Consider the following 112,577-nt stretch of genomic DNA (forward strand, 5'->3'; position numbering starts at 1 on the left):
GTGTCCTTCGGCACCAGCGCCCGCTGGATGATCGCGGCCGGGTCGTTGGCGCAGCGTCCGGTCGAGATGCCATGGACGAAGACCTCCGAGATGTGCCCGCGAACGCGGTGCGCCATGTTGAGCTTGCCCTTCGCCTCGATCGCCCGAATCGCCTTCAGCACCATGGGGGCGGTGATCTCGGTGATCGCCGTGCCGCCCAGCTCCCTGAAGGCGTGCGTCTCGAGGCGGCGAAGGATCGCCTTGCCATATTTGGGCGCCAGCGTGCCGGCCTTCAGGCGATGATACTCCCGCGCGATCGCCTCGAAGGTGTTGGCGGATGCGGCCGAGGTGGCGGCCTCCTCCTGCTTCTTGCGAACTCCTGGATCGATCCGCTGCAACAGCAGCTTGCGCGCCGCGTCTCGCGCTGCGCGCGCCTCCTCGAGCGTCATGGCAGGATAGGTGCCGAAGACCAGCTTCCGCTCGACCTTCCCCGCTTTGCCATCCGGCCGATCGCCGAATCGGTACTTGAACCGCCACGACCGAGAGCCCGTGGCGGTGACGTAGAGATAGAGCCCGCCGGAGTCGGAGAGCTTGTAAGGGCGCTCCTTCTTCTTCGCATTGCGACAGTGAAAATCCGTCAGCAAAGCCCGCCCCCAAGAAAGCCCCCAAATTGGGGGCCTTTTCATGATCGCGCGTGATCGCGCATGATCGCGGTGTGTGGCGTGGAAGGGCGGAAATCAAGGCGTTTTGAGCGGCGATGATCGCCCCTGATCGGCCTGCTTGGATGCCCCGTGAGGATTCGAACCTCAATTGACGGAGTCAGAGTCCGTAGTCTTACCTTTAGACGACGGGGCATCGGCCAAGCGCTCAAGGGCGCGGCTGGCAGGCCGCGCGAAATAGGGCGGGGTTCCTGACCTGTCAACGCCGCTTCGGACCCCATCCTTGCCGCAGCGGCGACTCTTCGCTACCCCTGCGGCCAAGCATGGGACGGGCCGTCATGGCCCGCGACCCAAACAGAACATAAGTGAGTGCAGTACGATGGGGGATGGCTCCGCCACTATACCCCGCGGCCCGAGGTCCGATTCGACCGGAACCCATGCGCCGCCACAGGACCGCCAGCCGCGCTCGCGCTGGCCCGAATCGCGCCATTATGCCGCGCTCGATCTCGGCACCAACAATTGCCGGCTGCTGATCGCGCGCCCGCAAGGCGGCGGGTTCGCGGTGGTCGATGCCTTTTCGCGAATCGTCCGGCTGGGCGAGGGCCTCGCCACCACCGGGCGCCTGTCCGACGCGGCGATCGAACGCACCATCGCCGCGCTCAAGGTCTGCGCCGAGAAACTGAAACGCCGCAACGTGACGCTCGCCCGCTCGGTCGCGACCGAGGCCTGCCGTCAAGCGGTGAACGGCGCGGAGTTCATCGAGCGCTGCTACCGCGAGACCGGCATCGCCCTCGACATCATCACCGCCGAGGAGGAAGCACGGCTGGCGGTGCTCGGCTGCCACGCCTTGCTGGAGCCCGGGGACGGCCCGGCGATCGTCTTCGATATTGGCGGCGGCTCGACCGAACTGGTGCTGGTCGATTCGCAAGTGCCGGTGCCCCGCATCCTCGACTGGCACAGCGCGCCATGGGGTGTGGTATCGCTGACCGAGGCCGCCGGGCAGGCCGGATCGGGCGCGCAGGGTCTCGCCGATCTCTACGCCGACATGCGGGCACGGGTGAAAGCGAGCTTCGCGCCATTCGCCGGCCGCTTGCGGCCGCCTGCGGGTACGCCGCGGCTGCTCGGCACCAGCGGCACCGTGACCACGCTCGCCAGTGTCCATCTCGGCCTTGCCGCCTATGACCGCTCGGTGATCGACGGACTGATCGTTCCGACGCAGGCGATGCGTGAGGTCAGCACGCGGCTGGCCGGGATGACGCTGGCCGAGCGCAGTCAGGTGCCGTGCATCGGCTCGGAGCGCGCCGATCTGGTGGTGGCGGGCTGCGCGATCCTCGAAACGATCCTCGATCTGTGGCCCGCCGCGCGGCTGGGCATCGCCGATCGCGGCATCCGCGAGGGCATCCTCCGCCGGCTGATGAATGGGCGGATGCTGTGAGCCGGGGCGGATCGCGCACCCATACAAGGGTCAAGACTTCGCGCGGGCGGACGCCGCAATCGAACCGCTGGCTCGAACGCCAGCTCAACGACCCTTACGTCAAGAAGGCCAAGGCCGAGGGCTATCGCAGCCGCGCCGCCTATAAGCTGATCGAGCTCGACGAGAAATTCGGCTTCCTCAAGGGCTCGAAACGCGTCGTCGATCTGGGTCTGGCGCCGGGCGGCTGGAGCCAGGTGATCCGCCGCAAGATGCCCAAGGCGGCGATCGTCGGCATCGACCTGCTGCCGGTCGATCCGATCGAAGGCGTGACGATCTTCCAGATGGATTTCATGGACGATAAGGCCCCCGACCTGCTGCTCGAGGCGCTGGGCGGCGCCCCCGATCTGGTGATTTCGGACATGGCGGCGAACACCGTCGGCCATCCGCAGACCGATGCGCTGCGAACCATGGGACTGGTCGAGCTCGCGCTCGATTTCGCGGTGCAGAATCTGGAGAAGGGCGGCAGCTTCGTCTCGAAGGTGTTCGCCGGCGGCGCCGATTCGGCGATGGTCGCCGAATTGAAGCGCAACTTCGCGACCGTGAAGCACGCCAAGCCGCCATCGAGCCGCAAAGGTTCGGTGGAATGGTTCGTGGTGGCGCAGGGGTTCAAGGGCCGATCAGCGGAATAGCATAGCTATTCCGTGTCGCGGACCGGCCCCGGCCAGCCTCGCATCGCGACGACCGGCGACGCGGCTTTGCCGCGGCGCAGTCCAAGCCCGAATAGAAAACGCCCCGGAATCGCTTCCGGGGCGTTTTCTGATCCTGCGATTCGCCTGCCTTTAGCCGTCGTAATCGCTGCCCAGATTCTGGTTCCGCGGCGGCGCGGCGGCAGTGAGGCGGAGCGCTTCGGCCGACGCCGAGAGGCTGCCGATCTCGTCCGGAGCTTCCTCGTCGTCGATCTGGACGCGCTGCATGCCCGAAACCACCGCCTCTTCGAGATGGGCGGGATGCACGGTTTCCTCAGCGATTTCGCGCAGCGCCACGACCGGGTTTTTATCGCGGTCGCGATCGATCGTCAGCTCGGCGCCGCCGGAGATCTGACGGGCGCGCTGGGCCGCGAACAGCACCAGATCGAAACGGTTGGAAATCTTGTCGACGCAATCTTCGACAGTGACGCGCGCCATGGAACGCTTCCTTGGAGTTAAGGGTGTCCGGAAAGGCGTGGCACCTAGGCGGCAGGCTCCGAATTGTCAAGGAAATGCGCGCTTCGCGCCCTGCGCGAACGATTCCGCCACACGCGCGTTTGATGACGGACCTGAAACGAAAGGCCGCCGCCAGATCATGCATGCGCTTGCCAACCTTGCCGATGCTCCGCACATGCCGGTGATGCCCGTGCCCGCGACCTTCGATGTAGACGGCAACAGGCTGACGTTGCTGACCGAAGGCCCCGCGCGACTGGCGGCTTTGCTTGATCTGATCAAATCGGCCAAGCGATCGCTGCGCGTGCTCTATTATATCTATGTCGCCGACAAGGCGGGCGAGGCGGTGCGCGACGCGCTGCTGGCGGCCGCGTGGCGCGGGGTCGAGGTTCATCTGATCGTCGATGGCATGGGCAGCGAGCCCGCGCAGGGCAGAGGCTTTTTCGATCCGCTGCGTGCCGCCGGCGTCGATGTCTGCCGCTTCGTGCCGCGCTGGGGGCGGCGCTATCTGCTGCGCAACCACCAGAAGCTGGCGCTCGCCGACGAAGAGCGGGTGATGATCGGCGGCTTCAACATCGAGGACAGCTATTTCGGCACCGCCGCCGACGCCGCGTGGCGCGATCTCGGGCTGATGGTCGAAGGGCCGGCGGTCGCGCGGCTGACCGGCTATTTCGACGCGCTGTCGCGCTGGGCCAAGCGCCCCAGGGCCTCGATGCGCAAGCTCGCCAAAACGCTCAAGGCCTGGAGCGAGCCCGATGGTGCCACGCGCTGGCTGCTCGGCGGGCCGATGCGGCGGCTCTCACCCTGGGCGCGCGTGGTCAAGCGCGACATGGAACAGGCAAGGGCGATCGACCTGATCGCCGCCTATTTCGCGCCGAATCCGGCGATGCTTCGCCGCCTCGACAAGGCCGGCAAGCGAGGAACCGTGCGGCTGGTGCTGCCTTCCAAACTGGATCATGGCGCCGCGATCTGGGCGGCGCGCTTCACCTATGCGGGGTTGCTGCGCAAGCGCGTCCAGATCTACGAATATCAGCCGACCAAGCTGCACACCAAGCTCTTCGTCATCGACGATGTCGTCCATATCGGCTCGGCCAATTTCGACATCCGCTCGATGTTCCTCAATCTGGAGCTGATGTTCCGCATCGAGGATGCGAGCTTCGCCGCGCATGTCCGCGCCTATGTCGATGGCGAGATCGCCAATTCCGAGCGAATCACGGCCGAGCTCTACAAGGCGCGCACCGGGCTATGGACGCGGATCAAACAGGCAGCCGCCTATTTCGTGATGGCGGTGCTCGATTATAACGTCACGCGCCGCCTCAATTTCGCGCCGCGCCGAAAATCCTGATCCAGATCAGGTGCTTGAGCGAACGACTCGCATTTGGCACCGCGCAGGCAAGCACGCGTTTGCACCCTGAGACAGACAGGGAGCATCATCATGGCCGACAAACCCGACGCGATCGCCCTTTTGAAAGCCGACCATCGCAAGGTCGAGGAATTGTTCGAGCAGTTCGAAGCCGCCAGCGGCGCGGGCAGGAAGGAAAAGCTCGCGATGCAGATCTGCATGGAGCTGACCGTCCACACCAAGATCGAGGAGGAGATCTTCTATCCGGCCTGCGAGGGCAAGATCGAGGAAGATCTGCTCAAGGAAGCCTATGTCGAGCATGACGGCGCCAAGGTGTTGATCGCCGAGATCGAAGCGGGCGGCCCGGACGACGAATATTATGATGCCAAGGTCAAGGTCCTCTCCGAACAGATCGAGCACCATGTCGAGGAGGAAGAAAAGCGAATGGAGGGCATGTTCAGCCAGGCGCGCCGGGCCGGGCTCGATATGGACGCGCTGGGCGACCAGATGCGCGCCCGCAAGAAACAGTTGATCGCCACCTACAAGGCGAGCGGCCTGCCCAAGCCCGAGACGACGACGCTGAGCGATGTAGCGGTCTAAGGCCGGGACTCGATTAACAATGTGACTGAGCCAATCCCTCCCTTGATGGGGGAGGGATTGGATGGATGCTCTCCACGCGCCGGTGCTGGAGAGCAATCACCCTCACCCTCCCATCAAGGGAGGGGGGTTGATAGGTTATCGCCAGATCCAAGCGGGCGATTCGTCATGACGCAGGCGAGCCTGGCAACGCGAATGGTCCCAATGGTCGCACTGACCATGGGGCGTTTTCCGGCGAAAGTTCCGGCGAAGTCTAGGCCATGTGCGGATCGGGTGCGTGCGCCGACATGCTGACAAGCGATGACAATGAGAAAGAGCCGCGCGGACTCTTTCATACGGAATCCTACATGAGAAGCTCTGCCTAGGGACAAGCCGGAAGGCTATCCAGCCGATTGCAAATCGCGGACAACGCCATGCTCGCGCGCTTGCCGTTTCCCGCGCCGCGCGGCATGGGAGGCGGCTCGTTCGCAGGAGTAGGCGCGCATGAAGGACAGGCTGGTAACGCTGATCGGTGGAGGCGGATTTCTCGGCCGCTATGTCGCGCAGGACCTGTTCGCCACCGGCGCGCGCGTGCGGGTGGTGCAGCCGCGTCCGCGCGACGCCTGGTTCGTCAAGACGCTCGGCGGGCTCGGCCAGACCCAGTTCGCCGCGGCCGATGTCCGCAAGCCCGAAAGCCTCGCGCGCGCGCTTCGCGGATCGGATGCGGTGGTCAATCTCGCCGGAGTGCTGCGCGGCGATTTCGAGGGCGTGCATGTGGAAGGCGCGCGCAATGTCGCCGAGGCCGCCGCCGCCGCGGGCGTATCGTCGCTGATCCACATATCCGCGCTGGGCGCCGATCCGGACTCGGCCTATGGCCGCAGCAAGGGCGAAGGCGATGCCGCGGTCCGCAAGGCATTCCCCGACGCGACGATCTTCCGCCCGTCGATCCTGTTCGGCCGCGAGGACCGGTTCGTGAATCGCTTCGCCGGCATGATCGCCAACGCGCCGGTGGCAGTGCCGGTGCTACGCGGCGAGGCGAAGTTCCAGCCGGCCTATGTCGCCGATGTCGCGCAGGCGATCGTTCAGGCGCTGGCCGATCCCGCCACGCATGCCGGGCGCACCTACACGCTGGGCGGGCCCGACGTGATTTCAATGGCCGGGCTGTTCAAATGGATCGGCGCCACGATCGGACGCGACGTATCTTTTATCGAATTGCCCGATGCGATCGGCGGCATCGTGCCGTTCCTGCCCTTCGCCCCGATCACCCGCGATCAATGGCGGATGCTGGCCACCGACAATGTCGTCCCGGCGACCGGCGTGGGCTTCGGCGCCTTCGGCATCGTGCCGACACCGCTAGCGACGGTCGCGCCGGCATGGATGGTGCGCTTTCGCAAGGCGGGCCGCTTCGGCAAGGCGCGCGCCGCGGCCTGAACGCGGCGTTTTGGGGTAAAAGGGGGCGTATCACATGAGCGATATCATCGTCGCGATCCTGCTCGGCATCGTCGAGGGCATCACCGAGTTCCTGCCGGTCTCATCGACCGGGCATCTGATCCTCGCCACCGAGCTGATGGGCTATGACGCGGCGAAATGGGCGGTGTTCAACATCGCCATCCAGCCCGGCGCGATCCTCGCCATCGTCGCGCTCTATTGGCGAACCTTCCTCGCGGTGTTCAAGGGCCTGCTCAAATGGGAAGCGAGTTCGGTCGCGTTCGTGCGCAACCTGCTGATCGCCTTCATTCCCGCCGTCGTGCTGGGGCTAGCCTTTGCCGACCAGATCGACGCTCTGCTCGAGAATGCGACGGTGGTCGCCTGGGCGCTGATCGCGGGCGGCGTCGCGATCCTGCTGGTCGAGCGGCTGGCCAAAACCAACAACGTGCTTGGCATATCCGGCGTCTCGCTCGGCCAATCGATCAAGATCGGCCTGGTCCAGTGCCTGGCAATGATCCCGGGCGTCAGCCGTTCGGGCGCGACGATCATGGGGGCGATGGCATTGGGAATCGACCGCCGCACCGCCGCCGATTTCAGCTTCTTCCTGGCGTTGCCGACCCTGACCGGCGCGACCGTGCTCCAGCTCTACAAGCATCGCGACGCGATCACTTCGGACAGTCTCGGGCTGATCGCGGTTGGTTTCGTCGTGTCGTTCGTGGTCGCGCTGGCGGTGGTGAAGGCGTTCCTCGCGGTGGTCACAAAGCACGGTTTCGCGCCATTTGCCTGGTACCGAATCATTGCCGGTGCTGCGACATTGGTGTGGCTTGGACTAAGATAAGGCCGAAACGGCCATAAAATAACCGGGAATTCTTGTAATTATCGTGCGCGTCGTCCGTTATTTCGATAAATAGGTCAGTCCTAATGACTTTAATTCACCGTCGCCCTGTTATAGCGGGGCGATATGGCAGACGAACGCATGCTCAAATTTGTCGGCACGGGCCAACAATACCCGTCAAAGCGCGCGGCGAAGCTACGCGCGGAGGATTTCCGTGAGATCGCGGATCGCTACGCGGTGCCGAACGCGGAGGAGCAGGCTGGGCGCTGCTCGCAATGCGGCGTGCCCTATTGCACGGTGCATTGCCCGCTCCACAATCATATCCCCGACTGGCTGCGGTTGACCGCCGAGGGGCGGCTGCGCGAGGCGTATGCGCTGTCGAACAGCACTTCGACCATGCCCGAAATCTGCGGCCGCATCTGCCCGCAGGACCGGCTGTGCGAAGGCAATTGCGTCATCGAATTCTCGGGTCACGGCGCGGTGACGATCGGTTCGGTCGAGAAGTTCATTACCGACACCGCGTGGGAAGAAGGTTGGGTCGAGCCGGTGCAGGTCGGCCCCGCGCGCGGCCAGTCGGTCGGGGTGATCGGCGCCGGGCCCGCCGGGCTCGCCGCGGCCGAATATATGCGCGGCTATGGCTATGACGTGCATGTCTATGATCGCCATGACCGCGCCGGCGGGTTGCTGACCTATGGCATTCCCGGCTTCAAGCTGGAGAAGCATGTCGTCATGCGCCGCGTCGAGCGGCTCAAGCAAGCCGGCATCGTCTTCCACCAGGGTTTCGAAGTCGGCCGCGACGCCAGCCTCGACGAATTGCGCGCGAAGCACGACAGCATCCTGATCGCCACTGGCGTCTACAAGGCGCGCGGCATCAAGGCGCCGGGTGCAGGCGCGGCGGGCGTGGTCGAAGCGCTCGATTACCTCACCGCCTCCAACCGCAAGGGTTTCGGCGACGCGGTTCCCGAATTCGACGATGGAAGCCTTGATGCCGCCGGCAAGCATGTCGTCGTCATCGGCGGCGGCGACACGGCGATGGACTGCGTGCGCACTGCGGTCCGCCAGGGCGCGACATCGGTGAAATGCCTCTACCGCCGCGACCGCGCCAATATGCCCGGATCGCAGCGCGAGACCGCCAATGCCGAGGAGGAAGGCGTCGAGTTCGTCTGGCTCTCCGCCCCCGAAGCGTTCGACGGCGGCGACAGGGTCACCGGCGTGAAAGCGGCGAAGATGCGCCTTGGCGCGCCCGACGCCAGCGGCCGCCGCTCGCCCGAGCGCGATCCGGGCGCGGAGTTCCAGTTCCCCGCCGATCTCGTGATCAAGGCGCTCGGCTTCGAAGCCGAGGATCTGCCGGCCCTGTTCGGCGCGCCCGAACTCGGCGTTACCCGCTGGGGCACGGTCCGCGCCGATGGCAAGACGATGATGACCAGCCTCGACGGCGTCTTCGCCGCCGGCGACATCGTCCGGGGCGCCAGCCTGGTGGTGTGGGCGATCCGCGACGGCCGGGATGTCTCGGCGCACATGCATGCGTGGATGCGCGCCCGCGCGAAGGCGGAGGCTGCCTGAGATGCGTATCTTGCTCGCCGCTGCTCCGTTCGTGGTCCTGATGCTTTCCGCAGGCCAAGCGCAGATCTCAAAGGATCCCGACGCGCATGAGGCACTTGCCGCCAAGCTCGTCTCGGTCCTGCCGCCTTCGGGTAATGAACAGCCCGGGCCCGATCCGCTGGCTGCCACGCGCGCCGCGGATATAACCAAGGCGCATCCGGCGAAATCGGCAGCGATCGCCGCGGCCTTTGCCGATCGCGTGCGCTGCTCGAGCGCCAGGCGCGACGAGACGGTCAGCCGCCTGCTGCTCGCGGTCACGCGCAAGCTGACCGACGACGAACTGCGCGCGATGATCGCGTTCTACACCGGCCCCGATCTCGCTGCGGCGGAAAAGGCGGAGGACGGCTCGCCCGAGATGGAGGCGCTGATGCGGCGCTACCCGCTCAAGCGCTTCGGCGAGGTGATGCAAACCGAGATGAGTACGAAGATGTTCGATGAGGTGATGGCGGCGGAAGATGCCTGCGAAGCGGGCCTGACGGAAACGCTCGCCAAGCAGGGAATTGAGGAATGAGCCAGGCAGAGCGCGAGCGCCTCGCCCGTGAGGGCATGTACCGCCCCGAATTCGAAGGCGATGCCTGCGGCGTCGGCCTGGTCGCCGCGACCGACGGCCAGCCGTCGCGCCGCGTGGTGCAATCGGCGATCGATGCGCTGAAAGCGGTGTGGCATCGTGGCGCCGTCGATGCCGATGGCAAGACCGGTGACGGCGCCGGCCTGCATGTCGATCTGCCGGCGCGCTTCTTCGACGATGCCATCGCCGCCGGCGGCCATCGCGTGCTGCCCAACCGGCTCGCGGTCGGCATGATCTTCCTGCCGCGTACCGATCTCGGGGCGCAGGAAGCGTGCCGCACCATCGTCGAATCCGAGATCATCGAGGCCGGCTACACCATCTATGGCTGGCGGCAGGTGCCGGTCGATGTCAGCGTCATCGGGATGAAGGCGCAGGCGACGCGTCCCGAGATCGAGCAGATCATGATCGCCGGGCCGCTGCCGGGCGATCAGGACGCCGCCGAATTCGAAAAGAACCTCTATCTGGTCCGCCGCCGGATCGAGAAGCGGATCATCGCCGCGCAGGTGCAGGGTTTCTACATCTGCTCGCTCAGCTGCCGCTCGATCATCTACAAGGGGCTGTTCCTCGCCGAATCCCTCAGCGACTTCTATCCCGACCTCAAGGACGACCGCTTCACCAGCCGGGTCGCGATCTTCCATCAGCGCTATTCGACCAACACCTTCCCGCAATGGTGGCTGGCCCAGCCATTCCGCTGCCTCGCCCACAATGGCGAGATCAACACGATCCGCGGCAACAAGAACTGGATGCTCAGCCACGAGATCAAGATGGCGAGCCTGGCGTTCGGCGAGCAGAGCGAGGATATCAAGCCGGTGATCCCGGCGGGCGCTTCGGACACGGCGGCGTTGGACGCGGTATTCGAGGCGATCTGCCGCTCGGGCCGCGACGCGCCGACCGCCAAGCTGATGCTCGTTCCCGAGGCATGGTCCGACGAGGACACGCCGCCGAACCATCTGGCGATGTATAAGTATCTCGCGAGCGTGATGGAGCCGTGGGACGGCCCCGCCGCGCTGGCGATGACCGATGGCCGCTGGGCGGTCGCGGGTGTCGACCGCAACGCGCTGCGGCCACTGCGCTACACCCAGACCAGTGACGGGCTGCTCATCGTTGGCTCCGAGACCGGCATGGTCCAGATCCCCGAATCCTCGGTGGTCGCCAAGGGCCGGATGGGCCCGGGGCAGATGATCGCGGTCGATCTCGATAGCGGCGTGCTGTTCGAGGACCGTGCGATCAAGGACCGCATCTCGGGCGAGGCCGATTATGCCGGGATGATCGGCGAGTTCATCCGGATCGATGCCCTTGCCGCACCCACGCTCGAACCGCTGCGCTTCGAGCGTGCCGAACTGACCCGTCGCCAGGTCGCCGCAGGCCAGACGCTGGAGGATATGGAGCTGATCCTGTCGCCGATGGTCGAGACCGCCAAGGAAGCGATCGGATCGATGGGCGACGATACGCCCCTGGCGGTGATCAGCGACAAGCCGCGCCTGATCAGCCAGTTCTTCCGCCAGAATTTCTCACAGGTCACCAACCCGCCGATCGACAGCCTTCGCGAGCGCCAGGTGATGACGCTGCGCACGCGCTTCGGAAACCTTGCCAATATCCTCGATACCGAGGGCGGGGGCAGCCGCGTGCTGGTGCTCGAAAGCCCGGTGCTGACCAATAGCGACTGGGACCGGTTGCGCAGCCATTTCGGCAGCCAGGCGGCCGAGATCGACTGTACCTTCGACAAGGGCGGGGACGCCGACACGCTGCGCGCCGCGATCACGCGCATCCGCTACGAGGCCGAGCAGGCGGTCCGCGCCGGTTGCACCGAACTGTTCCTGACCGACGAGCATCAGGGGCCGGACAAGGTCGCGATTGCCGGCGTGCTGGCGGCGGCGGCGGTGCACACGCACCTCGTCCGCCGCGGGCTGCGCAGCTATGCCTCGGTCAATATCCGCACCGCCGAATGCCTCGACACGCACTATTACGCGGTGCTGATCGGCGTCGGCGCGACGACGGTGAACGCCTATCTCGCCGAAGCCGCGATCGTCGACCGTCAGGCGCGGGGCCTGTTCGGCGATCTCAGCATCGAAGATTGCCTGTACCGCCACCGCAAGGCGATCGACGAGGGGCTGCTCAAGATCCTTTCCAAGATGGGGATCGCAGTGATCTCCTCCTATCGCGGCGGCTATAACTTCGAGGCGGTCGGCCTCAGCCGCGCTCTGGTCCACGATCTCTTCCCCGGCATGCCCGCCAAGATTTCGGGCGAAGGCTATGCCTCGCTGCACCTCAATGCCACGATGCGCCACGATGCCGCCTATGACGCCGGCGTCGCGACGCTGCCGATCGGCGGTTTTTACCGCCAGCGCTTCGGCGGCGAGACGCATGCCTATTCGGCGCAGCTGATGCACCTGCTGCAGACCGCGGTCTCGACCGACAGCTATTCGAATTATCTCGCCTTCTCGCGCGGGGTTCGCGATCTGCCGCCGGTCTATCTGCGCGATCTGCTCGAGTTCAATTTCCCCGATTCGGGCATCGCCATCGACCAAGTCGAGGCGATCACCGAGATCCGCAAGCGCTTCGTCACGCCGGGCATGTCGCTAGGCGCGCTCAGCAAGGAAGCGCATGAGACGCTGTCGATCGCGATGAACCGCATCGGCGCCAAGGCCGTCTCGGGTGAGGGCGGCGAGGATAGCGAGCGCTATCGCCCCCGCGAAAATGGCGACAACGCCAATTCGGTCATCAAGCAGATCGCGTCGGGCCGTTTCGGCGTCACCGCCGAATATCTCAACGCGTGCGACGAGATCGAAATCAAGGTGACCCAAGGCGCCAAGCCCGGCGAGGGCGGGCAGCTGCCCGGATTCAAGGTCACCGAGTTCATCGCGAAGTTGCGCCACGCGACTCCTGGGGTGACGCTGATCTCGCCGCCGCCGCACCACGACATCTATTCGATCGAGGATCTGGCCCAGCTCATCTACGATTTGAAGATGATCAACCCGCGCGCCCGAGTGTGCGTCAAGCTGGTCAGCTCGGCGGGCATCGGCACCGTCGCGGCGGGTGTCGCCAAGGCACATGCCGACGTGATCCTGATCGCCGGCCATGTCGGCGGCACCGGCGCCAGCCCCCAGACCAGCGTGAAATATGCCGGCACCCCGTGGGAAATGGGCCTCAGCGAAGTCAACCAGACCCTCACCCTCAACGGCCTGCGCGGCCGGGTGAAGCTGCGCACCGATGGCGGGCTCAAGACCGGGCGCGACATCGTGATCGCCGCGATCCTGGGGGCCGAGGAGTTCGGCATCGGCACATTGAGCCTCGTCGCGATGGGCTGCATCATGGTGCGCCAATGCCATTCGAACACCTGTCCGGTCGGCGTCTGCACCCAGGACGAGAGGCTGCGAGCGAAGTTTACCGGCACGCCGGAGAAGGTCATCAACCTGATGACCTTCATCGCCGAGGAAGTCCGCGAGATCCTCGCCAAGCTCGGCTTCTCCAGTCTCGACGAAGTCATCGGCCGCACCGAATTGCTGCGTCAGGTAAGCCGTGGCGCCGAGCATCTCGACGATCTCGATTTGAACCCGATCCTCGCCAAGGTCGATGCGAGTGACGCCGAGCGGCGCTTCTCGCTCAGCACCTTCCGCAACGAAGTGCCCGACAGCCTCGGCGCGCAGATGATCAGGGACGCCGCCGCCGTCTTCTCGCGCGGCGAGAAGATGCAGCTGACCTATACGGTGCGCAACACCCACCGCGCGGTCGGCACCCGGCTGTCGAGCGAAGTCACCCGCAAGTTCGGCATGTCGACGCTTGCCGACGGGCATATCCATGTCCGCCTGCGCGGTTCGGCGGGGCAATCGCTCGGCGCGTTCCTGTGCAAGGGCGTCACCCTCGAAGTGTTCGGCGATTCGAACGACTATGTCGGCAAGGGATTGTCCGGCGGCACCATCGTCGTGCGGCCGATGGTCAGCTCACCGATGGAATCGTGGAAGAACACGATTCTAGGCAACACGGTGCTTTATGGCGCGACATCGGGACGGCTCTTCGCGGCGGGGCAGGCCGGGGAGCGCTTCGCGGTGCGCAATTCGGGCGCCGAAGTGGTGGTCGAAGGCTGCGGCGCCAATGGCTGCGAATATATGACCAACGGCACCGCCGTGGTGCTGGGCACGGTCGGCTCCAACTTCGGCGCCGGCATGACCGGCGGCATGGCCTTTGTGTACGACGCGGACGGCAGCTTCGAGAGCAGAGCCAATCCCGAGAGCATCGTCTGGCAACGACTCGCCTCGGCGCATTGGGAAGCCAAGCTTCGTGCGCTGGTCGAAGCGCACGCGCACGCGACCGACAGCAAATGGTCGCGGGGCCTGCTCGACGAATGGGACCGCGCGCTGGGCCATTTCTGGCAGGTGGTGCCGAAGGAGATGCTCACCCGCCTCGCCGAACCGCTCGATGATTCCGCGCACGCGGCGGCAGCAGAGTAAGTCTTCACCACTTCCCCGCGGGCGCGGTGCTGGCTAAGGAGCCGGCTCCGACGCACCGCAGGGCAAGGACGCGCGCATGAAACTGATCGCCGGCAATTCGAACCTTCCGCTCGCCACCGCGATCGCCGCCTATCTTGAGATTCCGCTCACCCAGGCCAATGTCCGCCGCTTCGCCGACGAGGAAATCTTCGTCGAGGTGCTCGAGAATGTCCGCGGCGAGGATGTGTTCGTCGTCCAGTCGACCAGCTTCCCGGCCAACGACAACCTCATGGAGCTGCTGATCATGGTGGATGCGCTCAAGCGCGCATCGGCCAAGCGGATCACCGCGGTGCTGCCCTATTTCGGCTATGCCCGCCAGGACCGGAAGCCCGGCCCGCGCACCCCGATCTCGGCCAAGCTCGTCGCCAATCTGGTGACGGTGGCGGGCGCCGACCGCGTGCTTTCGGTCGATCTCCATGCCGGGCAGATCCAGGGTTTCTTCGATATCCCGACCGACAATCTGTGGGGCGCACCGGTGATGTCGGCGGACATCCGCAGCCGCTTTCCCGGCAAGCAGTGGATGGTGGTTTCGCCCGACGTCGGCGGCGTGGTCCGCGCCCGCAGCCTCGCCAAGCGGCTCGACAACGCCCCGCTGGCGATCGTCGACAAGCGCCGCGAGAAGCCGGGCGAATCCGAAGTGATGAACATCATCGGCGAGGTCCAGGGGCGCTTCTGCATCCTGATCGACGACATCGTCGATTCGGCGGGCACGCTGTGCAACGCCGCCGCTGCGCTCAAGGCGAGCGGCGCCGAGGATGTAGTCGCCTATTGCACCCATGGCGTACTGTCGGGCGGGGCGGTGGCGCGGGTCGATGGCTCGGCGCTGGCCGAGCTGGTGATCACCGATTCGATCGGCAACCATGCGATCATCGCCGAGAGCGCCAAGATCCGGCATTTGACCATCGCGCCGCTGCTCGCCGAGGCGATCCGCCGCATCGCCGACGAGACATCGGTATCTTCGCTGTTCGACTAGCTTCCGGCGCGCGGACCGCGAATGTTGAGGAAGTTTAGTGTTTTCGGGGGGGCGCAACATCGCTCCCTGCGAGACGCATGTAAAAGTTGCGGGGAGGCGACGGCGGCGCGACACCGGAGCGACAGCCACGCGACGGGTGCCAATATTCAGGCTTTCAAAGAGCGGCCGAACCTGCCGGCGGCACAGCCAAGCAAGCCAAATCCTACATTGGAAGCCTAGACGACCGCATCCCAGACCAGCTTGATGCCGACCAGGATCATCAGCCAGTAGATCGCCGTGTAGAAGCGCTCGGCCGAAACACGGCGTACCAGCCAAACCCCTGCGATCGTTGACAGAATGGCGACCGGCAGCAGCGCCGCGGCGAGCAGAAGGTTGGCAGGCGTGAACTGGCCGAGGGCCAGATAGGCCGGCACCTTGATCCAGTTGACCGCCGCGAAGAAGATCGCAGTGGTCCCGACCAGCATGTCGCGCGGCAGGCGGCGCGGCAGCACCCAGAGCTGGAAGGGCGGCCCGCCGGCATGGGCGATCTGGCTGGTGAAGCCCGCCGCGACCCCGGCGATGCTGCCGACCCAGCCGGGCGAGTGTTTCGCCTCGGGCAGGCTATGGCGCTCGATCCATAGCCGATAGGCGCCGAACAGGATCGAGATCGCCCCGACCGCCGCCATCACCGCATCGGGCGAGACCGAAGCGGCGAAGACATAGCCGAGGACGATGCCGATCACCGCACCCGGCAGCATCCAGCCCAGCACATACCAGTCGATCGAGCGGCGAAACGCCCAGACCCCGACCACGTCCTGCGCGATCAGCAAGGGCAGCATGATCGCGGCGGCGCGCACCGGATCGGTGACCAGCGCCAGCATCGGCAGCGACAGCGCGCCCATCCCCGCGAATCCGCCCTTGGCGAGCCCGAGCAGGATCACGGCGGGAATGGCGAGCAGCCAGAAATGCCAATCGGCGAGAAGCATGCGGTTGCTCTAGCTGATCCTCCCCGGAACGGGGAGGGGGACCAGCCGCAGGCTGGCGGAGGGGGCGTGCCGCAGGCGAGTCGCCGGTGGGGAACCCCCTCCGTCAGGCTTCGCCTGCCACCTCCCCGTACCGGGGAGGATTGAGTTGCGCGTTCGCCCAAACAGCCTATCGCATCCCGCATGGCCGAAGACCGCACCGGACAGACCGTCGTGATGTTCGTCTCGCAGCGCACCGGCATGGATGCCGAGGGCTATGCCACCGCCGCCGCGGCGATGGACGCGCTTGCCGCCAAGCAGCCGGGCTATCGCGGCGTGGACAGCGTCTCCCGCGATGGCCTCGGCATCACCCTCAGCTACTGGGCCGACGAAGCGAGCGCGGTGGCGTGGCGCAAGCACCCCGAGCATGCCGAGACCCGCGAGGCCGGGCGCGGACGCTGGTATGCCTGGTATATGCTCCATGTCGCCGAGATCGGGCGCAGCTATGGCTGGACGCGGCCGTGAAATTGGGGACCGTGAACGCCCGCGTCGACCGCACCTTCGCGCTGCTCTTCACCGTCATGCTGACCATCGCCGCGGGCAATACCGCGCTGCAATCGGTGCTGCCCGCATTGGGCCGTTCGCTGGGCGTGGCGGACAGCGCGGTGGCGGCGGTATTCTCGGTCTCGGCCCTGCTGTGGGTGATCGCCGCGCCGTTCTGGGCCAATCGCTCGGACCGGCATGGGCGCCGCGCGATGGTGTTGCTCGGGGTCGCGGGGTTCACTTTCTCGCTGCTCGGCTGCGGCGTCTTCCTGGCGCTCGGGATCAACGGCGTGCTGGCGCCACTGGCGACCTTCATCGCCTTCATCTTCGCGCGAATGATCTATGGCGCGCTGGGATCGGCAGCGCCGCCGGCGGTGCAGGCGCTGGTGGCGGGGCGCACCACGCGCGAGGAGCGGACCAAGGCGCTGACGCTGATCGCCTCCGCCTTCGGGCTCGGCACGATCCTCGGCCCGGCGATCGCCCCCTATCTGGTGCTGGGGCGGCTATGGGACGGCGGCCCGCTGATCGGGCTGGCCGGTCCGGCCTTCTTCGCGGCAGGGGTCGGCGCGGTGCTGTGGGTAGCGGTCAGCCATTTGCTTCCCAAGGATGAAGGCATCTCGCATGGCGCCGCGGCGAGCTATCCCTCGATCGGCGGCCAGGCGACCGGTGCCACCGTCACCGCGGCGATGGCGGAGCGCAGCCAGCCCGTCGGCTTTTTCGACCCGCGCATCCGCGCCTGGATCATCGCCGGGCTGGTCATCGGACATGCCCAGGCGATGACCGGGCAGGCGATCGGCTTTCTGGTGATCGACCGGCTTCACGTGACGCCGCTGGAGGCGCTGCAACCGACCGGCCTCGTGCTGATGATGGGGGCGGGATCGGCGCTGCTCGCGCAATGGGGGCTGATCCCGATGCTCGATTTGAAACCGCGCCAGCTGATCCTGGCCGGCGTGTCGCTGGGCGCGGTGGGGTGCGTGGCGGTCGGCACCTCGATGACGCTCTACGGCATCGCGCTCGGCTATGCGCTGACCTCGCTCGGCATGGGGCTGGCGCGGCCGGGCTTCACCGCCGGATCGTCGCTGGCGGTGGGACCGGAGGCGCAGGGATCGGTGGCGGGCAAGGTCACCTCGATCAACGGCGCGGCGTTCGTGCTGGGGCCGTCGATCGGGGTGGGGCTGTACGAATTGTGGCGGCCGCTGCCCTATCTGACGGCGGCGGGGTGGCTGGCGTGTTTGCTGGTATATGCGGCGGTGGCGTTGCGGTCTTCAGCCGTCACCCCGGCCGAAGCCGGGGCCCAGAATCCAACGGATATCGCTGGGTGACCCTGGACCCGGCGTTCGCCGGGATGACGGTGAACCTTCAGTCGTCGGCCTTGAGGCCGTGCCCGCGCAGCATGCCCGGCGCGATGAAGCCGATAGGCTGGATCGCCGAGGCCTGTTGCTTGAGCTTGCCCGACATGGCTTCGTACTCGCTCTCCATCTCGGGAGTGACCGTGGCGCGCGAATCGGCGAGCGCCTCCTCGAAATCTGCCATCGTCACGGTCTTCGCCTTGAGCGATTTGCGCAGGGCGATGAGGCCGGCGCGGCGGACCACGTCCTCGAGATCGGCGCCGGTATAGCGGCTGGTCTGTTCGGCTACGCTCTTGAGATCGACGGTCTTGTCGAGCGGCATCTTCTCGGTCTGGACGCGCAGGATACGTTCGCGGCCGGGCGCATCGGGGACGCCGACATAGATCAGCTCGTCGAAGCGGCCCGGGCGGAGCAGCGCCGGATCGATCAGATTGGGGCGGTTGGTCGCGCCGATCACCACCACCGATTGCAGCTCTTCGAGCCCGTCCATCTCGGCGAGGATGGTGTTGACCACCCGCTCGGTCGCCTGCGGCTCGCCGAGGCCGCCGCCACGTGCCGGGACCAGCGAATCGAGCTCGTCGATGAAGATCACGCACGGCGCGACCTGGCGGGCACGGGCGAACAGCCGGGCGATCTGCTGCTCGGATTCGCCATACCATTTGCTGAGCAGGTCGCTCGACTTGGTGGCGATGAAGTTCGCCTCCGCCTCGCGCGCCACCGCCTTGGCCAGCAAGGTCTTGCCGGTGCCGGGCGGGCCATAGAGCAGGAAGCCCTTGGCCGGGCGGATGCCGAGGCGGCGGAAGGCGTCGGGATCCTTGAGCGGCAGCTCGACGCCTTCCTTGAGGCGCATCTGGGCGTCATCGAGCCCGCCGACATCCTCCCAGCGGACGCGCGGCGCCTCGACCATCACTTCGCGCATTGCGCTGGGCTGGACGCGCTTCAACGCATCGAGGAAATCCTCGCGCGTCACCGATAGCGTATCGAGTACTTCGGGCGGGATCGTGTGATCTTCGAGATTGAGCCGGGGCATAAGCCGCCGCACCGCCTCGATCGCGGCTTCGCGGGTCAGCGCCGCGAGATCGGCGCCGACGAACCCGTAGGTGGTGCGCGCCAGTTCGCCGAGATCGACGCGGTCGCCCAAAGGCATGCCACGGGTATGGATGCCGAGGATCTCGCGGCGGCCGCGCTCGTCGGGCACGCCGATGACGATCTCGCGGTCGAACCGGCCGGGACGCCTGAGCGCCTCGTCGATCGCATCGGGGCGATTGGTCGCGGCGATGACGACGATATTGGCGCGCGCCTCCAGCCCGTCCATCAGCGTCAGCAATTGCGCGACGAGGCGCTTCTCGGCCTCGCCCGACACCTGGCCGCGCTTGGGGGCGATCGAATCGATCTCGTCGATGAAAACGATCGAAGGCGCGGACTTGGCTGCTTCCTCGAACACCGAACGCAGGCGTCCTTCGGATTCGCCATAGGCCGAGCCCATGATCTCGGGCCCGTTGATCAGATGGAAGGTCGCGTCGGATTCATTGGCAACGGCACGGGCGAGGCGGGTCTTGCCGGTGCCGGGCGGGCCATGGAGCAGCACGCCCTTGGGCGGATCTACGCCGAGGCGCTGGAACAGCTCGGGATAGCGCAACGGCAGCTCGACCATCTCGCGGAGCTGGTCGATCGTCGCGGCCATGCCGCCGATATCGTCATAGGTGACGTCGGCGCGGCGGGCGTCGCCGGCTTCCTGATATTCGGGACGCAGCTCGATCTCGGTATTCTCATCGATATGGACGATGCCCTTGGGGCTGGCCTGGATCACCGCGAGGCGGATCTCCTGCAGCGCATAGGCCGGGGCGCGGAGATGCTGGGCGACGTGCGGCGGGACATTGTCCATCCGCTGCTGCCCGGCGGTGGCGACGACATCGCCCTGGCAGAGCGGACGCCCGAAAAAGCTGCGCTTCAATGCCTCGCCCGAACCCTGAAGCCGCAGATTCTGCTGGGCGGGCGCGAAGACCACCCGGGTCGCCGGCTTCGACACCGCCTTGCGCACTTCGACGAAATCGCCCGCGCCGATCCCGGCATTGGCGCGCTGGAGGCCGTCGATACGAAGGATTTCGAGGCCCTCATCCTCGGAATAGGGCAGCACCGCGCGCGCCGGGGTCGAGCGTTTGCCGACGATCTCGATGACATCGCCCTCGGCCAGGCCCAGCGCCGCCATCAGCGTGCGCGGAATATGGGCGAGGCCGCGGCCGCTATCCTCGGGCCGGGCGTTCGCCACCTGCAATTTGCGGACCTGGGCTTCTTCGTCGGCCATTCGGGTGCATCTCCTGTCGCGGGGCTAGCGCGTTAACATAGGGAAGGGTTCCGGAATGACGAGGGGTGGTGAGGGACGCGCTGCGCCGTGGCAAAGCCACGTCGCCGTCAGTCGGCGCTCGTAGCGCCACCGGCCGTGTGCGCCTTGAGGCGCGAAATAGCGCCGCTATTCCGTGGCCCGGCGCGCAAAAAAAGGCCGCCCCGAGGGACGGCCGTTTGAAAGTTTTAGGAGAGGATGCCTGAAAGGCCCGATCTTTCTGCGCCGCGACGCGCTTTGTTGCAAGTGCGAAGAAACACGGTCGCGAATGCAGTGCTTGCAATCGTAACTGACCCGTAAGATAGTCTCGATAGAGAGCGAAACCGCGCAGGGGGAGCGCGGGACCGATCGACCGGCCTATGACGCAACGCACAAGAGAGGCTTGGAATGCGCCGTCTTCCTCCGCTGACCGCCATCGAAGCCTTTGTCCAGGTTGCGCGGCTCGGCTCGATCAAGGCCGCCGCCGAAGAGCTGGCTCTGTCGTCGCCCGCGCTCAGCCGCCGCGTGCAATCGCTTGAACGTTTCATCGGCAAGCCGCTGTTCGAGCGGCGGCATCAGGCGCTGCGGCTCAACGAGGATGGCGAGCGGCTGCTGAGCGGGATCGCCCCCGCGCTCGACGCGATGACCGACGCGGTCGAGGCGATGACCAGCGGCACCGAGCTGCTGCGCCTGCGACTCGGCGTGCTGCCGCTGTTCGCGACGCAGCGGCTGATGCCCAAATTGCCCGATCTCAAGCGCAGGCACCCCGAGCTGCACCTCGATGTCGATACCGGCGGGCATGGCGTGACCCGGCTGGGCGACGGGCTCGACGCGGCGATCGTGCTGGCGCGCGACGTCGATCCCGGGCTCTACGCGCGGCGGCTGGACCGCAATCGGGTGCATGTCATCGGCGCGCGCAGCCTGGTCGAAGGGCCGGACCCGATCACCCGGCCCGAGCAATTGTCCAAGCTCACCGCTTTGGTCCACCGCGACATGGCCGAGACCTTCACCGCGTGGCGCGCGGCGGCGGGCGTGCCTGAGCTCGAACCGCTGGCGATCGACCATTTCGATTCGGGGACGCTGATGCTGGAGGCCGCGGCACAGGGGCTGGGGGTCGCCTTCATGCTCGAATCGCATTTCGAAGCGGCGCAGGATCCGCGCCTCGTCCAGCTCTTCGACCTGACCGTGGAGAGCCAGTACAGCTACTGGTTCTGCTGCCGCCCGCGCGCGCTCACCACCCGCCCGGTGCGCCTCTTCCATGACTGGCTGATCGACGCGGTCGGCACCGAGACCGACTAGGCGAGCGCGGAATCGCTCACATAGGGGTTGGTCCTGCGCTCGTGCGCGAAGTTGCTGAGCGGGCCGTGGCCGGGGACGAACACCGTCTCGCCGCCCAGCGGCCAGAGCTTGGCGACGATCGAGTCGAGCAGGTCCTGATGATTGCCCATCGGGAAATCGGTGCGGCCGATCGAGCCCTGGAACAGCACGTCGCCGACGGTCGCGAACTTCGATTCGGGATGGTGGAAGACGACATGGCCGGGCGTGTGGCCGGGGCAGTGATAGACATCGAGCGTCAGGTTGCCGACGGTGACCTGATCGCCATCGACCAGCCAGCGGTCGGGCTCGAACGGATGCCCCCGCACCCCATATTTCCTGCCGTCATCCTCGAGCCGCGCGATCCAGAAGCGGTCGGCCTCGTGCGGGCCCTCGATCGGCACGCCCAGTTCCCTGGCGAACTCGCCCGCCGAACCGCAATGATCGATATGGCCATGGGTGATCAGGATTTTCTCGATCGTGACGCCATGCTGCTGCGCGGCGGCGCGCAGCTTGGGGAGGTCACCGCCGGGATCGACGAACGCGCCGCGCATCGTCCGGGTGCACCACAGCAGCGTGCAATTCTGCTGGAGCGGCGTGACCGGCACGATGGCCGCGCGCATGGGTGCACTCTGGGGATCGTTCTGCATGGGCGCGAGATAGGCGGTGCGGACCCGGGCGGCAACATGGGCTTGCCCGCGCGACCGCGCGGCTGCATTCCCGGCTGATGGGGCTCACTCCTCCCTTCGTATTGCTCGACGACGCACGCCCCGGTGGCGCGGGCGCGCGGCTGTATCGCGATCCGGTGGGTGTCGTGCGCGCCGAAGGGCCGGGTGACGTCAAGGCCGCGATGGCCGAATTGCGGGCGGCGCGGGCGCGGGGCCTGCATGCCGCCGGCTATCTGACCTATGACGCGGGCAAGAGCTTCGAGCCCCGCGCCGAGGCGATGACGGGCAAGGCGCCTTGCCTTTGGTTCGGACTGTTCGATGGCTACGAAACCGTCACGCCCCCCGATCTGCTTCCCGATCCCGCCGGGGCATGGGCGGGGGCGCCGCGGCCCAACATCCCCCGCGCCCGCTACGAGGCGGCGTTCGCCCGCGTCGCCGAGCTGATCGCGGCGGGGGACATTTATCAGGCCAACCTCACCTTCCGCGCCACCGTGCCCTTTGCCGGCAGTCCGCTGGCGCTGTACGCGCTGCTGAGAGACCGGGCGGCGGCGGGCTATGGCGGGCTGATCGCGACCGGCGAACAATGGCTGCTGTCCTTCTCGCCCGAGCTGTTCTTCTCGCTCGAAAGCGGCAAGCTGACCGCGCGGCCGATGAAGGGAACGGCGGTGCGCGAGGCCGATCCCGAGCGCGACCGCGCCGCCGCCGAGACGCTCGCGTCGGATCCCAAGCAGCGCGCCGAGAATCTGATGATCGTCGATCTGATGCGCAACGATCTCGCCCGGGTGGCGCGGGCCGGCAGCGTCGCGGTGCCGCAACTCTTCCATGTCGAGCGCTATCCGACGGTCCATCAGATGGTCTCGACGGTCACCGCCACGCTGGCCGACGATCTCGACGCGACCGACGCGCTGGCGGCGCTGTTTCCGTGCGGTTCGATCACCGGCGCGCCCAAGCTCCGCGCAATGGAGATCATCGCCGCGGTCGAGGAGGATGCACGCGGGGTCTATACCGGTTCGATCGGGCGGCTCGACGCCAATGGCGACGCGATGTTCAATGTCGCGATCCGGACGCTGACGCTGGATGAAGATTGCGCGACGGTCGGCCTGGGATCGGGCGTGGTCGCCGATTCGAACGCCGCCGAGGAATGGGCCGAATGCCTCGCCAAGGGCGCGTTCGTCAAATCGGGCGAGAAGCCGTTCGACCTGATCGAGACGATGAAGTTCGATCCCGAAGCCGGGATGCCGCTGCTCGAACGCCACCTCGCGCGGATGAAGGCGAGCGCGCTGATCTTCGGCTTCGAATTCGACCGCCACGCCGCACGCAACGAATTGCAGGCCGCGACCTTCCGGTTGCGCACCCCCGCCAAGGTCCGGCTGTTGCTCGCGCCATCGGGCGCGGTGGCGATCGGGATCGCGCCCTTGCCCAAGGCGCCGGAGCGACCGGTCAGGGCCGCGATCATCGCCCGCGAAGTTGCGCCAGACGACTTCCGGCTGTTTCACAAGACCAGCCGGCGGAGCCTGTACCGGCGCGTGCCGGATACCTTCGAGACGCTCTATATCGATGCGGAGGGTCATCTGACCGAAGGCAGCTTCACCTCGCTCTTCGTCGAGCGCGACGGCGTGCTGGTGACGCCACCGCTCCACCGCGGGTTGCTTCCCGGCGTGCTGCGCGCCGAGCTGCTCGAATCGGGCCGGGCAGTCGAGGGCGATCTGACCCCCGCCGATCTCGAAAACGGCTTCTATATCGGCAATGCCGTGCGCGGACTGGTTTCAGCCGTTACAGTTGCGGACCGAGCCCTTGCGGAGTAGTCGCGCGCCCATGCAGACTTCCGCCGCGCTCAACCGAATCCAGCCCTCCGCCACGCTCGCGATGACGAGCCGCGTGTTCGAGCTTAAACGCCAGGGAATCGATGTGATCGGCCTCGGCGCCGGCGAGCCCGATTTCGACACGCCCGATTTCGTCAAGGAAGCCGCAATCGAAGCGATCCGCGCGGGCAAGACCAAATACACCAATGTCGACGGGACGCCCGAGCTCAAGCAGGCGATCCAGGCCAAATATGCTCGCGACAATGGCCTGACCTATGCCGAGAACCAGATCAGCGTGAATTCGGGCGGCAAGCACACGCTGTTCAACGCATTCTGCGCGACGATCGACCCGGGCGACGAAGTGATCGTCCCGGCGCCCTATTGGGTGAGCTACCCGGACGTCGTCGAGTTTGCCGGCGGCAAACCGGTGTTCGTATCGGCCGGCGCCGAGCAGAATTACAAGCTGCGCCCCGAGCAATTGGAAGCCGCGATCACCGCCAGGACCAAATGGGTGGTGCTCAATTCGCCGTCGAACCCGACCGGCGCCGCCTATAGCGAAGCCGAGCTCAAGGCGCTCGGCGAAGTGCTCGAACGGCATCCGCATGTTCTCGTCTACGCCGACGATATGTATGAGCACATCCTCTACGACGGCTTCGAATTCCGCACGATCGCGCAGGTCTGCCCGGCGCTCTACGACCGCACGCTGACCGCCAATGGCGTGTCCAAGGCCTATGCGATGACCGGCTGGCGGATCGGCTATGCCGGCGGCCCGGCCTGGCTGATCAAGGCGATGGGCAAGCTCCAGTCGCAATCGACCTCGAACCCGTGCAGCATTTCGCAGGCGGCTTCGGTGGCGGCGCTCAACGGCGACCAGAGCTTCCTGAAAGAACGCGTCGCCGCCTTCCAGGGCCGCCGCGATCTCGTCGTGTCGATGCTCAACCAGATCAACGGGATGAACTGCCCGCGTCCCGAGGGCGCATTCTACGTCTATCCCGAGTTCAGCGCGCTGATCGGCAAGACCACGCCCAAGGGCATGGTGATCGACACCGACGAGGCGATGATCAACTATCTGCTCGACGATGCGCGGGTCGCGGCGGTGCATGGCGCGGCGTTCGGCTTCTCGCCCGCCTTGCGCATCAGCTACGCCACCTCGGACGAGATTCTGACCGAGGCCTGCGGGCGGATCCAGGAAGCCTGCGCGGCCTTGCGCTAAGCCGCGCTACGCACGACATTCACGTCCATGCTCAAATGGACGCTCCCCGCCGCCGCCCTGACCGGGGCCGCGCTGTTGCTCGCGCAGCCTTCGGCAGGCGCCGAACGCGCGGTTCCGATCCCCGCGCCCGCGCAGGATGTGACCGGGGTGAACGGCCAGCAGGTCGCGATACTGGCGGGCGGCTGCTTCTGGGGCATGGAAGCGGTGTTCCAGTCGGTGAAGGGTGTGACTTCGGTCACCTCTGGCTATGCCGGCGGCACCGCCAGGACCGCAACCTATACGCAGGTATCGACCGAGAAGACCGGCCATGCCGAGGCGATCCGGATCATCTACGATCCGCGCAAGGTCAGCTACGGCACGTTGCTGCGCATCTATTTCTCGGTCGCGCACGATCCGACCCAGCTCAATCGCCAGGGACCGGATACCGGCCCGAGCTATCGTTCGGCGATCTTTCCGCAGAGCGAGGCGCAGCGCCGCGTGGCCGCCGCCTATATCGCCCAGCTTACCAAGGCGAAATCGTTTCCGCGCGCGATCGTCACCAGGCTCGAGACCGGCCAGTTCTTCGCGGCCGAGGCCTATCATCAGGACTTCTTCTGGCGGAATCCCAGCCACCCGTACATCGTGCGCTGGGACAAGCCGAAGGTGGCGGCGTTCCGCAACGCCTATCCACAACTGGTGAACTGAGCGACTAGACCAGACCCATCGCCGCCAGCTCGCCGAGCAGAGCAGGCGGCAGCTCCCCGGCACCGTCACCGCCCTCACCAAGATCGCGTGGCGCGTTCGCATCTTCGAGATAGCGCCAGCCCTGATGGGCACGCTTGGGCAGAGGGTGTGTGAGGATCAGTTTGGGTTCGAGATAAATCGCAACCCGCCCGCCTTCGGCCTCGCCAAAGCCGATAATCGGCGAGCGACCGACCAATTTGTGCTTGATGATCCAGAACAGCGAGCCGCCGACGATCTCTTCGTGGCGCTTGGGCAAATAGCGCGTCGTCAGGAAAGCGGGCTGATGCGCCGCCTTGAGCGCGAGGCGCCCGGCGAGATAATCGACCGAATCGGCGCCATAAGCGACTTTGGTGAGGTGGAGTGGCACGCGGCCTATCTGGGTGCGCGAACGCGCGCGATCAACCGACCAGGCCGCTGATCGTGGCGAGGCCCAGGAAGACAAGGAACCCCATCGAATCGGTGGTCATCGTCACGAACACCGAGGAGGCGACCGCCGGATCGGCATCGAACCGGTCGAGCGTCAGCGGCACGATCACTCCCGCCAGCCCGGCGATGAGGATATTGGCGAGCATCGCCGTCGCGATCACCGCGCCCAATTGCGGGTGACCGTAGAACAAGCCCACCGCGATGCCGATCACCAGCGCGACGCTCATCCCGTTCAGGATCGCGATGGTGATCTCGCGGCGGATCGCGCGCCAGGTGTTCGATTGCGTGAGCTGGTTCATCGCCAGCGCGCGCACCGTCACCGCCATGGTCTGGGTGCCGGCATTGCCGCCGACCCCGGCCACGATCGGCATCAGCGCGGCGAGCGCGACCATCTTGCTGATCGTGCCTTCGAACAATGTGATGATCGTCGCGGCGACCAGCGCCGTACCGAGATTGGCGATCAGCCAGCGCACCCGCGCCTTGTAGCTGTCGAGCACCGGCTCGTTGATGTCGCCCTCGCCCGCGCCCGACAGGCGGAGGATGTCCTCGCCGGCTTCCTCGGAGATGATATGGACGATGTCGTCGACGGTGATGACGCCGACCAGCCGGCCGTTGGGATCGACCACCGCCGCCGAGATCAGCGCGTATTTCTGGAAGCGCAGCGCGACTTCTTCCTGGTCCATGTCGACCGGGATCAGCGTCTGCTCGCGCTTCATGACGTCAGCGATTCGGACCACGCGCGGGGTGCGGAGAATCCACGACAGCGCGCAGGTGCCGAGCGGCTTGTGCGCGGGATCGACGACGAAGATTTCCCAGAAGTCGGTCGGCAGCTCCTCCTCGCCACGCAGGAAATCGAGCACGTCACCGACGGTCCAATGCTCGGGCACCGCGATCAGTTCGCGCTGCATCAGGCGGCCGGCGGTCTCCTCGGGGTAGGAAAGCGCTTCCTCGATCGCGGCGCGGTCATCGGGATCAAGCGCCCGGAGCACCTCGCGCTGATCCTCGGGCTCCATGTCCTCGATGATCGCAACCGCGTCGTCGGTATCGAGTTCGGAAGCGAGATCGGCGACCTGAGTCGCGGTCAGCGCGTCGACCAACACCTCGCGGACATAGTCGTTCATCTCCGCGAGTACGTCGCCGTCGATGAGATCGGCGATGGCGGAAACGAGCGCGGGGCGGTCCTCGGACGGCGCCAGCTCGACAAGATCGGCGATGTCGGCGGGGTGAAGCGGCTCGACCAAGGCGTGCGCCACGGCGAAATCGCCGCCCTCGACCGCTTCGAGCACGGCGCTGACGAAGGCGGGCTTCAGCCGGTCGTCCTCATCGAGTTCGCTTTCGGGTGCCGCGATGGCGTCGTGCAGTTCGGTCTCGCTCATCGTCCGACCTCCCTTGTGCCGCGTCCTGCCCCGCCGCTGCCACCCTAACCCATGATTTGCAAGTCGGGTCCCGCGCGCTTACGTGCGCGCCAACTATTGCAGGAGTATCCCGTGACCGAATTCACCAAGCTCAACCTCACGCTCGACACCGGCGAGGTGACCATCAAGCTGCGTCCCGATCTCGCCCCCGCCCATGTCGAGCGCATCGGCACGCTCGCCAATGAAGGCTTTTACGACGGGGTGACCTTCCACCGCGTGATCGACGGCTTCATGGCGCAGGGCGGCGACCCCACCGGAACCGGCATGTCCGGCTCGGACAAGCCCAACCTCAAGGCCGAGTTCAGCCGCGAGCCGCACAATCGCGGCGTCTGCTCGATGGCGCGGACGATGGATCCGAACACCGCCAACTCGCAGTTCTTCATCTGCCTCGACGACGCGACCTTCCTTGACGGGCAATACACCGTCTGGGGCGAAGTTACCGACGGCATGGACGCGGTCGACGCGCTCCCCAAGGGCGAGCCACCGCGCAACCCCGGCAAGATCGTCAAGGCGACCGCCGAGTAAGGACGCTTACGGCCCCTCCCCAAACAGGAGGGGCCGAACGCCCGGTGTTCAGAGAATGCCATAGGCGATCAAGGCGGCGTAGATGGCGAGGCCGAGGGTGATCAGCATGGTAGTCACCGCGCCGATCATCCGTCCCGCCCGAAAACCGTCCATGCCGAAGCCGTGGAGCACGCGGCCAAAGACATAGACCATCGCCACCAGCCATAAATAGAGGCTGCCGCCGCGCGCCAGTTCGATCAGCCCGAGCAGGATCAGCACCAGCGGAGTATATTCGGCGAAATTCAGTTGCGCGCGCATGCGCGCGATCAGGCGCTGGTTGCCGCCATCCCCCACCCACACTTTTTCCGCTGAGCGGACCTGGCCGATTCGCAGCGCGAGCCAGAAGTTGATGAGCGCGGCGGCCGCGGCGGTGGTCAAGGTAACGGGCAGCAGGATCATGGCGAGGGTCCCCCAAATGGACAACCACCCTACACAGCCTTGCAAGCGCGGCAAGAATCGCTATAGGCGCGGCTCGCTTCGTGACCCGTCCGCCGGTCCGGCGAGCGCGAGGCTTTCCTCTCGCTTGCCCGAATGACCGCGTGAGCGTATCGCGATTTGATTCTGATTTGTTCGTGAAAAGGTGCCGAGATGGCCGTCCCCAAGAGAAAGACCTCGCCGTCGCGGCGTGGCATGCGCCGGGCGCACGATGCGCTCACGGTCGCAGCGTTCCAGGAATGCCCGAATTGCGGCGAACTGAAGCGCCCCCACAACCTCTGCACCGCCTGCGGCCACTATAACGGCCGCGAGATCACGGCCGAGGGCTGAGCTACGCGGGTTGGGGCTGACCAGCATGACTAATCCCTCGCGAATCGCCGTCGATGCGATGGGCGGAGACGAGGGAATCGCCGTCATGCTGGCGGGCGTCGCCCGTGCACGCCGCCGGTTCGAGGGGATGGAATTCATCCTCGTCGGCGATGAAGCGCAGATCCGCGCGGGCCTGAAAACCCATCCGAACCTGACCGCCGCGTCGGAAATCGTCCATGCTCCCGAAGTGGTAAGCGCGGACGAGAAGCCCGGCGCGGCTCTTCGTCGTGCCAAATCGACCTCGATGGGAATCGCCATCGATCTGGTCAAACAGGGCCGCGCCGGCGCCGCCGTCTCCTCGGGCAATACCGGAGCGCTGATGGCGATGGCCAAGCTGTCGCTGCGGACCATGCCGGGGATCGACCGGCCCGCACTCGCCGCCTTGATGCCCAGCCTCGGCGAAAACGACACGGTGATGCTCGACCTCGGCGCAAATACCGAGGTCGATGCCCGCAACCTCGTCCAGTTCGCGGTGATGGGCGCCGCCTATGCGCGCACCGCGCTCGATCTGGCGAATCCCCGGGTCGCCCTGCTCAACATCGGCACCGAGGAGATGAAGGGCAACCAGAACATCCGCGACGCCGCCGCCCAACTGCGCGCCGCCGATCACCTGCGTCTGGATTTCCAGGGCTTTATCGAGGGCAACAAGCTGTCGCGCGGCGATGTCGACGTGATCGTGTGCGACGGTTTCTCGGGCAACATCGCATTGAAGACCGTCGAGGGCACCGCGCGTTTCGTCGCCGATCTGCTCAAACGGGCCTTTTCCAGCTCGACGCGCTCGAAGATCGGCTTCCTGATCTCGCGCCCGGCGACCGAGCTGCTGCGCCACCATCTCGATCCCAACAATCACAACGGCGCGGTGTTTCTCGGGCTCAACGGCATTGTCGTGAAGAGCCATGGCAGCGCCAACGAAATCGGCGTCGACACCGCGATCGGCTTCGCCGCCAAGATGCTGCGCGACGACCTCGGCCGCCGCATCGCCGAGGATCTCGGCAATTTCGAAGCGAAGGCGGCCTAGGACATGACGCTTCGCTCGGTAATCATCGGCACCGGTTCGCAACTGCCGGCACGCCGCGTTTCGAATCAGGAACTGGCCGAGCAGGTCGATACCACCGACGAGTGGATCGTCGAGCGCACCGGCATCCGCTTCCGCCACATCGCCGCGCCAGACGAGACCACCGCGACGCTGGCCACCGGCGCGTGCAAGGCGGCGCTCGCCGCGGCCGGGGTGGATGCGCAAAGCATCGACCTGATCATCCTCGCCACCGCCACGCCCGACCAGACCTTTCCGGCCAGCGCCACCAGGGTGCAGGCGGCGTTGGGTATCGACGATTGCGTCGCGTTCGACGTTGCGGCGGTGTGCTCGGGCTTTCTCTACGCCGTCGAGGTCGCCGACGCGATGATCCGCGCCGGCGCCCATAAGCGCGCGCTGGTGATCGGCGCCGAGACCTTCAGCCGCATCCTCGACTGGGAAGACCGTACCACCTGCGTGCTGTTCGGCGACGGCGCCGGCGCGATCGTGCTCGACGCGCAGGAGAGCGAGGCCGAATCGGGCCGCGGCGTCCTCGCCACGCGGCTGCATGCCGATGGCCGCCACAACGAGCTGCTCTACGTCGATGGCGGTCCGTCGACGACCGGCACCGTCGGCAAGGTGCGGATGAAGGGCCGCGAAGTCTTCCGCCACGCCGTGGTCAATCTCGCCTCGGTCATGGAAGAATCGCTTGCCGCCGCCGGGCTCGATGCGGCGCAGGTCGATTGGGTCGTGCCGCATCAGGCCAATGCCCGCATCCTCGACGCCACCGCCCGCAAGCTCGGGCTCGCGCCTGAGAAGGTGATCGTAACCGTCGATCAGCACGCCAATACCTCGGCGGCATCAGTGCCGCTGGCGCTCGACACCGCGGTGCGCGACGGACGAATCCGGCAGGGCGACCTGATCGTGCTCGAGGCGATGGGCGGCGGGTTTACCTGGGGCGCAGCGGTCGTTCGCTTCTAACCCCCTTCACAAAAGTGCAATTATTGTTTCTGTTCCGTAATGTTCCCGTTTGCCGGGTGTGTAACATCTGCTAGGTAGACACCAATTTAGATCAATTTTTTGGGGGATGCGCCACGATGTCGGCTGCGGGTACGCTGACCAGGGCCGATCTGGCGGAATCGCTGCATCGCGAAGTGGGCCTCTCGCGTGCCGATGCCGCGCGCCTGGTCGAGCAGATTCTCGGCCATATGTGCGAAGGTCTGTCGAAAGGCGAGAACGTCAAGATTTCCGGGTTCGGCAGCTTCATCCTGCGCGACAAGGGCGAACGGGTCGGCCGCAACCCCAAAACCGGCGTCGAGGTGCCGATCGCGCCGCGGCGAGTCCTCACCTTCCGTGCCAGCCAGATGATGCGCGACCGCATCGTCTCGGCCGGCTGAGAAGCGCGATGCCAGCGTCCGAGAAGGCCGCTGGCGCTTTACGCACCATTGGCGAGCTGGCCCAGGAAATCGGGCGGCCACAGCATATCCTGAGATATTGGGAAACGCGCTTCCCGCAGCTGCGCCCGCTGACCCGCGCCGGCAATCGCCGCTATTACCGTCCCGACGATGTGGCGTTGGTCCGCCGCATCCACGATCTGCTCTCGAACCAGGGCTATACGATCCGCGGCGTCCAGAAACTGCTCGCCGAGGAAAAGGGCGGGCGGGCGAACGCCAGATCCGGTGGCGGTGGCAGCGCGGCGGAATTCCGCGCGATCCGCGACGCGCTGGTCGAAGCGCTGGAGGAAGACGCGGGCTAGGCTAGGCTAGGCTAGGTCCGGGCCGAGGCTCGGATCGAGATCGCGCGGACGGACAAAGCGGACGAGTTCCCCCTTGTGCGGCGATACGGCTTCCCAGCTGTTCACGTCGAGGCGCACTTCGGCAAGGCTCGCTGTCGGGAACTTGATCTCCACATCGTCGCGCGCCGGATTGCGGTCGTCGGGGACTAGCAGCAGCACCAGTTCTTCTAGGCCGGGATTGTGGCCGGTAACCAGCACCCGGTCCGCGCCCTCGGGAAACTCGCGCACCAGATCGAGCAGAGTCGCCGCCGAAGCCAGATAAAGGCGCTGATCCCAGGCCGGCGCGAGATCGCTGCCATAGCCGGTGGCGACATGCGCCAATGTTTCCTTGACGCGCACCGCGGGCGAGGCGACTACCAGCTCGAACTCCAGCCCCAGCGAGCGCATGTGGCGCCCCATCATCGCGGCGGCACGCTGACCCTTGGGATTGAGCGGCCGATCGAAATCGCGCGAGACGGGATCGTCCCAACCCGATTTCGCGTGGCGGAGCAATGTAAGCGTCTTCATGCGTCCCCAGGAACAACCGGTGCCGGGGCCTCATGCCGCAAGCGCGCCTCCAAGGAAAGCCGGACGCGGCGAACTGCCTCGTCGAGCGTGACGCGCGCCACCGGCGTGCCGGGCGGAAACGCGTCGAGCAGGCGCGAGGGGCTGGCGGCGGAGAGCAGCACGAAGGTTCCGCGATCGTCCGCCCGGCGAATCAGGCGGCCGAATGCCTGGGCCAGCCGCGCGCGGACGATGCGGTCGTCGAACGCGGTGCCCCCCTGCTCCTTGGCGCCCGCCAGCCGCCGCGCCGAATGGAGCACGGTCGGCTTGGGCCAGGGCACGCCCTCCATCACCACCAGCCGCAGCGAATGGCCGGGCACATCCACGCCATCCCGCAGCGCGTCGGTGCCGATCAGCGAGGTGCGCGGATCGTCGCGGAAGATATCGACAAGCGTACCAGTGTCGATCGGATCGACATGCTGGGCGAGCAACGGCAGCCCCTCGCGGGCCAGGCGATCCGCGATGCGGGCATGGACCGCGCGCAACCGCCGGATCGCGGTGAACAGGCCGAGCGTGCCGCCCTCGGCCGCGACGATCAGGCGCGCATAGGCGTTGGCGAGGGCGGGCAGATCGCCGCGCTTCACATCGGTGACGATCAGCACTTCGGCCTGTCCGGCATAGTCGAAGGGACTTGCCGCCTCGAAACGCTGCGCTGCGCGCTGGAGGTGCGAGGCGCCCGTCCGCGCCTCGGCAACGTCCCAGTCACCGCCCGCCCGCAGCGTCGCCGAAGTCACCAGCGCGCCATGGGCGGATTCGAGCACGGTCTTGGCGAAGGGTTTGCTGGGATCGAGCCAATGCCGGTGCAGGCCGACATCATATTCGCGCCCCTCGACCCGGTCGACCGCGAGCCAGTCGACATATTCGGGATCGGCCGGCCCGCCGATTCGCGCGATCAGCGCCAGCCATGCGCCGACCGTATCGGTGCGCCAGCCGAGCGATGCGATCGCCCCTTCGATCCGCGCGCGCGCCGGGCCGTCCATCCAGTCAGGCGCTTCGGCGAGCACCGCTTCGAGCCGCCGCCCGAGCGTCACCAACGGCCGCATCAGCGCATCGAGCGCCACGGCCGCCGGCCCCGCCGCTTCGACCAGGGCGGGGTCTGGCTCGGCCAGTTCGGTCTCCAGCCCATAGCCGGCATCGCCCGAACCATTGGTGTCGCGGGCATAGACCAGCCCGCGCACAGCCCCCAGCAGCCGCTCGACCGGCCCGAACGGATCGCCTTCGCTCAGCCGCTGGAGCCAGCCGTCGCCGGGCAATTGGTGCGCCGCCTCGACCGCCTCGCCGATCGCGCGGCCGCCCTCCTCGTCATAGCTGGCGAGATCGGCGAGCCGCGCCGCCAGCCCGCGCCGCCTTCCCCGCGCCCCCGATTCGGGACCGGTCACCCATCGCCGGATCTCGATCGCCTCCTGACCGGTCAGGGCCGCCGAGAACATCGCATCGGCGGCATCGAACAGATGATGCCCCTCGTCGAACACGTAGCGCGTCGGGCGGTTCGCGGCCTCGCGGCCGCGCGCGGCATTGACCATCACCAGCGCATGATTGGCGATGACGATATCGGCCTCGGCGCTGGCCCGCGCCGCGCGCTCGATGAAGCATTTCCGGTAATGCGGGCAGCCGGCATAGATGCATTCGCCGCGGCGATCGGTCAGCGCGGTCGAACCGTTGCGGCGAAACAGCGTCGGCAGCCAACCGGGCAGATCGCCGCCGATCATGTCGCCATCCGCAGTATATGCCGCCCAGCGCGCCACCAGTTGCGCGAGGATCGCCGCGCGGCCTGCGAACCCGCCCTGCAGCGCGTCCTCGAGATTGAGCAGGCAGGCGTAATTCTCGCGGCCCTTGCGCGTGACGATGCGCTGCTTGCGAGTCGTTTCGTCGGGGAACAGCCGCACGCTTTCATGCGCAAGCTGGCGCTGGAGCGCCTTGGTGAAGGTCGAGATCCACACCGCGCCTTCGGCCTGACGCGCCCACAGCGAAGCGGGGGCAAGATAGCCGAGCGTCTTGCCGATGCCGGTACCCGCTTCGGCGAGGACGAGATTGGGCGAATCGCGCATGTCGCGGGGTGCAAAGGCGCCCGCCGCCGCCGCCGCATAGTCGCGCTGACCCTGACGGCGCTCGGCGCCCTGGCCAGTCAGTGCCGCGAGCCGCTCGGCGACGTCAGCATCGTTCAGCGTCACCGTGCGCGGCGATGGCCGGGGCGCCCTCTCCTCCCATTCGGGCAATTTCGAGAACAGCCAACGCTCATGCTCGACCGGCTTGGCGACGACCTGGCTGACCACCGGCGCCCAGGGCCAGCGCAGCCGGAACAGCGACTGAACCGAATTCCAGGCCCCCTCGCGCTCAGGCCAGTCGCCCGCCGGAATCGCCAGCAGCGCTTCCGCCGCGCGGCGCAGGAACGCGGCGATCTCGCTGTCCTCGCCGGGCGCCTCCAGCCCGGCCACGCGCGCCAGCCCCTTGGGCGTCGGCACCATGAACCGCGCCGGGCGCAGGAAGGCGAACAGTTCGAGTAGATCGAGGCCGTTCAGCTCGGGATGGCCGAGCCTCTGCCCGATCAGCGGCGCATTGAGCAGGATCACCGGCGTATCGGCGGCGATGCGGATCGCCTCGCCGCGGCTGACCGCACGCGTCTCCTCAGCAGTGGCGATCCAGACGCCGCCATGGCTGGCGTGGAGCGCGGGATGGGGGAGCGTCGGGATCACGGCACCGGAATAGCCGCTGGGGAACGAAAGAGAAACAATTGAAAGGGCCGCGCTCCGAGGGGAACGCGGCCCCTTGGCATCAGCAGCCGCAATCGCTGCACGTGCAGCGCACGCAGCTGCAGCGGTTCGCAGTAAGCGCTATTACGGCTTCGTGATGATCGGTCATGGCAATTCTCCTTTTTCCGGGGTTGGGCAAAAGGGCTTCTAGCTTCCGTACTGCGGTACGGAGTCAAGCACCTTTACCGATCTGGGCAAGGATCGCCATTTTCGCCTCGGCGACCTGCTGGACGCCCATGATCCGCACTTTCGCTTTCCCGCCGGAAGCCTCGGGCAAGCGGACAGGAATGTCGATTACGCCGGAGCCGTCCGAATATTCGGTGACGTCGACGCCGAGGATCGAATCGGCGGCAAACTCCACAACTCGCGGACTCTTGCCGGTTCGTAGCTCAATCAGCCGCTGGTCGGTCAGCGCATAGACGGTGGTCAATGCCGCGCGGCGCATCTGGAACGGCTTGATCGTCAGCATCGCGCCAACGGCGAGAAACGGCAGACCGAACAGTGTCGCCGCGGCGCTCAGCCAGTTGAGCGGCGCCCAGCCGACAAGCACCGGCAGCGCCGTGATCGCCAGCCACAGCAAGGCGAAACCCAGCATCGGCAACCCCACCAGCCACGCCGCGAAGCCCGCAACGCGCATCCCCGGACTCGGCTCTGCCGCCCATGCAAGCACCTCGCCCGGCTTCATTTCGTTGAACAGCGCCATGCGATTGTCTGGCGAAAGCCCCGTGACGATATGCTCGTTCATACCGCCCCCGGTTGCAAAAAGGCCATGCATCGCGCAGTCGCTCTCGCATGGTAGCACAACTCACCGACGACATGCTGCGCGCCGCCGCGCTCGAATCCAAGGCTTGGCCCTACGAAGAAGCGCGCAAGCTGGTGAAACGCTATCCGGACGGCAAGTCCGGCGGTGCGCCGATGCTGTTCGAGACAGGCTATGGCCCCTCGGGCCTGCCGCATATCGGCACCTTCCAGGAAGTGCTGCGCACGACGATGGTGCGCAAGGCCTATGAGGAAATGACCGGTGCACCGACCAAGCTGATCGCGTTCAGCGACGATATGGACGGGCTGCGCAAGGTGCCCGATAATGTCCCGAACAAGCCGTTGCTCGAGGCCAATCTCGGCAAGCCTCTGTCGCGCATCCCCGATCCGTTCGAAAAGTTCGACAGCTTCGCCGCGCACAACAATGCGATGCTCCGCGAATTCCTCGATCGCTTCGGCTTCGAATATGAATTCGCTTCTTCGACCGAATATTATGCCAGCGGCCGCTTCGACGAGAAATTGCGCGAAGTGCTGCGCAATTACGATGCGATCATGGCCGTGATGCTGCCGACGTTGCGCGCCGAGCGCCAGGCGACCTATTCGCCGGTGCTGCCGGTCAGCCCGACCAGCGGCGTGGTGCTTCAGGTGCCGGTCGAGGTCGTCGATGCCGAGGCCGGGATCATCCGCTTCGAGGACGAAGGGCAGACCGTCGAGCAGTCGATCTTCGGCGGGCAGGCCAAGCTGCAATGGAAGCCAGATTGGGGGATGCGCTGGGCCGCGCTCGGCGTCGATTACGAGATGTACGGCAAGGATCTGATCGATTCGGGCGTGCTCGGCGGCAAGATCGCCCAGATCCTTGGCGGGCGGAAGCCGGAAGGGCTGATCTACGAGCTGTTCCTCGACGCCAAGGGCGAGAAGATCTCCAAGTCCAAGGGCAATGGCCTGTCGATCGAGCAATGGCTGACCTATGGGCCCGACGAGAGCCTCGCCTTCTACATCTATCGCGAGCCGAAAAAGGCCAAGGCGCTGCACCTTGGGCTGATCCCGCGCGCGATCGACGATTATTGGCAGTTCCGCGGCAATTATCCGGCGCAGGAAGCGGCGCAGCGGCTCGGCAATCCGGTCCATCACATCCACAACGGCATGCCGCCGGCAGAGACGCTGCCAGTCACGTTCGGGCTGTTGCTCAATCTCGTGGGAGTGATGGGCGAAGCGAGCAAGGAACAGGTCTGGGGCTATCTCGCCAATTATGTGCCCGATGCGACGCCCGAGGCCTATCCGGCGCTCGATTCGCTGATCGACTATGCGCTCGCTTATGTGCGCGACGTCGCCGACAAGCCGGTGCGGCGCGCCCCCACGGGCGTGGAGGTCGATGCGTTGCGCGATCTCGACACGCAGTTGGCGGGGCTGGGCGGCGATGCCACGGCCGAGGATATCCAGAACATCGTCTACGAGATCGGCAAGGCGCGTTTCGGCAAGGAGGCGCTGCGCGACTGGTTCGGAACGCTCTACGAGACGCTGCTCGGCACCAAGCAGGGCCCGCGCATGGGCAGCTTCATCGCGCTGTACGGTGTCGAGAACAGCCGCAGGTTGATTGCCGAGGCGCTGGCCAGGGCATGAGGCGCTTCGCCGACTTCATCGAAAGTGAAGCGGCGGGCGGAATCGTGCTGATGGCGGCATCGGCGCTGGCGCTGATCGTCGCCAATTCGCCGCTGGCCGATGGTTATTTCCATGCGCTCCACGTCCAGGCCGGGCCGCTTTCGGTGCATGGCTGGATCAATGACGCGCTGATGGCGCTGTTCTTCCTGCTCGTCGGGCTCGAGATCAAGGCGGAGTTCGCGGGCGGCCGGCTGGCGAGTTGGGAGCAGCGCCGCCTGCCGATCGTCGCAGCCGCAGCGGGCATGGCGGCGCCGGCACTGATCTATCTCGCAATTGCCGGGGGAGCGCCGGGGCTGGCACGCGGCTGGGCGATTCCGGCCGCGACCGATATCGCCTTCGCGATGGGCGTGCTGGCCTTGCTCGGCCGCCACGCCCCATCGTCGCTCAAGCTGCTGCTGACCACCATCGCCATTGTCGACGATATGGGCGCGGTGGCGATCATCGCCATCGCCTACACCAACAAGCTCAACCTGATGACGCTGGGCGGGGCGGGGATCGTGCTCGCCTGGATGTATGTGCTGGCGCGGGCGCAAGTCGCGCGCCTCTGGCCCTATCTGCTGCTCGCCGCATTGCTGTGGCTGCTGGTGTTCGCCTCGGGTGTGCATGCAACCATCGCCGGTGTCGCCGCCGCGCTGATGATTCCCAAGCAAGCCGCGCACCGGCTCGAGCATGCGCTCAACCCCTGGGTCGCCTTCGCGATCGTGCCGCTGTTCGGTTTCGCCAATGCCGGCGTGTCGTTCGCCGGGCTCTCACCGCAGGTCCTGCTGGCACCCTTGCCGCTGGCAATCCTCGCGGGGCTTTTCCTCGGCAAGCAGATCGGGGTGTTCGGCAGCATCTGGCTCGCCGTCCGCACCCGTCTTGCGCCGCAACCCGCAAACTGGCTGCAGCTTTACGGGATGAGCCTGCTCGCCGGGATCGGCTTCACGATGAGCCTGTTCATCGGCGGACTGGCGTTCGCCGATCCGGCGCTGGCCGATCAGGTCAAGATCGGGGTGCTGGCGGGGTCGCTGCTGTCGGCGCTGGCGGGCTATGCGCTGCTGCGGCTGGCGTCAGATTCCAAGCCACTCCAGCGGCGCGGGTAGGCGATCGGCGGAGAAATCGATCTGTAGCACCCGCCGGCGGCGCGGCATGCCTGCCGCTGCCGAAGCATGCAGGATCGGCATCGCGTAAAGCCAGGCATCGCCGCGTTCGGCAAGGCAGGCATGCGCGCCACATTGCGCGACGACCGAGTCGATCTCGGGCTCGGCGATGCGCCCCAGCCGGTGCGAGCCCGGCGCGATCAACAGCGGCGCATTGTCCGCATCCACGGGATCGAGGTGCACGCGAATCGTCAGCATCCGCTCGATGATCGCGAGGGGCGGCTCGACATGCGGCATCCCGGTCTTCACCGACCACGGCCCGAACCCGGCGACATCGGCGCGCTTGCGCACCGCGATCGTGCGGTCCTGATGCCAGCCCAGCGCCCAATTGGCGGCATCGCTCTTGTCGAACAGGATCGCCCGGACCGGGATGCGGCCTGGCACCAGGCCACCCAGCGCATCGGGCGCGAGGAGCGCGATCAACCCCGCGGCGCCATGCAGGCGAACGCCAGCGCGATCCTGTGGCAGGGCCGCGAGCACATGCTCCAACTGGACAAGAAAAGGGGCGGCTGCACCAGGAAGATGCGCCGCCCCATGTTCCTCGAGATTCAAGCGAACCTCAGAGCTTTTCGGTGAGCTCCGGGACGATTTTGAAGAGGTCGCCGACGAGGCCGATGTCGGCGACCTGGAAGATCGGGGCGTCCTCGTCCTTGTTGATGGCGATGATCGTCTTGCTGTCCTTCATGCCGGCGAGATGCTGGATCGCGCCGGAAATGCCGATCGCGATATAGACTTCGGGAGCGACGATCTTGCCGGTCTGGCCGACCTGATAGTCGTTCGGGACGTAGCCGGCATCGACCGCGGCGCGCGATGCGCCGACCGCGGCGCCGAGCTTGTCGGCGAGCGGCTCGATGATCGAATGGAAGTTCTCCGAGTTCTGGAGCGCGCGGCCGCCCGAGACGATCACCTTGGCGGCGGTCAGTTCCGGACGCGTCGATTCGGCGATCTCCGCCGAGACGAACTTTGAAATGCCGGTGTCGGCCGCACCTGAAACCGCTTCGACCGTGCCGCTGCCGCCGCTGGTGGCGGCCTTGGCAAAGGCGGTGCCGCGCACGGTGATCACCTTCTTCTGGTCGGAGCTCTGGACGGTGGCGATGGCGTTGCCGGCATAGATCGGCCGCGTGAAGGTGTCGGCGCTCTCGACCGAGAGGATGTCCGAGATCTGCATCACGTCGAGCAAGGCGGCGACGCGCGGGGCGATATTCTTGCCGTTGCTGGTCGCGGGGAACAGCACCGCGTCATGATCGGCCATCAGGCTGACGATCAGCGGCGCGGCGTTCTCGGCGAGTGCATGGCCCAGCGAGGTGTCATCGGCGAGATGGACCTTGCCGACGCCGGCGATCTTCGCGGCTTCGTCGGCAACGGCCTTGCAGCCGCTACCCGCGACGATGAGATGGACTTCACCCAGCTGCGAAGCGGCGGTGACGACGGCGAGGGTGGCGTCCTTGACGGAGGCGTTGTCGTGCTCGACCCAGACCAAAGTCTTCATTTCGCGACTCCCCCCCGTACAACTCCCAGAGCCTTGAGTTTCTCGACCAGCTCATCGACCGAGCCGACCTTGATGCCTGCCGAGCGCTTGGCCGGCTCGACGGTCTTGAGCGTCTTGAGACGCGGCGCGACATCGACACCGTAATCGGCGACGGTCTTCTTCGCGACCGGCTTGGACTTGGCTTTCATGATGTTCGGCAGCGTCGCATAGCGCGGCTCGTTGAGGCGGAGATCGGTGGTGACGATCGCCGGTGCCTTGAGATCCACCGTTTCGAGACCGCCATCGACTTCGCGGGTGACGACGACACGGTCGCCGCTCACCTCGACCTTCGAAGCGAAGGTGCCCTGCGGCCAACCGAGCAGCGCCGCAAGCATCTGGCCGGTCTGATTCGAATCGTCGTCGATCGCCTGCTTGCCGAGGATCACCAGGCCCGGCTGCTCCTCGTCGCACACCGCCTTCAAGAGCTTGGCGACGCCCAGCGGCTCGACCTCGTCATCGGTAGCGATCAGGGTCGCGCGGTCGGCGCCCATCGCGCGGGCGGTCAAGAGCACATCGGTCTCGGCCTTGGCCACGCCGATCGTCACGACCACCACTTCGCTGGCCGCGCCCTTTTCCTTCAGACGGATCGCCTCTTCCACCGCGATCTCGTCGAACGGGTTCATGCTCATCTTGACGTTCGCCAGATCCACGCCCGTCCCATCCGCCTTCACACGCGGCTTCACATTGTAATCAAGCACCCGCTTGACCGGTACCAAGACCCTCATGCCACTCTCCTATGCTTCGAACCGCTCCTGGGGAGGGAGGTTCGAGGCCGATTCCACGCAATCGCCTTATCAGGCGGCCTGCTTGACCTCGGCCACAATCTTCTTCGCCGCGTCGCCGAGATCGTTTGCCGCCACGATCGGCAGGCCCGAATTGGCGAGAATATCCTTACCCTGCTGGACGTTGGTGCCTTCTAGGCGAACGACCAGCGGTACCGACAGGTTCACTTCCTTCGCCGCGGCGACGATGCCCTCGGCGATGATATCGCAGCGCATGATCCCGCCGAAGATGTTGACGAGGATGCCCTTCACGTTCGGATCCTGGAGGATGATCTTGAACGCCGCAGTCACCTTCTCCTTGTTGGCGCCGCCGCCGACGTCGAGGAAGTTGGCCGGGAACATGCCGTTCAGTTTGATGATATCCATCGTCGCCATCGCCAGGCCGGCGCCATTGACCATGCAGCCGATATCGCCGTCGAGCTTGATGTACGCCAGGTCGTACTTCGAGGCTTCCAGCTCGGCCGGATCCTCCTCGGTCTCGTCGCGCAGCTCCATCAGATCCTTGTGGCGGAACATGGCGTTGCCGTCGAAGCCGACCTTGGCGTCGAGGACGAGCAGGTTGCCCTGCTCGGTCAGCGCCAGCGGGTTGATCTCGATCTGCTCGGCGTCGGTCGCGAGGAACGCGGCGTAGAGCGACGAGGCGACCTTCGACGCCTGCTTGGCGAGATCGCCTTTGAGACCCAGCGCGGCGGCGATCGAGCGGCCGTGATGCGGCATGAAGCCGGTCGCGGGATCGACCGAGAAGCTGTGGATCTTCTCCGGGGTCGAATGCGCGACTTCTTCGATGTCCATGCCGCCTTCGGTCGAGACGACGAAGGCGATCTCGCTGCTGCCGCGATCGACGAGCAAGGCGAGGTAGAATTCCTTGGCGATGTCGGCGCCGTCGGTCACGTAGAGGCGGTTGACCTGCTTGCCGGCTTCGCCGGTCTGGATCGTCACCAGCGTGTTGCCGAGCATGTCGGTCGCGTGTGCGCGGACTTCGTCGAGCGAGAAAGCGAGGCGAACGCCGCCCTTCGCATCGGGACCGAGCTCCTTGAACTTGCCCTTGCCGCGACCACCGGCATGAATTTGCGACTTCACGACATAAAGCGGCCCAGGAAGCTGCTTCGCGGCCTCGACCGCTTCCTCGACTGTGAAGGCGGCATGACCCGCGGCGATCGGCGCGCCGTACTTGGCGAGCAATTCCTTGGCCTGATATTCGTGGATGTTCATGGGGTTTGCGAGTCCTCGCGCTTTCGAAGATCGGGAATGTCGCTCGCCTAAAGCACAGCGAACAGCGCGAATCCACCCCTTGGCTCTCGCAGGTGCAGCAAGCTGCGCTATATAGTGAGCATGAGCGTACTCGCAGGCATCCTGCTCTTTCTGGCGACGATCCTCGCGATGGAGGGATTCGCCTATGTCATGCACCGTTGGGTGATGCACGGGCCAGGCTGGTTCCTCCACGCCAGCCACCACCGGCCGCGAGCGGGAAACTGGGAGCTCAACGATCTCTACGCGGTGATTTTCGCGGTGCCGTCGATCGTCCTGCTCTATGGCGGGGTCCAGCTCGGCTGGTGGCCGGGCCTCATCTGGATCGGCGCTGGAATAGCGGGCTATGGCGCGATCTATTTCGGCTTCCATGACGTCATCGTCCATCAGCGCCTGCCGCACCGCTATGTCGCGCGATCGGCCTATATGAAGCGCATCGTCCAGGCGCACCGGCTGCACCACGCGGTGGAGAGCAAGCACGGCACGGTCAGCTTCGGCTTTCTCTGGGCACCGCCTGCCGAGGTTCTGAAGCAACAACTCAAGGTGCGCGGCGGCTTAACCAGAGTTAGCATCAAGCCGGATTGACGTAGGCTGGGTGCGGGCACACATGCTTGTGCCATGGAGCATCTGAACCTGTCCGAATCCGAGTGGCGCCAGCGGCTCACCCCCGAACAATATCATGTGCTGCGCGAAGCCGGCACCGAGCGCGCCTTTGCCGGGCGCTTCACCGATAACAAGGCGGACGGCGTCTATCTGTGCGCCGGGTGCAAGCTGGAACTGTTCGACAGTGCCGACAAGTTCGATTCGGGATCGGGCTGGCCGAGCTTCACCAACCCGGTCGATCCGGCAAACGTGGTCGAGCATGCCGATACCAGCCACGGGATGCGCCGCGTCGAGGTGCGCTGCGCCAAATGCGACGGGCATCAAGGGCATGTCTTCCCCGATGGCCCGCCGCCGACCGGTCTGCGCTACTGCATCAATTCGGTGAGCATGGATTTCCGTTCACGCGATTGAAACGGGCGGCGGGCTACCTCTGAGCTCTCCGCTCGCGCTTGTGGGCCGTAACATTAGGGCTTAATCCACCCGCCGTGGCCTCGAACCTTCCCGTCATCATCCGTAACACGCCCTGGTGGCGCGACCCCGCCAAATGGAAGCGGATCGGCTTCTGGGGCGCGATCGGCACCGCCGGCTTCGGCCTGCTCGCCTGCATCGCGATGTTGATCGCGGTGTTTTCTACGCGCTCGTCGCTGCCCAGCTTCGACGAGCTCAAATCCTCTCCCAACGGCCAGATGATCCGCGTCCACGCCGCCGACGGCACCGTGCTGGTTTCGATGGGCCCGAGCTATGGCGAATGGATCAGCTACGATCAGATCCCGCAGGTGATGAAGGACGCGATCATCGCGGTCGAGGATCGCCGCTTCGAATCGCATTGGGGCGTCGATCTGTGGGGCCTGATGCGCGCGGTGAGCACCGGCATCGCCAATCGCGGGCAGGGCCGCCGCCTGCAGGGCGCGTCGACGCTGACCCAGCAGGTCGCGCGGACGATCTTCCTGTCGAACAAATATGATCTCGGCCGCAAGATCCGCGAAGGCGTGCTGGCGCTGGCGCTGGAGCGCAAATTCACCAAGAACGAGATCCTCGAACTCTATCTCAACAAGGTCTATTTCGGCGGCGGCGCTTATGGCATCGACGCCGCCAGCCGCAAATTCTTCGGCCATCCGGCCAATCAGCTGACGCTTGCCGAAGCCGCGGTCATCGCGGGGCTCGTCAAGGCGCCCTCGCATTATTCGCCCACCGCCGATGCCGAAGCCGCGGTCGGCCGTGCCAGCGTCGTGCTCGACGTCATGGCCGAGACCGGCAAGATCACCGCAGCGCAGGCCAAGGCAACCGATCCGCGCACCGTCAAGCTCGCACCTGAGCCCAAGCAGAACAGCGTCCGCTATTTCACCGACTGGGCGCTGCCCCAGCTCGAAGTGCTGATCGACGAGACGGACGCGCCATTGGAAGTATGGACGACGCTCGATCTCGGCATGCAACGCGCCGCCGACGACGCGATCCGCGCCAATGCCCCGGGCGGGGCGCAGGGCGCGCTGGTCAGCCTCGACCGCGACGGTGCGGTGCGGGCGATGGTCGGCGGCAAGGATTATGTCGCCTCGATCTACAATCGCGCCACCCAGGCGACGCGCCAGCCGGGATCGGCGTTCAAGCTGTTCGTCTATCTGACCGCGCTCGAAGCCGGACACCGCCCCGACGACATGGTCGTCGACGAGCCGGTGACGATCAATGGCTGGACACCGCGCAACAGCTCGCGGCGCAACTCCGGCGAGATGACGCTGCGCAACGCCTTCGCCTATTCGATCAATACCATCGCCGCCAAGCTCGGCCAGGAATCGGGTTTCGGCGCCGTCGCCAACATGGCCCGGCGGTTCGGCATCACCACGCCGGTCGATACCCATCCGGCGATGGTGCTCGGCACTTCGGACGTCCGCCTGATCGACATGACCCGAGCCTTCGCCTCGGTCGGCAACAAGGGCGTGGCGGTGACGCCCTATGGCATCACGCGCGTCACCGCGAATGGCGCGGTAATCTATCAGCACGAGGTCGACACCAGCAAGGTTCTGGTCGCGCCTTATGTGGCGGCGCAGATGACGGACTTGCTTCAGACCGCGGTCGCCACCGGCACTGCCAAGGCGGCGCAGATCGGCCGGCCAGTCGCTGGCAAGACCGGGACCACCAGCTCGAACAAGGACGGCTGGTTCATCGGCTTCTCCTCAGGGCTGACCACCGGCGTGTGGATGGGCCGCGACGACGCCAAGGTCGTGCCCGGCCTGCAGGGCGGCACCGCGCCGGCGCGCGCATTCTCGTCCTTCATGTCCAAGGCGGTCGCGCGCCGCCCGGTCGAGGGTTTCGAGACCCAGGTGACCCTGCCCGACTGGCAGATCGAGCCCGAGGACAACGCCTATTACGAGGCGCCCGATAACCGCCTGTTCGTCGATGAGGACGGCAATCCGCTCGAACAGCCCCCGGGCGCCGAGGGCGGCGCGCCGGAAGGCGGAAAGCTTGATCAGGACTGGCTCGACCGGATGACGGGCAATGACAAGGCCCCCCCGCCGCCGGCTCAGCCACAGCCCGCCCCAACCCGCGCCCCGCCGCCCCGTCAGCAAATCATTCCCGCCCCGTCAGGGGCACGCGAGGAACCGCCACGCGGTGCTGCGACGGGTGGTGGCGGCGGTCAGGACCGTCCGACCCAGTGAAGCGCCGCGCCGTGACGGCGTAGCCAGGCGCGCTGGGGGGCCGGATCGGTTTCGAACAATTGCTCGACCAGCCGGTGGAAAGCCGGCGAATGGTTCATATGCACGCGGTGCGCGACTTCGTGCGCGACGGTGGCGCGGCGCACCAGGCTCGGCGCGAGGATCAGCCGCCAGCTATAGCGGATCGCCCCCGAAAACGCGCAGCTTCCCCAGCGCCCGCGCGGATCGCCGACCCCGACCTTGGTGACGGTGACGCCGGCGCGATCGGCATATTCGGCGGTTTCCTCGCTCAGGATTCGCAGCGCTTCGGCCCTGAACCACCGCTCGACGCGGCGCTCCAGCCCCTCGCGCGGACCGCCGCACAGCAACCGGTCGCCATCGAGGCGGGGAATGCGCCCGGTCGTGGCCGGCCAGACGATCTCGATCTCGTCATCCTCGAGCGGCACCCGCGCGCCGGGAGCGAACGGCCGCGATTCCGGCAGCTTGGCGCGCTGGCTGGCGATCCACCCCGCCTGTTCCTCGGCCCAGGCCAGCCCTTTTCGCAGCGAAGCGCGCGCCGGCAAGGTGAGGCGCACCGCTCCCGATCGGGGATCGACCGCCAGCCGCATCCGCCGCGAGCGTGCGTTGCGGACGACTTCGACCTCCACGGTCACAATTCGCGATCCACCAGATGATGCTCGAAATCCCCGGCATCGTCCTCGCTGATCGTCCAGCCGCGGGTCGATTCGCCGGCGGCGTGGACCGCCTCGGGATCGCCCGAGACCAGATAGTGCCAGGCAGGGAGTTGCTCGCCATTGGCGCGCAGGCGATAAGCGCAGGTGCTCGGCAGCCACTCGATGCCGTGGACGTTGCTGGCGTTGAGCCGCACGCATTCGGAGACATAGGCATGGCGATGCTTGTAATCGCTGCACCGGCCCATGCGCCGGTCGAGCAGGCGGCAGGCGACGTTGGTCGCGTGCAGCTCGCCGGTCTCCTCATCCTCGAGCTTGTGGACACAGCATTTGCCGCAGCCGTCGCACAAAGCCTCCCATTGCGCGCGGTCGAGCTTCTCCAGCGGCACATCTTCCCAGAAGCGCCCGCCGGTCACCGGACCCAATGCTTCACTTCATCCGCAATCGCGGCGGCATCCTTCTCCAGCGGCAACGACGTGATCGGCTTGCCCTCGCCGTCCATCAGATAGGCGATCTGGGTATGGCCGATCAGATAGCTGTCGCCGGCCGGCTCCTTGCGAAAAGCCACCGCATATTCCCTGGCCACGGCGCTGATCGCATCGAGGCTGCCGGTCAGCCCGGTGAAGCGCGGGTGGAACTGATCGACGAACTGCTTGAGCACCGGCGGCGTATCGCGTTCGGGATCGACCGAGATGAAGATCGGCGCGACCTTGGCCGACAGCGCCGGATCGCTCTTGTCGAGCAGCTTCATCGCCTGGCCGAGCTTGAGCATGTCGGTCGGGCAGATATCGGGACAGAAGGTGTAACCGAAATAGACGATCCGCCATTTGCCGGCGAAGTCCCTGTCGCTGACGGACTTGCCGTTCTGGTCGGTCAGCTGGAACGGCCCGCCGATCCGCGCCCCGGCCAGCGGCGGCTCCTGCGCGGGCATCGCGCCGCACGCGGACAGCGCAAGCAACGCTGCGGCTGCAACAGAGTGAAATATCCTATTCATGGCGCCGCCAGCCATGATCTGGTAGGAGCCGCCTTGCAAGTTTCGATGCCGGTAAAGGGTTGGGCAATTTTATCATGATGGGTCGCGTGTTTGGCGCCGCAATGGCGGCAAGTTTTCTGGTGGTCGCGGTTCCGGCGGCGGCGCAGCAGATGTCGGACAGCTATGATTTCCTCGATGCCGTTCGCAAGAGCGAGGGCGGCAAGGTCGATGGCTTCCTGCGCGACAAGACCAAGCGGCTGGTCAATTCCAAGGACCGCACCACCGGCGAGGGTGCTCTGCATATCGCCGCGGCGCGGAGCGATGCGCTGTATCTGCGCGTGATCCTTCAGGACGACGACGCCAATCCAAACCTGCAGGACAAGCGCGGCAACACCGCATTGATCATCGCCGCGGGCCGCGGCTGGGAGCAGGGCGTCGAGATCCTGATCCGCTACAAGGCCAATGTGAATCTACCCAATCTCAGCGGCGAAACGCCCCTGATCCGCGCCGTGCAGGTGCATAATGTCGAAGTCGCCTCGGCCTTGCTCAAGGCCGGCGCCGATCCCGACCGGACCGACAATATCTCGGGCAAGTCGGCGCGCGATTATGCCCGCGAAGGCACGCGCTGGCCGGCGATGGTCAAGCTGCTGGCCGATGCGCCCAGGGCGAAAAGCGGGGCCGCCGCCGCCGGTCCGCGCCTCTAGAAGAGCTGCTCGGCCTCCGGATCGAGCAAATTGATCACGCGCCGCGCCGCGCGCCGGGCAAAGGCAAGCGTGCATTTCTTGCGCGTGGAGGCGGCGAGCGGCACCGTTGCCGCCTCGCGCACCACTGCGGCGTCATAGCGGTCCGCGACGATGATCCCGGCGCGGGCGGGCAGGAGGCAATCCTGCTCGAACAGGCGCAGATCGAACCCCTCGGGCACCGCCCAGAAGAACCGATCGCAATGCGCGAGATAATCGTTCCACTTGCAGTCGCCGAGCAGATCGGCGCGCGACACCTTGATCTCGACGATGACAATGTTGCCGCGGGCGTCGATCGCCATCAGGTCGGCACGGCGTCCACCATCGAGCGGGACTTCGGCGATCGCCACGCAATCATGGGCGAGCAGCATCCGCGTCACGCCGCGCGCGACATCGCCCGCCACCAAGGGAGCTTCAGACGTCAAAACAGCCGGGGAGGTCATCCCCGGCTGTTAGAACATTCTAGGAACGCAAGCTAGGGCCCGCGCGCGGATTAGCGATAGAAGACGTGGTTGCCGATTGTGCCGACGCGCGCGCGCTTCCAGCCCGGACTCACATAACGCGCGTGGAAATAGAGCGCGTTCGATGCCGGCGAATCCCACAGATCCTTCTGCGCGACCTGTGCCACCGCCACGGCCTTGCGCCACTGGGCGTTGGCCGGCGGAGTCGGCAACTGGCCGCCACGAACGAACGAGAACTGGCCGCGCTGCTTGATCACCGAGCAGACCGAGCGCGGGAAACGGCCCGAAGTGGTGCGATTGAGAATCACTTCGGCGACCGCGAGCTGGCCGGCAAGCGGCTCACCCTTCGACTCATAATAGACGCCAATGGCAAGGCAATTGAGCTCGCTGTCGAATTCAGCGGGCGCGTCCTGCGCTGCCACGGCTGCCGAAAGCGTCGCGAAATCATCATCTTCATCCGCTTCGGGAAGCGGCTGCACGATTTCCGCCGAGTGCGGAATCGCGGCCACCGTCGCCTGCGGCGCGGGAACCGACTGTTGGTCCTGGAGGTTATTTACCTGACCCGGCACATCCTGAAGCAGGATCGGGTCGAGCGTGGCGGCATTTGCAATTGCGCCAGCGCAAAAAGTCACAGCCGCGATAACCGCGGCGCGTGGCAGAAACTTCATTTTAAATCGTTATTATGCGGTTGGTGTGCGGAACGGCCTGTTCAAACTAACGACCGCCGGACTTCCCCCCGACTGCGTAACCGTTCGATCTCTCACCTCGACCGGCACAACGCGCTTCAAGTGCGTGCCCCATCTCTTCGCACCTGCACAATGTCAAGCCAGACCCATCGTTTCAGCGGCGAACCGTTCTGCCGACGGGATATCCAGTTCAATGACCCATAGATCGGAATCGCGCGATCGGCGCCGCTGCCAATAGTCGGTTGCGTCATGATCGTCGGTCAGCTCTGCCGGGCCTGAGGCGATCAGCGCCGGTTCCCCCCCCGCGCCGAGGCCACGTTCGAAGAATCGCGGATTCATGCCGCGCTCAATGGTTAACAGCAGGATCCCGCCGGCAGTGGCGTCGCCTTTGGCCAGCACCATCGCCGATCCGCCCGATTGCTCGGCGGCGCGAATCAACGCGCTCACCATGACGCCGCTGGCAAGCCGCGCCATCAGCCCGGCCGGTAACCGGGAAGGCCGGCCAGCGCGATCCGGCTGCGCATGAACGTGCCCGTTCCGCGCGCCGCTTCCTCGCCCGACGCGTCGATCAGCCTCGCTTCTGCAACAAAAACGCGGCGCTGACCGCTGACCCAGCGACCCTCGGCCACAACCGGCCCCTCAATAAGAGGCTTGGTAAAGAGCAGATTGAACGCGGTGGTCAGCAGGAAGCGGTCGGTGACCAGGCTGTTCGCGGCGTAAAAGGCCGCATCGTCGAGCATCTTGAAATAGGCGGTGCCATGCGCCGCTCCCGCCGCATGGAAATAGCGGCTATCCACCTGGAAGCGGATACGCGCGACGCCACCTTCGGGGATTTCGAGCACCGAATCGAACAGGCGATTGATCGGCGCGGCCGCATAGAGCGATTCGAGCGCGCGAAAATGCGCCTGCGCGCCGGTCGGAGCGGGATCAGGCAGCGTCGCGCGCCTCTACGCCGGTGAGCAGCGCATAGAGCGCGTCGATCGAGCCCGCACCGCGCAGCTTGGCGGCAAAGGCGCGGTCGCGCAGCCGCCGTGATACGCACGCCAACGCCTTCAGATGCTCGGCTCCGGCATCTGTTGGCGAAAGCAGCATGAACACCAGATCCACCGGCATATCGTCGACTGCGGCGAAATCGACCGGTTTGGGCAGCCGCGCGAAAAGCCCACAGACGCGCTTCAGCCCGTCGAGCTTGCCGTGCGGAATGGCGATACCGCCGCCAAACCCGGTCGAGCCCAGCTTCTCGCGCTCGGCCAGCCGTGCGCTGACCTCGGCGGCGTCGAGACCGTGGGCACGCGCCGCTGCCGCGCCCAATTGCTGGAACAGCGCCTTTTTCGTGGCGGCGCCCATGCCGGCGGCCACCGCCTCCGGCACGAGCAGATCGCTAAGTTCAATCATCTAGTGCTCGATACGAATCGTCAGGACGCGCGATTGGGCTCGACCCAGCCGATCGTGCCATCGCCGCGGCGATAAACCATATTGTGCGCGCCGGTTCCGGTGTTCTTGAACAGCAACGCATTGGTGTTGCGCAGATCGAGCATCATCACCGCGTCCGACACCGACGCCTCCGGCACATCGACGCGCGTTTCGGCGATGATCAGCGGCGCTTCCGAAACCTCCTCAGCCTCCGCTTCTTCGCGGAACAGCGTGTAGCCCGCATTGTCATAGGCGCCGGTTTCGGCAAACGCGGCGACCGCGCCGGCCTGGCGATCCTTGAGGCGGCGCGTGTAGCGGCGCAGCTGCTTGTCGATCCGGTCGGCCGCGCCATCGAACGCGCCCTCGGCCTTCTGGCCGGTGTTCGAAGCCTTGAGCACCAGCCCCTGCATCACATGCATCACGATATCGCTGGTGAAGCCGTGATCGTGCGGCCCCTTGCCGAAGGTCGCGTGCGCCGAGATCGCGCGCGAGAAATATTTATCGGCGATAGCCTGCAGCCGATCAGTGACCTGCGTCTGCAATGCGCCGCCCGTTTCGACCTGGTGACCAGAAACCCGGATATCCATTCAGTACCTCCGCCGTTAGCGAGGAGCGCGAGCTAGGGACGCATGCCTTGCCCGTCAACCGGACGCGGCATTGCCCCAGAGCGGCTCCTCCATCCCAGAGAGAAAGGCTGCGTGGCGCGCAAGTTCCGCGTCCGATGCAGCAAAAAGGCGGGCCGGGCGCACATGCACCCGAGTCGATGCTTCGGCAGGCGTCTCGCGCATCACCGGCGCATCGACCGCGAGGCCCAAAGTGATCTGCCGCCCGCCCGTCAGCTCGACATAAACCTGCGCCAGCAACTGCGCATCGAGCAGGGCGCCGTGCAGCGCGCGCTGGCTGAGATCGATCCCATAACGGGAGCAGAGCGCATCGAGCGTGTGCTTGGCCCCCGGATGCTTGACCCGCGCGATGCCGAGCGTATCGACCATCCGCTCGAGCGAGACGTGCGGACGCCCGCATTGGCCGAGCTCACCATTGAGGAAACCAAAGTCGAACCCGGCATTGTGGGCGACCATCGGGCTGTCGCCGATGAACTCGAGCAGTTCCTCGACCACTTCATGGAAGCCCGGTTTGTCGGACAGGAAGCGGTCCGACAGGCCGTGGACGTTGAACGCCTCGATCGGCATCGGCCGGCCGGGATTCACATAAGCGTGGAAAGTTCGCCCGGTCATCACCCGGTTGTGGAGTTCGACACAGCCTATCTCGACCAGCCGGTCGCCCCCCGAGAAGCTGAGCCCGGTGGTTTCAGTGTCGAACACGATTTCACGCATGGATATGCTTATCCTCCTCGCGGCTCCGCGAGGCAAGCGATGACGTGCGCAACCTGCGCGCGCGTCTCGTCCAAAGCGAACCCGGTCTCTATGACGAAATCGGCGCGCACGCGTTTCTCGGCGTCGGGCAATTGCCTTGCGAGAATCGCTTCGAAGCGCGTCGCGGTCATGCCAGGGCGGGAGAGGACACGGGCCCGCTGGATTTCCGCGGGCGCCGAAACCACGGCGATCTTGTCGACCTCTTCCCAGCCACCGGCTTCGAAAAGCAGGGGAATGTCGAGTACCACCAAGGGCGCGCCTTTGTTGGCGGCCAGAAACGCCGCCCGCGACCCGGCGACGGCGGGGTGGACGATCATCTCGAGTCGCCGGAACGCCTCGGGTTTGCCGATCACCCGCTCGCCAAGCGCCACGCGATTGACGCCTTCCGGTCCAGTGGTGCCGGGAAACTCCGCCTCGATGCGCGCGACCAGTGCTTCATCAGGGCCCTGCAACCGGTGCACCTCGGCATCGGCATCGAACACCGGCACGCCGGCCTCAGCGAACATTGTCGCCACCGTCGATTTGCCCATGCCGATCGATCCGGTGAGGCCGAGCACAATCATGCGGTAAGGATCGCCCGCAATTCCTCGTCGCGGTCGCGCGGCGGTTCCGCGCCGAAGAACAATTCGAACGCCAATGCCGCCTGGCCGATCAGCATGTCGAGGCCATCGACGGTATCGAGCTCACGATCGCGCGCCTGGGCGAGCAGGTCGGTCTCGAGCGGGGCGTAGACGATGTCATATACCACCGCTTCCTCGGGCAGCGGCGACAGGTCGATCTCGAGCGGCGGCTGACCGGCCATGCCCAGGGCACTGGCATTGACCACCAGCCCGGCCGCCGGCAGCGGCGAACCGAGCGGCACCGCATCGCCCTTAAGCCCGAAGCTCGACAGCAGCGCCGCCGCCTTGAGGACATTACGGTTCATCACCGTGACCCGCGCCACGCCCAGCTTGGACAAAGCGAACAGGATCGCCCGCGCCGCGCCACCGGCGCCGATCACCACCGCATGCTTGTCCTCGAGCTCAAGCCCGGCGATCGGCGCATAAAAGCCGCCGGCATCGGTGTTGGTTCCGATCAGGGCATCGCCATCGCGCACCACGGTGTTGATGGCGCCGATCGACTCGCGCACCCCGCCGCGATCCTCGACCAGATCGAGCGCCGCCTGCTTGTGCGGGATGGTGATGTTGCACCCCCGCCAGTCCGGATCGGCCCGCCGCGACGCGAAATAGGCGGCGAGCGCATCTGGCGTCACATGCGTGGCGCGGTATTCAGCCTCGATGCCCAACGCTTTCAGCCAGAAGCCGTGGATCGCCGGTGATTTCGAATGGCTGATCGGATCGCCGATCACTTCGGCATAGATCATGACGGCAGAATCCCTCGCGTCCGGCAATAGTCGAGCACCGGCAGCAGCGGCATGCCGAGAATGGTGAAGTGGCTGCCATCGACCTTGCTGAACAGCTGGACACCCGGCCCCTCGATCCGGAAGCAGCCGACGCAACCACTGATCGCCGGCCACTCCCGGTCGAGATAGGAGTGGATGAAATCCTCGCTCAGCGTCCGGACATGCAGCTTGGCGCGATCGACGAAGCGCCACACCGGCTGGCCGCTTTCAGCGATCACCGCGGCGCTGAAGAGCTCATGCGTCGCCCCCGACATACGCCGGAGATGCTCGGCGGCTTGGTTGCGGCTCTCGGGCTTGTCAAGCAGGCTGCCATCGGCGAGCGCGACCAGCGAGTCGCTGCCCAACACCAGCGCACCCGGCGCCATCCGCGAGACCTTCAATGCCTTCAATTCGGCCAGCGCATCGGCAAGGTCGCGTGGGCTGGTACCACCCGCCAGCAGCGACCCCTTCGCCGACGCTTCATCGACCTGCGCCGCCATCGCCTCATAGGGCACACCGGCAGCATCGAGCATCGCCCGCCGCGAAGCGCTTTGCGAGGCGAGGATCAGCTTCATTCGCCGCTCCTGAGCGCGCGCTCGTTGCAGAGCTGGATGATCGCCGCTGCGGTTTCCTCGATCGATCGCCGCGTCACGTCGATCACCGGCCAGCCATTATCGGCGAACATCCGCCGTGCGAAAGCGATTTCGCGCTGCACCGAATCCTGATCTACATAGCTGGTCTCGGTGGTCTGGTTGATCGCCAGCAGACGATTGCGCCGGATCGCGACCAGCCGGTCGGCGCTGGTCGTCAACCCAACTACCAGCGGGTGCTTGAGGTTGTAGAGTTTTTCCGGCGGCGGCGATTCGACGACGATCGGTATATTGGCGGTCTTGAAGCCACGATTGGCGAGATAGATCGAGGTCGGCGTTTTCGACGACCGCGATACGCCCGCCAGCACGACATCGGCTTCTTCCCAATTCTCCCAGCCGATGCCGTCGTCATGGGCGATGGTGAACTGGATCGCATCGACTCGGGCGAAATAGGCCGCGTCGAGCGTGTGCTGCCGCCCCGGCCGCGCCTTGGCTTCCTGTCCGAGCAGGTTCGACAGCGCATGGTTGACCGGATCGAGCGGCGCGATCGCCGGCAGTCCCATCGCCCGGCAGCGGCTCTCCAGCGTTCGTCGCGTCTCGCTATTGACCAGAGTGAAGATCACCAGCCCGGGATTCTGCGCGATCTCGGCGAGGATCCGCTCGAGATGCGCTTCGCTGCGTACCATCGGCCAGAAATGGCGCTGCGGCTCGACATCGTCGAACTGGGCGAGCGCCGCCTTGGCGATATTCTCCAGCGTCTCGCCGGTCGAATCGGAGAGAAGATGGAGGTGCAGCTTCATGCCGCTGTGGACCGATCGGGGGATAAACGCATGGACAGGCGCTAGCGCAACCGGGCGCACGAACCAAGTCAGCGGAGTCGTTCGATTCGCCTCGCGATTCGTCCACAACGGCATCCCCACCCCCGGTTCCGATCCACAGCCTGTGGAAATCGGGGAGTGTTTTCGCGAATCCGGGGGAGTCCGCGAGCCTCTGGGAGTCAAATTGTTGGCAAGTCGCGGACGAGCGCATAAGCCCCGGCTTCCACGCCTCTACATCCTACAACAATCTCTAGATTCTCTTCTTTATAGTAATAGAAAGCGGCCCAATCCGTGTCTGCTCCAGTCTCTTCCCCCAAGCCCTTGCTCGCGACGCTTCAGGGCCTTCGACAGGAGATTCCGCCGGTCTGGCTGATGCGTCAGGCCGGGCGTTATCTGCCCGAATATCGTGCGCTCCGGGCCGAGAAGGGCGGATTCCTCGCTCTGGTCAACGATAGCGAGGCCGCCGCCGAGATCACTCTCCAGCCGATCCGCCGCTTCGGCATGGACGGCGCGATCCTGTTTTCCGATATCCTGATGGTACCCTTGGCGCTGGGGCAGGATCTCTGGTTCGAAACCGGCGAAGGCCCGCGTCTCGCGCCCAAACTGGTCGCGCGCGATGTTCTCGATGGCCTGGCCGCGAACATGGGCGCGCTCGATCCGGTTTACGAAACCGTGCGGCGGGTAAAGGCCGCGCTCGATCCCGCCGTCACCTTTCTGGGCTTTGCCGGGAGCCCATGGACGGTTGCCACCTATATGATCGCGGGGCAGGGTAGCCGCGAGCAGGCCGAAGCGCGGCGGCTGGCCTATAACGACCCCCAACTGATGCAGGCGCTGGTCGATCGGATCACTGATTGCACGATCATCTATCTGCAGAGGCAGATCGATGCCGGGGTCGAGGCGGTCCAGTTGTTCGACAGCTGGGCGGGCAGCCTGAGCCCAACGCAATTCGAGCAATGGGTGATCGCGCCCAACGCGAAGATCGCTGCAGCGTTCAAGGGCAAAGTGCCGGTGATCGGTTTTCCCAAGGGCGCGGGCGGCAAGCTCGCCGCCTATGCCCGCGAAACCGGCGTGGATGCGATCGGGCTGGACGAAACCGTCGATCCCGTCTGGGCCGATGCCGAATTGCCAACGGGCCTGCCGGTGCAGGGCAATCTCGACCCGCTGGCGCTGATCGCCGGCGGCGCGATCCTCGACAAGGCGGTCGACCACATCCGTGGCGCCTTTGCGGAGCGCCCGCACGTCTTCAATCTCGGCCACGGCATCCAGCAGGATACGCCGATCGACCGTGTCGAGCATCTCCTCAAGCGGATTCGCGGGTGATGACGGGCTTCCTCGGCGGCGCCTATCTGTGGGTCAAGGCCGCACATATTATCTTCGTGATCTTCTGGATGGCCGGCCTGTTCCTGTTGCCGCGCTATCTGGTCCATCATCAGGAGGCGCTGGGAAGCCCGCAGGCGGCCGAATGGACGCGTCGTGAGGAATTGCTCCGCCGGATGATCCTCACCCCTTCCATCGTCATCGTATGGCTATTGGGGCTGGCCCTCGCGGCGGACCTTGGCCTGTTCGATGGCGGCGCGGGGCTCGGCTGGCTCCACGCAAAGCTGCTGGTCGTCTGCGCGCTCTCCGGCTATCATGGTTGGGCGGTCGGCTATTCGAAGAAGCTGGCGGTGGGGCAGGGCGGCATTGCGTCGCGCCGCTTGCGGATGCTTGGCGAGGTTCCGGCGCTGGCAGTGATCGCAATCGTGATACTGGCGGTCGTAAAGCCGTTCTGACTTGGTTGACTTGAGCGCGGGGCGCTCCTAATTCGCGGGCGTGTACCGGGTCCCACCGGCGCATTCCTTCCAGCATCGATTTGTCCCGCGCCCGTGCGCCGACCGACGCTCCTTCTCGCAAAACCAAATTCCGGACGCTCTCATGCATCTCAAAGAACTCAAGAAAAAGGCGCCGGCGGAGCTGGTCAACATGGCCGAGGAGCTCGGCGTCGAAAGCGCCTCGACGCTCCGCAAGCAGGATCTGCTGTTCGCGATCCTCAAGATCCAGGCCGATAATGGCGACCAGATCATGGGCGAAGGCACGATCGAAGTGCTGCCCGACGGGTTCGGCTTCCTGCGCAGCCCCCAGGCCAATTATCTCGCCGGCCCCGATGACATCTATGTCTCGCCCAATCAGGTCCGCAAATTCGGCCTACGCACCGGCGACACCGTCGAAGGCGAGATTCGCGGGCCCAAGGACGGCGAGCGCTATTTCGCGCTGACCAAGCTGGTCTCGGTTAATTTCGACGATCCCGACGCGGTCCGCCACCGCGTCAACTTCGACAATCTCACCCCGCTCTACCCAGAGCAGAAGCTGACGCTCGATCCGCAGGATCCGACGATCAAGGACAAGTCTTCGCGCGTCATCGACATCGTCTCGCCGCAGGGTAAGGGCCAGCGCACGCTGATCGTTGCCCCGCCGCGCGTCGGCAAGACGGTGATGCTCCAGAACATCGCCAAGGCGATCACCGACAATCACCCCGAGGTGTTCCTGCTCGTCCTGCTGATCGACGAGCGCCCCGAGGAAGTCACTGACATGCAGCGCTCGGTGAAGGGCGAGGTTGTCTCCTCGACCTTCGACGAACCGGCAACCCGTCACGTGCAAGTCGCCGAGATGGTGATCGAAAAGGCCAAGCGCCTGGTCGAGCACAAGAAGGATGTCGTGATCCTGCTCGATTCGATCACCCGTCTCGGCCGGGCCTACAACACCGTAGTGCCTTCTTCGGGCAAGGTTCTGACCGGCGGCGTCGACGCCAACGCGCTTCAGCGCCCCAAGCGTTTCTTCGGCGCCGCGCGCAACATTGAGGAGGGCGGTTCGCTCTCGATCATCGCGACCGCGCTGATCGATACCGGCAGCCGCATGGACGAAGTCATCTTCGAAGAGTTCAAGGGCACCGGTAACTCCGAAATCGTCCTCGACCGCAAGGTCGCCGACAAGCGCATCTTCCCGGCGCTGGATGTCGGCAAGTCGGGCACCCGCAAGGAAGAGCTGCTGGTCGATAAGACCAAGCTCTCCAAGATGTGGGTACTGCGCCGCATCCTCATGCAGATGGGCACGATCGACGCGATGGAGTTCTTGCTCGACAAGATGAAGGATTCGAAGACCAATGAGGATTTCTTCGACAGCATGAATTCGTAAAGCCTTAGGCCGGCAGGCGGAAAGTCTGAGGGCGCGGGCTTTGCTCGCGCCCGGCTTCACGCTAGGGCGTCGCCATGCACCTGAACTTCGCCGACGTCTTCAAGCCTTCGGGTCTCGCCAGCCTCGGCCAGATCATCCTCGGCGATCTCACCATGGCAGGTGACAACGTGGTGGTCATGGGTTCGGTCGCGGCAGGCCTGCCCGAGAAGGACCGTCGCCGCGTGCTTCTACTCGGCGTCGGCATGGCGCTGGTCTTCCTGATCGGCTTCTCGTTGATCGCGGTACAATTGCTCCACATTACCGGTCTGGTGCTGGCTGGCGGGCTTCTCCTCTTGTGGGTCGCGTTCAACATGTGGCGCGAGATTCGCGAGGCGGCGCATGGCAATGCCGATGCGACGGGCGACGTCGCCGTGGCCAAGATACCCAAGACCTTCCTCGCCGCGGCGATCCAGATCACCATCGCTGATCTTTCGATGAGCATCGACAATGTCCTGCTCGTCGCTTCGATCGCCCGCGATAACCCGGCTTTGCTGTTCATCGGGCTCAGCTTTTCGGTGCTGCTGATGGGTCTTGCCGCCAATTATGTCGCGCAGCTGATCCAGCGTTATCACTGGATCGCCTATATCGGATTGATCGTGATCCTGTGGGTTGCCGGGCGAATGATTTATGAGGGGGTCGTCGACAACAAGATCGGCATCCTCCATTTGTTAGTCTGACCATGCTCGAATCGCTCCTCGCTCCCGACGCACTCTCCGCGCTTGGCGAAGTGATCGTCATCGATCTGGTGCTTGCGGGCGACAATGCCGTGGTGGTGGGGGCGCTTGCGGCGGGGCTGCCAGCCAGGCAGCAGCGCCAGGTCATCCTCGTCGGCATTGCCGCGGCGTTGATCATGCGGATCGGCTTCGCACTGGTCGCCACGCAGCTGCTGCAGGTCATCGGCCTGCTCTTCGCGGGCGGGCTGCTACTGCTATGGGTCGCGTGGCGGATGTGGCGCGAGCTGCGCGAGGGCAACCAGCACGAGGAAATCACCACCCGCCCGCCCAAAAGCTTCCTCGCCGCCGCTTGGTCGGTGGCGCTAGCCGATGTCAGCATGAGCCTCGACAACGTCCTGGGAGTCGCCGGCGCCGCGCGCGAGCATCCCACCATCTTGATCTTCGGCCTGATCTTCTCGGTCGCGGTGATGGGCTTGGCGGCGAACCTGATCGCGCGCGTGATCGACCGCCACCGCTGGATCGGCTTTGTTGGCCTCGCGGTGATCGTCTGGGTGGCGGTACGGATGGTCTATGAGGGTGTGGTCAACCACGAAACCGGGCTCGCGGTTCTCGTCTAGCCGAGAGTCTCCGCGAAGAATTCCGCTGTTCGTTGATCCGCGAGCTGTGCCGCCGCTTCCGAACGCCGTTTGCCGCTCTCGGTCGCGAAACCGTGATCCTCACCCGGATAGTCGAAGATCCGCACCTTCGGGTGATCGTCGAGCCCCTCGTGCATCTTTGCCTGGATATCCGGCGTCACGAAATGATCGGCGCCGGCGATGTGAAGCAGCACCGGGTTGGCAATGGCGTGTTTCTCGCCAAGCAGATTGTCGATGCCCACCCCGTAATAGCCGACGCTCGCATCGGCATCGGTGCGCGCCGCGGTCATGAAGGCAAGCCTCCCGCCCAGGCAATAGCCGACCACGCCAACCTTGCGCGCGCCGCTTTCCGCGCGTGCCGCACGGATCGTCGCCTCGATATCGCGGACCCCGGCATCCTGGTTGAACTTACCCATCAGATCCAGGGCAGTCTGAAACTCCTTTGGCACGTCGGGATCGAGAGAGACGCCCGGTTCCAGCCGCCAGAACAGGTCGGGGGCGATCGCCAGATACCCCGCGGCGGCCCAGTCGTCGCATTTCCGGCGGATACCCGGGTTCACTCCAAAGATTTCCTGGATCACCACGATTGCCGCACGCGGCGCCTCCGCAGGCTCGGCGACATAGGCGTCGAAGCTGCCGCTGCCGTCGATGGTCGCGATCTTCATCATGCTCATGACAGGGTCTTTCCGATGGGCGTTGTCAGGATGCCGCTTTCGCGGGCATAGATCGTGACTCGAACCCTAGCATTCGCGCGGCGACACGCAACGGAGAGCCCGATGAAGATCAATGTCGAAGTCGATTGCACACCGGAAGAGGCGCGGCGTTTCATGGGCCTGCCCGATCTGACGCCGGTGCATGACATCTATCTGAAGAAAATGCTCGAAGCCGTTGAGAATCAGACAAATCCTGAGGCATTCCAATCGCTTATGCAAAGCTGGTCGCCAATGGGCGAGGCTGGCATGAATTTCTGGAAGGGTTTGTTCGAGGCTGGAGCCAAGCCGGGCAAGTGAACGACACGATCTTCGCGGTATCGAGCGGCGCGCCGCCGGCTGCGATTGCTATTTTGCGGATAAGCGGGGCGGGAGCGTTCGACGCGATCCACGCGCTCACGAGCGATGTCCCCAAGCCCCGGACGGCGGCATTACGCGCATTGCGGGACCCGGCGAGCGGCGAGCTGCTTGATCGCGCGCTGGTATTGATCTTCCCGGGCCCAGGCAGCGCGACTGGCGAGGATTTGGCCGAGCTTCATCTCCATGGCGGTCGCGCGGTGGTACGCGCCGTCGAATCTGCGCTTGCCAGCTTGGCCGGTCTTCGCGCCGCCGAGCCCGGCGAATTCACCCGCCGGGCCCTGACCAATGGACGCATCGATCTCAGCGAAGCCGAGGGGCTGGGGGATCTGTTGATGGCCGAAACCGAAGCGCAGCGCCGCGCCGCGATACGCTCGACCGAAGGCGCCGTCCGCCGTGAGGTCGAGGGATGGTCGACACACGCGCTGATGCTGTCGGCACAAGTCGAGGCGTTGCTCGATCATGGCGATGAGGATGATGTCGCGACCGGTGCCGATCCGCTACCCGCGATCCAGGCGTCGGCATCGACGCTTGCCGACACCATCGACGCCGTGGCCGCGCGTCCACCGGTCGAACGTCTGCGTGACGGGCTGCGCGTCGTTCTTGCCGGGCCACCCAATGCCGGCAAATCGACTCTGCTCAACGCGCTCACCGGCCGCGACGCTGCGATTGTCTCGCCAGTCGCGGGGACGACCCGCGACCGTATCGAAGCGCCGGTCGTGCGCGGCGGTGTCGCCTATCTGCTGACCGACACCGCAGGCATTACCGCCAACCCTGGCGACGCGATCGAAGCGATCGGGGTGACTAGAGCGGAGGGTGCGCTTGCCGCAGCCGACATCCTGCTGTGGCTGGGCGACGAAGCGCCACCGGAGCATCCGGTCGCGCTCTGGATTCATGCGCGCGCCGACGAAGACGGAAGGGTATCAAATCCGGGCGCGGACCTCACCCTATCCGCCGCAACGGGAGCGGGAATTGACATGCTGTGGGAGCGTCTCGCCGCATTGTCATCGGCTCTGCTTCCGCCGCCCGATCTCGTGGCACTTAGCGCCCGGCAGCGCGACCTCTGCTTTGCGGCTTCGCGCGCGCTGCGATCAGGGGTGATCGAGACCGACCTGCTTCTTGTCGCCGAACATCTCCGTTCCGCGCTGCGCGCTTTCGATGCGATCAGCGGCAAGGCAGGCGTGGAAGCAATGCTCGATGCGTTGTTCGGGCGCTTTTGCATCGGAAAGTAGCTGTTCCACGTGGAACAGTTTTGACGCACGCGCCGCCAGCCATTAGCGCGAGCACATGCACTTCGATGTTATCGTCATCGGCGGGGGCCATGCCGGCACCGAGGCCGCAGCGGCGGCGGCGCGGCGCGGCGCGCGCACGGCATTGCTCAGCTTCGACCTGTCGAAGGTTGGCGCAATGTCATGCAACCCGGCGATCGGCGGGCTCGGAAAGGGCCATCTCGTCCGCGAAGTTGATGCGTTTGACGGCCTGATCGCCCGCGCGGCGGATGCCGCGGCGATCCATTATCGCATGCTCAACCGTTCCAAAGGCACCGCGGTTCAGGGGCCGCGGGTCCAGGCCGATCGCACGCGCTATGCTTCGGCGATTCAGTCGATGCTCGTGGCGCAGGACCATCTCACGCTGGTGCAAGGCGAGGCGGAATCGCTGATAATTGAGAGCGGGCGCGTCGCCGGTGTGGTTCTTGGCGATGGCACCACCATACACGCCCGCGCCGTGGTCCTGGCCACCGGCACCTTTCTCGGCGGTCGCATCTTCCGAGGCGAGGAGCGCGAGACCGGCGGCCGGGTAGGCGAGGCGGCCGCGACCCGCCTCGCCGAGCAACTCCGCGGGCTCTCCTTGCCGATGGCGCGCCTTAAAACCGGCACGCCGCCCCGGCTAGATGGCCGCACGATCGACTGGGCCGGCATCGAGGAGCAGCCTTCGGATGCCGACCCGTGGACGATGTCGCCGCTGACGGAGCGGCGCCTGCTCCCTCAGCTTCATTGCGGTATCACCCGCACCAATGCCGCGACTCATGACGCGATCCGCGCGGGACTGGATCGCTCGCCGCTGTTCAGCGGCGCCATCGACGCGCAGGGACCGCGCTACTGCCCGTCGATTGAGGACAAGATTCATCGCTTCGGTGATCGAGACGGCCATCAGATTTTCCTCGAGCCCGAGGGCTTGGACATGCATCTGATCTACCCCAACGGCATGTCGACCTCGCTTCCCGTCGATATTCAACAGGCGATGGTCCGCTCGATTGCAGGGCTTGAGCGGGCAGTGATCATCACGCCGGGCTATGCGGTGGAATATGATCATATCGATCCGCGTGCGCTCGACGTCCGCCTCGGCCTCCCGCAAATTCCCGGAATCTATTGCGCAGGGCAGATTAATGGAACCACCGGCTACGAGGAGGCAGCGGGGCAGGGGCTTGTCGCCGGGCTCAACGCCGCGGCATACGCCCGCGACGATGCCCCGCTAATTCTCGATCGCGCTACCTCCTATCTGGCGGTGATGATCGACGATCTTGTGTTGCAGGGCGTTACCGAGCCATACCGCATGCTCACTGCGCGCGCCGAATTCCGGCTCCGCCTCCGCGCCGATAATGCTGGGACGAGACTGGGTCCGACCGCCGCGGCCCTCGGCTGTCTCGGCCCAGAACGGCGCCATCGGTTGGAACAACGGACCGGTGAACGGACCCGTCTCGATAAAGCCTTCGCCACCATGTTGACCGCGAGCCAGCTCGCGGCAAGCGGCGCACCGGTTGGCCAGGACGGCGCGCGCCGTCCCGCTAGCGAGTGGCTCCGCTTCCCCGGGGTCGAGCTGGCGCATGTCGGGGTGGATTGGGACGGCGATATGGGTACACTGGCCGAGTTCGTTGAGGACGCGCGCTACGCGCCCTATCTGGAGCGCCAGGAGGCGGAGGTGGCGGCGCTGCGTGGCAATGACAATGTCCGCCTCAGCCCAGAGCTCGACTTTGCCGCAATCCCCGGCCTGTCCAACGAGATGGTCGAACGACTTTCCGCAGCGCGCCCAGAGACTCTCGGTGCCGCTTCGCGCATTCGCGGAATCACGCCAGCCGCGCTTTCAGCGATCCTGTTGCAGGCCAGAAAGCGCGCCGCATGACCGAGCAAGAGGCTCGCCAGTGGATCGGCGATCGCTTTGGCGTTTCACGTGAAACATCGTTGGAGCAGTTCGCGGCGATCCTGCGCGACGAGGCAACGCACCAGAACCTGATTTCCGCCGCGTCGTTCGATGAGCTATGGAATCGGCATTTCGTCGATTCGGCGCAGTTGATCCCTATGGCCAGCGCCAGCGGCGCAGCGGATGGCGTTTGGCTCGATGTCGGGACCGGCGCCGGCATGCCCGGTCTGGTCGTTGCCCTGCTGATCGATCGGCCTGTGGTACTGGTCGAGCCGCGCGCCAAGCGCGCCGACTTTCTCTATCGCGCCGCGGCGTTGCTTGGAATCGGCCGGCAGGTCACCACCCAGCATTGCTCGATCGAAAAGTACAAGCCAGCCAAACCTGCTGCGATCGTTAGCGCCCGGGCGGTGGCGGAACTGTCGCAACTGATTGCATCCACGCACCATTGCACCGATTCATCCACAATCTGGTTGCTTCCCAAGGGTCGCGCCGCGCAATCGGAGGTGGAAGCCGCCGCTGCGAAATGGCAAGGTTCGTTCCACGTGGAACCAAGCATCACCAGTGCCGATTCCGGCATCGTGATTGCCCAAGGGGTGCGCCCGAGATGATTTGCATCGCAATCGCCAACCAGAAAGGCGGGGTCGGCAAGACCACGACGGCGATCAATGTCGGCACCGCGCTGGCGGCAACGGGCAAGCGCGTATTGCTTCTCGATCTCGATCCGCAAGGCAATGCCTCGACCGGGCTCGGCATTTCTCGCGCCGAGCGCGAGCATTCGACTTACGATCTTCTCGTTACCGATGCCAATCTGGAAGATGTCGCGACGCCGACCAAGGTGCCTGGTCTCGACATCGTCCCCGCGACGCAGGACCTGTCGGGGGCCGAGATCGAGCTGATCGAGTTCGAAGCCCGCACGCACCGGCTTGATGCGGCGATCGGGCGTCACACCGCGCGGCGCTGGGACGTGGTGCTGATCGACTGCCCCCCCTCGCTCGGGCTGCTGACGATCAACGCGATGGTTGCCGCGCATGCCCTGCTCGTGCCGCTCCAGTGCGAGTTCTTCGCGCTGGAAGGCCTCAGCCAGCTGCTCAACACCGTCGAGCGGATCCGCAGCCGCTTTAATCCCGGCCTGTCCATCCTTGGCGTCGCACTGACGATGTACGATCGCCGCAACCGGCTGACCGATCAGGTTTCGGACGATGTCCGCGCCGTGCTCGGCCGCGTCGTCTTTGATACCGTCATCCCGCGCAACGTCCGGCTGTCCGAGGCGCCGAGCCATGGCATGCCGGCGTTGATCTACGACCATCGCTGCGCCGGTTCGGAAGCTTATATCGCGCTCGCCCGCGAGGTGATCGAACGCCTGCCCAAGCTCAAGAAGGCCGCATGACCGAAGCCACTCGCAAACCTCGCCCTGGCCTCGGCCGCGGGCTCTCCTCCCTTCTCGGCGACAATGTGCCCGAAGCGCCGATCACCGGCCCCGCCGAAGGGCCGAGTGCGGGCGGCCTGCGCATGCTGCCGGTCAGCGCGCTGAGCCCGCACCCCGATCAGCCGCGCCGCCATTTTGATGAGACCGCGCTGGAGGATCTGGCACTGTCGATTCAGGCACGCGGGTTGATCCAGCCGATCGTCGTGCGGCCGATGGGGCATAACTATCAGATCGTCGCCGGTGAGCGCCGCTGGCGCGCGGCGCAGCGCGCGCGGCTTCATGAGGTTCCGGTCATCGTCCGCGAACTCGATGACGCCGAGACAATGGAAATCGCACTGGTCGAGAATATCCAGCGCCAGGACCTCAACGCGATCGAAGAGGCCGAAGCGTATCATCGGCTGATCGGCGAGTTCGGGCACACCCAGGAAGCGCTCGGCAAGCTCGTTCACAAATCGCGCAGCCATGTCGCTAACCTTATGAGATTGCTCGATCTTCCGGCAGGTGTCCGCGAAATGGTGGTAAGCGGGGCAATCGAGATGGGACATGCCCGCGCGCTGGTCGGCGCGCCCGATGCCGAGCGCCTTGCACGCCAGGTCGCCGACAAGGGCCTGTCGGTGCGTGAGACCGAAAGGCTCGCCCGCGCCAACAAGCCGTCGAAGCGCAAGGCGGATGCGACGGAACGCGATCCCGATATCGCGGCGCTCGAGCGGCATCTCGGCGACGTCCTCGGCCTTAACGTTCGCATCGCGCACGGGCCGAAAGGTGGTTCGCTGACGCTGGCCTATTCCACGCTCGATCAGCTCGACATGATCTGCCAGCGCCTGACCGGCGAACGTATCTAGCCACGCCCCCGCGCCGCGGCGCGGGCGACCGTCACCACCTCGGCCTCGGCCAATAGCTCGCCGACGCTTGCCGATCGCATGATCGCGCGCTCGGCCTCGCGCGCGCGGTCGATTGCCCGGGCGATCTGGGTGGCGTTCCAGCGGCGAAGGGCGCGGCCGGTCGCCGCCTTCTCGCGGAAAAAGACGCGATGCTTCTCCAGCACCGAATCGACATCGCCGCCCCTGTCCATGTCGATCCGCATCTCGGCCAATGCCTGCAGCCGTCGCACCAGTTGGCGCATCAGCGGCACACCGATGCCGTCGCCCAGTCGCGCCAGTTCGACTCCGATATCGGCGACGCGGCCATCGAGCGCGGCGCTGATCGCGTCGCTCAGATCGGCATCGCCCAGATCTGCGCCGATCGCATCGAGTGCCGCGCTGTCGGCGTCTCGCGGACGGTCGGGCGCCGCATCGAGATACAGCGCCAGCTTCTCGACCTCGCGCGCGAGGATGGCGCGGTCGCCGCCGCATGCCGCCGCGAGCCGCTGGGGCACGTCGCCGGTAAGCCGCAGGCCGTGTTCGCGCGCGACGTTGGCGGCGAGCTTGGTCGCCTCGATACCCTCGGGCACATAGCAGCCATGCGACATTGCGGCAGGATCGGCGATTGCCAGTTTGACCAGTTTTCCGCTCGCCTTGAGCCCCGGCCCGATCGCCACTACCGGATTGCCCGCCCGCTCGGCGGCAAGCAGGAGGGAGATCGCTTCCGTCGCGCTCTCTTCGGCGCCGAGCAGGCGGATGTAGCGCACGCCGCCGAACAGAGAGAGCGAGGCGGCTTCGTCGGCCAGCCGACCCGGCTGCTCACGCAACGCCTTCATATCTAGGTCAATTCGCTCGACTTCGGGACCCAGTGCCCGCGCCAGTCGCTCGGCGAGGTCGGCGGCGCCAGCCTCATCGGGGCCGTGGAACAAATAGAGCCGCGTGTTCGCGCCAGGCTTGTCGACCGCGGCGCGGATCTGCGCCGCGCTGGCCTTCATTGAGTCCGGCCGGCGACGCCAGCCTGAGCAAATCGCGCCACGCGGGCGACGATCTGGTCGGCGACGATCCCCGAAAGCCGCTCAAGCGCGCTGTTTTCGGCGGCGATGGTGGCATATTCACTGCCGACCACGTCGATGCCGGCATCGGAGCCAGCGGTGGCATCGAGGACCACCGAACCATTGCTCAGGTCGATCAATTGATAACGCGCGCGCAGCGTCCGCCGCTCGCGGGCGACCGAATCGTCGCGGCGCACACCCAGGCCGGCGATCTGATCATCGAGTTTGACTTCGAGCCGGTAGCGCGCGGCGCCGGTGCGGCTGGCGTCGAACCTGTCCTTGAGCGCGTTGGCGACAAGCCAGCCCGATTTTCCCTCGATCGGCGCGACTTCCACCGCGGCAAGCATGGATTGCACCGGACCATCGGCACCGCCGCCATAGAGCGGCCGCAGCCCGCCACAGCCGGAAAGCGCCAACACGAGCGCGGCGAGAAGCGCGACGCGCTTCACAGGACGATGTTCACCAGACGGTCGGGCACGACGATCACCTTTTTCGGCACATTGCCTTCGAGCAGGCGAACGATCTTGTCGGAGGCAAGTGCCGCCGCCTCGATAATATCCTTCGCCGCACCCTTGGGCATTACCAGCGTATCACGCAGCTTGCCATTCACCTGCACGGCAATCGTCACTTCGTCGTCGATCAGCAGGCCGGGATCGACTTCGGGCCAGGCGGCGTCGGCGATCAGCCCCTCTCCGCCGATCTTGGCCCAGGCTTCCTCGGCGAGATGCGGAATCATCGGGCTGACCAGCCGGATCAGCGTGCGTGCGGCATCGTCGCGATCCGCAGAGGGGCCGGCTTTCTCGATCGCGCCGACCAAAGTAAACAGCTTGGCGACCGCCTTGTTGAAATGCAGCACCTCGATATCGTCGGCCACGCCCTTGATCGTGCGATGCAGCAGCTTGCGCAGCTCCTTGTCTTCGCCGCCCTGTGAGGCCTCGAACTCGGTGACGCGCCACACGCGCTGGACGAAGCGCCACGCGCCTTCGATGCCATTCTCCGACCATTCGAGATCGCGTTCGGGCGGCGAATCGGAAAGCATGAACCAGCGCACCGCGTCGGCGCCGTATTGATCGACGATCGGCTCGGGATCGACGGTGTTCTTCTTCGACTTCGACATCTTCTCGATGCGGCCGATCGTCACCGTCTCGCCGGTGCCCACGACCTTGCCGTTCTCCACCTCCTCGGGCGCCAGCCAGCGCCCGTCGGGGGCCTTGTAGGTCTCGTGCGTCACCATCCCTTGGGTGAACAGCCCCGCGAACGGCTCGGACACGTCGAGCTTGCCGAGATACGCCAGCGCCCGCGTGAAGAAGCGCGCGTAGAGCAGATGCAGGATCGCATGCTCGACCCCGCCGATATATTGCCCCACCGGCAGCCAGCTCTCCGCCACCGCCTTGTCGAACGGCTTGTCGCCGGGCTGGCTGGCGAAGCGGATGAAATACCAGGACGAATCGACGAACGTATCGAGCGTGTCGGTCTCGCGCCGCGCCGGCTTGCCGCAGCTCGGGCAATCGACATGCTTCCAAGTCGGATGGCGGTCGAGCGGATTGCCGGGAATGTCGAAGCTGACATCCTCGGGCAAGGTGATCGGCAGCGATTCGCGCGGGGCGCCGACCACGCCGCAGGCCTCGCAATGGATGATCGGGATCGGCGTGCCCCAGTAACGCTGGCGCGACACGCCCCAGTCGCGCAGCCGCCACACGGTCTGGCCCTTGCCCCAACCGCCATCCTCGGCGCGCTGGATCACCGCGCGCTTGGCATCGGCAACGTCCATCCCGTCGAGGAAATGGGAGTTCACCAGGGTGCCCGGCCCGGTATAGGCCTCGCCATCGGTGAAATCGGGATCGGTCTTGTCGCCTTCGGAGACAACGCGGCGGATCGGCAGCTTGTATTTGCTCGCGAATTCGAAATCGCGCTGGTCGTGCGCGGGCACGCCGAACACCGCGCCGGTGCCATAGTCCATCAGTACGAAATTGGCGATGTAGACCGGAAATTCCCATGCCGAATCAAAGGGATGCACCGCACGGATACCGGTATCGAAACCGAGCTTCTCCTGCGTCTCCAGTTCGGCCGCGGTGGTTCCGCCCTGCTTGCACAGCTCGATGAACGCGCGCGCCTCGGCCGAATCCGCCGCCAGCTTCTGCGCGATCGGATGATCCGCGGCGACGGCGACGAAGCTCGATCCGAAGATCGTATCGGGCCGCGTCGTGAAGACCTCGACTTCGCCGCCGTCCGTCAACGCAAAGCGGAACTGCAGCCCCTCGGATTTGCCGATCCAGTTCTCCTGCATCAGCTTGACCTTGTCGGGCCAATGCTCGAGCCCCTGTACGCCGCTCAGCAATTCGTCGGCGAATTGCGTGATCTTCAGGAACCACTGGCTCAATTTGCGCCGCTCGATCAGCGCGCCCGAACGCCAGCCGCGCCCGTCGATCACCTGCTCATTGGCGAGCACGGTCATGTCGACCGGATCCCAGTTTACCGCCGATTCCTTGCGATAGACCAGTCCAGCCTCGAGGAAATCGAGGAACAGGGCCTGTTCGTGCCCATAATATTCGGGCTCGCAGGTGGCGATCTCGCGCGTCCAATCGAGCGCGAAGCCGAGCCGCTTGAGCTGCGCCTTCATCGTCGCGATGTTCTGGCGGGTCCAGTTGCCCGGATGGACCTTCTTTTCCATCGCGGCATTCTCGGCCGGCATGCCGAACGCGTCCCAGCCCATCGGGTGGAGCACCTCGTGCCCGGTCATCCGCCGGAAACGTGCGAGCACGTCGCCCATCGTATAGTTGCGGACATGCCCCATATGGATGCGCCCCGAAGGATAGGGGAACATCTCGAGCACATAGCTTTTGGGCTTGGGCGATGTGTCGCGCGCGGCAAAGGTGCGCAGGTCGTCCCATACCTTCTGCCAATGGGCGTCGGCCTTCAGCGCGTTGAAACGCGACACGGAGCGATTTCCTTCGGTATCCACCGCGCCGCACTAGGTGAGGGCACGGGTGGGGATCAAGCCCCGCGACCTTGCTTCAGCTTCGGCTTCGCCGAATTGGCACCGCTTCCACGTTGATGGACCAAACCAGATCGACAGGCTCAGTTGGCGATGGCGGCCCGGCGCAAGTCACGAGCACGCGTGAGGATGATGTCCTCAAGCTTCTGCACCGTCGCGGCCTGCACCGGAGCGGCGACCCAGGCGCCGCTGGTATTGACTTCGCGAAGGGCCGCCACGCGCAGCGCGTCGGCGCGGAGATCCTGATCGAGGATCGTCACGGTCACCTTCATCCGCTCGGTCGGCGTATTGGGGTTCACATACCAGTCGGTGACGATGACGCCACCGTTCGAATCGGTCTGGAGCAGCGGCATGAAGCTCAGCGTGTCGAGGCTGGCGCGCCACAGATAGGAATTCACGCCGATCGTGGTGACCTGGCTGGCGGCGAGGTCAGCCTTGGGACGGTCTTTATGGCCGCACGCGGCAATCGAAAGAGCAAGCGATCCGAGGATCGCAGCGCGCAACAGGCGGTTCATCGACACATTCCTAAAGGCCAAGATGATAATCGGAGAGCATCTATAGTGCTGCTTGTGGCGGTAGCAAGGCGGGACGCGCGGACACGAATCTGTGTGTGTGGAGCAACAGTCGCGAGAAATTTGTGTCACCGGTGGAACCAGGGTTCCGAATCATGGTACGGACGCCTAGATACAAAGGGATGAAGATGCGTCTGAAACGCTGGATGACGGGACTCGGGATCGGGGCGCTTTGCGCCGCCGTCACCGTTGTCACGCCCGGCTTACAGGCGCAGGGGCGCGCGGATCGCAGCGATGCGGGCCGTCCGCCGGTTTCGATCCGCAGCGGAATCGGCACTTTCACGCCGGCGGCGGCGGATCCCAAGCTGGCCGCATTGCTCGCCCGATCGGGCCTGCCCAACAGCGGCTTCCGCTTCACCCCGTCCGATTCGCGCCTTGGCTCCAGTCGCGCCGTCACGGTCGCTGTCCGGGCTCGCACGACTCGCGGCAGTCCGGCCAGCGTGACGCAGGCGGCGGTTGCGACCACGCCGTCGCTCAGCCTTGCTCCCGTCGCCTATAATCTCGGCGTTTCGGTCGGTTGGAAGCGATTCGCGCTTTCGGGCGATATCGCCAAGGTCGATCTCGTCACCAAGCCCGGCGGCGGCGAGCTTGCCGATCTCGGCATCAGCTATACCGGCAAGCGCGCCAGCGGCCGCATCCGCGCGACCAGCGAGCGCAATCTGACCGACGCGCCGGTGCTGGCGGGCGAGAAGCCCAGCTATGGCTTCGATCTCGGCGGCTCCTATTCGGTGACTCGCAACCTCGCGGTGACTGCGGGCGTCCGCTACAAGAGCGAAGATCAGCGCCTGCCACGCCTCACTGATAACCGTCGTGACAGCCAGGCGGTCTATGTGGGCACCGCTTTCCGCTTCTGATCCGCCGCGCTTTAGCGTTGCGACCAGGCGTCGATCGCGGCCCAGCCATAAGTCCCGAGCTGCCTGAGCCCGCGGGCTCTGCGCGCGTCCATGCCCCCCAGCGCGATCACCGGCACATCGAGACCGCGAATCATCAGCCCAAGCCTGACCCTGCCGAGCGTGCGCGCGCCGGGATGCGACCGCGTCGCGAAGACCGGCGAGACGAACAGCAATTGCGCACCGGCGCGAATCGCGGCGATCGCTTCACGCCGCGAATGCGCCGCCGCAGTGAAGGTGGCGATCCGCTGATTGTGCCCGCCTCCGGGGCCGGCGCGGACCACAAGCAACCGGCGGCGGCGTGCGATATGCGCTACCTTCGAGAAGATACGGCGCCGCGCTTCCGGCGCGGTTGCGTGGTGCCGGAAAATCACCCCTGCGCCGACGGGCAGTCGCTCCAGTGCATCCCATAGCGCATCGCCCATCCGCTCATCGGTCATCAGCCAGAGCCTGGGGAGCGCGAGAGACAAGTTGGGGTGGCGGCGCGGCATCGCCGTGCCTATAGCGCGCGCCATGCCCTTAGACGACGCCCAAGCGCGCCTCGCCCAGGTTCAGGACCGCATTGCCCGCGCCGCGCGCCTCGCCGGTCGCAAGCCGGAGGCGGTGACGCTGATCGCGATTTCCAAGACCCACGACGCCGCTGCGATTCGCCCGTTGATAGCGGCCGGCCAGCGCGTTTTCGGCGAGAACCGGGTTCAGGAGGCGCAGGGCAAATGGCCAGCGCTCCTTGCCGAGACGCCGGGCATCCGGCTCCATCTCGTTGGCCAGCTCCAGTCGAACAAGGCCGAAGACGCGGTGGCGCTGTTCGACGCGATCCATTCGGTCGATCGCCCCTCCCTGGTGACCGCGCTGGCGGCGGCGATGGACAAGGTCGGCAAGCGCCCGGCCTGCTTCCTCCAGGTCAATATCGGCGCCGAGGAGCAGAAGGGGGGGGGCGCGATCGACGCGCTCCCGGACTTGCTGACGCAGGCGCGCATTACGGGTCTGCCGGTGGCGGGGCTGATGTGCGTACCGCCGCTCAATGTCGATGCCGCCCCCTATTTCGCGTTGCTCGCCAAGATCGCCCGCGATCACGGCGTGGATGGGCTCAGCATGGGGATGTCTGGAGATTACGAGGCGGCGGCGATGATCGGCGCCACCCATGTCCGCGTCGGCACCGCTTTGTTCGGCGCTCGCTAGATGAAGTTCGACGCGATTTTGTTCGATTTCGATGGGGTGCTGATCGAGAGCGAATATGCCGGCAACAAGCATATCGCCGATTTCCTCACTGCGGCGGGCCACCCGACCAGCCCCGAGCAATCGATGGCCAATTTCATGGGCTATTCGGGCGCCGAATTCCGCCGCCGGCTCCGGGAATGGATCGGCGGCGAATTGCCCGAGCATTGGGATCGCGAGCGCCTCGCCGAAGACGATCGCGCCATGGCCGAGGGCATCGCCGAAGTCGCCGGCGCAACCGCCTTCGTCCGCGGCCTGCCCGCCGATTTGCCCAAGGCGGTGGTCTCGTCGAGCTCGACTCGCTGGCTCCATCGGCATCTTGCGCACCTCGGCCTGACGGATGTGTTCGGCAGCCATGTTTACTCCGGGGCCGAGCATGTCGAGCATGGCAAACCCGCCCCCGATCTCTATCTCTTCGCCGCTGCGCAACTCGGCGTGCCGATCTCCGCTTGCGCTGTCCTCGAGGATTCGCCGGTAGGCGCGGAGGGCGCCGTCGCCTCGGGCGCAACGGTCATCGGCCTGTGCGCCGGTAGCCATTGCGCGCCCGGCCACGCCGATCGGCTGCGCGCCCTCGGCGTCCAGCATATCGCCCATGATTTCGATGCCGTCGCCCGGCTGATCTCCTAGAGTTGGTGCCCGGTCCGGTCGCGCTTGGTGGCGAGATAGCGCTCGTTATGCGGATTTGGCGGCAGCTGATGCGCCACCCGCTCGATCACCGTCACCCCCGCCGCTTCCAGCGCCGCGACCTTGTCCGGATTGTTGGTCAGCAGCCGCACCGCGCGTTGCCCCAGCAGCCGCAGCATCCGCGCCGCGACCGCGAAGTTGCGTGCATCGACCGCGAACCCCAAGCGGGTATTGGCATCGACCGTGTCGAACCCCTGGTCCTGGAGCGCATAGGCACGCAGCTTGTTAATCAGCCCGATCCCGCGCCCCTCTTGGCGCAGATACAGCAAAATACCCCAGCCCGATGCTTGGATCTCGCGAATCGCGGCATGGAGCTGCGGCCCGCAGTCGCATTTGAGACTGCCGAGCACGTCGCCGGTCAGGCACTCGCTATGCAGGCGCACCAAAGGCGGCTGGCCATTGGGCGCACCGATCAGCAGCGCCACATGCTCGCCCGGCATCTCGTCGGTGCGGAACGCGACGATCTCCGCATCCTCGGCGCCGGCTACCGGCAGGTGCGCGCGGGCGACGATCCGCAGTCGCTCGGCGTCCTCATGCGCGTCGATATCGGCGGGTGTGATTCGCTCTTCGTCACCAGCCGGTCGGACAAAGAATGCCGGAAGCAATCCGGCGACACGCGCCAGCCGCAACGCCCCCTTGGCGGCGTCCGGCGCATCGATCGCGATGGCACGAAACGGCCCCTTGAGCGGCGTCGCCAGATCGAGTTGCGGATCCGCCAGCGCCGTCGCGGTGTCGAAGTCGAGCCAGGGCACTCGTCCGATCAGTACCGGAGCATCGGGCACCGCCGCTTCGAGTTGGTTGGCAAGCTTGAGCGTCGCGGCGCGCCCTGCGGAGATTAGCAAACCTGCCTGGCCCGCAGGATCGAAGCTCCGCAACCGCCCGGCATCGGCGGTCTCGACCGCGAGCAGCGCCAGTTCGCCGATCGCAACCGGCCAGCCGCGCCGCAATGCGTCGATCGCGCGAGCCACGGCGCGCGCGTCGCTCAAAAGGCGAACTCGGTGATGAGCGGCACATGGTCCGATGGCTTGAGCCACGAGCGGCACGGCTCGCATACCTTGTGGCTGACCGCCTTGTCGGCGACTTCGCGGCTCGCCCACATATGATCGAGCCGCCGCCCGCGATCGCTCGCCAGCCAGTCCCTGGCGCGGTAGCTCCACCACGTCCAGTTGCGCTCCGGCGCCGGGATGAAATGCCGCCCGATATCGATCCAGTCATGCGCGGCCATCAGCCGCCCAAGCGCCTCGACCTCGATCGGGGTATGGCTGACCACATCGAGCAATTGCTTGTGGCTCCAGACGTCGCTTTCCAGCGGGGCGATGTTGAAATCGCCGGTCAGGATCGTCGGAACCGTGAGTTCCCTGGCCCATTCGGTCATCCGCTCGACGAAATCGAGCTTCTGCCCGAATTTCGGATTCACTTCGCGATCGGGCACATCGCCGCCCGCCGGCACATAGACATTCTCGAGCCGCACCCCGTTGGGCAAGCGGACCCCGACATGCCGGGCTTCCTGATTGGCCTGCCAATCGAAGCGGTCATCCTCGACCACCGGCACACGCGACAGGATCGCGACGCCGTGATGCATCTTCTGGCCATGCTTGATGACATGATCATAGCCAAGCGCGCGGAACGGCTTCTCCGGAAAGTCGCCGTCAATCACCTTGGTTTCCTGCAGGCACAGAATGTCGGGCGATTCCTCGCGAAGGAATTTCTCGACGATCTCGATCCGAAAACGGACCGAATTGATGTTCCACGAAGCGATCTTCATCGCGAGCGATGTAAGGCGGTATCGCAGATACGGAAAGGCCCCCGCTCCGGGGGCAATGGAGCGGGGGCCGACCTAGCGTTCGTCACGCAGGCAGGATGTTGAGTTCGCCCGGGCAACAGGGGGAAAATCCCGGTTCAAGCCCCACATCCGCGCGGTTTTTCTAGGACCGCGAACCTGTCGCCAACATGAACGGCATTAAGAATCGCTCGCAGTTCGTCGCAGATCAGCGCGCTCTCGGCCCCTTGGGCCGCGGATCGTTCCAGCGGAACTGACTATCGGGCACGGCGGCGTTGAAGCGCTGGTTCGACAGGCGGATAGTGGTGCGGTTGCTCTGCGCGTCGAGCGCTACCCAACCCTGGAGCATCAATCCCGAGGGCGCCGCGGCGTTTTTCTGGAAGATCATCGTGATCCGGCCATATTCGGGATGCGCGCTATCGTGGACCTCGATCGAGACGACTCGGGGATCGCCGGTCGGCTTCAATTTGGCGAATTTGGTGATGTCGCGCTTGGGATTGAGCAGCACCGCCAGCGGCGAATTGCCGATCGGCCAGCGATCGACCTGCTTGACCTGATAATCGATGAAATAGAGGCTGGAGCCGTCCGCCACGATCAGCTGCGGCACGCCCTTCTGATACTGGAAACGAATCTTGCCCGGGCGCTTCAGCGTCATCGTGCCGGTCAGCGTGCGGCCGTTGCGGTCGGTCTGGGCGAAATCGGCGGTCATGCTGGAGACACCCTGCAGGTGCTGCTGGACCTGGGCCATTTCGGGTTCGGCGGCCGAGATCAGCACCGGGGCGGCAATAGCGAGGCTGAAGGCGAGGGGTCGTGCAAACACGCAAAATCTCCAAATGCTCTTGGGGAGAGCCGCTAGGCGCGGCGGCTTGAATGCCCCCTGAACCCCCGGGGCGGCTGATTCGATCCTATATCGCCCGCCCGTCGGTATCCATCAGCACTTCGCGGCGGCCGACATGGTCGGGACGCGAGACCAGCCCCTCGCGCTCCATCCGCTCGATCAGCCGCGCCGCCGAATTATAGCCGACGCGGAGCTGGCGCTGGAGCCACGAGGTCGACGCCTTCTGGCTCTCGGCGACCAGTTGCACCGCGCGGCGATAGAGCTGCTCCTCCGGGCTGTCGTCGCCCTCGGGCGCGCCATCGAGACTGAAGCCGCCATCCTCGGGCTCCTCGGTGACCGCCGAGATATAATCGGGCTCGCCCTGCGAGCGCCAGAATTCGGCGATGGCCATGACCTCGTCATCGCTGACGAACGGCCCGTGGACGCGCGCCAATTGCTTGCCGCCGGGCATATAGAGCATGTCGCCCTTGCCGAGCAGCTGCTCGGCGCCCTGCTCGCCAAGGATGGTCCGCGAATCGATCTTCGAAGTGACGTGGAAGCTGATCCGCGTCGGCAGATTGGCCTTGATCACGCCGGTGATGACATCGACCGAGGGGCGCTGCGTCGCCATGATCAGGTGGATGCCCGCCGCGCGCGCCTTTTGCGCGAGGCGCTGGATCAGGAACTCGACTTCCTTGCCCGCGGTCATCATCAGATCGGCAAGCTCGTCGACGATCACCACGATCTGCGGCAGCGGCTGGAGATCGAGCGTCTCTTCCTCGTAGATCGGCTTGCCGGTATCGGCGTCCCAGCCGGTCTGGACCTTGCGGCCGATCTTCTGGCCCTTGGCCTTGGCCTGGCGGACCTTGTCGTTGAAGCTGGCGAGGCTGCGGACGTTGGCGCTCGCCATCATCCGATAGCGGTCCTCCATCTGCTCGACCGCCCATTTGAGCGCGCGCACCGCCTTTTGCGGCTCGGTGACGACATCGGCGAGGAGATGCGGGATGCCCTTGTACATCGACAGTTCGAGCATCTTGGGATCGATCATGATCATCCGGCACTGATCGGGCGAGAGCCGGTAGAGCAGCGACAGGATCATGCAGTTGAGCCCGACCGACTTGCCCGAGCCGGTGGTGCCGGCGACGAGCAGATGCGGCATCGGCGCGAGATCGGCGATGACCGGGTCGCCGGCGATGTTCTTGCCGAGCACCAGCGGCAGCGATGCGCCCTGGTCCTCGAAGCTCTGGCTGCCGATCAGCTCGTGGAGATTGACCGCCTCGCGCTGGGCGTTGGGCAATTCGATGCCGATGACGCTGCGCCCAGGGATGGTCGCGACGCGCGCCGAGATCGCCGACATGTTGCGGGCGATATCGTCGGCGAGCTGGATGACGCGGCTGGCCTTGATGCCGCTGGCTGGCTCGAGCTCGTACATGGTGACGACGGGGCCGGGGCGAACCTCGACGATCTGACCCTTGACGTTGAAATCGTCGAGCACGCTCTCGAGCAGGCGGGCGTTGCGTTCCAGTGCCGCCTTGTCGATCCCCGAGCCCTTGCCCGTCGGCGCGGCCTTGAGCAGATCGAGGCCGGGCAATTTATAGCTGTCCTTGAAATCGAGGCTGGCCTGGGTCGGCGGCTTCGGTTTGGCCGGCGCCGGCATGACGCCGCGATCGGCGATCACCGGGCCCGGGCGGGTATCGGGCACCACCACCTTGCGCGGTTCGGAAATGCTCGGCTGGCGTTCGGGCCTGGCCTCGGGCGCGGCGATCGCGACCTTCTTTTCCCCGCCGATCCGCAATTGCGGCATCGCGAAGGGGCGCTCGGGCAGCTTGAAATCGAGCCGCCGCCACCAGACCCACAGCCCCAGCAGCGCGAAGATGACGCCAAGACCGCGTCCGGCCCACCAGGTCAGGCTCGGCTCGCCGGCGAAGCCGATCAGGAAATTGAACAGGCCGGCGATGCTGAGGCCGGCGACGCCGCCCCAGCCGCCGGGCAGCGCCAATACCGCGTCGCTGGAAAAGAATGCCGCCGCACCGGCGACCAGCAGCGTGCCGAGCAGGGCGCCGCGCAGCATCCGCCCCCAATCGCCGACCGGGCGGCCGAGCCATAGCCGGTTGGTGACGATCAGGCCGACAGGGGCAAGCAGGATCACCGGCAGGCCGAAGGTGGCGAGCAGGGCATCGGCGATCCATGCGCCGAAATTGCCGAGCAGGTTGAGCGCCGGGCCGGCCGACGCGGTGTTCAGCGACGGATCCTGCGAATGATAGGTCAGCAGCGACAGCACCGCGCCGATCACGGCGAGGAACAGCAAGGTTCCGCCGATCAGTTCGACGCTCCGGCGCGCGCCAGCCTTCATCGTGTCGCGCAACAGCGACTTTTGTGCCCGGGACGCCATCCGCCCAGCCTCCAGTTTTTCAGGGGTGCGGCCGATTCATCGCGCCTGACGAGTCCGGCGTCAAGATGGTCCTGTTTTGTACCGGCTTCACAACTGTCACCCCGGACTCGTTTTGGTGCTTACCCCTTTGTGCCAATTATCTGCTGTTCCCCTGCGAAAGCAGGGGTCCAGAGTTACAAGCGATGCCGCTCGGGGCTCCTGGGCTCCTGCTTTCGCAGGAGCACGCGTTCACGCGCGTCTGATGGAGGAGCTTGAGCCGCTTGCTGCCTGTCAGGCCGAGAGTTGGGCACCGGACAAGTCCGGGGTGACAATGGCAGTGAGCGCAAGGCTGGCACCCCCCGACATCTATGCTAGTGCCGATTCCATGGCCAAGGCAGCAACACGCGCGGACATTCTCATCCTCGGCGGCGGGCTGGTCGGCAGCGCGCTGGCGGTTGCGCTCGATGCGCACGGCCTGACCTCGATCGTCATCGACCCCGCCGATGCCGCGACGATCACCGCCGCGAGCTTCGACGGCCGCGCTTCGGCGATCGCGTCGGCGCCGATGCGGATGTTCGAGGCGACGGGCGTGGCGGACCGGCTGGCGGGCAAGGGCTGCCCGATCGACGGCATCCGCGTCAGCGACGGCCTCGCCCCCGGCAAGCTCGATTTCGCGCCCGATGAGGGTGATGGCCCGCTTGGGACGATGTTCGAGAATCGCCAGTTGCGCACCGCCTTGCTCGCGGCGGCGATGGCGGCGCCGGGCGTCGATCTGCGGATGCGGACCCGGGCGGTCTCGGTCGATCGCGGCGCCCTTGGCGTGACCGCGGTGCTCGATTCGGGCGCGACGGTGACGGCGCCGTTGCTGGTCGCCGCTGAAGGGCGCAATTCGCCGACGCGCGAGGCGGCGGGGCTGAAGACCGCGCGCTGGAGCTATGATCACGCGGCGATGGTGGCGACGCTCGGGCATGAGCGTTCTCATGAGAATATCGCCTTCGAGATCTTCTACCCCCAGGGCCCGTTCGCGATTCTTCCCCTGCTCGACGACGAGAACGGCCATCGCTCGGCGGTGGTGTGGACGGTCAAGGCCAGCGACGCCGCGGGGATGATGAAAATCTCCGACCGCGCCTATCTCGCCGAAGCCGAGAAGCGCATGGGCGGGTTTCTCGGCAAGCTCGGGCCGCTGACCCGGCGTTTCAGCCACCCGCTCGGCTTCCATCATGCTGCCTGGATCACCGATCACCGGCTGGCCCTGGTCGGCGACGCCGCGCACGGCATCCATCCGATCGCCGGGCAGGGCGTCAATGTCGGCTTCCGCGATGTCGCGACTCTGGTCGAAGTGCTGGTCGATGGCAAAAGGCTGGGGCTCGATCTCGGCGATCCGCAATTGCTGGCGCGCTATCAGCGCTGGCGCGGGCTCGACACCTTCATGGTCGCCGCCGCCACCGACGGGCTGACCCGGCTGTTCGGGATTCCCGGCAAGACGCCGGCGGCGATCCGCCGTTTCGGGCTTTCGGCGGTCGACAGGATGCCGCCCTTGAAACGCTGGTTCATGGGCGAGGCGCGCGGCGAATCGGGCGACGTGCCTAAACTGCTGCAGGGCGAGATGGTTTGACGCCGTCTCCCGGGTCTATGCTGGTTCTGGCGGCGATCATTCCCGGCGCTTTCGGTTTCATCGTCGAGGGTCTGGTCGCGCGTCGCATCGAGCGGGCGTACCCGGATATCGTCGCAGGTTTCGATCGCCGCCGCACGCCGACAGGTCGGCAGATTTCGCGATTCGTCTGGACGGGGGAGCATCGCCGGCTTGGCGATGGACGGCTCAGCCGGCTGATTTTATGGGTACGCGGCGCGAGGGCAGGCGCCGCCGTCCTGGCGCTTGCGGGAATATTGCTGATCTGGAGCGGGCGCTGACTATTGCAGCGTCCCGTCTTCGTCGCCGTGGCGACCGTAGAATTGCATCAGCTGGACGATCAGCTCGGCGCGGTCGCTTAGCGAGTCGGCTTCGAGCAACGCCTGTTTCGATGCCGGATCGAACGGGGCGATCTGGGCGATGCCGTTGACCAGCGATTCGTCGTCGAGCCGCGTCACCGATTCCCAATCGACGGCATAGCCGAGGCCATCGGCGAAGCGGCGCGACTCCATCTCGAGGCTGGCGCGGGCGACCGAGGCGAGAATCTCGCTTTCGCCGACCGCTTCCAGCTCGGCCTCGACCTGGCGGAAGGGGGTGATGACGTCGAGTTCGCGGAGGATCGTGAAGCGGGCGAGCCCTTCGAGGACGATATCGAAGCGGCCGTCGTCGAGCGCCTCGACTTCGGCGATGCGGCCGACGCAGCCGATCTCGAACAGCCCGGGCGGCTCCTCGAGATCGCGCGGCTGGATCATGCCGATGCGGCGGTCACGGACCAGCGAATCGGAGATCATCGCGCGGTATCTGGGCTCGAAGATGTGGAGCGGCAGATGCATCCGCGGGAACAGCAGCGCCCCGCTGAGCGGAAAGATCGAGAGCCGCGTGACGGTCACCCGAACAGGATCGCCGAGAGCTTGCGGCGTTGGGCCGAGACCCAGGGATCCTCGAGGCCGGCGGCTTCGAACAATTTGAGCAGGCGGGCGCGAGCGGCGCCTTCATTCCATTCGCGGTCCTCGGCGATCATCGCCAGCAGCGTCGCGGCGGCGGCGTCGCGATCGCCCGTCGCCATCTGGCCGCCGGCGAGCTCGTAGCGCGCTTCCATATCGCCGGTCGCGGCCTGGGCGGCGAGGCCGGACAGATCCTCGACCGGTGTGGCCTCCTGCGCGAGGCTGACCGCGGCGCGGGCGCGCTCGATTTCGGGCGACTTGCTGGCGTCGTCGGGCAGATCGGCGAGCGCCAGCTCGGCCTCGCCGGTGCGGCCCAGCGCCAGCAATGCCCGGGCGCGACCGGCGGTGATCGCGGGATGGCCGGGCGCCATTTCCGCGATCTGCTCGAACACAGACAAGGCGCGTTCGGCCTCGCCCTCGCCGAGCAATTGCTCGCCCATCGCGATCAGCGGCTCCAACTCGGCCTCCTGCGCGGCTTCCTCGCTCGGCACGGGCATCTGGCGGAGGATCTGATCGAGCATCGTCCGCAGCTGCGCTTCGGTGCGCGCGGTCGAAAGGTCGGCGACGAGCTGGCCCTGGAACATCGCATAGACGGTGGGGATCGAGCGCACCTGGAACTGGGCGGCGATGAACTGATTCGCATCGACATCGATCTTGGCGAGCTTGACGCCCTTGGTCGCGTAATCCTCCGCGACCTTTTCGAGCACCGGGGCGAGCTGCTTGCAGGGGCCGCACCATTCGGCCCAGAAATCGAGGATCATCAGCGACGTCATCGAGGGTTCGACGACGTCGCGGCGGAAGGCTTCGACAGCCTCCTTCTCTTGCGGGGTCATTCCAAGCGTGGCCATGATACGCTCCAACGGATGCGGGTTTGCGGCCTATGTGGGCGCTCGGGCTGCGCCCGCCAAGCATTTTCGCCAAGCGCTTCGGGTGTGTCGCCAAGGGGGTTGCGCTGCACCATCGGCGCTGCTAGTGGCCGCGCCTCACCCGCCCGGTTCGTGCTTGTAGCGACTGGGACAGACGCCAGAGCGGGCGTAGCTCAGGGGTAGAGCACGACCTTGCCAAGGTCGGGGTCGAGGGTTCGAATCCCTTCGCCCGCTCCAGCGACTTCCAGAACATCGGAAATCCGCCAAAAACCGTCTCCTCGACGGTCGGATTCGCGCGATTTCTACACAGAGCGTCTACACAATGATGCCGGTGATCGTCCTGCAAAGCCCCCTAAATGCTCGAAAAAGGCGGGCGGTGACGTCTACACAAACCGTCTACACAATCGACGTCCGGGCATCGGTTTCCCTATCGTGGCCCCGCTAATGCAATTAACTTGCAATAGTAAATGATAGGGTGCCCGTGGGATTATGATCCAACACACCGGTTGCGTAGGCGTCAGGGCCGAATCAGGGTATCACCGGCGCATAGCGGGCGGTTGCCGTGTCACATTCCGGAAGGCGGTTTCGCACCGCTACCGCTTCCGGGTCGGTGCGACCGGTGAGTCGTTCGCGAAGCGTCCTGACGTCGCACTGGAAGCCGTAGTCGTCCAAGGCGGCGTTGAACGCCTCGGTGCCATAGCCGAAGATGGCCGCGGTCTCTGCGTGCGCCATGTCGAACGTCTCGCCTTCAATGGTGAACGCACCGGGGGTATCGGTATCGATCCACTCGACGCCTGGCCTGAATCCCGTCATCTCGTATCCGCCATCCGCGGGACGGACGATGCCATCTGCCGGACCCTTCACGATCACCGTGGCAATCCGGCCGATATGGCCGGCGCGGACGTGGAAGCCGGCCTGGATGCGGTCGAGCGGCATGATCGCCAGGCAATCGAACACGACGAGCGTCTGGCCGCCGAGCGCGATCGATCGGCCTCTGCACCCGGCGCGGTCGCGTCCGACGGGAAGGACCAATGTTTCCAGAGAGCCCGCGCGCGCGAGGGTCGGCACATCGACTGTCGGCAAAAGCAGTTTGCCGGGCTGCCCGGTTTCGTCGCCGGGATTTGGCACGCTACCGTAAGAATCCTGTGCGACGACGGCATAGATGCCGGGAGCGACACCGAACCCCCCGCCGGTTGATCGAAAGTGCGTCATGTCGTTCCGCCTTGCGGATGGATGTTCTCGCTCTGGGCGAAAACGTTCCCGCACATCTTGATCAACCTCAATTCGGGCATCCGTCACCGATGGTGCGGCTCGCGAGGCCTTCAACGACAGAGTCGGCCCCGGTACCACCCAGTCATGAGTCGAGCGCGAGGGTCCGCCGGTGCGCGCGGGCGGACAAGGCGGCGGCCTGGTCGAAGCTGATCATGGCGTTCCGAATTGCTCCGCGCTTACGCGCACAGATGCCAGAGGCGGGGGACGTGGCTCGCCAGCGAGCAGGGCCGGTGCCGACTGTCGAGCTCGAACCGCAGCACATGATCCCACGCGTCGCAGCACCCGCCCGTCGATCCGGGCAGGCAGAAGATGAAGGTGTCGTCGATCTGACCGGCAAGCGCGCGAGATTGCAGGGTGGAGGCGCCGACGGTGGCGAGGCTCACCTGGTGGAAGACCACCGCAAAGCCATCCATCTCGCGGCGGAGCAGGGGCCTGACCGCCTCGGGGGTCACGTCGCGCGGCGAGAAACCGGTTCCTCCGGTCGTCAGGATGACGTCGATCCCGGGATCGCCGCTCCACGCGCGAATGCTTCTCCGGATCGAGCGGATGTCGTCGGGGATTATCTCGCGCCTGGCGAGCCCGTGACCCGCAGCCTCCACCCGCGTCGCCAGCGCGGCGCCCGATCTGTCGGTCGCGAGCGTGCGCGTGTCGGAGACCGTCAGGATCGCGAGCCGCAGCGGATGAAAGGTCAGCGTATCGTCAATTCCGGCCATGCATGCCTCCGGGGAAGCAATGTGCAGGTTTCGTCCCTGCCCGAATTGACCTGCCGCAATGCCGCGCGCGCCTCTTTGTCCTGCAACAAAGAAAGCGGGGTCGAAGCCTCGTACCGACAGGAAATAGGGTCGTCGGTTGTTGGAAGGCAAGCGGCTGAAGGTACTTGCCCGGACAGTTCGGACTCGTCCGGGAAGCACGCCTTCATCGGCACTACGGCAGGGAGAAGGGATGTCCGTTCCGGCTACCGATCAGCCCGTACCCGGCGCGGATCGGGTGCTGTGGACGAGCACCGTCGCCTTCACGGTCTGCTTCGCGGTCTGGACGATCTTCTCGATCATCGGGTTGGGCGTGAAAGATCGCCTCGGGCTCTCCGAAACCGAGTTCGGGCTTCTCGTCGGCGCGCCGATCCTCACGGGCTCGGTCGCGCGCGTGCTTCTCGGGATCTGGGCCGATCAGCTCGGCGGACGGCGCGTCTTCGCGGGAGTGATGGCGCTCGCCGCGGTCGCCACCTTCCTCACTTCCTTCGCCCATAGCTACGGCCAGCTGCTCGTGGCGGCGTTCGGCGTCGGCCTTGCGGGCGGCGCCTTCTCGGTGGGCGTGACCTATGTCTCGAAATTCTATCCGCCCGAAAAGCAGGGGATGGCGCTCGGCATCTTCGGTGCCGGCAATGTGGGGTCGGCGGTCACCAAGCTGCTGGCGCCGTTCGTGATGATCGCGATGGGATGGCAGGCGGTCGCGCAGATCTGGGCGGGCGCGCTGCTCGTTATGGCCGTGCTGTTCCTGCTGCTCACGCGCGAGGATCCGGAGAGCATCGCGCGCCGCCGCGAGGGCCGCCGGGCGGCGCCGATGGGCAGCCAGCTCGCCGAGCTCAGGAACATCCAGGTCTGGCGATTCGCGCTCTATTACTTCTTCGTCTTCGGCGCCTTCGTGGCGCTCGCCTTGTGGCTGCCGCGCTATCTGATGGGAGTCTACGGGCTCGACGTCGAGACGGCCGGCATGCTCGCGGCATTCTTCTCGGTGCCGGCGAGCATATTCCGCATCTATGGCGGCAAGCTTTCCGACCGCTACGGCGCGCGTTCGGTCCTGTACGTGACGCTCGGCGTCTCGCTGCTCTGCCTGTTCATGCTTTCCTATCCGCCAACGACCTATATCATCCAGGGCGTCCGCGGGCCGATCTCCTTCCACACCGAGATGGGGCTGGTTCCCTTCCTCGTCACGATCTTCGTGCTCGGCTTCTTCATGAGCCTCGGCAAGGCGGCGGTATTCAAGCATATCCCGGCTTACTATCCCAGCCATGTCGGCGCGGTTGGCGGGCTCGTCGGCATGATCGGCGGGCTGGGTGGCTTCGTCCTGCCGCTCGCTTTCGGGGCGCTCAACGACCTGACCGGCATCTGGACGAGCTGCTTCGTATTGCTGTTCGCGCTGGTCGGCGTGTCGCTCGCCTGGATGCATTTCGCGATCCGGCACATGGAGCGCACTGCCGCGCGCCAAGGCATGCAGGCCGAGATGCCCGAGCTTCCCGAGATGCAGGGATTGGGCGAGGCGGGGGTCACCGTGCCGCCGCGGCGCGCCGGGCCGATCGCCGACTGGCGGCCCGAGGATCCGGCGTTCTGGGAAGCCGGGGGCCGCGCGGTGGCGCGGCGCAACCTGTGGATCTCGACCTATTGCCTGCTGCTTTCCTTCGCGATCTGGATGGTATGGAGCGTCGTCGTCGCGCGGCTGCCGGGGATCGGCTTCGCCTTCACCACCGATCAGTTGTTCTGGCTCGCGGCGGTGCCCGGCCTGTCGGGCGCGACGTTGCGCATCTTCTACGCCTTCCTGGTGCCGATCTTCGGCGGGCGGCTATGGACGACCTTGTCGACCGCATCGCTGCTGATTCCGGCGTTCGGGATCGGCTATGCCGTGCAGAACCCCGACACGCCGTATCTGATCTTCCTGGTGCTGGCGCTGCTCTGCGGGCTCGGCGGGGGCAATTTCGCGTCCTCGGTCGCCAATATCAGCTTCTTCTTCCCCAAGGCCGAGAAGGGCAATGCGCTGGCGATCAATTCGGGGCTGGGCAATCTCGGCGTCAGCGCGATGCAGTTCCTCGTGCCCGTCGCGGTGACGATGAGCCTGTTCGGCGCGCTGGGCGGGCAGGCGCAGACGCTGGCCGACGGCGGCTCGATCTGGCTGCAGAACGCGGGCTTCCTGTGGGTGCCGCCGATCATCGTGGGGACGCTCGCCGCCTGGTTCGGGATGAACGACATCCTCAGCGCGAAATCGTCCTTCGCGGATCAGGCGGCGATCTTCGGGCGCAGCCACACCTGGATCATGTGCTGGCTCTATACCGGCACTTTCGGCACCTTCATCGGCATGTCGGCGGGCTTTCCGCTGCTCTCCAAGCTGGTGTTCCCGCAGGTGGACGCGCTGCGCTACGCCTTTCTCGGTCCGCTGATCGGCGCTCTATCGCGTGCGGGAAGCGGATGGATCGCCGACCGGGTGGGCGGCGCCAGGGTCACCTTCTGGGTCTTCGTCGCGCAGATCGGCGCGACCGCCGGCATGATCTGGTTCCTTCAGTCGGGGAGCTTCCCGGGCTTCTTCGCGATGGTGCTGCTGCTGTTCTTCGTCAGCGGGGTCGGCAATTCCTCCACCTTCCAGATGGTCCCCGGAATCATGCGCAGCACGATCGACCGGGCGATGGCCGAGCACGGCGCGGAGGAGCGGCGGATCCAGGCCGAGCGCGAATCGGCGGCGGTGATCGGCTTCACCTCGGCGATCGCGGCGTTCGGCGCCTTCTACATTCCCAAGGCCTATGGCTCGTCAATCGAGCTGGCGGGCAGCGCCACCCCCGCGCTGTGGGGCTTCCTGGTCTTCTACCTGAGCTGCGCGGCGCTGACCTGGGCGGCGTACAGCGGGCCGCGCGGCCTGTTGCGCGGCGCGACCGGCGCCAAGCCTTCCCCCCTTCCGGCCTGACAAAAGGAATTACGGATGAGCCATTTCCTCGATCGCCTCACCTATTTCCGCCGGGCGCGGGATACCTTTTCGGACGGGCACGGCATCACCACCAACGAGAGCCGCGACTGGGAGGACGCCTATCGCAAGCGCTGGGCAGCGGACAAGATCGTGCGCTCGACCCACGGCGTGAACTGCACGGGCTCCTGCTCGTGGAAGATCTACGTCAAGGGCGGGATCGTCACCTGGGAGACGCAGCAGACCGATTATCCGCGCACCCGTCCCGATCTGCCCAATCACGAGCCGCGCGGTTGCCCGCGCGGCGCGAGCTATAGCTGGTATCTCTATTCGGGCACGCGCATCAAATATCCGCTCGTCCGCGCCCGGCTGGTCCGCCACTGGCGCGAGGCGCGCAAGACGATGACGCCCGTCGCGGCGTGGAAGGCGATCGTCCAGGATGCGGATAAACGGCGCGACTGGGTCGCCAAGCGCGGGCGCGGCGGCTTCGTCCGGGTCGGCTGGGACGAAGTGACCGAGCTGATCGCCGCGGCGAACGCCTATACGATCAAGGAGCATGGCCCCGACCGGATCGCCGGCTTCTCGCCGATCCCGGCGATGTCGATGATCTCCTATGCGGCGGGCAGCCGTTACCTGTCGCTGATCGGCGGCAATCTGCTCAGCTTCTACGACTGGTATTGCGACCTGCCGCCCTCGTCTCCGCAGACCTGGGGCGAGCAGACCGACGTGCCCGAGAGCGCCGACTGGTACAATGCCGGCTTCCTGCTCGTCTGGGGTTCGAACATCCCGATGACGCGCGCGCCCGACGCGCATTTCTATTCGGAGGTCCGCTACCGCGGCGCCAAGAGCGTGGTGATCGCGCCGGACTTCAACGAGGCGGCGAAATTCTCCGACCTGTGGCTGCATCCCAAGCAGGGGACCGACGCCGCGCTCGCGCTGGCGCTGGGCCATGTCGTGCTGCGCGAGTTCCATGTCGACCGGCAGGCGGAGTATTTCGCCGACTATACGCGCAAATATTCGGACTTCCCGCTGCTGGTGACGCTGGTCGAGCAGGACGGCCGGCTGGTGCCCGGCCGGATGCTGCGCACCGCCGACCTGCCGGGAGGGCTGGGCGAGACCAACAATCCCGACTGGAAGGCCGTCGCCTATGACGAGCTGTCGGGCGATCTGGTCGCGCCGATTGGCTCGGTCGGTTTCCGCTGGGGCGAGCAGGGCAAGTGGAACCTCGAGGAGAAGGACGGCGCGGGGCGCGACGTGAAGCTGCGCACGACGCTCGCGGGCCATGAGGATGCGATCGAGCCGGTCGCTTTCCCCTATTTCGGCGGCACCGCGCCGCACGACTTCGTCGCCACCGGGCATGACGAAGTGCTGATGCGCAATGTGCCGGTGAAGGCGATCGCGACCGCCGACGGCGGCAGCGTCAAGGTCGCGACCGTGTTCGACCTGTTCTGCGCCAATTACGGCGTCGATCGCGGCTTCGGCGGCGGCAACGTCGCCGCGAGCTATGACGACGACGTGCCCTTCACCCCCGCCTGGGCGGAGAAGGTGACCGGCGTTCCCCGCCAGGCGATCATCCAGGTCGCGCGCGAGTTCGCCGACACCGCCGAAAAGACCAGGGGCCGCTCGATGGTGATCCTGGGGGCCGGGCTCAACCACTGGTATCACATGGACATGAGCTATCGCGGGATCATCTCGCTGCTCGTGATGTGCGGCTGCATCGGCCAGTCAGGGGGCGGCTGGTCGCATTATGTCGGCCAGGAGAAGCTCCGGCCGCAGACCGGATGGACGCCGCTCGCCTTCGCGCTCGATTGGACGCGTCCGCCGCGCCAGATGAACGGCACGAGCTTCTTCTACGCGCACACCGACCAGTGGCGCTACGAGACGCTCAAGATGTCCGAGATCCTGTCGCCGGTCGCGCCGGAGGGAGACTGGTCCGGAAGCGTGATCGACTTCAACGTCCGCGCCGAGCGGATGGGCTGGCTGCCCTCGGCGCCGCAGCTCGAAAGCAACCCGATCGAGCTTGGCCGCCACATCAGGGATACCGGCGCCGATCCCGCCACGGTGGTCGCCGACGGGATGCGCTCGGGCGAGCTGCGCCCCGCCAACCTCGATCCCGACAACCCGGTCAACTGGCCGCGCAATATGTTCTTCTGGCGCTCGAACGTGCTGGGCGCGAGCGGCAAGGGGCACGAATATTTTCTCAAGCATCTCGTTGGCTCGATGCACGGGGTCGTCGGCTCCGACGAGGATCGCGCGCGGATCGAGAAGCCGCAGGACGTGGTGTGGCGCGACGAGGCGCCGGTGGGGAAGCTCGACCTGATGGTCAATATCGACTTCCGCATGTCGACCACGAGCATCTATTCCGACATCGTGCTGCCGACCGCGACCTGGTACGAGAAGCACGACCTCAACACCTCGGACATGCACCCCTTCATCCATCCGCTGTCGGCGGCGGTCGATCCGGCCTGGGAAGCGCAGAGCGACTGGAACATCTTCCGCGCGATCGCCAAGAAATTCTCCGACGTCGCGCCCGAAGTGCTCGGCGTCGAGCACGATGTGGTGATGACGCCGATCCAGCACGACACGCCGGGCGAGCTCGCCCAGCCCTATGAGCCCAGGGACTGGCTCAAGGGCGAATGCGATCCGGTGCCGGGCAGGACCATGCCCAACGTCACGCTGGTCGAGCGCAACTATCCCGAGACCTTCGCGCGCTTCACCTCGATGGGGCCGCTGCTCGAGAAGCTCGGCAACGGCGGCAAGGGCATCGGCTGGGACGCCAGGCACGAGGTCGGCCTGCTCGGTGACCTCAACGGGCGCGTGCTCGACGGCCCGACGGCGGGCCGGCCGAAGATCGACACCGACATCGACGCCTGCGAGACGATCCTGATGCTCGCGCCCGAGACCAACGGCGAAGTCGCGCTCAAAGCGTGGGCGGCGCTGGGCAAGGCGACCGGGCGCGACCACCGCCATCTCGCGGAGGGCAAGGAGGAGGAGAAGATCCGCTTCCGCGACGTCACCGCGCAGCCGCGCAAGATCATCTCCTCGCCGACCTGGTCCGGGTTGGAGAGCGAGAAGGTCTGCTACAATGCCGGCTACACCAACGTCCACGAGCTGATTCCGTGGCGGACGCTCACCGGCCGACAGTCGCTCTATCAGGACCATCACTGGATGCGCGCGTTCGGCGAGGGCTTCGTCACCTGGCGCCCTCCGATCGACACCAAGACGGTGCTGCAGGTGATCGGGAAGCTGCCCAACGGCAACAAGGAGATCCTGCTCAACATCCTGACCCCGCACCAGAAATGGGGCATCCACTCGACCTATACCGAGAATTTGATCCTGCTCAGCCTCAACCGCGGCGGGCCCACGGTGTGGGTCAGCGAGGACGATGCGACGGCGGCGGGCATCGAGGACAATGACTGGATCGAGGTGTTCAACGTCAACGGCGCGCTGACAGCGCGCGCGATCGTCTCGCAGCGCATCATGCCCGGCTCGGCGATCATGTACCACGCCCAGGAGAAACTGGTGAACACGGTCGGCTCCGAGATCACCGGCCAGCGCGGCGGCATCCACAATTCGGTGACGCGGATCAACATGAAGCCGACCCACATGATCGGCGGCTACGCCCATCTCGCCTACGGCTTCAACTATTACGGGACGGTGGGCGCCAATCGCGACGAGTTCGTGATCGTGCGCAAGATGAGCGAGATCAACTGGTTCGACAAGCGTGCCGACGAAGGCGCCAATGTCGAGGGCGGCACCGCCGATTGGGGCACCGGCGTCAAGGCGGAGGCAGCGGAATGAAGATACGCGCGCAGATCGCGATGGTGCTCAACCTCGACAAGTGCATCGGCTGCCACACCTGCTCGATCACCTGCAAGAACGTGTGGACCAACCGCGAGGGCATGGAATATGTCTGGTTCAACAACGTCGAGACCAAGCCGGGCATAGGCTATCCCAAGGACTGGGAGAACCAGGAGCGCTGGAAGGGCGGCTGGGTGCGCCGCAAGAACGGCAGGATCGTGCCCAGGCAGGGCGCGAAATGGCGGATCCTTTCGAAGATCTTCGCCAATCCGCATCTTCCCGAGATCGACGATTTCTACGAGCCCTATACCTTTGAATATGAGTGGCTCCAGGCCGCGCCCGAATTGCAGGCGCAGCCCACCGCGCGGCCGCGCTCGCTGGTGACCGGCGAATTGCTCAACAAGATCGAATGGTCGGGCAATTGGGAGGATATGCTCGGCGGCGAGTTCGAGAAGCGCAGCCACGATTACAATTTCGAAGGGGTCGAGAAGGAGATCTACGGCCAGTTCGAAAAGACGTTCATGATGTACCTGCCGCGGCTGTGCGAGCATTGCCTCAACCCGGCGTGCCTGGCCTCGTGCCCCTCGGGCGCGATCTACAAGCGCGCCGAGGACGGCATCGTCCTGATCGATCAGGAGAAGTGCCGCGGCTGGCGGATGTGCGTTTCGGGCTGCCCGTACAAGAAGATCTACTACAACTGGTCGACGGGGAAGTCGGAGAAGTGCATCTTCTGCTATCCGCGGATCGAGACCGGGCAGCCGACGGTCTGCTCCGAGACCTGCGTCGGCCGCATCCGCTATCTCGGCGTGGTGCTCTACGATGCCGATCGCATCGAGGAGGCCGCCTCGGTGGAGGACCCCAAGGATCTCTACGAAGCGCAGTTGAGCGTGTTCCTCGATCCCCATGACGTGGCGGTGCAGGAGCAGGCGCGGCGCGACGGGGTACCCGAGCAGTGGCTGGAGGCGGCGACGCGCTCGCCGGTCTACAAGATGGCTATGGAGTGGAAGGTCGCCTTCCCGCTCCACCCCGAATACCGCACGTTGCCGATGGTCTGGTACGTGCCGCCGCTGTCGCCGATCCAGTCGGCGGCGGAGGCGGGCAAGATTTCGGCCAAGGACGGCATGCCCGACGTCCGCTCGCTGCGCATCCCGCTGCGCTACCTCGCCAATCTGCTCACCGGGGGCGACGAGGCGCCGATCGCCGCCGCGCTGGAGCGGATGCTGGCGATGCGCGCCTATATGCGCGCCAAATCGGTCGAAGGGCGGATCGACGCGGCGATTCCCGAGCGCGTCGGCCTCAAGCGCGCGCAGATGGAGGAGATGTACCGGATCATGGCGCTCGCCGCCTATGAGGACCGCTACGTCATCCCGACCGCGCACCGCGAGTTCGACGAGGACGCCTATGTGCTGCGCGGTTCGTCGGGCTTCGCCTTCCGCGAGAACACCAACGGCGCGACCAAGGTCAATCTGTTCGGCGGCGCCAAGCGCACGCCGCGCAAGCCGATGATGGATATCCCGACATGAGGACGCACGCGATGCAGCGCACCCTGCGCGCGCTGGCGCTGCTCCTCGGCTATCCGTCGGCCGAGCTCCAGGCGCATGCGGGGGAAATCCGCGGCGCGCTGGCCGGGGAAGGCGCGCTGCCGCATGCAGTCCTGGCGGGAATGGAGCCGCTGCTCGGCCGGCTCGAATCATGGGATCTGCTCGACCTGCAGGCCGACTATAGCGAGCTGTTCGACCGCGCCCGCTCGCTTTCGCTCCATCTGTTCGAGCACGTCCATGGCGACAATCGCGAGCGCGGGCAGGCGATGATCGATCTCGGGCAGCAATATGTCGACAGCGGCTTCTTCCTCGACGGCGGCGAGTTGCCCGATTTCCTGCCGGTGTTCCTCGAATTCGTCTCGTGCCTGCCGCTCGCCGAGGGGCGCGAGATGCTCGCGCAGCCGGCGCACGTCTATGCGGCGATCGCCGAGCGGATGGACAAGCGCAAGACGCCCTATGCGGTGGTCTTCCATGCGCTCGTCGCGCTGACCGGCGGGCGGCCCGACCAGGAGGCGCTCGACGAGCTGCGCGAACGCGAGCCCGAAGAGGATCCCGTGCGGCTGGATCAGGAATGGGAAGAGGCGCCGGTGACGTTCAATGCCACTGCGGCACATGAAATGGGCGGACCCACCGGCGTCGTCGCCAAGATCAGGGCGGCGAACCGCGCGGAAGCAAAGGAGACAGGCCGATGAACGGCTTCATCAATCAGCTGGCGTTCGGCTGGTATCCGTATCTGGCGGTCACCGTGCTCGTCGTCGGCAGCATCCTGCGCTTCGACGCCAGCCAATATAGCTGGCGGGCGCAGTCGAGCCAGTTCCTGCGCCGCAAGCAGATGATGATCGGCTCGAACCTGTTCCATATGGGCGTGCTCGTGCTGCTGTTCGGCCATTTCGTCGGGTTGCTGACTCCGGTGACGGTGATCGACCGGCTGGGCATCGGGCACGAGTTCAAGCAGGTGGCGGCGCTCGTCGTCGGCGGCATCGCCGGCGTGGCGGCGTTCATCGGCTGCTCGCTGCTGCTCCACCGCCGCCTGTTCGACCCGCGCATCCGGCGCAGCTCGTCCTGGGGCGACATCGCCGTGCTGGTGCTGATCTGGTGCCAGCTCTCGCTCGGCATCCTCACCACCTGGTGGACGATGCAGCATATGGACGGCAGCGAGATGCTGCGTTTCATGCGCTGGGCCAACGGCATCCTGACGCTCAATCCCGGCGCGCCGGAGAGCATCCAGGATGTGGCCTTGGTCTACAAGCTCCACATCATCCTGGGGCTCACCCTGTTCCTGATCACGCCGTTCACGCGGCTGGTGCATATCTGGAGCGCGCCGATCTGGTTCCTGCTGCGTCCGGGCTTCCAGATCGTGCGGTCGCGCCGTCCGCTCGGGGCGAGCCATTCGCCGATGCGCGGGCCCGCGGGTGTCGCGCCGAGCTATGGTGGCACCACGGTGCTGCGCCAGCAGGCCGAGGAGGGGCAGGCGGGGGCATGAGCCGGCGCCTCGACGTCATCAACCTCGGCGATCCGGAGCAGCGTCGCCGCGCTCCGGCGATGCCGAGCACGTGCGAGAGCCATGGCTGCGGCGGGCCCGAGCCGATGCTGCCCCCGCCGCCGAGCTTCGGCGAGGTCAGGGTGAACGGCGTCGAGATCGCGCCCGAGGCGATCGCGCGCGAGATCCAGCACCATCCCGCGCCCGATGCCGAGAGTGCCTGGATCGAGGCCGCGCGCGCGCTGGCGGTGCGCGAACTGCTGCTCCAGGAGGCCCGGCGGCTGGGGATCGAGGCGGAGCCCGAGACGGACGAGGCGGGGCGCGTCGAGGCGGACGATGACGCGCTGGTCCGCCGGTTGCTCGAGGAAGAAGTCGAGCCGGAACGCGCGGGCGAGGCGGAGTGCTGGCGCTATTACGGCGCCAACGAAGCTCGCTTCCGCACCCCCGAATTGTTCGAGGCCGGCCATATCCTGATCGAGCCCGAAGGCGAGGGCGCGGACGCCTGGGAGGCCGCCGAGGCGCGCGCGCGGGAGATCGCGCACGCGGTGGCGGACGATCCCGCCGCCTTCGCCGCGGCCGCGCGCGCGCATTCGGGCTGCGCGTCGGCGCAGCAGGACGGCTCGCTGGGCCAGATCCGGCGCGGCGAGCTCGTGCCCGCGGTCCAGGCGGGCCTCGAGACGCTGGCCGAAGGTGCCACCGGCCGCGAGCCGGTGCGCTCGCGTTTCGGATGGCACGTTCTCAGGCTCCAGCGGCGCATCTCCGGCCGCACGCTCCCGTTCGATATCGTCCGGCCGAAGATCGCCGACATGCTGGAGGCGCGAAGCTGGTCGGTGGCCGCCGCCCGCTATGTCGCCGCGCTCGCCGCGCGCGGCGAAGTCGAAGGCGTGCGGATCGAGGGGGCGGGCTGATGATGCTGGGCGACCTGCTCGCGGCGGCGCGCGATTCCGCAGGCGGGTTCCTGCGGTGGCTGCACGGCTCGGACCCGGAGCTTGCCGAGCAGGTGGCGGCGGCTGCGGCGCGCGAGGGTCTTGCGCCGGGATCCTATGTCCGTGCCGCGGTCGCCGATTTCGCGCGCTTCGCGAGTGAGGAGGATTGGGCTAGTTTGACCTCGGCGATGCGCGACGATGTCGATCCGGGCACGATATGCCTGCTGGCGATGGTCCACTGGCGCCTGACCGCGCCCGGCTGCGCCGCGCACGCGGGAAGCAATATTGGCTGAGAGGAGTGCGCGATGCGCGACGATGACCGACTGCCGGCGAGCGACGCGCCCCTCAACCCGGCGCTCAAGAGCGGGATCGAGACGAGCGTCGATACCGAACGCACCACCCCCGCGCCGATCGAGACCGCGTCAGCGAAGGAAGGCGAGGGCGAAGGCTGGCCGGTGATCTGGCTGGTCGTGGTCGTCTCGTGCGTCGCGCTGACGGTCTATCTCCTGCTCTGACGCGCTGAATTGATCCATCGCATATCGGATCGAGGGCGCGCATCCGAGCGTCGAACCGAGGAGCGGAGATGCAGGACGACATCATCATCGTCGGCGCGGGGCCGGCCGGGCTGAGCCTTGCCAACTCGCTGGCGGGGCACGGCCTCTCCATCGCCCTGGTCGAGCGCCAATCGCTGGAGCAGCTGGAGGCCCCGGAGTTCGACGGCCGCGAGATCGCGCTCACCCATCGCTCGGTCGGTATCCTCAATGGGCTTTCGGTCTGGCCCGAACTCGCTGCCGAAGCCGCACCCATGCGCGAGGCGCGGGTATTGAACGGTGCATCTCCCTTCGCCCTGACCTTTGATTCCGGCCAGGCGATCGAAGGGCTGTTGGGATGGCTCGTGCCGAACCACGCGATCCGCCGCGCGCTCTATCGGGCCGTGCTATCGCGACCCGATGTGCGGATTGTGACCGGGGCCGAGGCGGCTGCGGTCCACACCCGCGCATCGGGCGCCGAGTTGCGGCTGCGCGATGGGCGCTCGCTTCGCGGCCGCCTGCTCGTCGCCGCCGATTCGAGGATGTCGGCGGTCCGCGACATGCTGGGCATTTCCGCGCATATTCGCCGCACCGGCCGCGCGATGCTGGTATGCCGCATGGAGCATGACGGCGATCATGCGCGAACCGCGACCGAATGGTTCGATCACGGCCAGACGCTGGCGCTCCTGCCGCTGAACGGGCGTATGTCGTCGGCGGTGATCACGCTGCCGTCGCACGAGGCCGAGCGGCTGATGGCGCTCGGCACCGAAGCGTTCGAGGCCGAGATGGAGCGCCGCTTCGCCCATCGCATGGGCCGGATGCGGCTCGCCAGCTCGCGGCATCTCTATCCGCTGACCATCACCTGGTCGCGCCATTTCGCGGCGACACGCGCGGCGCTGGTCGGCGATGCCGCGGTGGGGATGCATCCGGTGACCGCGCACGGCTTCAATCTCGGGCTGCTTGGCCAGCACGGGCTCGCGCGGCAGGTGCTCCGCGCGGCGCGGCGCGGAGGCGATCCCGGCGCCGAGGGCCCGCTTAAGCGCTACGAGGCGCTCCACCGGCTCGCCTGCCGTCCGCTCTACGACGCGACCAACGCGCTGGTGGCGCTCTACACCCGCGAAAGTCCCGTCGCGCGCCTGGCCCGGCCCGCCGTGCTGAGGCTGGGACAACGGTTGCCGCTGGCGCGGCGGGGGATCGGCGCGCTGCTCGCCCAGCGTTAGGCGGCGAGCGGCAGCGCTTAGGCTGCCAGCCTGAGCTCGAGCCTGCCCCAGATTTCGGTGAGAGCGTTGACGAGATCGCGCATCATGGGTTCGTCATGCGCGGGTCCGGGCGTGAAGCGCAGCCGCTCGGTGCCGCGGGGCACGGTGGGGTAGTTGATCGGCTGGACGTAGACGCCATATTCGGCGAGCAGCACATCGCTGATCTTCTTGGCCTTGACCGGATCGCCGACCATCAGCGGGACGATGTGCGTGGTCGAGGCGAGGACGGGGAGACCGGCCTCCGCCATCATCGCCTTGAGCTTGGCGGCGGCGGCGTGCTGGCCGTCGCGCTCGGCGGTCGAGCCCTTGAGGTGCTTGACCGACGCCAGCGCGCCGGCGACCAGCACCGGCGACAGGCTGGTGGTGAAGATGAAGCCCGGCGCGTAAGAGCGGATCACGTCGATGATCATCTGGTCGGCGGCGATATAGCCGCCCATCACTCCGAACGCCTTGCCGAGCGTGCCTTCGAGGATGGTGATGCGGTGGGCGACTTCGTCGCGCTCGGTGATGCCGCCGCCGCGCGGGCCGTACATGCCGACGGCATGGACCTCGTCGCAATAGGTCAGCGCGTTGTACTTGTCGGCGAGGTCGCAGATCCCGGCGATCGGGGCGATGTCGGCATCCATCGAATAGACGCTCTCGAACGCGATCAGCTTGGGCAGCGCGGGGTCGTCGGCGGCCAGCAGCTCCTCGAGATGGGCGAGATCGTTGTGGCGGAACACGCGCTTCTCGCAGCCCGAATTGCGGATGCCGGCGATCATCGAGGCGTGGTTCAGCTCGTCCGAATAGACGATGCAGCCGGGCAGGATTTTGGCCAGCGTCGCCAGCGTCGCTTCGTTCGAGACATAGCCCGAGGTGAACAACAGCGCGTTTTCCTTGCCGTGGAGATCGGCCAGCTCGCGCTCCAGCTCGATATGGTAATGGGTGTTGCCGCCGATGTTGCGCGTGCCGCCAGAGCCGGCGCCGACGTCGTGCAGCGCCTCCTCCATCGCCGCGATCACCTTGGGATGCTGGCCCATCGCCAGATAGTCGTTCGAGCACCACACCGTGATCGGCTTCGGTCCGTTATGCCCCGCGAAACACCGCGCATTGGGAAACATCCCCTTGTTACGCAATATGTCGATGAACACACGGTACCGTCCCTCCGCATGCAACCGGTCAATAGCGCCGGCGAAAATCTGCTCGTAATCCAACGCTCGTCCCCACCCGGATTGCTGATGGGAGGCTTTTATCGAGTGCATTGGCGGCCGGGTATCCGGTCGTTCCCCTCCGGTGTGTCCCCTAGGTCGGTCACCCGAATTTTCGCTCGCCCCGCCGCCGCCTATCGGACAACCCTCTCGAATTCCGAAGGGGGATACAATGCACTCCAGGAAGTTGTGGCTGTGGCTGGGGGCGATATTTGTGCTCTCGTTCGCGGTCCTCGGCCTTATCGGCCGGGAAATCTATGTGAAGGCGCCGCCGGTGCCCGAGACGGTGGTCACCACGCAGGGCGACATCGTCTACACCAAGGACCAGATCCAGTCCGGCCGCGAAGCCTGGCAGACGCTGGGCGGCATGCAGCTCGGCTCGGTCTGGGGCCATGGCGGCTATGTCGCGCCGGATTGGGGCGCCGACTGGCTCCACCGCGAAGCGCTCGCGCTGCTCGACATCTGGGCGCAGAAGGAGAAGGCCAAGCCCTTCGCCCAGCTCGGTGCGGAAGAGCAGGCATCACTCCGGGAGCGGCTCAAGACCGAGCTTCGCACAAACAGCTACGATGCCAAGACCGGCGCGATCACCGTGTCGGCGGAGCGCGCGCAGGCGATGGCGCAGGTCGGGGATCATTATGCCCGGCTGTTCAGCAGTGATCCCCGGCTTACGCACCTGCGCGAGCAATATGCGATTCCCGAGCGTTCGCTCGTCCGCGCACGCGACCGTACCGATATCGGCGCCTTCTTCTTCTGGACCGCCTGGACCAGCGTGACGCAGCGGCCGGACGATACGATCAGCTACACCAACAACTGGCCGCACGAGCCGCTGGTCGGCAACACGCCTTCGGCCTCGCTTGGCATGTGGTCGATCGCGAGCGTGCTGTTCCTGATCGCCGGGGTGGGCTGGCTGACCTGGCATCAGGCGCGCCGCGGCGAGGACGAGCATGCCGAGGCGCCGGCGGCCGATCCGCTGCTCGGCATGACGCCGACGCCGTCGATGAAGGCGTCGCTCAAATATTTCTACACCGCGCTCGCCTTGTTCCTGACGCAGGTGCTGCTGGGCGCGATCACCGCCCATTACGCAGTGGAGGGCCACGACTTCTACGGCATCGCGATATCCGACGTCATCCCCTATGCCCTGACCCGTACCTGGCACACGCAACTAGGCATATTCTGGATCGCCACCGCGTGGCTGGCGACCGGGCTGTACGTCGCGCCGATGCTCTCGGGCCACGAGCCCAAATTCCAGCGGTTTGGCGTCAACCTGCTCTGGGTGGCGCTGCTCGTCGTCGTCGTCGGATCGTTCGCGGGCGAATGGTTCGCGATCCAGCAGAAGCTCGGGCACGGCGCCAATTTCTGGTTCGGCCACATGGGCTACGAGTTCGTCGATCTGGGCCGCTTCTGGGCGATCCTGCTGTTCGCTGGGCTGATGATCTGGTTGACCCTGGTCGGCCGGGCATTGTGGCCGGCGCTCAAGACCCCGACCGAGAGCCGCGGGCTGATCGGCATGGTGTTCGTCTCGACGATCTGCATCGGCCTGTTCTTCGGTGCGGCGCTGACCTGGGGGCGGCACAGCCCGCTGTCGATGATCGAGTATTTCCGCTGGTGGGTGGTCCATCTGTGGGTCGAGGGCTTCTTCGAGGTCTTCGCCACGGCGGTGATTGCGCTCATCTTCGCGGGGCTCGGTCTGGTGCGCGCCCGGGCGGCGAACACCGCGGTGGTCTTCTCGACCGCGGTGTTCCTGACCGGCGGCATCCTCGGCACGCTCCACCACCTCTATTTCTCCGGCACCACGACTCCGATCATCGCCTGGGGCGCGATGTTCTCGGCGCTCGAAGTCGTGCCGCTGGCGCTGTTGGGGGTGGAGGCGTTCCACAACTATCGCATGACCAAGGCCGCGCCCTGGGTGCAGACCTACAAATGGCCGATCCTGTTCTTCGTGGCGGTGTCGTTCTGGAACCTGGTCGGCGCCGGCATCCTCGGCTTCGCGATCAATCCGCCGATCTCGCTCTACTATGTTCAGGGCCTCAACCTGACGGCGAGCCACGGCCATGCCGCGCTGTTCGGGGTCTATGGCATGCTCGGCATCGGGCTGATGCTGTTCTGCCTGCGCACCACCTTCCGCGGTGCCAACTGGTCGGACGCGCTGCTCAAGCCCGTGTTCTGGACGCTCAATCTCGGGCTCGCCGGCATGGTGTTCCTGAGTCTCGTGCCCGCCGGGCTGTACCAGGCGTATCACAGCGTCACCAACAGCTTCTGGTACGCGCGCTCGCCGGAGATCGTCCACAGCCGCGTCATGGAGACCCTGGTATGGATGCGCGTGCCCGGCGACATCGTGTTCGGCACCGGCGCGATCGTGCTGGCGCTGTTCATGGCGCGGCTGCTCTTCGCGCGGCGCGGGCCGCGCGGCGTCTATGCCGAGCCGGAGCTGGTGCCCGCCGAATAAGGTCCCCCTCGGGCCGGTCTCGCATGCGAGACCGGCCCATTTTTCGAATTTCAGGAAAGTCCACGATGAAACCCGACAGCGAAATCCACGCGCGGCTGATGCGCCTCCCGCCGGTCTTGCGCGGCGGGTTTCGTCCCTTCTTCCTCGGCGGTGCACTATGGGCGCTCGCGGTGGTCGCCTTGTGGGTGTGCGTCCTGTCGGGCGGCGTCACGTTGCCCACCGCCTTCGATCCGCTTGCCTGGCACCGCCACGAGATGCTGTTCGGCTATCTGGGCGCGGTCGTCGCGGGCTTTCTGCTGACCGCGATCCCCAACTGGACCGGGCGCACGCCGATCGCCGGGGCGCCGCTGGCCGGGCTGTTCGCCCTCTGGGTCGCCGGCAGGCTGGCGGTGTTCTTCTCCGCTGCCGCCGGGCCCGCGGTCGCGCTGGTCCTCGATACCGGCTTCCTCGCCGTCATGGCGCTCATCGCCGCGCGCGAGGTCATCGCCGCGAAGAACCGGAATTTTCCGATCGTCGCGGCGGTCGGCTTGTTCGCTGCGGCCAATGCGCTCGATCACATGGAAGCGCTCGGCGTCCCTGTCCCGGCGGGACTCGGCTGGCGCTGCGGATTCGCGATCGTCCTGCTGCTCGTGTCGCTGATCGGCGGGCGGATCATCCCCGCCTTCACGCGCAACTGGCTGGTCAAGCAAGGGCGCGAGCGGGGGCTTCCCGTCCAGACGAACCGCTTCGACATCGCCACCTTGCTGACGACCGCGCTCGCACTGTTCGCCTGGGCGGCCTCGCCCGACAGCAGCGCGAGCGGCGGGTTGCTGATCGCCGCCGGCCTGCTGCAGACGATCCGGCTCGCGCGCTGGTCGGGCTTGCGGACGTGGCGCGAGCCGATCGTGCTCATCCTGCACATTTCCTATGCGTGGCTGCCGCTCGGGCTGCTGGTGCTCGGCGGCAGCGCCTTCGTCTGGTGCATCCCGGTCTCGGCCGCGACGCATGCGCTGAGCGCCGGAGCGATGGCGTCGATGACGCTGGCGGTGATGACGCGGGCGTCGCTCGGCCATACCGGCCGCGAGCTCCGCGCCGATGGCTGGACGCAGGCGATCTATGCGCTCGTCACCGCCGGCGCGGCGCTGCGCTTCGCGGCGCCGATGCTCCCCGTCGATTATATGCCCGGGATCGCCGCCGCCGGGGCGCTGTGGGGCGCGGCGTTCCTGCTGTTCGTGCTCGCTTACGGGCCGAAGCTGCTCGGGCCGCGGCCCGACGGCATGCCCTGATCGCGGCCTCCGGGAAGCGGCTCCGGGATACTCCCTAGGGTCAACATCCCAATTTGCCGCGGCGGCCCGGGAGTGCATCCCGAAGCGGGGACTCAGAAAGCCGAGGACAGGCATATGCTTAAGACCGAACCAGCGCTCACGTCGCGCGACGTTGCGGCCGTATGGCCGACCGCGACCCTGATGGCGCCGCTTCCGGTCATCGATTTCGGCACCGCGCGGCCGCGCCCGCCGCGCGATGGCGCGCCACGGCGTGACGCCGTCGCCGCGCCTCGTGCCTGGTGGCGCCTGTCGGCGCTGTTGCGGCTGCGCGTGCTCGGGCCGCAACCGGCGGGGGCGGGGCTGTGCCATGAACGTTATCGAGTTTGAGGCGACGCCCAATCCCGACGCCCTGCGCATCCTGCCGGGGATTCCCCTCGCGCCCGCGCAGCCACGCCAGTTCACCAGCCAGAATGCCGCCGCTGACCCGCTCGCGACCGCGCTGCTGGCGATCGACGGCGTCGTGCGCATTCTGATCGGCGCGGACTTCGTGACCGTGGTGCGCGAGAATGCCGGCTGGGCCTGGGAAAGGTTGCGGCCCCAGATCGCGCTCGCTTTGTCGGATGTCGTCAACGGGGGTCTTGCGCTCGCGCCACCGCCCGAGCCGGCGGATCGCGCGCCGCTGGGCGAGATCGGGCAGCAGATCGAAGAGGTGCTCGACCGGTGGGTCCGGCCGCTATTGGCGGCGGACGGTGGCGAAGCGGTGCTCGTGCGCTTCGATCCGGTCGACGGGACCGCCTGGGTCCGCTTGGACGGCGCGTGCGGCGGCTGTCCGTCTGGCAGCATCACGCTCAAGCGCAGCATCGAGCAGACGATCCGTCGCTGGGTTCCGGAAGTGGCGCGGGTGCTGGCTGCGGAAAGCGAGGCGCCGCGCGACGAAGATCCCAAGGCGCGCTTCCGCCGCTGGATCGCCGAGAAATGGGGAAAGGGCTAGGCCAGCCGCGCGATCATCACCATCCGCACGAGTTCCGACAGCGTGCGCGCGTCGGTCTTGGTCATCACGTTCGCGCGATAGACCTCCACGGTGCGTGCGCTGATCTCGAGGTCGTACGCGATCACCTTGTTCGCCTTGCCCTCGATCAATCCTTCCATCACCTCGCGCTCGCGCCCGGAGAGCGTCGCGAGGCGCCGGCGGATCTCGTCGCGTTCCAGCTCGATCTCGCCGCGGCTCTGCTGCCGGGCGAGCGCGGTGCGCACCGCCATCAGGATGGCTTCGTCGCTGAACGGCTTCTCGATGAAGTCGGAGACCCCGGCATGGAGGGCCTGGATCGCCATCGGCACGTCGGCATGGCCGGTGATCATGATCACGGGATCGGTCACGCCCATCGACTTCAGCTTGGCGACGAGCTCCATGCCGCTCATTTCGGGCATCCGCACGTCGGTGATTATGCAGCCATGCTCCATGACCGGCACCGCCTTGAGGAACGGCGCTGCCGATTCGTAGGTGCGCGTCGCTATCTCCGAGCATCCGAGCAGGAAGGAGAGCGAGCCGCGGACGCCCTCGTCGTCGTCGACAATATGAACCACCGGCTCATTCGGCATCGCTGAGTTCCTCCTTGCTGACGCTGGGAACGGTGAAGCTGAAGACGGCGCCGCCGCCTTCATTCGCTCCCGCCCAGATCTTTCCGCCATGCGCTTCCACGATCGTGCGGCAGATGGAAAGCCCCACGCCCATGCCGGTGCGCTTGGTGGTGACGAAAGGCTGGAAGAGCTGATCGGCGACGTCGGGCCGAATTCCCGGGCCGGTGTCGGCCACGGTCACCATCGCCATCCCCGCATCGTCCGTCGCAACGTTGATCGAAAGCTCGCGCCGCTCCGATCCGGTCATCGCGTCGATCGCGTTGCGGATCAGGTTCAATATCACCTGCTGGATCTGGACCTTGTCGACGAGCACCAGGTCGATTTTTGGCTGCAGATCGATGCGGGCGCGCACGCCATATTCCTTGGCGCCGACCAGCGCGAGTGCGCTCGCCTCTTCCAGCAGCTTGGGCAGGCTCTCCAGCCGGCGCTCGGTCTCGCCGCGCGAGACGAAGTCGCGCAGGCGGCGGATGATCTCGCCGGCGCGCAGCGCTTCGCTCGCGGCGCGCTCGACCGCGTCGGCGACCTTGTCTTGCGGCACCTGCTCGCGCTTGAGCAGCATCCTGCTGCCCGACAGATAGTTGCCGATCGCGCTCAGCGGCTGGTTGAGTTCGTGCGCGAGCGCGGAGGCCATCTCACCGAGCGCGGTGAGCCGCGACACATGGACCAGCTCGCTCTGAAGCTCTTGCAGGCGCGTCTCGGTCTGCTGACGCTCAGTCAGGTCGCGCACGAAGCCGGTGAAGAAACGGCCCTCGGTGAGCTCCATCTCGCCCACGGCGAGCTCCATCGGGAAGGTCGAGCCGTCCTTGCGCTCGCCGACGACGACGCGGCCGACGCCGATGATGCGCCGCTCGCCGGTCTGGTAGTAGCGCTCGAGATAGCCGTCATGCGCCTCGCGATAGGGAGAGGGCATGAGCATGCTGACGTTGCGCCCGGTGACTTCTTCGGAGGTCCAGCCGAACTGGCGCTCGGCGGTGTCGCTGAAATCGCGGATCAGTCCGTCCTCATCGATGACGATCATCGCATCGGGGACGGTCTGGAGGATCGAGGTCAGGTGCGCCTCACGCCGCTCGAGTTCGCGTGCGATTGCCGCCTCGTCGCTCCGCGCGCGCTTCAGCCAGGCGCCGCCGACGGCGATGACGCCGCCCATGCAGAGGAACACGGTCGCGGCGACCCAGTCGCCGAACAGCAGCTCGCCGGTCAGGCGGTCCGCCGCCAAGCCGGCGGCGGCGCCGGCAAGGGTCGCCGCCAGCGCGGGCCAGAACCCGATGAATGCCGCGGCCACGACGCCCGGCACGAAGAAGATGAAGGTCGCCCGGTTCGCGAGCAGCGGGTCGAGTCCCAGGCGGGCGACGAACCCCGTGGCGGTCACCGCGATCGCGATCAGCGTCGCGCTTGCCGCGCTCATGCGCTGTGCCAGCGGCAAGGGAGCACGCGCCTTCAGCGCCGGCCGGAAAGCGCCCGGGTCTCCTTCGCCTCCGGTGCGTCCCCTAGGATGAACACCCAAATTTCCGCTCCCTGCCGGCGCGCCTAGATCGTTTCCGACCGCTGCCGCCGACCGATTGCCGCAGCAGCCAGGAGAATTCAACATGCCGGCCCGCACCGATCGGATCCTTCACCGCGTGCTTCGATGGCAACAGGTCTGACCGGGCGACGGATGCGGTTCCGCCAGCCGCCGGGAATCCCCTGATGTCGAGGCCCCGCATCCTTCTTGTCGACGACGATCCGGCGGTCCGCTCGTCAATCGCCTTCGCGCTCGAGATCGAAGGCTTCGACGTGGCCACGTTCGGCAGCGCCGAGGCGCTGCTCTCGGTCGGCGTTGCCGCGCCGCATGCCTGCATGGTGTTCGACCATCGCCTGCCTGGCCTGGATGGCCTCGCATTGCTGGCGGCGTTGCGGATACGCGGCGAGCAGGCGCCCGCCATCATCATCACCAGCAACCCCCCGCAACGGCTTCGCCAGCGCGTGTTGGACGCGGGCGCCCGGCTGGTCGAGAAGCCGCTGCTCAGCGACGCGCTCGTCGCGGCGGTGCGGGAAGCTGCGTCTCGTGAAGGGAGCGCGCGATGAGCGCTTCGTCACCAGACCGGATACATTTCGGCGGCCGAGAGCTGCCGAAGCGCCGTGCGGTGGGGTTGCACGCCGGCGCGCGCCCCGGGGGATGCGTCCGCCAGCGACAGATGGTTGCGCAGGGCATCTCCGCTGGCGCTCCACGTCCGGCATCCGGCCACCTGACGCATTTCGACGCACCCGCATTCTCTTGCCGTGCGCTCGAGCGCCGATCCGAGCGTCGCGCGGACGGGGGCCGAACGGCTGACTTCCAGGGTCACGAAATTATCGACGAGCATCAGCCGCCCCGGTTGCGCGCATTCCTCTATCCGGTAGCTGGCCATGCCGAAGACGGCTCCATCGGGTGCCCACATGCCCAGCAACTCGCCGGGGCGGCAGCTTGCGACGAATGCCGTCCAGAGGTCCGGCGCGACCTCGGGCGCGATGGCGCGGACCAGGGCATAGGCCTGTTCGGCCTCGGGCTGCCCGATCGGTATCACCGACAGGTAAGACATGCGGGGCTCATCCCATGAGTGCTCCCGATTTTCGGATAAAGCGCGATTTCCCTCGCGCCTTGACCTGCCTCACTTTCGCATCACCTTCGGGGGGAATCGCATGCATATCCGCAACCTAGCCGCCGCGGATCCGCAGCTTGCCGACGATCACTCCTGCTTCGGCTGCCCGGTGCGCGATCTCGCGATATGCAACAGCCTCACCCAGATCGAGCTCGCGGTGTTTCGCGACAGCGGCTCGAAAAGGCGTCTCCAGCCCGGCGAGCCGCTATGCTGGGAGGGTGACGAGGCCGCTTATGTCTATACCGTGACGCGCGGCACGCTTCGGCTCTCGAAGCTGCTTTCGGACGGCAGGCGGCAGGTCACCGGCTTCGCCTTTCCGGGCGACTTCCTCGGCGTGACGATGGAGGACGAGCACCCCTTCACCGCCGAGGCGGTGTCCGAAGTCGAACTCTGCCAGTATCGCCGCAGCCGGTTCGACGCCTTTGTCGATTCGCACCCGCATATTGAGCGGCGCCTGTATTCGGCGGCTGCGAGCGAGCTCGCCGCTGCCCGGGACCAGCTCGTCCTGCTCGGCCGCAAGACCGCGGCGGAGCGACTCGCCAGCTTCCTGCTCCAGATGACGCGGCGGAGCGAGCAGAGCCCGGGCAAGCCCTTGCGGGCGACGCTGCCGATGACCCGCACCGACATCGCCGACTATCTCGGCCTCCGTATCGAGACCGTCAGCCGCGAGCTCGGCATGCTCAAGACCAGCGGCCTCGTGCGCATGGTCGGCGTCCACGAATTGTGGGTTCTCGATCGCGAAGGCCTGGAACTGCGCGGCGCGGACTGAGGGCGCGGAGGGCTCGCAATTGATCCTGCGCAATGGGCCCGGAGCCTATCGGAGTAGGGGGTGGGGCATCTGAAGAAAGGTGGCGTAGATGCTCACGAAAACCTGTCTTTGTTAGCAAGTGCGACGCTGTTCGCATTGGTCGCCCCGGCGAACGGCGCGCCGTTCCAGGACCATGGCGCGCATGCCGCGAACGGCACGGCAGCGGACGTCGTGCGCGACGCAATCCGGAGACGGTTCGCATCCATCTCGACACGGTCGAGATCACGCCGCCGTGCCTGCCGCTTGGATGAGGTGCGTCAAAAGCGCGTTGCGAGCGCCGAATTGAGATAGGTCAACAGCGCGCCGTCGAGCCGGCCCCACATTGTCCCGCCAACGCAATGCGATGAGGAATCTCATGCAATTCGAGAACGCGCTCGCCGAGGAGATCTGGACCGCGAAATACCGTTTCCGTCCGGCGCTGGATCAGGGAGACGCGACCGTGGACGAGACGATCATGCGGGTCGCCGCGGCGGTCGCGGACGCCGAGCGCGACGAGGTACGTGCCCTGTGGCGCGCGCGCTTCGAGGACGCGCTGCGCGACTTCCGCTTCATCCCCGCCGGCCGGATCCTGGCCGGCGCCGGCACCGAGCGCGCCGTCACGCTCTTCAACTGCTTCGTGATGGGGACGATTCCCGACAGTCTCGACGGCATCTTCGAGCATTTGCGCGAGGCCGCGATCACGATGCAGCAAGGTGGCGGCGTGGGGATGGATTTCTCGACGATCCGGCCCGCCGGCAGCGCGGTGCGCGGGGTGGGAGCCGAAGCCTCCGGCCCGCTGAGCTTCATGGACTGCTGGGATGCGATGTGCCGCACGGTGGAGTCGGCGGGTCAGCGGCGCGGCGCGATGATGGGGTGCCTGCGGATCGATCATCCCGATATCGAGGCGTTCATCGATGCCAAGCGCGATCCGGCGCGGCTCCGCAACTTCAACGTCTCGGTGCTCGTGCCTGACGATTTCATGATGGCGCTGGCAGGGGATCGCGACTGGCCGCTCGTCTTCGGCGGCCGCACCTATCGCACCGTCAAGGCGAAGGCGCTGTGGGAGCGGCTGATGCGCGCCACCTACGAGACCGCCGAGCCGGGGGTGATCTTCGTCGACCGGGTGAACCAGGCGAACAACCTCGCGCATTGCGAGACGATCAGCGCGAGCAATCCGTGCGGCGAACAGATGCTGCCGCCTTATGGGGCGTGCCTCCTCGGCTCGATCAACCTCGCGCGGCTCGTCGACCGCCCCTTCGCCGACGATGCCGCGCTCGACGAGGAAGCCCTTGCCGAGCTGACGCGGACCGCGGTCCGCTTCCTCGACAACGTCATCGACATCTCGCGCTACCCGCTCTTCGACCAGGAGTCCGAAGCGAAGGCCAAGCGCCGGATCGGCCTGGGGATCACCGGACTGGCGGACGCGCTGCTGTTCTGCTCCGCCACCTATGGGACGAGCGAGGCGCTGGCGCTCACGCGCCGGTGGCTGGAGATCATCAAGCGCGAAGCCTATCGCGCTTCCGCCCTCCTCGCTGAGGAGAAGGGGACGTTCCCCGCGTACGACGAAGCCATGTTCGACCGCCCAAACCTGGTGTCGCTCGACGAGGAAACCCGCGCGCTGATCGCCGAGCATGGCCTGCGCAACGGCTGCCTCACCTCGATCGCGCCGACGGGCACGACTTCGCTGCTCGCGGGGAACGTTTCTTCGGGCATCGAGCCGGTCTTCGCCTATTCGTACACGCGGCGCATCCGGCAGGCGGACGGCTCGACGCGCGAGCAGGCGGTCGAGGATTACGCGATGCAGGTGTGGCGGCGCGAGAAGGGAGACGTGCCCCCACCCGAATCGCTCTTCGTCAGCGCCCAGACGCTCACGCCGTCGGATCACCTGACGATGCAGGCGGCCGCGCAGACGCTGATCGACAGCTCGATCTCGAAGACGGTGAATTGCCCGCAGGACATCAGCTTCGAGGCGTTCGCGGATATCTATGTCGAGGGCTATCACCTCGGCTGCAAGGGCCTGACCACCTACCGGCCGAACGCGGTGACCGGCTCGATCCTGAGCGTCGCCGCGCCCGAGGCCAGGCCCGCCATCGTCGAGGAGGCGCCGCTCGAGCCGCGTTCGGAGGCGCTGGAGGGCACGACCTACAAGCTGCGCTGGCCCGACAGCGCGCACGCCGTCTATGTGACGATCAACGACGTCTCCAGCGGAGGCGGGGCGCGGCCGTTCGAGATCTTCGTGAACTCGAAGAACATGGAGCATTATGCCTGGACGCTCGCGCTCACGCGGATGATCTCGGCGGTGTTCCGTCGCGCGCGCGACGTCTCGTTCGTCGCGGAGGAGCTCAAGGCGGTCTTCGATCCCCGCGGCGGCGCGTGGATGCACGGGCGCTACGTCCCTTCGCTCCCCGCCGCGATCGGCGGAATCATCGAGCGGCATGTCGGCACGCTCGAGCCGTCGGCAGCGCCGCCCGAACCGGCAGCGTCGAAGCCGGTCCCGCTAACCTGCCCACAGTGCGGCGCGGCGGCGATGATCAAAGCCGAGGGCTGCAACAATTGCCTCGACTGCGGCTTCTCCAAATGCGGATGAGGCGCGCGGCGCGGCGTCAGATCGCGCGCGAGTGGCGCGCCGGCGCCTTGCCCAGATATTCGTCGAAGGCGGCGGCGACCACGCGGACCAGCGGCCGCGCCGCTTCGGGCACTTCGATCACGTTGCCCGATACCGCCGCGAGCCCGTCATGCACGATCTCGCCGAGCCCCGCGGCGCTGCCCATGACTGCGCTGGCATCGACGCCGTAGGGGAGGCAGAGCGTGCCGAGGTCTGCGCGGTAATCGCACATGATCCGCTCGATGATCGTCGCGCGCAGCTTGTCCTGGCCCTGGAACCCACATGCTTTCGCCACGGCCGTGCCGTGCGCCCCGACGCGCTTCTGATATTCGCCGATCAGCACCGAGTTCTGGACATAGCCCTGCGGCAGCCGCCCGATCGACGAGGCGCCGAAGCCGATCAGCGTCGGGCACGCATCGGTGGTGTAGCCCTGGAAGTTGCGGTGGAGCCGGCCTTCGCGGAAGGCGCGCGCCAGATCGTCGTCTGGGCGGGCATAATGGTCGAGCCCGATGCGGACATAGCCGGCATCCTGCAGCAGTTCCGCGATCGCTTCCGCCTGGGCGTGGCGCGCCGCGCCGTCGGGCAGCGCGGCCTCCTCGATCTTGCGCTGGTGAATCTTGAAGCTCGGCACATGCGCGTAACCGAACACCGCGAAGCGATCAGGCAGCAATGTGAGCGACTGCGCGACGGTCTCGGCGCACGAGTCGACGGTCTGGTGCGGCAGGCCGTAGATCAGGTCGAAGTTGATCCCCGTGACCCCCGCGGCGCGAAGGTGCCGCGCGGCCTCGGCGGTCTGCTCGAAGCTCTGGATGCGGTTGATCGCGCGCTGCACGGCGGGGTCGAAGCTCTGGACTCCGAGGCTCGCCCGCGTCACTCCGCCGCGCGCGAGCGCATCGATCATCGCGGCGTCGAGCGTGCGCGGGTCGAGCTCGATCGCGACTTCGCTCGCGGCATCGATGCGGAACGTTTCGCGAAGCCGGTCCATCAGCGCGACGAACTGGCGCGGCTGCATCAGGCTGGGCGTGCCCCCGCCGAAATGGATGTGCCGCACAGCCGGCGTCTGGCCCATCGCGTCCCGCACCCAGGCGATCTCGCCGAGCAGCGACTCGAGGTAGCGCGTGATCGGTTCCTCGCGCGCGGTGACCGTGGTGTGGCAGCCGCAATACCAGCACATCGAGCGGCAGAAGGGCACGTGCAGATAGACCGAGACCGGCTCGGTCGGCGGCAGTTCCGCCAGCCAGTGCGCATAGCGCTCCGGCGTCATCCCGGGCGCGAAATGCGGGGCGGTCGGGTAGCTGGTGTAGCGCGGCAGCGGCCGATCCGCGTAGCGCGAGACGATCTCGGGCGTCACTGGGGTTCCTCCTGGTTTCGCGGGCGCTCTACCGCAAGCGGCGCGTGCCCGCGCCTCGGGTACGGACCGGATGCGTTCTCCGCCCGAGGCGGGCCGGCGCGGCGGTCACAGGATGTGGCGGTCCTGCCCGTTCAGGAGGTTGCCGGCGCGGCCTTCGAGCGCTTCGATCTTCAGTGCGAGGATCCGGCGGCGCGCGGCGCGGACCATCCCCTCGGCTTCCCACCGGCTCACGATCCGGCTGACCGTGTGCAGCGTGGTGGCGGTGAGCTCGGCCAGTTCCTGGCGCGAGATCTCGACCATGTGCGAGCCGCCCTGCGCGATGAGCCGCAGCAGGGCCCGCGCCACGCGCTGCTCGACCGGCTGGGACGATACTTCGTGCAGCCGTTGCAGCATCTCCTCGTTACCCTGCGAGAGAAAGCGCATCGTGTTGAACGCCAGGGGAGGATTCTCGAAGAGCATCGAAAGCGCGCGCTCCGCGGGCCAGGCCAGGGTCTTGACCGCGGTGACCGCCGAGGCGGTTGCGGGATGATTGGTGCGTTGCACGACCGAGGACGCGCCGGGCAGATCGCCCGGGCCGAGCACGTGCACGGTCATCGCGGCGCCGCGCGGCGAGGTCCGCCACACCCGCACATGCCCTTCGGTGATGGCGAAGAGCTGCGTCGCGAGATCCTCTTCGTGGAACAGCGCTTCGCCCGGCGCATAGGCCCGCCGCACTCCGCTTTCGAAGAGCAGCGTCAGGAGCGGTGCGGGCAGGTCCGCGAAAAAGGCGCCGATCAAAGGCATGCGGCTTCATCGTCGTTCGCCGGCGGCGCTTCTTTGACCTAGAACAAATTCAACCGGCTCCCGGCATGCCATGGCGATCGGACCGGTCGACAATTCCGCCCGGCAAGGAGCTGAAAACCCATGCCGATCGGCGGATTCGCGGCGATCTTCGCGCTCTTGGTTCTTTCGACGCTGGCATCGGGCATCTGGCTGGTGCTGCGGGCGAATGCCGTCGCGCGCGAGACGGATAGCGTTCATAACGACATCGTCCCGGGACCCACGCGCCCGCCGGGACGGCGCACCTCGCGTGAGAGCGTGCGGCTGGCCGGGCTCGTATTCGGTCTTTCCTGCGCGGGCCTCGCGCTGTTCATCGTCCTGTATGTGAGCGGCACGATCGAACCGGGCTGGACCGTTAACGATCCGACGGTGCAGCGCCCATGACGGCTTCGTCGGACTACCGGGAGCCCGCCGACACCGACGCGGCATCCCTCCCTCTTCCCCCATTCGGTTTCCACGAAAGCGCGATCCATGGATAATATCGTGACCGGTGCCCTCGGCTGGTTCTTGCTCGGCATTCTGGCTGCGCTCGCGGCGGCGGCCACGCGCGACGCCGGCTTCGCGGTGCACATGGCGATCTTCGCGCTGGCGGCGTTCGCAGCGGGCTTCCTCGCGATGCGCAAGATCGCGGAGCCCGCGGTTAACGATGCCGCGCTAGCCACGCGCTATGACGACGATCCGGTTCGCTGGGGCGTTATCGCGACGGTGTTCTGGGGCGTGGTCGGCTTTCTCGTCGGGGTGGCGATCGCCTCGCAGCTCACCTTCCCGGGCCTCAATCTCGGCGAATATGTCAATTTCGGGCGCATCCGCTCGCTGCATACGTCCGCGGTGATCTTCGCCTTTGGCGGCAACGCGCTGATCTGCACGAGCTTCTATGTCGTCCAGCGCACCTGCCGGACGCGGCTGGCCTTTCCGGGCCTCGCGCGCTTCGTCTTCTGGGGCTACCAGCTGTTCATCGTGCTGGCCGCGACCGGCTATGTGCTCGGCATCACCCAATCCAGGGAATATGCCGAGCCCGAATGGTATGTCGACATCTGGCTGACGATCGTCTGGGTCGCCTATCTGGCGGTCTTCGTCGGGACGCTCGTCCGCCGCGCCGAGCCGCACATCTACGTCGCCAACTGGTTCTACCTGTCTTTCATCATCACCATCGCGATGCTGCACATCGTCAACAATTTGGCGATTCCGGTCTCGCTGCTCAGCTCGAAATCCTATTCGGCGTTCGCGGGCGTGCAGGATGCGCTGGTGCAATGGTGGTACGGGCACAACGCGGTCGCGTTCTTCCTGACCGTGCCCTTCCTGGCGATGATGTACTACTTCGTGCCCAAGCAGGCGCAGCGCCCGATCTACAGCTACCGGCTGTCGATCCTCCATTTCTGGTCGCTGATCTTCCTCTATATCTGGGCCGGCCCGCACCATCTCCACTACACCGCGCTGCCCGATTGGGCGCAGACGCTCGGCATGGTCTTCTCGGTCATGCTGTGGATGCCGAGCTGGGGCGGCATGATCAACGGGCTGATGACGCTCAACGGCGCGTGGGACAAAATCCGCACCGATCCGATCATCCGCATGATGGTGTTCGCGCTCGCCTTCTACGGCATGGCGACCTTCGAGGGGCCGATGCTGTCGATCAAGAGCGTCAACTCGCTCAGCCATTACACCGAATGGACCGTCGGCCATGTCCATAGCGGGGCGCTGGGCTGGAACGGCATGATCACCTTCGGCGCGCTCTATTACATGACGCCGCGGCTATGGGGCCGCGAGCGGCTCTATTCGCTGCGCATGATCAACTGGCACTTCTGGCTCGCGACGCTGGGCATCGTCCTATACGCCTCGGCGCTGTGGGTCGCCGGCATCACCCAGGGGCT

General features: G+C 66.3%; 111 protein-coding genes and 2 tRNA genes (1 of these 113 running past the window's edge). 63 read left to right on the plus strand and 50 right to left on the minus strand.

Annotation, left to right across the window (positions count from 1 at the left end):
- On the minus strand, positions 1 to 623 hold a 623-nt coding region (locus KF730_RS12180; RefSeq protein ID WP_294097550.1), incomplete at its 3' end, for an integrase arm-type DNA-binding domain-containing protein.
- 137 nt (positions 624 to 760) lie between these two features.
- Positions 761 to 834 (minus strand) — tRNA-Gln (locus KF730_RS12185).
- Between the two features lie 183 nt (positions 835 to 1,017).
- Between KF730_RS12185 and KF730_RS12190 the strand changes: the two genes are divergently transcribed.
- Together KF730_RS12190 and KF730_RS12195 are read left to right on the plus strand one after the other, a co-directional pair.
- Positions 1,018 to 2,073: a Ppx/GppA phosphatase family protein gene (locus tag KF730_RS12190; RefSeq protein ID WP_294097552.1), complete on the plus strand. Its 1,056-nt coding sequence runs from the start codon at positions 1,018 to 1,020 to the stop codon at positions 2,071 to 2,073.
- Positions 2,070 to 2,741, plus strand: coding sequence for an RlmE family RNA methyltransferase (locus KF730_RS12195; protein ID WP_294097554.1), 672 nt, complete (start codon positions 2,070 to 2,072; stop codon positions 2,739 to 2,741). Before KF730_RS12190 ends, KF730_RS12195 begins: the two co-directional genes overlap by 4 nt.
- Positions 2,742 to 2,891: 150 nt before the next feature.
- On the opposite strand, the gene rpoZ is transcribed toward KF730_RS12195, so the two are convergent.
- Positions 2,892 to 3,236, minus strand: a complete 345-nt coding sequence (gene rpoZ / locus KF730_RS12200) for a DNA-directed RNA polymerase subunit omega (RefSeq protein ID WP_294097556.1) — start codon at positions 3,234 to 3,236, stop codon at positions 2,892 to 2,894.
- 202 nt (positions 3,237 to 3,438) lie between these two features.
- On the opposite strand from rpoZ, the gene KF730_RS12205 reads away from it, so the two are divergent.
- The 8 genes from KF730_RS12205 to KF730_RS12240 all read left to right on the plus strand — a co-directional run bounded on the left by KF730_RS12205 (position 3,439) and on the right by KF730_RS12240 (position 15,062).
- Positions 3,439 to 4,596 (plus strand): phosphatidylserine/phosphatidylglycerophosphate/cardiolipin synthase family protein, encoded by a 1,158-nt coding sequence (locus KF730_RS12205; RefSeq protein WP_294099862.1) that lies wholly within the window; start codon positions 3,439 to 3,441, stop codon positions 4,594 to 4,596.
- 90 nt (positions 4,597 to 4,686) lie between these two features.
- Entirely contained in the window at positions 4,687 to 5,193 is a 507-nt protein-coding gene (locus tag KF730_RS12210; RefSeq protein ID WP_294097558.1) for a hemerythrin domain-containing protein, read from the plus strand.
- A 480-nt stretch (positions 5,194 to 5,673) separates the two neighbouring features.
- Entirely contained in the window at positions 5,674 to 6,600 is a 927-nt protein-coding gene (locus KF730_RS12215) for a complex I NDUFA9 subunit family protein (protein ID WP_294097572.1), read from the plus strand.
- A 34-nt stretch (positions 6,601 to 6,634) separates the two neighbouring features.
- Positions 6,635 to 7,435 (plus strand): undecaprenyl-diphosphate phosphatase, encoded by an 801-nt coding sequence (locus KF730_RS12220; protein ID WP_294097574.1) that lies wholly within the window; start codon positions 6,635 to 6,637, stop codon positions 7,433 to 7,435.
- Between the two features lie 123 nt (positions 7,436 to 7,558).
- Positions 7,559 to 8,995 carry an NAD(P)-dependent oxidoreductase gene (locus KF730_RS12225; RefSeq protein ID WP_294097579.1) on the plus strand — a complete coding sequence of 479 codons (1,437 nt, stop codon included), beginning with the start codon at positions 7,559 to 7,561 and terminating at the stop codon, positions 8,993 to 8,995.
- Position 8,996: 1 nt separating this feature from the next.
- Positions 8,997 to 9,545 (plus strand): hypothetical protein, encoded by a 549-nt coding sequence (locus KF730_RS12230; protein ID WP_294097581.1) that lies wholly within the window; start codon positions 8,997 to 8,999, stop codon positions 9,543 to 9,545.
- Positions 9,542 to 14,050, plus strand: coding sequence for a glutamate synthase large subunit (gene gltB, locus KF730_RS12235; RefSeq protein ID WP_294097583.1), 4,509 nt, complete (start codon positions 9,542 to 9,544; stop codon positions 14,048 to 14,050). Before KF730_RS12230 ends, gltB begins: the two co-directional genes overlap by 4 nt.
- A 76-nt stretch (positions 14,051 to 14,126) precedes the next feature.
- Complete coding sequence (locus KF730_RS12240) at positions 14,127 to 15,062, plus strand: ribose-phosphate pyrophosphokinase (protein ID WP_294097585.1); 936 nt, start codon at positions 14,127 to 14,129, stop codon at positions 15,060 to 15,062.
- Positions 15,063 to 15,277: 215 nt separating this feature from the next.
- Here the strand turns inward: KF730_RS12240 and KF730_RS12245 are convergent, their stop codons facing one another.
- A complete protein-coding gene (locus KF730_RS12245) occupies positions 15,278 to 16,027 on the minus strand; it encodes a sulfite exporter TauE/SafE family protein (protein WP_294097589.1) in 750 nt (249 codons plus the stop codon).
- A gap of 180 nt (positions 16,028 to 16,207) precedes the next feature.
- On the opposite strand from KF730_RS12245, the gene KF730_RS12250 reads away from it, so the two are divergent.
- Together KF730_RS12250 and KF730_RS12255 are read left to right on the plus strand one after the other, a co-directional pair.
- Positions 16,208 to 16,528 (plus strand): antibiotic biosynthesis monooxygenase, encoded by a 321-nt coding sequence (locus KF730_RS12250; protein ID WP_294097591.1) that lies wholly within the window; start codon positions 16,208 to 16,210, stop codon positions 16,526 to 16,528.
- 56 nt (positions 16,529 to 16,584) lie between these two features.
- Positions 16,585 to 17,868, plus strand: a complete 1,284-nt coding sequence (locus tag KF730_RS12255) for an MFS transporter (protein ID WP_294099863.1) — start codon at positions 16,585 to 16,587, stop codon at positions 17,866 to 17,868.
- 37 nt (positions 17,869 to 17,905) lie between these two features.
- On the opposite strand, the gene KF730_RS12260 is transcribed toward KF730_RS12255, so the two are convergent.
- The gene (locus tag KF730_RS12260; RefSeq protein WP_294097592.1) at positions 17,906 to 20,200 is read right to left on the minus strand and encodes a CDC48 family AAA ATPase; all 2,295 of its coding nucleotides are present in this window, start codon (positions 20,198 to 20,200) and stop codon (positions 17,906 to 17,908) included.
- Between the two features lie 423 nt (positions 20,201 to 20,623).
- Between KF730_RS12260 and KF730_RS12265 the strand changes: the two genes are divergently transcribed.
- Positions 20,624 to 21,514 (plus strand): LysR substrate-binding domain-containing protein, encoded by an 891-nt coding sequence (locus tag KF730_RS12265; protein WP_294097593.1) that lies wholly within the window; start codon positions 20,624 to 20,626, stop codon positions 21,512 to 21,514.
- Here KF730_RS12265 and KF730_RS12270 read toward each other — a convergent pair.
- Positions 21,511 to 22,179, minus strand: coding sequence for an MBL fold metallo-hydrolase (locus KF730_RS12270; protein WP_294097594.1), 669 nt, complete (start codon positions 22,177 to 22,179; stop codon positions 21,511 to 21,513). The genes KF730_RS12265 and KF730_RS12270 overlap by 4 nt on opposite strands.
- A 77-nt stretch (positions 22,180 to 22,256) precedes the next feature.
- Between KF730_RS12270 and pabB the strand changes: the two genes are divergently transcribed.
- From pabB to msrA, 3 genes are read left to right on the plus strand one after another with little or no spacing between them, the layout of a single operon-like run.
- Positions 22,257 to 24,002 (plus strand): aminodeoxychorismate synthase component I, encoded by a 1,746-nt coding sequence (pabB, locus tag KF730_RS12275; RefSeq protein ID WP_294097596.1) that lies wholly within the window; start codon positions 22,257 to 22,259, stop codon positions 24,000 to 24,002.
- A 10-nt stretch (positions 24,003 to 24,012) separates the two neighbouring features.
- The gene (locus KF730_RS12280; protein ID WP_294097597.1) at positions 24,013 to 25,212 is read left to right on the plus strand and encodes a pyridoxal phosphate-dependent aminotransferase; all 1,200 of its coding nucleotides are present in this window, start codon (positions 24,013 to 24,015) and stop codon (positions 25,210 to 25,212) included.
- A gap of 27 nt (positions 25,213 to 25,239) precedes the next feature.
- On the plus strand, positions 25,240 to 25,896 hold the full coding sequence (gene msrA / locus KF730_RS12285; RefSeq protein ID WP_294097598.1) for a peptide-methionine (S)-S-oxide reductase MsrA: 657 nt from the start codon (positions 25,240 to 25,242) through the stop codon (positions 25,894 to 25,896).
- Positions 25,897 to 25,900: 4 nt separating this feature from the next.
- Here msrA and KF730_RS12290 read toward each other — a convergent pair whose 3' ends face one another.
- On the minus strand, positions 25,901 to 26,302 hold the full coding sequence (locus KF730_RS12290; RefSeq protein ID WP_294097599.1) for a DUF1489 domain-containing protein: 402 nt from the start codon (positions 26,300 to 26,302) through the stop codon (positions 25,901 to 25,903).
- A gap of 31 nt (positions 26,303 to 26,333) precedes the next feature.
- Entirely contained in the window at positions 26,334 to 27,737 is a 1,404-nt protein-coding gene (gene mgtE, locus KF730_RS12295) for a magnesium transporter (RefSeq protein WP_294097600.1), read from the minus strand.
- A gap of 111 nt (positions 27,738 to 27,848) precedes the next feature.
- On the opposite strand from mgtE, the gene KF730_RS12300 reads away from it, so the two are divergent.
- Positions 27,849 to 28,301, plus strand: a complete 453-nt coding sequence (locus tag KF730_RS12300; protein ID WP_294097601.1) for a peptidylprolyl isomerase — start codon at positions 27,849 to 27,851, stop codon at positions 28,299 to 28,301.
- A 48-nt stretch (positions 28,302 to 28,349) separates the two neighbouring features.
- Here the strand turns inward: KF730_RS12300 and KF730_RS12305 are convergent, their stop codons facing one another.
- Complete coding sequence (locus KF730_RS12305; RefSeq protein WP_294097604.1) at positions 28,350 to 28,739, minus strand: MAPEG family protein; 390 nt, start codon at positions 28,737 to 28,739, stop codon at positions 28,350 to 28,352.
- Between the two features lie 189 nt (positions 28,740 to 28,928).
- On the opposite strand from KF730_RS12305, the gene rpmF reads away from it, so the two are divergent.
- The 5 genes from rpmF (at position 28,929) to KF730_RS12330 (ending at position 31,912) form a co-directional block, all read left to right on the plus strand.
- Positions 28,929 to 29,105: a 50S ribosomal protein L32 gene (gene rpmF / locus KF730_RS12310; protein ID WP_294097607.1), complete on the plus strand. Its 177-nt coding sequence runs from the start codon at positions 28,929 to 28,931 to the stop codon at positions 29,103 to 29,105.
- A 25-nt stretch (positions 29,106 to 29,130) separates the two neighbouring features.
- Positions 29,131 to 30,162 carry a phosphate acyltransferase PlsX gene (plsX, locus tag KF730_RS12315; RefSeq protein ID WP_294097609.1) on the plus strand — a complete coding sequence of 344 codons (1,032 nt, stop codon included), beginning with the start codon at positions 29,131 to 29,133 and terminating at the stop codon, positions 30,160 to 30,162.
- 3 nt (positions 30,163 to 30,165) lie between these two features.
- Positions 30,166 to 31,137, plus strand: a complete 972-nt coding sequence (locus KF730_RS12320) for a beta-ketoacyl-ACP synthase III (RefSeq protein ID WP_294097611.1) — start codon at positions 30,166 to 30,168, stop codon at positions 31,135 to 31,137.
- 116 nt (positions 31,138 to 31,253) lie between these two features.
- Positions 31,254 to 31,553 (plus strand): integration host factor subunit alpha, encoded by a 300-nt coding sequence (locus tag KF730_RS12325; RefSeq protein ID WP_294097613.1) that lies wholly within the window; start codon positions 31,254 to 31,256, stop codon positions 31,551 to 31,553.
- Positions 31,554 to 31,561: 8 nt separating this feature from the next.
- Positions 31,562 to 31,912, plus strand: a complete 351-nt coding sequence (locus KF730_RS12330; RefSeq protein ID WP_294097615.1) for a MerR family transcriptional regulator — start codon at positions 31,562 to 31,564, stop codon at positions 31,910 to 31,912.
- A 6-nt stretch (positions 31,913 to 31,918) separates the two neighbouring features.
- On the opposite strand, the gene KF730_RS12335 is transcribed toward KF730_RS12330, so the two are convergent.
- From KF730_RS12335 to KF730_RS12345, 3 genes are all read right to left on the minus strand, one after another.
- On the minus strand, positions 31,919 to 32,458 hold the full coding sequence (locus KF730_RS12335) for a histidine phosphatase family protein (protein WP_294097617.1): 540 nt from the start codon (positions 32,456 to 32,458) through the stop codon (positions 31,919 to 31,921).
- Positions 32,455 to 35,187: an ATP-dependent DNA helicase gene (locus tag KF730_RS12340; protein WP_294097619.1), complete on the minus strand. Its 2,733-nt coding sequence runs from the start codon at positions 35,185 to 35,187 to the stop codon at positions 32,455 to 32,457. Before KF730_RS12340 ends, KF730_RS12335 begins: the two co-directional genes overlap by 4 nt.
- Positions 35,188 to 35,416: 229 nt before the next feature.
- A complete protein-coding gene (locus KF730_RS12345; RefSeq protein ID WP_294097620.1) occupies positions 35,417 to 35,989 on the minus strand; it encodes a hypothetical protein in 573 nt (190 codons plus the stop codon).
- 47 nt (positions 35,990 to 36,036) lie between these two features.
- On the opposite strand from KF730_RS12345, the gene KF730_RS12350 reads away from it, so the two are divergent.
- Both KF730_RS12350 and nhaA read left to right on the plus strand, forming a co-directional pair.
- Positions 36,037 to 37,623 carry a lysine--tRNA ligase gene (locus KF730_RS12350; protein WP_294097621.1) on the plus strand — a complete coding sequence of 529 codons (1,587 nt, stop codon included), beginning with the start codon at positions 36,037 to 36,039 and terminating at the stop codon, positions 37,621 to 37,623.
- The gene (gene nhaA, locus KF730_RS12355; protein WP_294097622.1) at positions 37,620 to 38,744 is read left to right on the plus strand and encodes a Na+/H+ antiporter NhaA; all 1,125 of its coding nucleotides are present in this window, start codon (positions 37,620 to 37,622) and stop codon (positions 38,742 to 38,744) included. Before KF730_RS12350 ends, nhaA begins: the two co-directional genes overlap by 4 nt.
- Here nhaA and KF730_RS12360 read toward each other — a convergent pair.
- From KF730_RS12360 to sucC, 4 genes are all read right to left on the minus strand, one after another.
- A complete protein-coding gene (locus KF730_RS12360) occupies positions 38,712 to 39,224 on the minus strand; it encodes a phytanoyl-CoA dioxygenase family protein (RefSeq protein ID WP_365973574.1) in 513 nt (170 codons plus the stop codon). The genes nhaA and KF730_RS12360 overlap by 33 nt on opposite strands.
- 136 nt (positions 39,225 to 39,360) lie before the next feature.
- Positions 39,361 to 40,290 carry an electron transfer flavoprotein subunit alpha/FixB family protein gene (locus KF730_RS12365; protein ID WP_294097626.1) on the minus strand — a complete coding sequence of 310 codons (930 nt, stop codon included), beginning with the start codon at positions 40,288 to 40,290 and terminating at the stop codon, positions 39,361 to 39,363.
- A complete protein-coding gene (locus tag KF730_RS12370) occupies positions 40,287 to 41,054 on the minus strand; it encodes an electron transfer flavoprotein subunit beta/FixA family protein (RefSeq protein ID WP_294092141.1) in 768 nt (255 codons plus the stop codon). The genes KF730_RS12365 and KF730_RS12370 overlap by 4 nt, the downstream gene beginning before the upstream one ends.
- Positions 41,055 to 41,123: 69 nt before the next feature.
- Positions 41,124 to 42,323: an ADP-forming succinate--CoA ligase subunit beta gene (gene sucC, locus KF730_RS12375; RefSeq protein ID WP_294097628.1), complete on the minus strand. Its 1,200-nt coding sequence runs from the start codon at positions 42,321 to 42,323 to the stop codon at positions 41,124 to 41,126.
- A gap of 120 nt (positions 42,324 to 42,443) precedes the next feature.
- Between sucC and KF730_RS12380 the strand changes: the two genes are divergently transcribed.
- The 3 genes from KF730_RS12380 to KF730_RS12390 all read left to right on the plus strand — a co-directional run bounded on the left by KF730_RS12380 (position 42,444) and on the right by KF730_RS12390 (position 45,613).
- The gene (locus KF730_RS12380) at positions 42,444 to 42,944 is read left to right on the plus strand and encodes a sterol desaturase family protein (protein WP_294097629.1); all 501 of its coding nucleotides are present in this window, start codon (positions 42,444 to 42,446) and stop codon (positions 42,942 to 42,944) included.
- 33 nt (positions 42,945 to 42,977) lie between these two features.
- Positions 42,978 to 43,373 (plus strand): peptide-methionine (R)-S-oxide reductase MsrB, encoded by a 396-nt coding sequence (gene msrB, locus KF730_RS12385; RefSeq protein WP_294097631.1) that lies wholly within the window; start codon positions 42,978 to 42,980, stop codon positions 43,371 to 43,373.
- Positions 43,374 to 43,573: 200 nt separating this feature from the next.
- Positions 43,574 to 45,613: a PBP1A family penicillin-binding protein gene (locus KF730_RS12390; protein ID WP_294099864.1), complete on the plus strand. Its 2,040-nt coding sequence runs from the start codon at positions 43,574 to 43,576 to the stop codon at positions 45,611 to 45,613.
- On the opposite strand, the gene KF730_RS12395 is transcribed toward KF730_RS12390, so the two are convergent.
- The 3 genes from KF730_RS12395 to KF730_RS12405 are packed head-to-tail and all read right to left on the minus strand — an operon-like array spanning position 45,592 to position 47,239.
- On the minus strand, positions 45,592 to 46,263 hold the full coding sequence (locus KF730_RS12395) for a SprT family zinc-dependent metalloprotease (RefSeq protein WP_294097634.1): 672 nt from the start codon (positions 46,261 to 46,263) through the stop codon (positions 45,592 to 45,594). The genes KF730_RS12390 and KF730_RS12395 overlap by 22 nt on opposite strands.
- Entirely contained in the window at positions 46,260 to 46,706 is a 447-nt protein-coding gene (locus tag KF730_RS12400; RefSeq protein WP_294097636.1) for a YcgN family cysteine cluster protein, read from the minus strand. The genes KF730_RS12395 and KF730_RS12400 overlap by 4 nt, the downstream gene beginning before the upstream one ends.
- Positions 46,694 to 47,239 carry an SCO family protein gene (locus KF730_RS12405; protein WP_365973578.1) on the minus strand — a complete coding sequence of 182 codons (546 nt, stop codon included), beginning with the start codon at positions 47,237 to 47,239 and terminating at the stop codon, positions 46,694 to 46,696. Before KF730_RS12405 ends, KF730_RS12400 begins: the two co-directional genes overlap by 13 nt.
- 113 nt (positions 47,240 to 47,352) lie before the next feature.
- Here KF730_RS12405 and KF730_RS12410 point away from each other — a divergent pair, with 113 nt between their 5' ends.
- Positions 47,353 to 47,958, plus strand: coding sequence for an ankyrin repeat domain-containing protein (locus KF730_RS12410; RefSeq protein ID WP_294097639.1), 606 nt, complete (start codon positions 47,353 to 47,355; stop codon positions 47,956 to 47,958).
- Here KF730_RS12410 and KF730_RS12415 read toward each other — a convergent pair.
- The 11 genes from KF730_RS12415 to KF730_RS12465 form a co-directional block, all read right to left on the minus strand.
- Entirely contained in the window at positions 47,955 to 48,437 is a 483-nt protein-coding gene (locus tag KF730_RS12415) for an MmcB family DNA repair protein (protein ID WP_294097640.1), read from the minus strand. The two genes, KF730_RS12410 and KF730_RS12415, sit on opposite strands and share 4 nt — an antisense overlap.
- Before the next feature lie 50 nt (positions 48,438 to 48,487).
- Entirely contained in the window at positions 48,488 to 49,123 is a 636-nt protein-coding gene (locus KF730_RS12420) for a cell wall hydrolase (RefSeq protein ID WP_294097642.1), read from the minus strand.
- Between the two features lie 153 nt (positions 49,124 to 49,276).
- A complete protein-coding gene (locus KF730_RS12425; RefSeq protein ID WP_365973581.1) occupies positions 49,277 to 49,615 on the minus strand; it encodes a DUF1491 family protein in 339 nt (112 codons plus the stop codon).
- Entirely contained in the window at positions 49,615 to 50,076 is a 462-nt protein-coding gene (locus KF730_RS12430; RefSeq protein WP_294099866.1) for a PaaI family thioesterase, read from the minus strand. Before KF730_RS12430 ends, KF730_RS12425 begins: the two co-directional genes overlap by 1 nt.
- Positions 50,069 to 50,536, minus strand: a complete 468-nt coding sequence (locus tag KF730_RS12435) for a PTS sugar transporter subunit IIA (RefSeq protein WP_294097644.1) — start codon at positions 50,534 to 50,536, stop codon at positions 50,069 to 50,071. Before KF730_RS12435 ends, KF730_RS12430 begins: the two co-directional genes overlap by 8 nt.
- 20 nt (positions 50,537 to 50,556) lie before the next feature.
- Positions 50,557 to 51,141 (minus strand): ribosome-associated translation inhibitor RaiA, encoded by a 585-nt coding sequence (gene raiA, locus KF730_RS12440; RefSeq protein WP_294097645.1) that lies wholly within the window; start codon positions 51,139 to 51,141, stop codon positions 50,557 to 50,559.
- A 54-nt stretch (positions 51,142 to 51,195) separates the two neighbouring features.
- The gene (gene dnaQ, locus KF730_RS12445; protein WP_294097648.1) at positions 51,196 to 51,888 is read right to left on the minus strand and encodes a DNA polymerase III subunit epsilon; all 693 of its coding nucleotides are present in this window, start codon (positions 51,886 to 51,888) and stop codon (positions 51,196 to 51,198) included.
- Positions 51,889 to 51,896: 8 nt separating this feature from the next.
- Positions 51,897 to 52,490 (minus strand): dephospho-CoA kinase, encoded by a 594-nt coding sequence (gene coaE / locus KF730_RS12450; protein WP_294097650.1) that lies wholly within the window; start codon positions 52,488 to 52,490, stop codon positions 51,897 to 51,899.
- A complete protein-coding gene (aroE, locus tag KF730_RS12455) occupies positions 52,487 to 53,290 on the minus strand; it encodes a shikimate dehydrogenase (RefSeq protein ID WP_294097652.1) in 804 nt (267 codons plus the stop codon). Before aroE ends, coaE begins: the two co-directional genes overlap by 4 nt.
- Positions 53,287 to 53,883 carry a nucleoside triphosphate pyrophosphatase gene (locus tag KF730_RS12460; RefSeq protein ID WP_294097654.1) on the minus strand — a complete coding sequence of 199 codons (597 nt, stop codon included), beginning with the start codon at positions 53,881 to 53,883 and terminating at the stop codon, positions 53,287 to 53,289. Before KF730_RS12460 ends, aroE begins: the two co-directional genes overlap by 4 nt.
- Positions 53,880 to 54,698, minus strand: a complete 819-nt coding sequence (locus tag KF730_RS12465; RefSeq protein ID WP_294097658.1) for a pyruvate, water dikinase regulatory protein — start codon at positions 54,696 to 54,698, stop codon at positions 53,880 to 53,882. Before KF730_RS12465 ends, KF730_RS12460 begins: the two co-directional genes overlap by 4 nt.
- 339 nt (positions 54,699 to 55,037) lie before the next feature.
- On the opposite strand from KF730_RS12465, the gene hemE reads away from it, so the two are divergent.
- The 5 genes from hemE (at position 55,038) to KF730_RS12490 (ending at position 59,217) form a co-directional block, all read left to right on the plus strand.
- Positions 55,038 to 56,036 carry a uroporphyrinogen decarboxylase gene (hemE, locus tag KF730_RS12470; protein WP_294097660.1) on the plus strand — a complete coding sequence of 333 codons (999 nt, stop codon included), beginning with the start codon at positions 55,038 to 55,040 and terminating at the stop codon, positions 56,034 to 56,036.
- A complete protein-coding gene (locus tag KF730_RS12475) occupies positions 56,036 to 56,488 on the plus strand; it encodes a CopD family protein (RefSeq protein WP_294097662.1) in 453 nt (150 codons plus the stop codon). The genes hemE and KF730_RS12475 overlap by 1 nt, the downstream gene beginning before the upstream one ends.
- Before the next feature lie 142 nt (positions 56,489 to 56,630).
- Positions 56,631 to 57,887, plus strand: a complete 1,257-nt coding sequence (gene rho / locus KF730_RS12480) for a transcription termination factor Rho (protein ID WP_294097664.1) — start codon at positions 56,631 to 56,633, stop codon at positions 57,885 to 57,887.
- 74 nt (positions 57,888 to 57,961) lie between these two features.
- Positions 57,962 to 58,603: a YjbE family putative metal transport protein gene (locus KF730_RS12485; protein ID WP_294097666.1), complete on the plus strand. Its 642-nt coding sequence runs from the start codon at positions 57,962 to 57,964 to the stop codon at positions 58,601 to 58,603.
- A 2-nt stretch (positions 58,604 to 58,605) separates the two neighbouring features.
- Complete coding sequence (locus KF730_RS12490) at positions 58,606 to 59,217, plus strand: TerC family protein (protein WP_294097669.1); 612 nt, start codon at positions 58,606 to 58,608, stop codon at positions 59,215 to 59,217.
- Here the strand turns inward: KF730_RS12490 and KF730_RS12495 are convergent.
- A complete protein-coding gene (locus KF730_RS12495; RefSeq protein WP_294097671.1) occupies positions 59,214 to 59,909 on the minus strand; it encodes a dienelactone hydrolase family protein in 696 nt (231 codons plus the stop codon). The two genes, KF730_RS12490 and KF730_RS12495, sit on opposite strands and share 4 nt — an antisense overlap.
- Before the next feature lie 102 nt (positions 59,910 to 60,011).
- Here KF730_RS12495 and KF730_RS12500 point away from each other — a divergent pair, with 102 nt between their 5' ends.
- Genes KF730_RS12500 through KF730_RS12525 form a run of 6 tightly spaced genes read left to right on the plus strand, consistent with a single transcriptional unit; the run spans position 60,012 to position 65,708 of the window.
- A complete protein-coding gene (locus KF730_RS12500; protein WP_294097673.1) occupies positions 60,012 to 60,245 on the plus strand; it encodes a DUF6489 family protein in 234 nt (77 codons plus the stop codon).
- Positions 60,242 to 61,534, plus strand: a complete 1,293-nt coding sequence (gene mnmE, locus KF730_RS12505; protein ID WP_294097675.1) for a tRNA uridine-5-carboxymethylaminomethyl(34) synthesis GTPase MnmE — start codon at positions 60,242 to 60,244, stop codon at positions 61,532 to 61,534. Before KF730_RS12500 ends, mnmE begins: the two co-directional genes overlap by 4 nt.
- A gap of 55 nt (positions 61,535 to 61,589) precedes the next feature.
- A complete protein-coding gene (gene mnmG, locus KF730_RS12510; protein ID WP_294097677.1) occupies positions 61,590 to 63,422 on the plus strand; it encodes a tRNA uridine-5-carboxymethylaminomethyl(34) synthesis enzyme MnmG in 1,833 nt (610 codons plus the stop codon).
- Entirely contained in the window at positions 63,419 to 64,048 is a 630-nt protein-coding gene (locus KF730_RS12515) for an RsmG family class I SAM-dependent methyltransferase (protein ID WP_294097679.1), read from the plus strand. Before mnmG ends, KF730_RS12515 begins: the two co-directional genes overlap by 4 nt.
- On the plus strand, positions 64,045 to 64,827 hold the full coding sequence (locus KF730_RS12520; protein ID WP_294097681.1) for a ParA family protein: 783 nt from the start codon (positions 64,045 to 64,047) through the stop codon (positions 64,825 to 64,827). The genes KF730_RS12515 and KF730_RS12520 overlap by 4 nt, the downstream gene beginning before the upstream one ends.
- Entirely contained in the window at positions 64,824 to 65,708 is an 885-nt protein-coding gene (locus KF730_RS12525) for a ParB/RepB/Spo0J family partition protein (RefSeq protein ID WP_294097683.1), read from the plus strand. Before KF730_RS12520 ends, KF730_RS12525 begins: the two co-directional genes overlap by 4 nt.
- Here KF730_RS12525 and holA read toward each other — a convergent pair.
- From holA to KF730_RS12545, 4 genes are all read right to left on the minus strand, one after another.
- Positions 65,705 to 66,721: a DNA polymerase III subunit delta gene (gene holA / locus KF730_RS12530; protein ID WP_294097685.1), complete on the minus strand. Its 1,017-nt coding sequence runs from the start codon at positions 66,719 to 66,721 to the stop codon at positions 65,705 to 65,707. The genes KF730_RS12525 and holA overlap by 4 nt on opposite strands.
- Positions 66,718 to 67,227: an LPS assembly lipoprotein LptE gene (gene lptE, locus KF730_RS12535; RefSeq protein ID WP_294097688.1), complete on the minus strand. Its 510-nt coding sequence runs from the start codon at positions 67,225 to 67,227 to the stop codon at positions 66,718 to 66,720. The genes holA and lptE overlap by 4 nt, the downstream gene beginning before the upstream one ends.
- A complete protein-coding gene (gene leuS / locus KF730_RS12540; protein ID WP_294097690.1) occupies positions 67,224 to 69,716 on the minus strand; it encodes a leucine--tRNA ligase in 2,493 nt (830 codons plus the stop codon). The genes lptE and leuS overlap by 4 nt, the downstream gene beginning before the upstream one ends.
- Positions 69,717 to 69,856: 140 nt before the next feature.
- Positions 69,857 to 70,288, minus strand: coding sequence for a DUF3576 domain-containing protein (locus tag KF730_RS12545; RefSeq protein WP_294097694.1), 432 nt, complete (start codon positions 70,286 to 70,288; stop codon positions 69,857 to 69,859).
- A 179-nt stretch (positions 70,289 to 70,467) separates the two neighbouring features.
- On the opposite strand from KF730_RS12545, the gene KF730_RS12550 reads away from it, so the two are divergent.
- On the plus strand, positions 70,468 to 71,199 hold the full coding sequence (locus KF730_RS12550) for a hypothetical protein (protein WP_294097696.1): 732 nt from the start codon (positions 70,468 to 70,470) through the stop codon (positions 71,197 to 71,199).
- Between the two features lie 11 nt (positions 71,200 to 71,210).
- Here KF730_RS12550 and KF730_RS12555 read toward each other — a convergent pair whose 3' ends face one another.
- On the minus strand, positions 71,211 to 71,705 hold the full coding sequence (locus KF730_RS12555) for a thiamine phosphate synthase (protein ID WP_365973594.1): 495 nt from the start codon (positions 71,703 to 71,705) through the stop codon (positions 71,211 to 71,213).
- Between the two features lie 43 nt (positions 71,706 to 71,748).
- Here KF730_RS12555 and KF730_RS12560 point away from each other — a divergent pair, with 43 nt between their 5' ends.
- Both KF730_RS12560 and KF730_RS12565 read left to right on the plus strand, forming a co-directional pair.
- A complete protein-coding gene (locus tag KF730_RS12560) occupies positions 71,749 to 72,414 on the plus strand; it encodes a YggS family pyridoxal phosphate-dependent enzyme (protein ID WP_294097698.1) in 666 nt (221 codons plus the stop codon).
- Complete coding sequence (locus tag KF730_RS12565; protein WP_294097700.1) at positions 72,415 to 73,077, plus strand: HAD family phosphatase; 663 nt, start codon at positions 72,415 to 72,417, stop codon at positions 73,075 to 73,077.
- Here KF730_RS12565 and ribA read toward each other — a convergent pair.
- From ribA to KF730_RS12585, 4 genes are all read right to left on the minus strand, one after another.
- Positions 73,074 to 74,120 carry a GTP cyclohydrolase II gene (gene ribA, locus KF730_RS12570; protein ID WP_294097702.1) on the minus strand — a complete coding sequence of 349 codons (1,047 nt, stop codon included), beginning with the start codon at positions 74,118 to 74,120 and terminating at the stop codon, positions 73,074 to 73,076. The two genes, KF730_RS12565 and ribA, sit on opposite strands and share 4 nt — an antisense overlap.
- Positions 74,117 to 74,899: an exodeoxyribonuclease III gene (locus tag KF730_RS12575; protein ID WP_294097704.1), complete on the minus strand. Its 783-nt coding sequence runs from the start codon at positions 74,897 to 74,899 to the stop codon at positions 74,117 to 74,119. The genes ribA and KF730_RS12575 overlap by 4 nt, the downstream gene beginning before the upstream one ends.
- Before the next feature lie 223 nt (positions 74,900 to 75,122).
- Positions 75,123 to 75,734, minus strand: a complete 612-nt coding sequence (locus tag KF730_RS12580; RefSeq protein WP_294097706.1) for an outer membrane lipoprotein carrier protein LolA — start codon at positions 75,732 to 75,734, stop codon at positions 75,123 to 75,125.
- 85 nt (positions 75,735 to 75,819) lie between these two features.
- Positions 75,820 to 78,123, minus strand: a complete 2,304-nt coding sequence (locus KF730_RS12585; protein WP_294097708.1) for a DNA translocase FtsK — start codon at positions 78,121 to 78,123, stop codon at positions 75,820 to 75,822.
- A gap of 364 nt (positions 78,124 to 78,487) precedes the next feature.
- Between KF730_RS12585 and KF730_RS12590 the strand changes: the two genes are divergently transcribed.
- Positions 78,488 to 79,717 (plus strand): UbiH/UbiF/VisC/COQ6 family ubiquinone biosynthesis hydroxylase, encoded by a 1,230-nt coding sequence (locus KF730_RS12590; protein ID WP_294097710.1) that lies wholly within the window; start codon positions 78,488 to 78,490, stop codon positions 79,715 to 79,717.
- A 17-nt stretch (positions 79,718 to 79,734) separates the two neighbouring features.
- A complete protein-coding gene (locus KF730_RS12595) occupies positions 79,735 to 80,013 on the plus strand; it encodes a hypothetical protein (RefSeq protein WP_294097711.1) in 279 nt (92 codons plus the stop codon).
- Here the strand turns inward: KF730_RS12595 and KF730_RS12600 are convergent, their stop codons facing one another.
- Entirely contained in the window at positions 80,014 to 80,622 is a 609-nt protein-coding gene (locus KF730_RS12600; RefSeq protein ID WP_294097713.1) for an LON peptidase substrate-binding domain-containing protein, read from the minus strand.
- A complete protein-coding gene (locus KF730_RS12605) occupies positions 80,619 to 81,509 on the minus strand; it encodes a tetratricopeptide repeat protein (RefSeq protein WP_294099869.1) in 891 nt (296 codons plus the stop codon). The genes KF730_RS12600 and KF730_RS12605 overlap by 4 nt, the downstream gene beginning before the upstream one ends.
- A gap of 195 nt (positions 81,510 to 81,704) precedes the next feature.
- Here KF730_RS12605 and KF730_RS12610 point away from each other — a divergent pair.
- Positions 81,705 to 81,779, plus strand: a tRNA-Gly gene (locus tag KF730_RS12610).
- 291 nt (positions 81,780 to 82,070) lie between these two features.
- Here KF730_RS12610 and KF730_RS12615 read toward each other — a convergent pair.
- Positions 82,071 to 82,754 carry a hypothetical protein gene (locus KF730_RS12615; protein WP_294097715.1) on the minus strand — a complete coding sequence of 228 codons (684 nt, stop codon included), beginning with the start codon at positions 82,752 to 82,754 and terminating at the stop codon, positions 82,071 to 82,073.
- Between the two features lie 236 nt (positions 82,755 to 82,990).
- A complete protein-coding gene (moaB, locus tag KF730_RS12620; RefSeq protein ID WP_294097716.1) occupies positions 82,991 to 83,527 on the minus strand; it encodes a molybdenum cofactor biosynthesis protein B in 537 nt (178 codons plus the stop codon).
- Positions 83,528 to 83,756: 229 nt separating this feature from the next.
- Between moaB and KF730_RS12625 the strand changes: the two genes are divergently transcribed.
- From KF730_RS12625 to ubiM, 9 genes are all read left to right on the plus strand, one after another.
- Positions 83,757 to 86,480 (plus strand): MFS transporter, encoded by a 2,724-nt coding sequence (locus KF730_RS12625; protein ID WP_294097717.1) that lies wholly within the window; start codon positions 83,757 to 83,759, stop codon positions 86,478 to 86,480.
- A 15-nt stretch (positions 86,481 to 86,495) separates the two neighbouring features.
- Complete coding sequence (locus tag KF730_RS12630; protein WP_294097718.1) at positions 86,496 to 90,278, plus strand: nitrate reductase subunit alpha; 3,783 nt, start codon at positions 86,496 to 86,498, stop codon at positions 90,276 to 90,278.
- Positions 90,275 to 91,801 carry a nitrate reductase subunit beta gene (gene narH / locus KF730_RS12635; protein ID WP_294097719.1) on the plus strand — a complete coding sequence of 509 codons (1,527 nt, stop codon included), beginning with the start codon at positions 90,275 to 90,277 and terminating at the stop codon, positions 91,799 to 91,801. The genes KF730_RS12630 and narH overlap by 4 nt, the downstream gene beginning before the upstream one ends.
- Positions 91,798 to 92,511: a nitrate reductase molybdenum cofactor assembly chaperone gene (gene narJ, locus KF730_RS12640; protein WP_294097721.1), complete on the plus strand. Its 714-nt coding sequence runs from the start codon at positions 91,798 to 91,800 to the stop codon at positions 92,509 to 92,511. Before narH ends, narJ begins: the two co-directional genes overlap by 4 nt.
- Positions 92,508 to 93,302 (plus strand): respiratory nitrate reductase subunit gamma, encoded by a 795-nt coding sequence (gene narI / locus KF730_RS12645; RefSeq protein ID WP_294097723.1) that lies wholly within the window; start codon positions 92,508 to 92,510, stop codon positions 93,300 to 93,302. The genes narJ and narI overlap by 4 nt, the downstream gene beginning before the upstream one ends.
- Positions 93,299 to 94,207, plus strand: coding sequence for a peptidylprolyl isomerase (locus KF730_RS12650; protein ID WP_294097726.1), 909 nt, complete (start codon positions 93,299 to 93,301; stop codon positions 94,205 to 94,207). Before narI ends, KF730_RS12650 begins: the two co-directional genes overlap by 4 nt.
- Positions 94,207 to 94,518, plus strand: coding sequence for a hypothetical protein (locus KF730_RS12655; protein ID WP_294097728.1), 312 nt, complete (start codon positions 94,207 to 94,209; stop codon positions 94,516 to 94,518). Before KF730_RS12650 ends, KF730_RS12655 begins: the two co-directional genes overlap by 1 nt.
- 12 nt (positions 94,519 to 94,530) lie before the next feature.
- Positions 94,531 to 94,740 (plus strand): hypothetical protein, encoded by a 210-nt coding sequence (locus KF730_RS12660; protein ID WP_294097730.1) that lies wholly within the window; start codon positions 94,531 to 94,533, stop codon positions 94,738 to 94,740.
- 68 nt (positions 94,741 to 94,808) lie between these two features.
- Positions 94,809 to 95,975 carry a 5-demethoxyubiquinol-8 5-hydroxylase UbiM gene (gene ubiM / locus KF730_RS12665; protein WP_294097732.1) on the plus strand — a complete coding sequence of 389 codons (1,167 nt, stop codon included), beginning with the start codon at positions 94,809 to 94,811 and terminating at the stop codon, positions 95,973 to 95,975.
- 17 nt (positions 95,976 to 95,992) lie between these two features.
- Here the strand turns inward: ubiM and hemA are convergent, their stop codons facing one another.
- On the minus strand, positions 95,993 to 97,207 hold the full coding sequence (hemA, locus tag KF730_RS12670; RefSeq protein ID WP_294097734.1) for a 5-aminolevulinate synthase: 1,215 nt from the start codon (positions 97,205 to 97,207) through the stop codon (positions 95,993 to 95,995).
- A gap of 166 nt (positions 97,208 to 97,373) precedes the next feature.
- Here hemA and KF730_RS12675 point away from each other — a divergent pair, with 166 nt between their 5' ends.
- The 4 genes from KF730_RS12675 to KF730_RS12690 all read left to right on the plus strand — a co-directional run bounded on the left by KF730_RS12675 (position 97,374) and on the right by KF730_RS12690 (position 101,882).
- On the plus strand, positions 97,374 to 99,647 hold the full coding sequence (locus KF730_RS12675) for a nitric-oxide reductase large subunit (protein WP_294097738.1): 2,274 nt from the start codon (positions 97,374 to 97,376) through the stop codon (positions 99,645 to 99,647).
- 65 nt (positions 99,648 to 99,712) lie between these two features.
- A complete protein-coding gene (locus tag KF730_RS12680; protein ID WP_294097740.1) occupies positions 99,713 to 100,912 on the plus strand; it encodes an NnrS family protein in 1,200 nt (399 codons plus the stop codon).
- Between the two features lie 114 nt (positions 100,913 to 101,026).
- Positions 101,027 to 101,278 carry a hypothetical protein gene (locus KF730_RS12685; RefSeq protein WP_294097742.1) on the plus strand — a complete coding sequence of 84 codons (252 nt, stop codon included), beginning with the start codon at positions 101,027 to 101,029 and terminating at the stop codon, positions 101,276 to 101,278.
- Positions 101,259 to 101,882 (plus strand): NifU family protein, encoded by a 624-nt coding sequence (locus tag KF730_RS12690; RefSeq protein WP_294097744.1) that lies wholly within the window; start codon positions 101,259 to 101,261, stop codon positions 101,880 to 101,882. The genes KF730_RS12685 and KF730_RS12690 overlap by 20 nt, the downstream gene beginning before the upstream one ends.
- On the opposite strand, the gene fixJ is transcribed toward KF730_RS12690, so the two are convergent.
- Together fixJ and KF730_RS12700 are read right to left on the minus strand one after the other, a co-directional pair.
- Positions 101,879 to 102,490, minus strand: a complete 612-nt coding sequence (gene fixJ / locus KF730_RS12695; RefSeq protein ID WP_294097746.1) for a response regulator FixJ — start codon at positions 102,488 to 102,490, stop codon at positions 101,879 to 101,881. The genes KF730_RS12690 and fixJ overlap by 4 nt on opposite strands.
- On the minus strand, positions 102,480 to 103,934 hold the full coding sequence (locus KF730_RS12700; RefSeq protein WP_294097749.1) for a PAS domain-containing sensor histidine kinase: 1,455 nt from the start codon (positions 103,932 to 103,934) through the stop codon (positions 102,480 to 102,482). The genes fixJ and KF730_RS12700 overlap by 11 nt, the downstream gene beginning before the upstream one ends.
- A gap of 281 nt (positions 103,935 to 104,215) precedes the next feature.
- On the opposite strand from KF730_RS12700, the gene KF730_RS12705 reads away from it, so the two are divergent.
- Positions 104,216 to 104,593: a response regulator gene (locus tag KF730_RS12705; RefSeq protein ID WP_294097751.1), complete on the plus strand. Its 378-nt coding sequence runs from the start codon at positions 104,216 to 104,218 to the stop codon at positions 104,591 to 104,593.
- Between the two features lie 8 nt (positions 104,594 to 104,601).
- On the opposite strand, the gene KF730_RS12710 is transcribed toward KF730_RS12705, so the two are convergent.
- On the minus strand, positions 104,602 to 105,087 hold the full coding sequence (locus KF730_RS12710; protein WP_294097753.1) for a hypothetical protein: 486 nt from the start codon (positions 105,085 to 105,087) through the stop codon (positions 104,602 to 104,604).
- A gap of 100 nt (positions 105,088 to 105,187) precedes the next feature.
- Between KF730_RS12710 and KF730_RS12715 the strand changes: the two genes are divergently transcribed.
- Positions 105,188 to 105,916, plus strand: coding sequence for a helix-turn-helix domain-containing protein (locus tag KF730_RS12715; RefSeq protein WP_294097755.1), 729 nt, complete (start codon positions 105,188 to 105,190; stop codon positions 105,914 to 105,916).
- A 394-nt stretch (positions 105,917 to 106,310) separates the two neighbouring features.
- Positions 106,311 to 108,521 carry an adenosylcobalamin-dependent ribonucleoside-diphosphate reductase gene (locus KF730_RS12720; RefSeq protein WP_294097757.1) on the plus strand — a complete coding sequence of 737 codons (2,211 nt, stop codon included), beginning with the start codon at positions 106,311 to 106,313 and terminating at the stop codon, positions 108,519 to 108,521.
- Between the two features lie 16 nt (positions 108,522 to 108,537).
- Here KF730_RS12720 and hemN read toward each other — a convergent pair whose 3' ends face one another.
- A complete protein-coding gene (hemN, locus tag KF730_RS12725) occupies positions 108,538 to 109,890 on the minus strand; it encodes an oxygen-independent coproporphyrinogen III oxidase (RefSeq protein WP_294097759.1) in 1,353 nt (450 codons plus the stop codon).
- Positions 109,891 to 109,995: 105 nt separating this feature from the next.
- Positions 109,996 to 110,673 carry a Crp/Fnr family transcriptional regulator gene (locus KF730_RS12730; RefSeq protein ID WP_294097761.1) on the minus strand — a complete coding sequence of 226 codons (678 nt, stop codon included), beginning with the start codon at positions 110,671 to 110,673 and terminating at the stop codon, positions 109,996 to 109,998.
- A gap of 120 nt (positions 110,674 to 110,793) precedes the next feature.
- Here KF730_RS12730 and KF730_RS12735 point away from each other — a divergent pair, with 120 nt between their 5' ends.
- Positions 110,794 to 111,093, plus strand: a complete 300-nt coding sequence (locus KF730_RS12735; RefSeq protein ID WP_294097763.1) for a hypothetical protein — start codon at positions 110,794 to 110,796, stop codon at positions 111,091 to 111,093.
- An 87-nt stretch (positions 111,094 to 111,180) separates the two neighbouring features.
- On the plus strand, positions 111,181 to 112,577 hold the 5' portion of the coding sequence (gene ccoN, locus KF730_RS12740) for a cytochrome-c oxidase, cbb3-type subunit I (RefSeq protein WP_294097765.1). It continues 244 nt past the right edge of the window; only the first 1,397 of its 1,641 coding nucleotides appear in the window; it begins with the start codon at positions 111,181 to 111,183; its stop codon lies beyond the right edge, outside the window.

Origin of the sequence: Sphingomonas sp. (assembly GCF_019635515.1) — a bacterium.
Taxonomy (GTDB): domain Bacteria; phylum Pseudomonadota; class Alphaproteobacteria; order Sphingomonadales; family Sphingomonadaceae; genus Sphingomonas.

Coding starts and splice junctions, on each gene's coding strand:
- KF730_RS12550 (WP_294097696.1), top strand. CDS start 70,468: ATGAAGATGCGTCTGAAACGCTGGATGACGGGACTCGGGATCGGGGCG.
- KF730_RS12585 (WP_294097708.1), bottom strand. CDS start 78,123: ATGGCGTCCCGGGCACAAAAGTCGCTGTTGCGCGACACGATGAAGGCT.
- rpmF (WP_294097607.1), top strand. CDS start 28,929: ATGGCCGTCCCCAAGAGAAAGACCTCGCCGTCGCGGCGTGGCATGCGC.
- KF730_RS12680 (WP_294097740.1), top strand. CDS start 99,713: ATGAAACCCGACAGCGAAATCCACGCGCGGCTGATGCGCCTCCCGCCG.
- KF730_RS12735 (WP_294097763.1), top strand. CDS start 110,794: ATGCCGATCGGCGGATTCGCGGCGATCTTCGCGCTCTTGGTTCTTTCG.
- KF730_RS12410 (WP_294097639.1), top strand. CDS start 47,353: ATGGGTCGCGTGTTTGGCGCCGCAATGGCGGCAAGTTTTCTGGTGGTC.
- KF730_RS12485 (WP_294097666.1), top strand. CDS start 57,962: ATGCACCTGAACTTCGCCGACGTCTTCAAGCCTTCGGGTCTCGCCAGC.
- KF730_RS12320 (WP_294097611.1), top strand. CDS start 30,166: ATGACGCTTCGCTCGGTAATCATCGGCACCGGTTCGCAACTGCCGGCA.
- KF730_RS12465 (WP_294097658.1), bottom strand. CDS start 54,698: ATGAAGCTGCACCTCCATCTTCTCTCCGATTCGACCGGCGAGACGCTG.
- KF730_RS12245 (WP_294097589.1), bottom strand. CDS start 16,027: ATGCTTCTCGCCGATTGGCATTTCTGGCTGCTCGCCATTCCCGCCGTG.
- KF730_RS12460 (WP_294097654.1), bottom strand. CDS start 53,883: ATGAAGCTGATCCTCGCCTCGCAAAGCGCTTCGCGGCGGGCGATGCTC.
- KF730_RS12675 (WP_294097738.1), top strand. CDS start 97,374: ATGCACTCCAGGAAGTTGTGGCTGTGGCTGGGGGCGATATTTGTGCTC.
- KF730_RS12225 (WP_294097579.1), top strand. CDS start 7,559: ATGGCAGACGAACGCATGCTCAAATTTGTCGGCACGGGCCAACAATAC.
- KF730_RS12685 (WP_294097742.1), top strand. CDS start 101,027: ATGCTTAAGACCGAACCAGCGCTCACGTCGCGCGACGTTGCGGCCGTA.
- KF730_RS12515 (WP_294097679.1), top strand. CDS start 63,419: ATGACCGAGCAAGAGGCTCGCCAGTGGATCGGCGATCGCTTTGGCGTT.
- KF730_RS12350 (WP_294097621.1), top strand. CDS start 36,037: ATGGTAGCACAACTCACCGACGACATGCTGCGCGCCGCCGCGCTCGAA.
- KF730_RS12380 (WP_294097629.1), top strand. CDS start 42,444: ATGAGCGTACTCGCAGGCATCCTGCTCTTTCTGGCGACGATCCTCGCG.
- KF730_RS12435 (WP_294097644.1), bottom strand. CDS start 50,536: ATGATTGAACTTAGCGATCTGCTCGTGCCGGAGGCGGTGGCCGCCGGC.
- KF730_RS12210 (WP_294097558.1), top strand. CDS start 4,687: ATGGCCGACAAACCCGACGCGATCGCCCTTTTGAAAGCCGACCATCGC.
- KF730_RS12345 (WP_294097620.1), bottom strand. CDS start 35,989: ATGAACGAGCATATCGTCACGGGGCTTTCGCCAGACAATCGCATGGCG.
- KF730_RS12305 (WP_294097604.1), bottom strand. CDS start 28,739: ATGATCCTGCTGCCCGTTACCTTGACCACCGCCGCGGCCGCCGCGCTC.
- KF730_RS12325 (WP_294097613.1), top strand. CDS start 31,254: ATGTCGGCTGCGGGTACGCTGACCAGGGCCGATCTGGCGGAATCGCTG.
- msrB (WP_294097631.1), top strand. CDS start 42,978: ATGGAGCATCTGAACCTGTCCGAATCCGAGTGGCGCCAGCGGCTCACC.
- KF730_RS12520 (WP_294097681.1), top strand. CDS start 64,045: ATGATTTGCATCGCAATCGCCAACCAGAAAGGCGGGGTCGGCAAGACC.
- holA (WP_294097685.1), bottom strand. CDS start 66,721: ATGAAGGCCAGCGCGGCGCAGATCCGCGCCGCGGTCGACAAGCCTGGC.
- KF730_RS12420 (WP_294097642.1), bottom strand. CDS start 49,123: ATGAAGTTTCTGCCACGCGCCGCGGTTATCGCGGCTGTGACTTTTTGC.
- sucC (WP_294097628.1), bottom strand. CDS start 42,323: ATGAACATCCACGAATATCAGGCCAAGGAATTGCTCGCCAAGTACGGC.
- mnmG (WP_294097677.1), top strand. CDS start 61,590: ATGCACTTCGATGTTATCGTCATCGGCGGGGGCCATGCCGGCACCGAG.
- pabB (WP_294097596.1), top strand. CDS start 22,257: ATGGGGCTCACTCCTCCCTTCGTATTGCTCGACGACGCACGCCCCGGT.
- KF730_RS12525 (WP_294097683.1), top strand. CDS start 64,824: ATGACCGAAGCCACTCGCAAACCTCGCCCTGGCCTCGGCCGCGGGCTC.
- KF730_RS12260 (WP_294097592.1), bottom strand. CDS start 20,200: ATGGCCGACGAAGAAGCCCAGGTCCGCAAATTGCAGGTGGCGAACGCC.
- KF730_RS12590 (WP_294097710.1), top strand. CDS start 78,488: ATGGCCAAGGCAGCAACACGCGCGGACATTCTCATCCTCGGCGGCGGG.
- KF730_RS12655 (WP_294097728.1), top strand. CDS start 94,207: ATGATGCTGGGCGACCTGCTCGCGGCGGCGCGCGATTCCGCAGGCGGG.
- KF730_RS12365 (WP_294097626.1), bottom strand. CDS start 40,290: ATGAAGACTTTGGTCTGGGTCGAGCACGACAACGCCTCCGTCAAGGAC.
- KF730_RS12560 (WP_294097698.1), top strand. CDS start 71,749: ATGCCCTTAGACGACGCCCAAGCGCGCCTCGCCCAGGTTCAGGACCGC.
- msrA (WP_294097598.1), top strand. CDS start 25,240: ATGCTCAAATGGACGCTCCCCGCCGCCGCCCTGACCGGGGCCGCGCTG.
- narH (WP_294097719.1), top strand. CDS start 90,275: ATGAAGATACGCGCGCAGATCGCGATGGTGCTCAACCTCGACAAGTGC.
- fixJ (WP_294097746.1), bottom strand. CDS start 102,490: ATGCCGAATGAGCCGGTGGTTCATATTGTCGACGACGACGAGGGCGTC.
- KF730_RS12715 (WP_294097755.1), top strand. CDS start 105,188: ATGCATATCCGCAACCTAGCCGCCGCGGATCCGCAGCTTGCCGACGAT.
- KF730_RS12730 (WP_294097761.1), bottom strand. CDS start 110,673: ATGCCTTTGATCGGCGCCTTTTTCGCGGACCTGCCCGCACCGCTCCTG.
- nhaA (WP_294097622.1), top strand. CDS start 37,620: ATGAGGCGCTTCGCCGACTTCATCGAAAGTGAAGCGGCGGGCGGAATC.
- gltB (WP_294097583.1), top strand. CDS start 9,542: ATGAGCCAGGCAGAGCGCGAGCGCCTCGCCCGTGAGGGCATGTACCGC.
- KF730_RS12565 (WP_294097700.1), top strand. CDS start 72,415: ATGAAGTTCGACGCGATTTTGTTCGATTTCGATGGGGTGCTGATCGAG.
- narJ (WP_294097721.1), top strand. CDS start 91,798: ATGAGGACGCACGCGATGCAGCGCACCCTGCGCGCGCTGGCGCTGCTC.
- moaB (WP_294097716.1), bottom strand. CDS start 83,527: ATGGCCGGAATTGACGATACGCTGACCTTTCATCCGCTGCGGCTCGCG.
- KF730_RS12575 (WP_294097704.1), bottom strand. CDS start 74,899: ATGAAGATCGCTTCGTGGAACATCAATTCGGTCCGTTTTCGGATCGAG.
- KF730_RS12215 (WP_294097572.1), top strand. CDS start 5,674: ATGAAGGACAGGCTGGTAACGCTGATCGGTGGAGGCGGATTTCTCGGC.
- KF730_RS12475 (WP_294097662.1), top strand. CDS start 56,036: ATGACGGGCTTCCTCGGCGGCGCCTATCTGTGGGTCAAGGCCGCACAT.
- KF730_RS12265 (WP_294097593.1), top strand. CDS start 20,624: ATGCGCCGTCTTCCTCCGCTGACCGCCATCGAAGCCTTTGTCCAGGTT.
- aroE (WP_294097652.1), bottom strand. CDS start 53,290: ATGATCTATGCCGAAGTGATCGGCGATCCGATCAGCCATTCGAAATCA.
- KF730_RS12605 (WP_294099869.1), bottom strand. CDS start 81,509: ATGACCCCGCAAGAGAAGGAGGCTGTCGAAGCCTTCCGCCGCGACGTC.
- KF730_RS12625 (WP_294097717.1), top strand. CDS start 83,757: ATGTCCGTTCCGGCTACCGATCAGCCCGTACCCGGCGCGGATCGGGTG.
- KF730_RS12630 (WP_294097718.1), top strand. CDS start 86,496: ATGAGCCATTTCCTCGATCGCCTCACCTATTTCCGCCGGGCGCGGGAT.
- plsX (WP_294097609.1), top strand. CDS start 29,131: ATGACTAATCCCTCGCGAATCGCCGTCGATGCGATGGGCGGAGACGAG.
- KF730_RS12720 (WP_294097757.1), top strand. CDS start 106,311: ATGCAATTCGAGAACGCGCTCGCCGAGGAGATCTGGACCGCGAAATAC.
- KF730_RS12500 (WP_294097673.1), top strand. CDS start 60,012: ATGAAGATCAATGTCGAAGTCGATTGCACACCGGAAGAGGCGCGGCGT.
- rho (WP_294097664.1), top strand. CDS start 56,631: ATGCATCTCAAAGAACTCAAGAAAAAGGCGCCGGCGGAGCTGGTCAAC.
- KF730_RS12700 (WP_294097749.1), bottom strand. CDS start 103,934: ATGAGCGCGGCAAGCGCGACGCTGATCGCGATCGCGGTGACCGCCACG.
- KF730_RS12545 (WP_294097694.1), bottom strand. CDS start 70,288: ATGAACCGCCTGTTGCGCGCTGCGATCCTCGGATCGCTTGCTCTTTCG.
- KF730_RS12230 (WP_294097581.1), top strand. CDS start 8,997: ATGCGTATCTTGCTCGCCGCTGCTCCGTTCGTGGTCCTGATGCTTTCC.
- KF730_RS12250 (WP_294097591.1), top strand. CDS start 16,208: ATGGCCGAAGACCGCACCGGACAGACCGTCGTGATGTTCGTCTCGCAG.
- KF730_RS12205 (WP_294099862.1), top strand. CDS start 3,439: ATGCCCGTGCCCGCGACCTTCGATGTAGACGGCAACAGGCTGACGTTG.
- KF730_RS12240 (WP_294097585.1), top strand. CDS start 14,127: ATGAAACTGATCGCCGGCAATTCGAACCTTCCGCTCGCCACCGCGATC.
- KF730_RS12280 (WP_294097597.1), top strand. CDS start 24,013: ATGCAGACTTCCGCCGCGCTCAACCGAATCCAGCCCTCCGCCACGCTC.
- KF730_RS12650 (WP_294097726.1), top strand. CDS start 93,299: ATGAGCCGGCGCCTCGACGTCATCAACCTCGGCGATCCGGAGCAGCGT.
- KF730_RS12220 (WP_294097574.1), top strand. CDS start 6,635: ATGAGCGATATCATCGTCGCGATCCTGCTCGGCATCGTCGAGGGCATC.
- KF730_RS12390 (WP_294099864.1), top strand. CDS start 43,574: ATGTTGATCGCGGTGTTTTCTACGCGCTCGTCGCTGCCCAGCTTCGAC.
- KF730_RS12615 (WP_294097715.1), bottom strand. CDS start 82,754: ATGACGCACTTTCGATCAACCGGCGGGGGGTTCGGTGTCGCTCCCGGC.
- raiA (WP_294097645.1), bottom strand. CDS start 51,141: ATGGATATCCGGGTTTCTGGTCACCAGGTCGAAACGGGCGGCGCATTG.
- KF730_RS12190 (WP_294097552.1), top strand. CDS start 1,018: ATGGGGGATGGCTCCGCCACTATACCCCGCGGCCCGAGGTCCGATTCG.
- mgtE (WP_294097600.1), bottom strand. CDS start 27,737: ATGAGCGAGACCGAACTGCACGACGCCATCGCGGCACCCGAAAGCGAA.
- KF730_RS12595 (WP_294097711.1), top strand. CDS start 79,735: ATGCTGGTTCTGGCGGCGATCATTCCCGGCGCTTTCGGTTTCATCGTC.
- KF730_RS12425 (WP_365973581.1), bottom strand. CDS start 49,615: ATGGCGCGGCTTGCCAGCGGCGTCATGGTGAGCGCGTTGATTCGCGCC.
- KF730_RS12490 (WP_294097669.1), top strand. CDS start 58,606: ATGCTCGAATCGCTCCTCGCTCCCGACGCACTCTCCGCGCTTGGCGAA.
- KF730_RS12270 (WP_294097594.1), bottom strand. CDS start 22,179: ATGCAGAACGATCCCCAGAGTGCACCCATGCGCGCGGCCATCGTGCCG.
- KF730_RS12705 (WP_294097751.1), top strand. CDS start 104,216: ATGTCGAGGCCCCGCATCCTTCTTGTCGACGACGATCCGGCGGTCCGC.
- KF730_RS12330 (WP_294097615.1), top strand. CDS start 31,562: ATGCCAGCGTCCGAGAAGGCCGCTGGCGCTTTACGCACCATTGGCGAG.
- KF730_RS12415 (WP_294097640.1), bottom strand. CDS start 48,437: ATGACCTCCCCGGCTGTTTTGACGTCTGAAGCTCCCTTGGTGGCGGGC.
- ubiM (WP_294097732.1), top strand. CDS start 94,809: ATGCAGGACGACATCATCATCGTCGGCGCGGGGCCGGCCGGGCTGAGC.
- KF730_RS12255 (WP_294099863.1), top strand. CDS start 16,585: ATGCTGACCATCGCCGCGGGCAATACCGCGCTGCAATCGGTGCTGCCC.
- KF730_RS12495 (WP_294097671.1), bottom strand. CDS start 59,909: ATGAGCATGATGAAGATCGCGACCATCGACGGCAGCGGCAGCTTCGAC.
- KF730_RS12690 (WP_294097744.1), top strand. CDS start 101,259: ATGAACGTTATCGAGTTTGAGGCGACGCCCAATCCCGACGCCCTGCGC.
- rpoZ (WP_294097556.1), bottom strand. CDS start 3,236: ATGGCGCGCGTCACTGTCGAAGATTGCGTCGACAAGATTTCCAACCGT.
- KF730_RS12335 (WP_294097617.1), bottom strand. CDS start 32,458: ATGAAGACGCTTACATTGCTCCGCCACGCGAAATCGGGTTGGGACGAT.
- narI (WP_294097723.1), top strand. CDS start 92,508: ATGAACGGCTTCATCAATCAGCTGGCGTTCGGCTGGTATCCGTATCTG.
- KF730_RS12710 (WP_294097753.1), bottom strand. CDS start 105,087: ATGTCTTACCTGTCGGTGATACCGATCGGGCAGCCCGAGGCCGAACAG.
- dnaQ (WP_294097648.1), bottom strand. CDS start 51,888: ATGCGTGAAATCGTGTTCGACACTGAAACCACCGGGCTCAGCTTCTCG.
- KF730_RS12660 (WP_294097730.1), top strand. CDS start 94,531: ATGCGCGACGATGACCGACTGCCGGCGAGCGACGCGCCCCTCAACCCG.
- KF730_RS12370 (WP_294092141.1), bottom strand. CDS start 41,054: ATGAGGGTCTTGGTACCGGTCAAGCGGGTGCTTGATTACAATGTGAAG.
- coaE (WP_294097650.1), bottom strand. CDS start 52,490: ATGATTGTGCTCGGCCTCACCGGATCGATCGGCATGGGCAAATCGACG.